At 67.4% G+C, this 113,709-nt stretch carries 96 protein-coding genes and 8 tRNA genes (2 of these 104 only partly in view); 27 read left to right on the top strand and 77 right to left on the bottom strand.

All coding sequences use genetic code 11. The annotated features are described in order from the left end of the window. The 9 genes from rpoD to ABDJ40_RS08670 form a co-directional block, all read left to right on the top strand. Nucleotides 1-2,167, top strand: the 3' portion of a protein-coding gene (gene rpoD / locus ABDJ40_RS08630) for an RNA polymerase sigma factor RpoD (RefSeq protein WP_347608785.1). Its footprint begins 68 nt before the window's first position; only the last 2,167 of its 2,235 coding nucleotides appear in the window; its start codon lies beyond the left edge, outside the window; the stop codon is at nt 2,165-2,167. A 514-nt stretch (nt 2,168-2,681) separates the two neighbouring features. Beyond that, nucleotides 2,682-3,653: an FHA domain-containing protein gene (locus tag ABDJ40_RS08635; protein ID WP_347608787.1), complete on the top strand. Its 972-nt coding sequence runs from the start codon at nt 2,682-2,684 to the stop codon at nt 3,651-3,653. 26 nt (nt 3,654-3,679) lie between these two features. After that, complete coding sequence (gene hemH / locus ABDJ40_RS08640) at nt 3,680-4,771, top strand: ferrochelatase (RefSeq protein ID WP_347608789.1); 1,092 nt, start codon at nt 3,680-3,682, stop codon at nt 4,769-4,771. Beyond that, a complete protein-coding gene (locus ABDJ40_RS08645) occupies nt 4,768-5,187 on the top strand; it encodes an RNA-binding S4 domain-containing protein (RefSeq protein WP_269629589.1) in 420 nt (139 codons plus the stop codon). The genes hemH and ABDJ40_RS08645 overlap by 4 nt, the downstream gene beginning before the upstream one ends. A gap of 155 nt (nt 5,188-5,342) precedes the next feature. Continuing rightward, nucleotides 5,343-5,861 (top strand): nucleotide exchange factor GrpE, encoded by a 519-nt coding sequence (gene grpE, locus ABDJ40_RS08650; RefSeq protein ID WP_347608792.1) that lies wholly within the window; start codon nt 5,343-5,345, stop codon nt 5,859-5,861. Nucleotides 5,862-5,947: 86 nt separating this feature from the next. Further along, complete coding sequence (gene dnaK, locus ABDJ40_RS08655; protein ID WP_347608794.1) at nt 5,948-7,897, top strand: molecular chaperone DnaK; 1,950 nt, start codon at nt 5,948-5,950, stop codon at nt 7,895-7,897. A gap of 122 nt (nt 7,898-8,019) precedes the next feature. Next, the gene (dnaJ, locus tag ABDJ40_RS08660) at nt 8,020-9,159 is read left to right on the top strand and encodes a molecular chaperone DnaJ (protein ID WP_269629592.1); all 1,140 of its coding nucleotides are present in this window, start codon (nt 8,020-8,022) and stop codon (nt 9,157-9,159) included. A 178-nt stretch (nt 9,160-9,337) separates the two neighbouring features. Beyond that, nucleotides 9,338-10,963: a response regulator gene (locus tag ABDJ40_RS08665; protein WP_347608797.1), complete on the top strand. Its 1,626-nt coding sequence runs from the start codon at nt 9,338-9,340 to the stop codon at nt 10,961-10,963. 102 nt (nt 10,964-11,065) lie between these two features. Beyond that, complete coding sequence (locus ABDJ40_RS08670) at nt 11,066-12,733, top strand: phosphoethanolamine transferase (protein WP_347608799.1); 1,668 nt, start codon at nt 11,066-11,068, stop codon at nt 12,731-12,733. A 45-nt stretch (nt 12,734-12,778) separates the two neighbouring features. On the opposite strand, the gene ABDJ40_RS08675 is transcribed toward ABDJ40_RS08670, so the two are convergent. The 8 genes from ABDJ40_RS08675 to ppsA form a co-directional block, all read right to left on the bottom strand. Beyond that, the gene (locus tag ABDJ40_RS08675) at nt 12,779-13,948 is read right to left on the bottom strand and encodes a PA0069 family radical SAM protein (protein ID WP_347608801.1); all 1,170 of its coding nucleotides are present in this window, start codon (nt 13,946-13,948) and stop codon (nt 12,779-12,781) included. A gap of 61 nt (nt 13,949-14,009) precedes the next feature. Then, complete coding sequence (gene dnaB, locus ABDJ40_RS08680; RefSeq protein ID WP_183102709.1) at nt 14,010-15,431, bottom strand: replicative DNA helicase; 1,422 nt, start codon at nt 15,429-15,431, stop codon at nt 14,010-14,012. 197 nt (nt 15,432-15,628) lie between these two features. Beyond that, nucleotides 15,629-16,081 carry a 50S ribosomal protein L9 gene (gene rplI, locus ABDJ40_RS08685; protein ID WP_269629596.1) on the bottom strand — a complete coding sequence of 151 codons (453 nt, stop codon included), beginning with the start codon at nt 16,079-16,081 and terminating at the stop codon, nt 15,629-15,631. A gap of 14 nt (nt 16,082-16,095) precedes the next feature. After that, the gene (gene rpsR / locus ABDJ40_RS08690) at nt 16,096-16,386 is read right to left on the bottom strand and encodes a 30S ribosomal protein S18 (protein WP_183102707.1); all 291 of its coding nucleotides are present in this window, start codon (nt 16,384-16,386) and stop codon (nt 16,096-16,098) included. Nucleotides 16,387-16,422: 36 nt separating this feature from the next. Next, entirely contained in the window at nt 16,423-16,719 is a 297-nt protein-coding gene (gene priB, locus ABDJ40_RS08695) for a primosomal replication protein N (protein ID WP_347608804.1), read from the bottom strand. A gap of 42 nt (nt 16,720-16,761) precedes the next feature. Beyond that, the gene (rpsF, locus tag ABDJ40_RS08700; protein ID WP_269629598.1) at nt 16,762-17,118 is read right to left on the bottom strand and encodes a 30S ribosomal protein S6; all 357 of its coding nucleotides are present in this window, start codon (nt 17,116-17,118) and stop codon (nt 16,762-16,764) included. Nucleotides 17,119-17,380: 262 nt separating this feature from the next. Next, complete coding sequence (locus ABDJ40_RS08705; protein WP_347608806.1) at nt 17,381-19,450, bottom strand: VC_2705 family sodium/solute symporter; 2,070 nt, start codon at nt 19,448-19,450, stop codon at nt 17,381-17,383. 123 nt (nt 19,451-19,573) lie between these two features. Then, on the bottom strand, nt 19,574-21,982 hold the full coding sequence (ppsA, locus tag ABDJ40_RS08710) for a phosphoenolpyruvate synthase (RefSeq protein ID WP_347608808.1): 2,409 nt from the start codon (nt 21,980-21,982) through the stop codon (nt 19,574-19,576). A 274-nt stretch (nt 21,983-22,256) separates the two neighbouring features. On the opposite strand from ppsA, the gene ppsR reads away from it, so the two are divergent. Further along, nucleotides 22,257-23,078 carry a posphoenolpyruvate synthetase regulatory kinase/phosphorylase PpsR gene (gene ppsR, locus ABDJ40_RS08715; protein WP_183102702.1) on the top strand — a complete coding sequence of 274 codons (822 nt, stop codon included), beginning with the start codon at nt 22,257-22,259 and terminating at the stop codon, nt 23,076-23,078. Between the two features lie 217 nt (nt 23,079-23,295). On the opposite strand, the gene ABDJ40_RS08720 is transcribed toward ppsR, so the two are convergent. The 16 genes from ABDJ40_RS08720 to rpsB form a co-directional block, all read right to left on the bottom strand. Next, nucleotides 23,296-24,078, bottom strand: a complete 783-nt coding sequence (locus tag ABDJ40_RS08720) for a TrmH family RNA methyltransferase (RefSeq protein ID WP_347608811.1) — start codon at nt 24,076-24,078, stop codon at nt 23,296-23,298. Continuing rightward, nucleotides 24,075-24,701, bottom strand: coding sequence for a ribonuclease HII (rnhB, locus tag ABDJ40_RS08725; RefSeq protein ID WP_269629602.1), 627 nt, complete (start codon nt 24,699-24,701; stop codon nt 24,075-24,077). The genes ABDJ40_RS08720 and rnhB overlap by 4 nt, the downstream gene beginning before the upstream one ends. Beyond that, a complete protein-coding gene (lpxB, locus tag ABDJ40_RS08730) occupies nt 24,673-25,818 on the bottom strand; it encodes a lipid-A-disaccharide synthase (RefSeq protein ID WP_347608813.1) in 1,146 nt (381 codons plus the stop codon). Before lpxB ends, rnhB begins: the two co-directional genes overlap by 29 nt. Nucleotides 25,819-25,820: 2 nt before the next feature. Beyond that, entirely contained in the window at nt 25,821-26,609 is a 789-nt protein-coding gene (gene lpxA / locus ABDJ40_RS08735) for an acyl-ACP--UDP-N-acetylglucosamine O-acyltransferase (RefSeq protein ID WP_347608815.1), read from the bottom strand. A gap of 51 nt (nt 26,610-26,660) precedes the next feature. Next, nucleotides 26,661-27,125 carry a 3-hydroxyacyl-ACP dehydratase FabZ gene (gene fabZ, locus ABDJ40_RS08740; protein ID WP_269629605.1) on the bottom strand — a complete coding sequence of 155 codons (465 nt, stop codon included), beginning with the start codon at nt 27,123-27,125 and terminating at the stop codon, nt 26,661-26,663. Beyond that, entirely contained in the window at nt 27,122-28,159 is a 1,038-nt protein-coding gene (gene lpxD / locus ABDJ40_RS08745; protein WP_347608817.1) for a UDP-3-O-(3-hydroxymyristoyl)glucosamine N-acyltransferase, read from the bottom strand. Before lpxD ends, fabZ begins: the two co-directional genes overlap by 4 nt. After that, complete coding sequence (locus ABDJ40_RS08750; RefSeq protein WP_183102696.1) at nt 28,160-28,669, bottom strand: OmpH/Skp family outer membrane protein; 510 nt, start codon at nt 28,667-28,669, stop codon at nt 28,160-28,162. Beyond that, nucleotides 28,669-31,002, bottom strand: coding sequence for an outer membrane protein assembly factor BamA (gene bamA / locus ABDJ40_RS08755; protein WP_347608819.1), 2,334 nt, complete (start codon nt 31,000-31,002; stop codon nt 28,669-28,671). The genes ABDJ40_RS08750 and bamA overlap by 1 nt, the downstream gene beginning before the upstream one ends. 12 nt (nt 31,003-31,014) lie before the next feature. Then, entirely contained in the window at nt 31,015-32,385 is a 1,371-nt protein-coding gene (gene rseP, locus ABDJ40_RS08760) for an RIP metalloprotease RseP (protein WP_347608821.1), read from the bottom strand. Then, entirely contained in the window at nt 32,385-33,581 is a 1,197-nt protein-coding gene (ispC, locus tag ABDJ40_RS08765) for a 1-deoxy-D-xylulose-5-phosphate reductoisomerase (RefSeq protein WP_347608823.1), read from the bottom strand. Before ispC ends, rseP begins: the two co-directional genes overlap by 1 nt. Further along, nucleotides 33,578-34,423, bottom strand: a complete 846-nt coding sequence (locus ABDJ40_RS08770) for a phosphatidate cytidylyltransferase (RefSeq protein WP_347608825.1) — start codon at nt 34,421-34,423, stop codon at nt 33,578-33,580. The genes ispC and ABDJ40_RS08770 overlap by 4 nt, the downstream gene beginning before the upstream one ends. Then, on the bottom strand, nt 34,424-35,149 hold the full coding sequence (gene uppS, locus ABDJ40_RS08775) for a polyprenyl diphosphate synthase (protein ID WP_347608827.1): 726 nt from the start codon (nt 35,147-35,149) through the stop codon (nt 34,424-34,426). 13 nt (nt 35,150-35,162) lie between these two features. Then, complete coding sequence (gene frr, locus ABDJ40_RS08780; RefSeq protein WP_269629613.1) at nt 35,163-35,723, bottom strand: ribosome recycling factor; 561 nt, start codon at nt 35,721-35,723, stop codon at nt 35,163-35,165. Nucleotides 35,724-35,773: 50 nt separating this feature from the next. Further along, nucleotides 35,774-36,484: a UMP kinase gene (pyrH, locus tag ABDJ40_RS08785; protein ID WP_183102689.1), complete on the bottom strand. Its 711-nt coding sequence runs from the start codon at nt 36,482-36,484 to the stop codon at nt 35,774-35,776. 197 nt (nt 36,485-36,681) lie between these two features. Further along, nucleotides 36,682-37,593 (bottom strand): translation elongation factor Ts, encoded by a 912-nt coding sequence (gene tsf / locus ABDJ40_RS08790; protein ID WP_269629614.1) that lies wholly within the window; start codon nt 37,591-37,593, stop codon nt 36,682-36,684. 105 nt (nt 37,594-37,698) lie between these two features. Further along, nucleotides 37,699-38,445 (bottom strand): 30S ribosomal protein S2, encoded by a 747-nt coding sequence (gene rpsB / locus ABDJ40_RS08795; RefSeq protein WP_183102687.1) that lies wholly within the window; start codon nt 38,443-38,445, stop codon nt 37,699-37,701. A gap of 434 nt (nt 38,446-38,879) precedes the next feature. Between rpsB and ABDJ40_RS08800 the strand changes: the two genes are divergently transcribed. After that, the gene (locus ABDJ40_RS08800) at nt 38,880-40,181 is read left to right on the top strand and encodes an NAD(P)/FAD-dependent oxidoreductase (RefSeq protein ID WP_347608831.1); all 1,302 of its coding nucleotides are present in this window, start codon (nt 38,880-38,882) and stop codon (nt 40,179-40,181) included. A gap of 14 nt (nt 40,182-40,195) precedes the next feature. Continuing rightward, nucleotides 40,196-41,731 carry an NAD(P)H-hydrate dehydratase gene (locus ABDJ40_RS08805; RefSeq protein WP_347608833.1) on the top strand — a complete coding sequence of 512 codons (1,536 nt, stop codon included), beginning with the start codon at nt 40,196-40,198 and terminating at the stop codon, nt 41,729-41,731. A 42-nt stretch (nt 41,732-41,773) separates the two neighbouring features. Here the strand turns inward: ABDJ40_RS08805 and rnr are convergent, their stop codons facing one another. After that, entirely contained in the window at nt 41,774-44,026 is a 2,253-nt protein-coding gene (gene rnr, locus ABDJ40_RS08810; RefSeq protein ID WP_347609180.1) for a ribonuclease R, read from the bottom strand. Between the two features lie 141 nt (nt 44,027-44,167). Here rnr and ABDJ40_RS08815 point away from each other — a divergent pair. After that, nucleotides 44,168-44,252, top strand: a tRNA-Leu gene (locus tag ABDJ40_RS08815). 279 nt (nt 44,253-44,531) lie between these two features. Here the strand turns inward: ABDJ40_RS08815 and ABDJ40_RS08820 are convergent. From ABDJ40_RS08820 to ABDJ40_RS08915, 20 genes are all read right to left on the bottom strand, one after another. Next, complete coding sequence (locus tag ABDJ40_RS08820; RefSeq protein ID WP_183102684.1) at nt 44,532-45,053, bottom strand: phosphoribosyltransferase; 522 nt, start codon at nt 45,051-45,053, stop codon at nt 44,532-44,534. A gap of 40 nt (nt 45,054-45,093) precedes the next feature. Beyond that, nucleotides 45,094-46,437: an adenylosuccinate synthase gene (locus tag ABDJ40_RS08825; protein ID WP_430765617.1), complete on the bottom strand. Its 1,344-nt coding sequence runs from the start codon at nt 46,435-46,437 to the stop codon at nt 45,094-45,096. A gap of 32 nt (nt 46,438-46,469) precedes the next feature. Continuing rightward, nucleotides 46,470-47,633 carry an ATP phosphoribosyltransferase regulatory subunit gene (locus ABDJ40_RS08830; RefSeq protein ID WP_347608836.1) on the bottom strand — a complete coding sequence of 388 codons (1,164 nt, stop codon included), beginning with the start codon at nt 47,631-47,633 and terminating at the stop codon, nt 46,470-46,472. A gap of 132 nt (nt 47,634-47,765) precedes the next feature. Beyond that, nucleotides 47,766-47,954, bottom strand: a complete 189-nt coding sequence (locus tag ABDJ40_RS08835; protein ID WP_269629619.1) for a DUF2065 domain-containing protein — start codon at nt 47,952-47,954, stop codon at nt 47,766-47,768. Between the two features lie 34 nt (nt 47,955-47,988). Next, nucleotides 47,989-48,885: a protease modulator HflC gene (hflC, locus tag ABDJ40_RS08840; protein ID WP_347608838.1), complete on the bottom strand. Its 897-nt coding sequence runs from the start codon at nt 48,883-48,885 to the stop codon at nt 47,989-47,991. Between the two features lie 12 nt (nt 48,886-48,897). After that, nucleotides 48,898-50,175, bottom strand: a complete 1,278-nt coding sequence (hflK, locus tag ABDJ40_RS08845; protein ID WP_430765618.1) for an FtsH protease activity modulator HflK — start codon at nt 50,173-50,175, stop codon at nt 48,898-48,900. Further along, nucleotides 50,172-51,470 carry a GTPase HflX gene (gene hflX / locus ABDJ40_RS08850; protein WP_347608840.1) on the bottom strand — a complete coding sequence of 433 codons (1,299 nt, stop codon included), beginning with the start codon at nt 51,468-51,470 and terminating at the stop codon, nt 50,172-50,174. The genes hflK and hflX overlap by 4 nt, the downstream gene beginning before the upstream one ends. Nucleotides 51,471-51,515: 45 nt before the next feature. Next, nucleotides 51,516-51,764 carry an RNA chaperone Hfq gene (gene hfq, locus ABDJ40_RS08855; RefSeq protein ID WP_269629622.1) on the bottom strand — a complete coding sequence of 83 codons (249 nt, stop codon included), beginning with the start codon at nt 51,762-51,764 and terminating at the stop codon, nt 51,516-51,518. A 78-nt stretch (nt 51,765-51,842) separates the two neighbouring features. Further along, nucleotides 51,843-53,180, bottom strand: coding sequence for a ribosome biogenesis GTPase Der (gene der, locus ABDJ40_RS08860; protein ID WP_269630518.1), 1,338 nt, complete (start codon nt 53,178-53,180; stop codon nt 51,843-51,845). A gap of 50 nt (nt 53,181-53,230) precedes the next feature. Beyond that, a complete protein-coding gene (bamB, locus tag ABDJ40_RS08865) occupies nt 53,231-54,367 on the bottom strand; it encodes an outer membrane protein assembly factor BamB (protein ID WP_347609185.1) in 1,137 nt (378 codons plus the stop codon). Between the two features lie 2 nt (nt 54,368-54,369). Then, nucleotides 54,370-55,065 carry a YfgM family protein gene (locus ABDJ40_RS08870; protein ID WP_347608842.1) on the bottom strand — a complete coding sequence of 232 codons (696 nt, stop codon included), beginning with the start codon at nt 55,063-55,065 and terminating at the stop codon, nt 54,370-54,372. A gap of 39 nt (nt 55,066-55,104) precedes the next feature. Further along, on the bottom strand, nt 55,105-56,400 hold the full coding sequence (gene hisS / locus ABDJ40_RS08875; protein WP_347608844.1) for a histidine--tRNA ligase: 1,296 nt from the start codon (nt 56,398-56,400) through the stop codon (nt 55,105-55,107). Between the two features lie 19 nt (nt 56,401-56,419). Then, nucleotides 56,420-57,715, bottom strand: a complete 1,296-nt coding sequence (ispG, locus tag ABDJ40_RS08880) for a flavodoxin-dependent (E)-4-hydroxy-3-methylbut-2-enyl-diphosphate synthase (protein WP_347608846.1) — start codon at nt 57,713-57,715, stop codon at nt 56,420-56,422. A gap of 46 nt (nt 57,716-57,761) precedes the next feature. Continuing rightward, on the bottom strand, nt 57,762-58,760 hold the full coding sequence (locus ABDJ40_RS08885) for a helix-turn-helix domain-containing protein (protein WP_347608848.1): 999 nt from the start codon (nt 58,758-58,760) through the stop codon (nt 57,762-57,764). Further along, on the bottom strand, nt 58,753-59,535 hold the full coding sequence (pilW, locus tag ABDJ40_RS08890; protein WP_347608850.1) for a type IV pilus biogenesis/stability protein PilW: 783 nt from the start codon (nt 59,533-59,535) through the stop codon (nt 58,753-58,755). Before pilW ends, ABDJ40_RS08885 begins: the two co-directional genes overlap by 8 nt. Before the next feature lie 74 nt (nt 59,536-59,609). After that, nucleotides 59,610-60,788 carry a dual-specificity RNA methyltransferase RlmN gene (gene rlmN / locus ABDJ40_RS08895; RefSeq protein WP_269629629.1) on the bottom strand — a complete coding sequence of 393 codons (1,179 nt, stop codon included), beginning with the start codon at nt 60,786-60,788 and terminating at the stop codon, nt 59,610-59,612. Between the two features lie 210 nt (nt 60,789-60,998). Next, a complete protein-coding gene (gene ndk, locus ABDJ40_RS08900; RefSeq protein WP_183104816.1) occupies nt 60,999-61,424 on the bottom strand; it encodes a nucleoside-diphosphate kinase in 426 nt (141 codons plus the stop codon). Between the two features lie 153 nt (nt 61,425-61,577). Continuing rightward, nucleotides 61,578-63,623 (bottom strand): 23S rRNA pseudouridine(2605) synthase RluB, encoded by a 2,046-nt coding sequence (gene rluB, locus ABDJ40_RS08905; protein ID WP_347608853.1) that lies wholly within the window; start codon nt 63,621-63,623, stop codon nt 61,578-61,580. Next, nucleotides 63,620-64,546, bottom strand: a complete 927-nt coding sequence (scpB, locus tag ABDJ40_RS08910; RefSeq protein ID WP_347608855.1) for an SMC-Scp complex subunit ScpB — start codon at nt 64,544-64,546, stop codon at nt 63,620-63,622. Before scpB ends, rluB begins: the two co-directional genes overlap by 4 nt. Before the next feature lie 375 nt (nt 64,547-64,921). Further along, nucleotides 64,922-65,950, bottom strand: a complete 1,029-nt coding sequence (locus ABDJ40_RS08915; RefSeq protein ID WP_347608857.1) for an RluA family pseudouridine synthase — start codon at nt 65,948-65,950, stop codon at nt 64,922-64,924. 101 nt (nt 65,951-66,051) lie between these two features. On the opposite strand from ABDJ40_RS08915, the gene ABDJ40_RS08920 reads away from it, so the two are divergent. Further along, nucleotides 66,052-66,885 carry an outer membrane protein assembly factor BamD gene (locus ABDJ40_RS08920; protein WP_430765619.1) on the top strand — a complete coding sequence of 278 codons (834 nt, stop codon included), beginning with the start codon at nt 66,052-66,054 and terminating at the stop codon, nt 66,883-66,885. A 121-nt stretch (nt 66,886-67,006) separates the two neighbouring features. Here ABDJ40_RS08920 and yoaA read toward each other — a convergent pair whose 3' ends face one another. After that, on the bottom strand, nt 67,007-69,055 hold the full coding sequence (yoaA, locus tag ABDJ40_RS08925; protein ID WP_430765620.1) for a DNA repair helicase YoaA: 2,049 nt from the start codon (nt 69,053-69,055) through the stop codon (nt 67,007-67,009). A gap of 118 nt (nt 69,056-69,173) precedes the next feature. Beyond that, nucleotides 69,174-69,377, bottom strand: a complete 204-nt coding sequence (locus ABDJ40_RS08930; protein WP_269629633.1) for a YdcH family protein — start codon at nt 69,375-69,377, stop codon at nt 69,174-69,176. Nucleotides 69,378-69,477: 100 nt separating this feature from the next. On the opposite strand from ABDJ40_RS08930, the gene ABDJ40_RS08935 reads away from it, so the two are divergent. Continuing rightward, nucleotides 69,478-70,242 (top strand): PP2C family protein-serine/threonine phosphatase, encoded by a 765-nt coding sequence (locus ABDJ40_RS08935; RefSeq protein ID WP_269629634.1) that lies wholly within the window; start codon nt 69,478-69,480, stop codon nt 70,240-70,242. A gap of 6 nt (nt 70,243-70,248) precedes the next feature. On the opposite strand, the gene ABDJ40_RS08940 is transcribed toward ABDJ40_RS08935, so the two are convergent. The 5 genes from ABDJ40_RS08940 to ABDJ40_RS08960 all read right to left on the bottom strand — a co-directional run bounded on the left by ABDJ40_RS08940 (nt 70,249) and on the right by ABDJ40_RS08960 (nt 77,845). Next, complete coding sequence (locus ABDJ40_RS08940) at nt 70,249-70,872, bottom strand: hypothetical protein (RefSeq protein ID WP_347608860.1); 624 nt, start codon at nt 70,870-70,872, stop codon at nt 70,249-70,251. Then, nucleotides 70,869-71,969 carry a cell division protein ZapE gene (gene zapE / locus ABDJ40_RS08945; protein WP_269629636.1) on the bottom strand — a complete coding sequence of 367 codons (1,101 nt, stop codon included), beginning with the start codon at nt 71,967-71,969 and terminating at the stop codon, nt 70,869-70,871. Before zapE ends, ABDJ40_RS08940 begins: the two co-directional genes overlap by 4 nt. A 73-nt stretch (nt 71,970-72,042) precedes the next feature. Continuing rightward, a complete protein-coding gene (lpdA, locus tag ABDJ40_RS08950) occupies nt 72,043-73,473 on the bottom strand; it encodes a dihydrolipoyl dehydrogenase (RefSeq protein ID WP_347608863.1) in 1,431 nt (476 codons plus the stop codon). 162 nt (nt 73,474-73,635) lie between these two features. Continuing rightward, nucleotides 73,636-74,877, bottom strand: coding sequence for a 2-oxoglutarate dehydrogenase complex dihydrolipoyllysine-residue succinyltransferase (gene odhB, locus ABDJ40_RS08955; RefSeq protein WP_347608865.1), 1,242 nt, complete (start codon nt 74,875-74,877; stop codon nt 73,636-73,638). Nucleotides 74,878-74,989: 112 nt separating this feature from the next. Further along, nucleotides 74,990-77,845, bottom strand: coding sequence for a 2-oxoglutarate dehydrogenase E1 component (locus tag ABDJ40_RS08960; protein WP_347608867.1), 2,856 nt, complete (start codon nt 77,843-77,845; stop codon nt 74,990-74,992). Nucleotides 77,846-78,252: 407 nt separating this feature from the next. Here ABDJ40_RS08960 and ABDJ40_RS08965 point away from each other — a divergent pair, with 407 nt between their 5' ends. Together ABDJ40_RS08965 and ABDJ40_RS08970 are read left to right on the top strand one after the other, a co-directional pair. Continuing rightward, on the top strand, nt 78,253-79,095 hold the full coding sequence (locus ABDJ40_RS08965; RefSeq protein ID WP_347608869.1) for a 2OG-Fe(II) oxygenase family protein: 843 nt from the start codon (nt 78,253-78,255) through the stop codon (nt 79,093-79,095). Between the two features lie 87 nt (nt 79,096-79,182). Further along, nucleotides 79,183-79,476, top strand: a complete 294-nt coding sequence (locus tag ABDJ40_RS08970) for a hypothetical protein (RefSeq protein WP_347608871.1) — start codon at nt 79,183-79,185, stop codon at nt 79,474-79,476. On the opposite strand, the gene ABDJ40_RS08975 is transcribed toward ABDJ40_RS08970, so the two are convergent. The 4 genes from ABDJ40_RS08975 to ABDJ40_RS08990 all read right to left on the bottom strand — a co-directional run bounded on the left by ABDJ40_RS08975 (nt 79,477) and on the right by ABDJ40_RS08990 (nt 84,323). Beyond that, entirely contained in the window at nt 79,477-80,430 is a 954-nt protein-coding gene (locus ABDJ40_RS08975; protein WP_347608873.1) for an NAD(P)H-dependent flavin oxidoreductase, read from the bottom strand. A 104-nt stretch (nt 80,431-80,534) separates the two neighbouring features. Beyond that, nucleotides 80,535-82,328: an acyl-CoA dehydrogenase gene (locus tag ABDJ40_RS08980; protein ID WP_347608875.1), complete on the bottom strand. Its 1,794-nt coding sequence runs from the start codon at nt 82,326-82,328 to the stop codon at nt 80,535-80,537. Between the two features lie 163 nt (nt 82,329-82,491). After that, nucleotides 82,492-83,424, bottom strand: coding sequence for an electron transfer flavoprotein subunit alpha/FixB family protein (locus tag ABDJ40_RS08985; protein ID WP_347608877.1), 933 nt, complete (start codon nt 83,422-83,424; stop codon nt 82,492-82,494). A gap of 149 nt (nt 83,425-83,573) precedes the next feature. Then, nucleotides 83,574-84,323, bottom strand: a complete 750-nt coding sequence (locus ABDJ40_RS08990) for an electron transfer flavoprotein subunit beta/FixA family protein (RefSeq protein ID WP_285982288.1) — start codon at nt 84,321-84,323, stop codon at nt 83,574-83,576. Nucleotides 84,324-84,504: 181 nt separating this feature from the next. Here ABDJ40_RS08990 and murI point away from each other — a divergent pair, with 181 nt between their 5' ends. Next, nucleotides 84,505-85,326 carry a glutamate racemase gene (gene murI / locus ABDJ40_RS08995; RefSeq protein WP_347608880.1) on the top strand — a complete coding sequence of 274 codons (822 nt, stop codon included), beginning with the start codon at nt 84,505-84,507 and terminating at the stop codon, nt 85,324-85,326. Nucleotides 85,327-85,432: 106 nt separating this feature from the next. Here murI and ABDJ40_RS09000 read toward each other — a convergent pair. From ABDJ40_RS09000 to ABDJ40_RS09060, 13 genes are all read right to left on the bottom strand, one after another. Continuing rightward, nucleotides 85,433-85,521: transfer RNA gene (locus ABDJ40_RS09000), tRNA-Leu, on the bottom strand. 125 nt (nt 85,522-85,646) lie between these two features. Beyond that, nucleotides 85,647-85,722, bottom strand: a tRNA-Gly gene (locus tag ABDJ40_RS09005). Nucleotides 85,723-85,757: 35 nt separating this feature from the next. Next, nucleotides 85,758-85,833, bottom strand: a tRNA-Gly gene (locus tag ABDJ40_RS09010). A 45-nt stretch (nt 85,834-85,878) separates the two neighbouring features. Beyond that, nucleotides 85,879-85,954: transfer RNA gene (locus tag ABDJ40_RS09015), tRNA-Gly, on the bottom strand. Nucleotides 85,955-85,963: 9 nt separating this feature from the next. Next, nucleotides 85,964-86,037: transfer RNA gene (locus ABDJ40_RS09020), tRNA-Cys, on the bottom strand. An 85-nt stretch (nt 86,038-86,122) separates the two neighbouring features. Beyond that, nucleotides 86,123-86,198, bottom strand: a tRNA-Gly gene (locus ABDJ40_RS09025). 152 nt (nt 86,199-86,350) lie between these two features. Next, nucleotides 86,351-88,774 (bottom strand): endopeptidase La, encoded by a 2,424-nt coding sequence (gene lon / locus ABDJ40_RS09030; RefSeq protein WP_269629650.1) that lies wholly within the window; start codon nt 88,772-88,774, stop codon nt 86,351-86,353. Nucleotides 88,775-88,920: 146 nt separating this feature from the next. Continuing rightward, nucleotides 88,921-90,189 (bottom strand): ATP-dependent Clp protease ATP-binding subunit ClpX, encoded by a 1,269-nt coding sequence (clpX, locus tag ABDJ40_RS09035; RefSeq protein ID WP_183104799.1) that lies wholly within the window; start codon nt 90,187-90,189, stop codon nt 88,921-88,923. A gap of 164 nt (nt 90,190-90,353) precedes the next feature. After that, a complete protein-coding gene (gene clpP / locus ABDJ40_RS09040; RefSeq protein WP_269629651.1) occupies nt 90,354-90,962 on the bottom strand; it encodes an ATP-dependent Clp endopeptidase proteolytic subunit ClpP in 609 nt (202 codons plus the stop codon). A gap of 237 nt (nt 90,963-91,199) precedes the next feature. Further along, a complete protein-coding gene (gene tig / locus ABDJ40_RS09045) occupies nt 91,200-92,510 on the bottom strand; it encodes a trigger factor (protein ID WP_347608883.1) in 1,311 nt (436 codons plus the stop codon). 26 nt (nt 92,511-92,536) lie between these two features. After that, a tRNA-Leu gene (locus ABDJ40_RS09050) sits at nt 92,537-92,623 on the bottom strand. A gap of 221 nt (nt 92,624-92,844) precedes the next feature. Beyond that, nucleotides 92,845-96,000: an efflux RND transporter permease subunit gene (locus ABDJ40_RS09055; protein WP_347608885.1), complete on the bottom strand. Its 3,156-nt coding sequence runs from the start codon at nt 95,998-96,000 to the stop codon at nt 92,845-92,847. A 17-nt stretch (nt 96,001-96,017) separates the two neighbouring features. After that, entirely contained in the window at nt 96,018-97,151 is a 1,134-nt protein-coding gene (locus tag ABDJ40_RS09060; RefSeq protein ID WP_347608887.1) for an efflux RND transporter periplasmic adaptor subunit, read from the bottom strand. Nucleotides 97,152-97,345: 194 nt separating this feature from the next. Between ABDJ40_RS09060 and hpnC the strand changes: the two genes are divergently transcribed. Genes hpnC through ABDJ40_RS09080 form a run of 4 tightly spaced genes read left to right on the top strand, consistent with a single transcriptional unit; the run spans nt 97,346 to nt 101,197 of the window. Beyond that, on the top strand, nt 97,346-98,203 hold the full coding sequence (gene hpnC / locus ABDJ40_RS09065) for a squalene synthase HpnC (protein ID WP_347608889.1): 858 nt from the start codon (nt 97,346-97,348) through the stop codon (nt 98,201-98,203). After that, nucleotides 98,200-99,048, top strand: a complete 849-nt coding sequence (gene hpnD / locus ABDJ40_RS09070) for a presqualene diphosphate synthase HpnD (protein WP_347608891.1) — start codon at nt 98,200-98,202, stop codon at nt 99,046-99,048. The genes hpnC and hpnD overlap by 4 nt, the downstream gene beginning before the upstream one ends. 4 nt (nt 99,049-99,052) lie before the next feature. After that, nucleotides 99,053-100,372: a hydroxysqualene dehydroxylase HpnE gene (gene hpnE, locus ABDJ40_RS09075; RefSeq protein ID WP_347608893.1), complete on the top strand. Its 1,320-nt coding sequence runs from the start codon at nt 99,053-99,055 to the stop codon at nt 100,370-100,372. A 57-nt stretch (nt 100,373-100,429) separates the two neighbouring features. Further along, nucleotides 100,430-101,197 carry an IclR family transcriptional regulator gene (locus tag ABDJ40_RS09080; RefSeq protein ID WP_269629658.1) on the top strand — a complete coding sequence of 256 codons (768 nt, stop codon included), beginning with the start codon at nt 100,430-100,432 and terminating at the stop codon, nt 101,195-101,197. A gap of 102 nt (nt 101,198-101,299) precedes the next feature. Here ABDJ40_RS09080 and pbpG read toward each other — a convergent pair whose 3' ends face one another. The 6 genes from pbpG to ABDJ40_RS09110 form a co-directional block, all read right to left on the bottom strand. Further along, on the bottom strand, nt 101,300-102,346 hold the full coding sequence (gene pbpG / locus ABDJ40_RS09085) for a D-alanyl-D-alanine endopeptidase (RefSeq protein WP_347608896.1): 1,047 nt from the start codon (nt 102,344-102,346) through the stop codon (nt 101,300-101,302). A gap of 167 nt (nt 102,347-102,513) precedes the next feature. Beyond that, nucleotides 102,514-104,055 (bottom strand): 2-isopropylmalate synthase, encoded by a 1,542-nt coding sequence (locus ABDJ40_RS09090; protein ID WP_269629660.1) that lies wholly within the window; start codon nt 104,053-104,055, stop codon nt 102,514-102,516. 236 nt (nt 104,056-104,291) lie between these two features. Continuing rightward, entirely contained in the window at nt 104,292-105,137 is an 846-nt protein-coding gene (gene pssA / locus ABDJ40_RS09095; protein ID WP_347608898.1) for a CDP-diacylglycerol--serine O-phosphatidyltransferase, read from the bottom strand. 103 nt (nt 105,138-105,240) lie between these two features. Further along, complete coding sequence (gene ilvC / locus ABDJ40_RS09100; RefSeq protein ID WP_183104788.1) at nt 105,241-106,257, bottom strand: ketol-acid reductoisomerase; 1,017 nt, start codon at nt 106,255-106,257, stop codon at nt 105,241-105,243. 153 nt (nt 106,258-106,410) lie between these two features. Beyond that, on the bottom strand, nt 106,411-106,902 hold the full coding sequence (ilvN, locus tag ABDJ40_RS09105; RefSeq protein ID WP_183104787.1) for an acetolactate synthase small subunit: 492 nt from the start codon (nt 106,900-106,902) through the stop codon (nt 106,411-106,413). 168 nt (nt 106,903-107,070) lie between these two features. After that, entirely contained in the window at nt 107,071-108,870 is a 1,800-nt protein-coding gene (locus ABDJ40_RS09110) for an acetolactate synthase 3 catalytic subunit (RefSeq protein WP_347608901.1), read from the bottom strand. Between the two features lie 264 nt (nt 108,871-109,134). On the opposite strand from ABDJ40_RS09110, the gene ABDJ40_RS09115 reads away from it, so the two are divergent. From ABDJ40_RS09115 to ABDJ40_RS09135, 5 genes are read left to right on the top strand one after another with little or no spacing between them, the layout of a single operon-like run. Next, nucleotides 109,135-109,701, top strand: coding sequence for an RNA polymerase sigma factor (locus ABDJ40_RS09115; RefSeq protein ID WP_269629664.1), 567 nt, complete (start codon nt 109,135-109,137; stop codon nt 109,699-109,701). After that, entirely contained in the window at nt 109,698-110,168 is a 471-nt protein-coding gene (locus tag ABDJ40_RS09120) for a DUF3619 family protein (RefSeq protein ID WP_347608903.1), read from the top strand. Before ABDJ40_RS09115 ends, ABDJ40_RS09120 begins: the two co-directional genes overlap by 4 nt. Then, entirely contained in the window at nt 110,128-111,006 is an 879-nt protein-coding gene (locus ABDJ40_RS09125) for a DUF3106 domain-containing protein (RefSeq protein ID WP_347608905.1), read from the top strand. The genes ABDJ40_RS09120 and ABDJ40_RS09125 overlap by 41 nt, the downstream gene beginning before the upstream one ends. Nucleotides 111,007-111,009: 3 nt before the next feature. Next, nucleotides 111,010-111,525, top strand: a complete 516-nt coding sequence (locus ABDJ40_RS09130; RefSeq protein ID WP_347608907.1) for an RDD family protein — start codon at nt 111,010-111,012, stop codon at nt 111,523-111,525. After that, nucleotides 111,522-111,899 (top strand): diacylglycerol kinase, encoded by a 378-nt coding sequence (locus ABDJ40_RS09135; RefSeq protein WP_347608909.1) that lies wholly within the window; start codon nt 111,522-111,524, stop codon nt 111,897-111,899. Before ABDJ40_RS09130 ends, ABDJ40_RS09135 begins: the two co-directional genes overlap by 4 nt. Nucleotides 111,900-111,974: 75 nt before the next feature. Here ABDJ40_RS09135 and ABDJ40_RS09140 read toward each other — a convergent pair whose 3' ends face one another. Both ABDJ40_RS09140 and ABDJ40_RS09145 read right to left on the bottom strand, forming a co-directional pair. Then, nucleotides 111,975-112,313: a P-II family nitrogen regulator gene (locus ABDJ40_RS09140; RefSeq protein WP_183104780.1), complete on the bottom strand. Its 339-nt coding sequence runs from the start codon at nt 112,311-112,313 to the stop codon at nt 111,975-111,977. Between the two features lie 54 nt (nt 112,314-112,367). Next, a protein-coding gene (locus ABDJ40_RS09145) for an NAD(+) synthase (RefSeq protein WP_430765621.1) crosses the window boundary here: on the bottom strand, nt 112,368-113,709 show its 3' portion. It continues 701 nt past the right edge of the window; the window shows 1,342 of its 2,043 coding nt (coding positions 702-2,043); its start codon lies off the right edge, out of view; its stop codon occupies nt 112,368-112,370.

A 113,709-nucleotide genomic window follows, 5' to 3' on the forward strand; every position in this document is an offset into this window, starting at 1 on the left:
GAAGCCTGCGCGCAAGAGCGCCAAGGCCGCGGCCGCGCCTGCGGCCGCCAGCGCGGGTGACGAAGCCAAGCCCAAGCGGGGTCGCAAGCCCAAGGCAGCCACCGAGACCAAGAAGAGTGCCAAGGCCAAGCCCGAGGCCGAGGAAGAGGACTTCTCCGACATCGAAGCCGAGCTTGAAGGCGAGCCCGAAGCCGAAGTCGGCGCCGAAGTCGAGGTGGAGGACAGCGTCGAAGACAAGCCCAAGGCCAAGCCCCTGCGCATGAAGGTCAGCCGCGCCAAGGAGCGCGCACTGATGCGTGAATTCGGCCTGGACGAGACGGCACTGACCGAAGAGGAAGTCGCCAAACGCCGCCAGGAGCTGAAGACCCTGATCAAGATGGGCAAGACCCGCGGTTTCCTGACCCATCAGGAAATCAACGATCACCTGCCCGAGAAGCTGATCAACGAGGAAATCCTCGAGGCCATCGTGTCCATGTTGAACGACATGGGCATCGCCGTGTACGAGCAGGCCCCCGACGCCGCCACCCTGCTGATCCAGGGCAGCACCTCGCCCACGGCCACCGAGGAAGAGGCCGAGGAAGCCGCCGAAGCCGCGCTGTCCACCGTGGACTCCGAATTCGGCCGCACGACCGACCCTGTGCGCATGTACATGCGCGAGATGGGCACCGTCGAGCTGCTGACCCGTGAAGGCGAAATCGAGATCGCCAAGCGCATCGAAGGCGGCCTGCAGGCCATGATGCTTGCCATCTCCGCCTCGCCGACGACCATCGCCGAGATCCTCTCCATGGCCGCCAAGATCCGCGCCGGCGAGCAGCAGATCTCTGAGGTGGTCGACGGCTTCGTGGCCGAGGACGAGGCCGACGACTACGTGGCCGAGGAAGACTTCGACGAGTTCGACGAAGACGATGACGACGACGGCAACGGTGGCTCCAAGGCCCTGACCAAGAAGCTGGAAGAGCTGAAGAACGCCGCCCTGGTCAAGTTCGACGCCCTGGACAGCAACTTCGAGAAGATGCGCAAGGCCTTCGAGAAGGACGGCTACCGCTCCGCGGCCTATGACAAGGCCCAGCACGCCATCAGCGCCGAGCTGATGACCATCCGCTTCACCGTCAAGACCATCGAGCGCCTGTGCGACATCCTTCGCTCGCAGGTGGATGACGTGCGCCGTTACGAGCGCGAGCTGCGCAAGATCGTGGTGGACAAGTGCGGCATGTCGCAGGAGCACTTCATCAAGACCTTCCCGCCCAACGCCCTGAACCTGACCTGGGCCGAGAAGGAAGTCGCCGCCGCCAAGCCCTACTCCGCCGTGCTGGGCCGCAACCTGCCCGCCGTGCAGGAGCTGCAGCAGAAGCTCATCGACATCCAGGCCAAGGCCGTCGTGCCGCTGGACGATCTCAAGGAGATCAACAAGCGCATGAACGAGGGCGAGAAGGCCTCGCGCGATGCCAAGAAGGAGATGATCGAGGCCAACCTGCGCCTGGTGATCTCGATCGCGAAGAAGTACACCAACCGCGGCCTGCAGTTCCTGGACCTGATCCAGGAAGGCAATATCGGCCTGATGAAGGCGGTGGACAAGTTCGAGTACCGCCGCGGCTACAAGTTCTCGACCTACGCGACGTGGTGGATCCGCCAGGCCATCACCCGCTCGATCGCCGACCAGGCCCGCACCATCCGCATCCCGGTTCACATGATCGAGACGATCAACAAGATGAACCGCATCTCGCGCCAGCATCTGCAGGAGTTCGGCTACGAGCCGGACGCCCCGACCCTGGCCGAGAAGATGGAGATCCCCGAGGACAAGATCCGCAAGATCATGAAGATCGCCAAGGAGCCGATCTCCATGGAAACGCCGATCGGGGACGACGACGACAGCCACCTGGGCGACTTCATCGAGGACACCAACAACACCGCGCCCATTGAGGCCGCCATGCAGGCCGGCCTGCGCGACGTGGTGAAGGACATCCTCGACAGCCTGACCCCGCGCGAGGCCAAGGTGCTGCGCATGCGCTTCGGCATCGAGATGAGCACGGACCACACGCTGGAGGAAGTCGGCAAGCAGTTCGACGTCACCCGTGAGCGGATCCGTCAGATCGAGGCCAAGGCCATCCGCAAGCTGAAGCACCCGAGCCGTTCGGACAAACTGCGCACGTACCTGGACAACCTGTAAAGGTTGGACAAGTACGTGTCCTGAGGCGCCAAGGCGCCTCAGGATGCCGCGCAGCGGCAACGCAGTTTGCGCCATGGCTTGCGCCAGCAAGACAGGGCACAAGCCGGTGGAAGCACCACCAACCCGCACGATGCCGCGCAGCGGCAACGCAGTTTGCGCCATGGCTTGCGCCAGCAAGACAGGGCACAAGCCGGTGGAAGTACCACCAACCCGCACGATGCCGCGCAGCGGCAACGCAGTTTGCGCCATGGCTTGCGCCAGCAAGACAGGGCACAAGCCGGTGGAAGTACTTCAGTCCGCATGGTGCCAGGGCTCGCCCAGGCAAGACATGACCCCCAGGAAGCCGATGCCCCGCATCGGCTTTTCTTTTTGCAACAAGCCGTCACCCCTTGAGACCCTCGCGCAGCACTCGCCGGGGAGAAGGGCCGTCCACACTGGCGTTATCGCCAAGTCGAGTGCCACGCCACCCCGCTACACTGCGACTTCTGTCACGCAGTATCGACATCTTTCACCCATGACCCAGATCAGCGAACGCATCGTCCTGTTTGCCGACTTGCGCGGCAGCACGGCCTTGTTCGAGACCCTGGGCAATGCCGAGGCCACCTCGGTGGTCACGCACGCGGTCAACCTCGTCGGCCGTGCCGTGGGAGACAGCAACGGCAAGCTGATCAAGACCCTGGGCGACGGCCTCATGGCGGTGTTCAGCGACGCCGGGGACGGCATCCGGGCCGCCGTGCAGATGCACGAATCCCTGCAGCGCATCGTCTCGCGCGGCCAGCAGCATGGCGCCTCGCCCGGTCTGCGCGGCCTGAAGCTGCAGGTGGCCCTGGCCGGCGGCGAGGTGGTCGAGATGAACGGCGACTGCTTCGGCGACGCCGTCAACGTGGCCGCCCGCCTGCTGGACCACGCCGGCGACAACGAGACCCTGATCACCAAGGAAGTGCTTCAGGGCCTCCCCGTCACGCAGCGTCTGCGTTTCCGCAGCCTCGACCTGATCGCCATCCGCGGCCGGGCCGAGCCCGTTCACGTCTACGTGCTGGACAACTACGCCTACAGCAGCGAGCCGGCCGCAGCCACCCAGTTCGGCGACCCCATGCCCACGGCGGACCCGGACGGCATCCGCCTGGTCTGGCTGGACCTGGACCGCATCTTCGACATCGGCAGCATGCCCGTGATCCTGGGCCGCAGCACCCAGGCCACCTATTGCATCACCGACGTCCGGGTCTCGCGCTCCCATGCCCGCATCGACTGGCACGGCGGCAGCTTCTCGCTGACGGACCTCAGCTACAACGGCACCTTCGTGCGCTTCGGCCGCGACGGCGAGATCGTCTCCCTGCGCCGCGGCTCCTGCACCCTGCATGGCAGCGGCGTGATCGGCCTGGGCGGCACGCCGTCAGACCTCTCTGCACCGACGGTGCGCTTCGAGGTCCTGCACTTCGCCGACACCGAGCCGCGCGCCATCGGGCAATCCCACAGCCGCAGCTGAGCCCGGCCTGCGGGACAATCGCCCCCATGAGCTTCAAGAAAGAACCGGGCTACCGCCATGGCAGCCCCCTGAGAACAGGCGTGCTGCTGTGCAATCTGGGCACGCCGGAGGCCCCCACCGCCCCGGCCCTGCGCCGCTACCTGGCCGAGTTCCTGAGCGACCCGCGCGTGGTGGAGATCCCTCGCCTGGTCTGGATGGTGATCCTGCACGGCATCATCCTGCGCGTGCGCCCGGCCAAGTCGGCGGCCAAGTACGCCACGGTCTGGCTGAAGGAAGGCTCGCCGCTGAAGGTCTGGACCGAGCGCCAGGCCAAGCTGCTGCAGGGCCTGCTGGGCGAGCGCGGCCATCAACTGCAGGTGCGCCATGCCATGCGCTACGGCCAACCCTCCATCGCCAGCCAGCTCGATGCCTTCAAGGCCGAGGGCGTGACGCGCATCCTGGTCCTGCCCGCCTATCCGCAGTACTCCGGCGCCACCACGGGCAGCGTGATCGATGCCGTGGCCCGCTGGGCCCTGCAAACCCGCCATGTGCCCGAGCTGCGCTTCATCAACCGATACCACGACGACCCCGCCCACATCCGGGCGCTGGCCGACAGCGTGCGCCGCCACTGGACCACCCACGGCCAGGGCGACAAGCTGGTGATGAGCTTCCACGGCATGCCCGAGCGCACCCTCCACCTGGGCGATCCCTACCACTGCGAATGCCTCAAGACCGGCCGCCTGCTGGCCCAGGCCCTCGGGCTGCGGGAAGACCAGTACCTGGTGAGCTTCCAGAGCCGCTTCGGCAAGGCCAAATGGCTGGAACCCTATACCGAGCCCACCCTGCGCCAGTTGGCCGCGACCGGGCTGAAGTCGGTGGACCTGGTCTGCCCGGGCTTCAGTGCCGACTGCCTGGAGACGCTGGAAGAAATCGCCCAGGAAGCCAAGGAGGCTTTCGAGACCTCCGGCGGCCAGCGCTTCAGCTACATCCCCTGCCTCAACGACGACCCGCAGGGCATGCGCGCACTGGCGGAGCTGGCGGAGCGCCATCTGCAGGGCTGGCCCACGAAGGACATGCCGGACGCCGCCGGGCTGCAGGCCCAGGCGGACCGCGCCCGCCGGCTGGGTGCCTCGGCATGAAGGCTCTGCCCCTGGCCGAGGAAGTGCGCCTGGACAAATGGCTCTGGGCCGCCCGCTTCTACAAGACGCGCGCCCTGGCCGTCGAGGAGATCGGCAAGGGCCGGGTGAGCGTCAACGGCCAGCCGGCCAAGCCCTCGCGTGAGCTCAAGCCCGGCGACGTGCTGCAGCTGCGCCAGGGCGTGGTGGAGCGCGAGGTCGTCGTGCGGGCCCTGTCCCACGTACGCGGCCCGGCGCCCCAGGCCCAGGCGCTCTACGAAGAAACGGCTGAAAGCCTGCTCAAGCGCGAGCAGGCCGCCGAAAGCCGCCGCCTGGCCCCCGAGCCCGCCTCCACCATCGTCCAGGGCCGCCCCACCAAACAGGACCGCCGCCGCCTGGCCGACTGGAACCGCTGGAGCGCCGAGGCGGAGCCCGACTGAGCCAGGCCCTGCTGGCTGTTGAAATCAAGGGTTTTCCCTTGAAAAAACTGAAGCAATCCCCTCTTGAACTCCAGGGCTTCGCCCCCAGCTAGCCCGCGTCGCCCCGTTTCATGGCTGGACCATGAGTTGCCGGGGCTCTTCTACGCCCACCATCCATGAGCAACGAGAACCACACCCCCGACACTGCCGCCGATGCCGCCCCTGCCGCCACCGAGCTGAGCCCGGAGCAGAAGCTGGCCGATCTGGAGGCCCGCCTGGCCGAGATGTCCGACGCCTACCTGCGCGCCAAGGCCGAGGTGGAGAACATCCGCCGCCGCTCGGACGAAGAGATGTCCAAGGCCCGCAAGTTCGCCGTGGAAGGCTTCGCCGAGGCCATGCTGCCCGTGATGGACAGCATGGAAGCTGCCATCGCCCGCCCGGACGCCCGCGTCGAGCAGGTGCTGGAAGGCGTACATGCCACCCGCCGCCAGCTGGCCGCCGCGCTGGAGCGCAACAAGGTGCTGGAGATCAATCCGGCCGCCGGCACCAAGTTCGATCCGCACCAGCACCAGGCCATCTCTATGGTGCCAGCGGACCAGGAGGCCAACACCGTCGTCGCGGTCCTGCAGAAGGGCTATTCCATTGCCGAGCGCGTGCTGCGCCCGGCCCTGGTGACGGTCGCCGCCCCCAAGTAATTCACGGTACGCGGCCCTTGAAACGCCGCGACCCAACCGCATTTCGTCCTTAACGAAACCAGATTCAGGATCAGGAGCAAAAAATCATGGGAAAGATCATCGGTATTGACCTGGGCACCACGAACTCGTGCGTGGCCGTCATGGAAGGCAACACGACGCGCGTGATCGAGAACGCCGAGGGCGCCCGCACCACCCCGTCCATCATTGCCTACCAGGAAGACGGCGAGATCCTCGTCGGCGCTTCCGCCAAGCGCCAGTCGGTCACCAACCCCAAGAACACCCTGTACGCGGTGAAGCGCCTGATCGGCCGCAAGTTCACCGAGAAGGAAGTGCAGAAGGACATCGACCTGATGCCCTACACCATCGCGCCCGCCGACAACGGCGACGCCTGGGTGGAAGTGCGCGGCAAGAAGTTCGCGCCCCCGCAGGTCAGCGCTGAAGTGCTGCGCAAGATGAAGAAGACGGCCGAGGACTACCTGGGCGAGGAAGTGACGGAAGCCGTGATCACGGTGCCCGCCTACTTCAACGACGCCCAGCGCCAGGCCACCAAGGACGCCGGCCGCATCGCCGGCCTGGACGTCAAGCGCATCATCAACGAGCCTACCGCTGCGGCCCTGGCCTTCGGCCTGGACAAGCACGGCAAGGGCGACCGCAAGATTGCCGTCTATGACCTGGGCGGTGGCACCTTCGACATCTCCATCATCGAGATCGCTGATGTTGACGGCGAGATGCAGTTCGAAGTGCTGTCGACCAACGGCGACACCTTCCTGGGCGGCGAAGACTTCGACCAGCGCATCATCGACTACATCATTGCCGAGTTCAAGAAAGAGCAAGGCGTCGACCTGACCAAGGACGTGCTGGCCCTGCAGCGCCTGAAGGAAGCGGCCGAGAAGGCCAAGATCGAGCTGTCGAACTCCTCGCAGACCGACGTCAACCTGCCCTACATCACCGCTGACGCCACCGGTCCCAAGCACCTGAACATCAAGCTGACCCGCGCCAAGCTGGAGTCGCTGGTGGAAGAGCTGATCGAGCGCACCATCGCGCCCTGCCGCACCGCCATCAAGGACGCCGGCGTGGCCGTGGGCGAGATCGACGACGTCATCCTGGTCGGCGGCATGACCCGCATGCCCAAGGTGCAGGACAAGGTCAAGGAGTTCTTCGGCAAGGACCCCCGCAAGGATGTGAACCCCGACGAGGCCGTGGCCGTCGGCGCGGCCATCCAGGGCCAGGTCCTGGGCGGCGAGCGCAAGGATGTGCTGCTGCTGGACGTCACCCCGCTCTCCCTGGGCATCGAGACCCTGGGCGGCGTGATGACGAAGATGATCAAGAAGAACACGACCATCCCGACCAAGTTCAGCCAGACCTTCTCGACCGCCGAGGACAACCAGCCGGCCGTGACCATCAAGGTCTACCAGGGCGAGCGCGAGATGGCGCAGGCCAACAAGAGCCTGGGCGAGTTCAACCTGGAAGGCATCCCGCCGGCCATGCGCGGCACGCCCCAGATCGAAGTGACCTTCGACATCGACGCCAACGGCATCCTGCATGTCAGCGCCAAGGACAAGGGCACGGGCAAGGAAAACAAGATCACCATCAAGGCGAACTCGGGCCTGTCCGAGGCCGAGATCGAGAAGATGGTGAAGGACGCCGAGGCCAATGCCGCCGAGGACAAGAAGAAGGTCGAACTGGTCCAGGCCAAGAACCAGGGCGATGGGCTGGTGCACTCGGTCCGCAAGTCCCTGACCGAGCACGGCGACAAGCTGGAAGCTGGCGAGAAGGACAAGATCGAAGCCGCCATCAAGGAGCTGGAAGAGGCCCTGAAGGGCGAGGACAAGGCCGACATCGACGCCAAGTCCGAAGCCCTGATGACCGCCAGCCAGAAGCTGGGCGAGAAGATGTACGCCGACGCCCAGGCCCAGCAGGCCGCCGGTGCGGCCGAGGCCGGTGCCCAGGCCCAGGCTCAGCAGCAGGCTTCCGCCAAGCCGGCCGATGACAATGTCGTCGACGCCGAGTTCAAGGAAGTCAAGGACAGCAAGTAATCCGACGGCCCCACCCCGCAGGCTTCGCGGCCCGCGGGGCGTGCTGACCCGCCGCGCCCCCGCCTGGGATCACCCCTTGGCCCCCGGCGCGGCGCAATTGTTTGAGAAGCCAGGATCCGCCCATGGCAAAGCGTGACTATTACGAAGTCCTCGGCGTCGCCAAGAACGCCAGCGACGAGGACATCAAGAAGGCCTACCGCAAGCTGGCCATGAAGTACCACCCGGACCGCAACCAGGGTGATGGCGCCGCTGCAGCCGAGGAGAAGTTCAAGGAGGCCAAGGAGGCCTACGAGATGCTCTCCGACGGACAGAAGCGCGCCGCCTACGACCAGTACGGCCATGCCGGCGTCGACCCGAACATGGGCGGCCGCGGTGGCCCGGGCGCGGAGGGCTTCGGCGGCTTCGCCGAAGCCTTCGGCGACATCTTCGGCGACATCTTCGGCGGTGCCGGCGGGCGTCGCGGCGGCGGCCAGCAGGTCTACCGCGGCAGCGACCTCTCCTACGCCATGGAGATCACGCTGGAGGAGGCGGCCCGCGGCAAGGAAACGCAGATCCGCATTCCTGCCTGGGAATCCTGCGAGACCTGCAACGGCAGCGGGGCAAAACCTGGCACCTCGGCCAAGACCTGCGGCTCCTGCGGCGGCTCGGGCACGGTGCACATGCGCCAGGGCTTCTTCAGCGTGCAGCAGACCTGCCCGCACTGCCATGGCAGCGGCAAGATCATCCCGGACCCCTGCACCACCTGCAGCGGCCAGGGCAAGATCAAGAAGACCAAGACGCTGGAGGTCAAGATTCCGGCCGGCATCAACGAAGGCATGCGCATCCGCTCGGCGGGCAACGGCGAGCCTGGCGTGAATGGCGGCCCGGCGGGCGACCTCTACATCGAGATCCGGATCAAGCAGCACGACATCTTCGAGCGCGACGGCGACGACCTGCACTGCACCATGCCGGTGGGCATGACCACCGCGGCGCTGGGCGGCACCATCGAGGTCCCCACCCTGGGCGGCAAGGCCGAGATCGATCTGCCCGAGGGCACCCAGCACGGCAAGACCTTCCGCCTGCGCGGCAAGGGCATCAAGGGCGTGCGCTCCAGCTATCCGGGCGATCTGTACTGCCACATCAGCGTGGAGACGCCGGTCAAGCTCACCGAGTACCAGCGCAAGCTGCTCAAGGACCTGGACAAGAGCTTCAGGGACGGCGGCGAGCGACACTCGCCCAATGCCAAGAGCTGGACGGACCGCGTCAAGGACCTGTTCAAGTAAGCGCCGGGCCCACCGCCCCCGCCTCCGATGAGCCCCCTGCGGGCTCATTTTCATTGGAGAGTGGTAATTTGGCCGCAGCTTTGCGGTTATTGCGGGTCAAGTCGCGCATGATCTGGCCGAAGATCGTCTGGACAGTTCAGGATTGAATCACCCCATGGCGGGAGGCCGCCATTGACCCATGCAGATGCTCGACAAGGACATCCAGGAGGCCTGCGCCCTGGTCATCGACAGCAACGCCACCTCGCGCAGCCTGATGGCGGCGCAGCTGCGCGAGCTGGGCGTGGGCACGGTGCGCCAGGCCACACGGGTCAAGGACGCCCGCATCATCCTGGAGCACAAGGCCTACGACATCGTCCTGTGTGACTACCACTTTGACGGCTCCGACATGTCCGGCCAGGACCTGCTGGACGAGCTGCGCCGCGAGAACCTGCTGCCCTATTCCACTGTCTTCGTGATGGTGACCGGCGAGGCCACCTACGCCAAGGTGGCGGAAGCCGCCGAGGCCGCGCTGGACGCCTACCTGATCAAGCCCTACACCAGCGCCTCGCTGTCTGACCGGCTGAGCAGTGCGCGCTATCGCAAGCGGGTGCTCAAGGACATCTTCGAGGCCATCGAGCAGCAGAATTTCGAGCTGGCGGCCCAGCTGTGCCTGAAGCGCTTCGAGGAGCGCGCCCAGTTCTGGCTTTATGCCGCCCGCATCGGCGCCGAACTGCTGCTGCGCCTCAACCGCCTGGAGGACGCCCGCAAGCTCTACGACGCCATCATCGAGGCCAAGACCGTGCCCTGGGCCCGCCTGGGCGTGGCCCGCACTGAGCTGGCCTCGGGCAACCTCGTGGCGGCCAAGCGCACCCTGGAGGCCCTGATCGGCGACATGCCCGACCATGCCGACTCCTACGACGTCATGGGCCGCGTGCAGATGGAACAGGGCGAGATCACCGACGCCCTGCGCACCTACCGCACCGCCGCCAACCTCACCCCCGGCTGCCTGCTGCGCCAGCAGCGGGCGGGCACCCTGGCCTTCTATGCCGGCGAGCGTGATGAGGCCCTGAAGCAGCTCGAGCGCGCCATGATCAATGGCCTGCGCTCCAAGCTCTTCGACATGTTCACCCTGGTCTTGATCGCCCTGATGCGCTTCGACCAGCGCGACGGCAAGAACCTCAAGCTGGTGCACGAGGCCATGCTGCGCGAGATCGAGCGCGCCCCCAAGGCCACGCGCCTGCTGCGCTTCGGCACGATGATCCAGGGCCTGCGCCTGCTTTACGAACGCCGGGTGGCCGATGCCCTGCAGCTGGCTCGCGAGATGAGCCAGGAGCTGGACAGAGAAGCCTTCGACCTCGAAGCCGCCAGCCTGCTGCTGGCCTTCTGGATCCGCTTCTCGGGCCAGGAGATCCAGCTCGAGGAGATCAAGGACCTGATCACCCGCATCGGCCTGCGCTACTGCACCTCCAAGGCCAGTACCGAGGTGCTGATCGCCATGTGCGAGAAGCAGGAGATGGCCATGACCGAGCTGCGCGAGTGCCATGCCCGCATCTTCGGCATCGCCGAGACAGCCATGCGCCACACCATGCGCGGCAGCGCGCGGGTGGGCGTGGAGCTGCTGATCCAACAGGGCGAGGAAACGCGCAATGCCAAGCTGATCGACATGGCTCAGGCCGTGCTGAAGCGGCATGCCGAGAAGATCGAGGACGCCGACCACCTCAACGTCCAGATCGAGGCCCTGCAGAAGCGCTTCGTCCTGCCCCTGGGCGTGACCATCTCACGCCGCAACGTCCGGCAGGCCGGCGGCCTGGCCCTGCGCAGCTGACAAGACCTGCCGCGGGACGCGCAGCCGCGCCCTCCCTGACAGCGCCCGGCCCGTCACCGGCCTGGGCCACAATGCCGGGCGTCCCCTGCCCAGGTCTCCTGCATGAAGCGATCCGAATTCCAAGCCGCCCCCGTCAAGCACTGGTCTGCGCTCACCCTGAGCTGGCTCGCCGCCCTGTGGATGGGCCTGCTGGCCAACTGGCCCCTGTGGCAGCGCATGCTGACCCTGCCCGAACTGGCGGGCGCCAAGGGCTGGGGTTTCATCGCCTTGTTCGCGGGCATGGTCATCGCCCTGCATGGCGCCCTGCTGAGCCTGCTGGCCTGGCCGCGGCTCTTCAAGCCCGTGCTGCTGCTGTGCCTGCTCAGCGCCGCCGCAGCGGCCCACTTCATGGGGGCCTACGGCACGGTGATGGACCCGACCATGATGGTCAATGTCCTGCAGACCGATGCCAAGGAAACCCGCGACCTGCTGAGCCTGCGCCTGCTGGCCAGCCTGCTGCTGCTGGGTCTGCTGCCTGCCCTGTGGCTGTGGCGCAGGCCCGTGGCGCCGCAGTCCTGGGCGAAGCGCCTGGGCCTGAACCTTGCTGGCTTCGTGGGCGGTCTGGCGCTGATGGTGGGCCTGGCGATGAGCAGCTATGCCGACCTGGCCTCGACCATGCGCAACTACCCGGCCCTGCGCTACATGATCAACCCGCTGGCCTCGTTCTGGTCCCTGGGCGTGGTGGCCGTCGAGTCGCACAAGGCGCCTGCCGGCCCGCCCGCGGTGGTTGCGGCCGACGCGCACTGGCAGCCCGCCGACCCGAAGGCCCGCCCTCGCCTGCTGGTGCTGATGGTCGGCGAGACAGCGCGCTCCGCCAATTTCTCCCTGAACGGCTATGCGCGCCCCACCAACCCGCGTCTGGCGGGTCTGGACGTGCTGAGCTTCCGCCAGGTCAGCGCCTGCGGCACCAGCACGGCGGCCTCCCTGCCCTGCATGTTCTCGCACCTCGGACGCAGCGCCTACCTGGACCACGGCGCCGACCAGGAAAACCTGCTCGACGCCCTGCAGCGCGCCGGCCTGGCCGTGCTGTGGCTGGACAACCAGAGCGGCTGCAAGGGCCTGTGCGATCGCGTGCCGCATGCGCACGCCACGCAGGCCGCGGGTGCGACGCCCCTTCCCCCGGGGCTCTGCGAAGGCGGCGAATGCCTGGACATGGCCCTGCTCCACGACCTGGACACCCGTCTGCAGTCCCTCGATGCCCAGCGCCGCCAGCGCGGCGTGGTGCTGGTCATGCACCCCATGGGCAGCCACGGGCCGGCCTACTTCAAGCGCTCGCCCGAAGGCCAGAAGCCCTTCCAGCCCGAGTGCCGCAGCAATGCCCTGCAGCAATGCCCCCGCGAGCAGGTCGTGAATGCCTACGACAACAGCATCGTCTATGCCGACAGCGTGCTGGCGGAAACCATCGGCTGGCTGGAGCGCCAGAAGGGTTTCGACGTGAGCCTGCTGTATATGTCGGACCACGGCGAGTCCCTGGGCGAGAACAATCTCTACCTGCACGGCGTGCCCTATGCCGTCGCCCCGAAGGAGCAGACCCAGGTGCCCTGGATCGTCTGGCTGCCCGAGACAAGCGCGCAACGCTACGGCGTGGACAGCGCCTGCCTGCGCCGGCAACTGGACAAGCCCCTTTCCCACGACTGGCTGAGCCACACGGTGCTGGGCCTGGCCGAGGTGCGCAGCGCCATCTATCGGCCCGAGTGGGACCTGATGCATGCTTGCCGCAAGGCCCCCTGAGCCCGTCCGAACTGAAGCGGCTGCAGACGGCCTCTGCGCACGGCGCTAGAACAGTTCGCCCTGGGCCGACGGCTCCGCAGCTGACGCCCCAGGGCGCATGAAGCGCGTCAGGTCCATGGGCGTCCGCTCCCGGTTCAGGCCCAGGCGCGCGCAGGCCTTGCGCATGCGCTGCTGCAGCAGCTCGGCCCACAGCCCCTCCCCCTGCATGCGACTGCCGAAGCGAGGGTCGTTGTCACGGCCGCCACGCAGGTCGCGCAGGCGGGCCATCACGCGGGCAGAACGGTCCGGGAAGTGCTGCTGGAGCCAGTCCTGGAACAGGGGATTCACCTCCCAGGGCAGTCGCAGCGGGATGCTGAAGGCCGAGCAGGCCCCCGCCTCGGCCGCCTGCTCCAGGATGCGTTCGAGCTCGGGCTCATTGATGAAGGGGATCAGGGGCGAAACGCTGACACCCACCGGCACGCCCGCCTCCGCCAGGGTGCGCAGGGTGCGCAGGCGCCGGTGCGGCGCGGCCGCCCGCGGCTCCAGGATGCGCGCGAGCTGCGGGTCCAGCGTGGTGATCGAGACATACACCGCTGCCAGGCCCTGGGCGGCCATGGGCGCGATCAGGTCCAGGTCCCGCTCCACGCCCGAGGACTTGGTGACCAGAGAGAAGGGATGGCGATACTCGGCCAGCACCTCGATCACCTGGCGCGTGATGCCCAGCCGGCGCTCGATGGGCTGGTAGGCGTCCGTGGCGGTGCCGATGCACAGCAGTCGCGGTTGGTAGCGCGGCCGTGAGAGCTCGGCGCGCAGGCGTTCGGCCGCATTGACCTTGGCCACCAGGCGGGTCTCGAAATCCAGGCCCGGCGACAGGTTCAGGTAGCTGTGGGTGGGCCTCGCGAAGCAGTAGATGCAGCCGTGCTCGCAGCCCCGGTAGGGATTGATGGACAGGTCAAAGACGATGTCCGGCGACTGATTGCTGCTGAGGATGCTGCGCGCCTGCTCCTCGAGCACCTGGGTCTCGGGGGTCAGGTCTTGCGCCTGCACCTGCTGGTCGAGGCTGCCCCAGCCGTCGTCAAAGACCTCCCGCTGGTCCCGCTCGAAACGGTGGGCGATGGCCCAGGCACTGCCGCGCCCCTTGATGGCCTGGGGCCAGGGCAGGACCTGCACGCCCTCGGCGCCTTCGGGGTCGGCGAACAGGGCATGGTCGGCAGGATCAGGGGGCGCGTGGGGCATGCTGTATTTTCATACAGTATTCCGCCATTTCAAACCCCGGACCCTGCCCCGCGTGGGGCGATCAGTACTCGTCGCCCGCCGGGCCCACATAGCCCGGCGCCAGGTTCTCGAACTTGGTGTGCATGCGCTGGAAGGCCAGCTTCACCGTGCCCACGGGGCCGTTACGCTGCTTGGCGATGATGATCTCGGCCACGCCCGGTTCCTTGCACTCTTCCTTGGTGTAGTACTCGTCGCGGTAGATGAACATGATGATGTCAGCATCCTGTTCGATGGCGCCTGATTCGCGAAGGTCGGACATCATGGGCCGCTTGTCCGGCCGCGTTTCCACGCTTCGGTTCAGCTGCGAGAGCGCGATCACCGGGCAGCGCAGCTCCTTGGCCAGGGCCTTCAGGCCCCGCGAGATCTCGCCCACCACGGTGGCACGGTTTTCCTCGCTGGCACCGCCGTTGCCGCTCATCAGCTGGAGGTAGTCGATGATGATCAGGCCCAACTGGCCACACATGCGGGCCTGGCGGCGCGCACGGGCCCGCACTTCGCTGGGCGAGAGACCGGGGCTCTCGTCGATGAAGATGGAGGCCTTGCCGAGCTTGTCCACGGCTTCGGAGAGGCGGCTCCATTCGTCGTCCGCCAGGCGGCCGGTGCGCAGATGGCCCTGGTCGATGCGGCCGATGGAACCCACCATCCGCAAGGCCAGCTGCGCCGCGCCCATTTCCATGGAGTAGATGACGACCGGCAGGCCTTCGTTGATGGCCACGTTCTCGCCGATATTGATGGCGAAGGCCGTCTTGCCCATGGAGGGGCGCGCGGCCAGGATGATGAGGTCGCCGGGCTGCAGGCCGGCGGTCATGCGGTCGAGGTCGTAGAAACCGGTGCGCACGCCGGTGACGTCCTCGGCGCCCTGCTCGGCCAGCTCGTTGACGCGGTCGATCAGCTGCACGACCAGCTGGTCCATGGACTGGAAGCCCTGCTTGCTGCGCGAGCCTTCCTCGCCGATGCGGAAGATCTTGCCTTCGGCTTCGTCCAGGATCTCGGTCACGGCCCGGCCTTGCGGTGCCAGGGCGGCGGTGGCGATCTCGTCGCTGGTGGTGACCAGCTTGCGCAGGATGGCGCGCTCACGAACGATTTCGGCATAGCGCCGCAGATTGGCCGCGCTGGGCACACTCTGCGCCAGGTCGTTGAGGTACTTCAGGCCACCGCAGTCGGCCGCCTTGCCCAGGGAGGTCAACTCCTCGAAGACCGTCACCACGTCGGCCGGCTTGCCCGCGTTGATCAGCTTGCCCAGGGCGGCAAAGATCTGCTTGTGCTCGAAGCGGTAGAAGTCCGTCTCGGTGAGCAGGTCGCCCGCACGGTCCCAGGCCGAGTTGTCGATCAGGAGGCCGCCCAGCACGCTCTGTTCCGCCTCGACGGAATGCGGCGGCACTCGCAGGCGGGCCACCTCTTCATCGCGCGGGGTACCGGGGGTCGGGGAAACGATGGCGTTCATGAAACTGCGCGGTCCTTGTCCAGACCCGTCTGCCGCCCGAACGTCGCCGAGCTGTGGACAAGTCTGTGGATGACATGGGGGCAGTCCTGTATAACTGCCAGTCCCAAAAAGACAAAAGCCGACGGCCCGTAAGGCTGTCGGCTTTGCTGATTGTGCGCAGGAGCGGGGCCCCTGCGCAATCAGGATTTGGCGAAGGCTTATTCGGCCTCGGCCACCACCTGGACGCTGATCTCGACGACCACGTCGGTGTGGGCAGCGACGTTCACGGGGAACTCGCCGATGGCCTTCAGCGGGCCATGGGGCATGCGCACTTGAGCCTTGACGACAGAGAAGCCGTTCTTGTTCAGGGCTTCAGCGATGTCGGCGTTGGTCACCGAACCGAACAGACGGCCGTCCACGCCAGCCTTCTGGGCGATGCGGATGGTCTTGCCGGTCAGGCTTTCGCCCAGGGCCTGGGCAGCGGCCAGCTTCTCAGCGGCGGCCTTTTCCAGTTCAGCGCGCTTGGCTTCGAATTCCTTGATCGCGGCCTCGGTGGCACGACGTGCCTGGCGGGTCGGGATCAGGAAGTTGCGGGCGTAGCCGTCCTTGACCTTGACGATGTCACCCAGGTTGCCGAGGTTGGCCACCTTTTCAAGCAGGATCACTTGCATGGTGTCTTAACTCCTCAAACCTTGTGCTGGTCGCTGTAGGGCAGCAGAGCCAGGAAACGGGCGCGCTTGATGGCGACGGTCAGCTGACGCTGGAAGAAGGCGCGCGTGCCGGTCAGGCGAGCGGGCGTGATCTTGCCGTTTTCAGCGATGAAATCACGCAGCGTGTCCACGTCCTTGTAGTCGATCTGCTCGACACCGGCGACGGTGAAGCGGCAGAAACGCTTGCGGCGGAACAGCAGCGATTGTTGGTTGCGCTTGGGCTTGCGGTCCTTGGAGAACCGACCCTTACCACGTGCTGGGGGCATAGTGTGACCTCTTAACTTTTCAATCCGGATAACGAATCAGGCGCTGCGAGCCTCATCCAGGGCGGTGACATGGAACAGCGTTCCACAGCCGTTGCGCTGGGCGCTGAGGAAGCCGCTGAAGCGGGCTTGACCTCCGATGCCGAGCGTCTGGATGCGCTTGACGATCTCTCCGATCACCACGGCCCGGATCTCCAGGGAGACCTTGCGGGGCCTTCCGGCTTCCTGGACCTCGGAATCGGCCTTGAGGCTGAAATCCAGGGCCGGCATGCCGGCGGGGGTGTAGCGGATCAGACCGACTTCCTGTACCTGCGCGGTGAGAATCAGTTGATTCACTGTCACTGCAAACGCGGTACGGCTCGCTTCAGAACCTGGGGCTTAGGCTTCCTGAGGAGCCTTGCGGGCTTCCTCGCGCTCGACCGCCTTCATCATGACGGAGGGAGCGGTGTCGGCCTTGCTCTTGACCACGGTCATGTGGCGCAGCACGGCGTCGTTGAAGCGGAAGCCGGTCTCGAGCTCAGCCAGGGTTTCCTTGCTGCATTCGATGTTCAGGCACAGGTAGTGCGCCTTGGCCAGCTTCTGGATCAGGTAAGCCAGTTGACGGCGGCCCCAATCTTCGACGCGGTGAACCACACCACCACCGGTGGTGATCAGGCCCTTGTAACGTTCCAGCATGGCCGGAACCTGTTCGCTTTGATCCGGATGGATCAGCAGAACGATCTCGTAGTGACGCATAAACACTCCTTGTGGATTCCAGCCGGGCTCATCGGAAATGACAGCCTGGCTGAGGAAGCCGAACCCCAGCGTCTTCTCTGGGTCCGGCAAGGGAAAGCCCGCGATTGTAGCCGCAAAACGCGGCAAGTGCCAAATCGAGCCCCACCCAGCCTTGTCCGGCAGCCCGGGCAGCCTGCGTGGCGAGGCCAGCGCCTGTGCAGCGCCGCCGGCCCCACCCTCCCCCTGGGGCCGGATCCGGGGGCCGTTGCCCGGCGGTCCGGGCTCAGGGTTGCGGCGGCCGGTGCAGCAGCGCGATGCGCTCGCGCACCTCCTGGCTGGGAGCGGGCGTGAGCCAGCTCACCAGCATCATCGCCAGCACGCCCGCCGGGATGCCGAACAGGCCCGCGGAGATGGGCTGGATGCCCCACCAGGTCTGGGCCGGCCCGGGCACGCCCAGGCTCAGGCGCAGCATGGCACTGGCATGGACCATGTAGTAGACGGTCACGCACAGCCCCGTCAGCATGCCAGCCAGCGCGCCGTGCTTGTTGGCCCGGCCCCAGAAGATGCCCAGCACCAGGGGCGGCACGAGGGTGGCACCGGCCAGGGAGAAGGCGGCGGCGACCATGAAGAGGATGTCCGCCGGCTTCTGGGAGGCGATGGCCGCTGCGCTCAGCGCCGTGGCCAGCAGCAGGGCCTTGGAGAGGGTCACACGCCGGGTCGCCGAGGCGCGCGGGTTCACGCCGCGGTAGTAGACGTCGTGGGTCAGCGCGCTGGAGATGGTCAGCAGCAGGCCGTCTGCCGTCGAGAGCGCCGCCGCCAGGCCGCCCGCCGCCACCATGCCCGAGATCACATAGGGCAGCCCGGCCAGCTCGGGCGTGGCCAGCATGATGATGTCCCCGCCGATGCGCAGCTCGGCCAGCTGCAGGATGCCGTCGCCGTTGACGTCGGTGATGGACAGCAGGCCCGGATCCACCCGCATCCACTGCCCGATCCAGCCCGGCAGCTCGGCGATGGGTGTGCCGATCAGGCCGTTGAAGACCTCGTACTTGACCATCACCGCCAGGGCCGGCGCCGTGAAGTAGAGCAAGGCGATGAAGAACAGGGACCAGGCCACCGAGTAGCGCGCCTCGCGCACCGTGGCCGTGGTGTGGTAGCGGATCAGAATGTGCGGCAGCCCCGCCGTGCCCACGGCCAGGCAGAAGACCAGGGCCAGGAAGTTGCGGCGGGAGCGGTCGAAGTCCTCGCGCTCGTCCAGCGTGCCATCGGGCTTGCCCGCGAAGGGCTGTGCATGGGGCGGCATGCCGGCCAGGGGCTGGGCCAGGTGCTCGTCCTGCAGCTTGGCGCGGGTCCAGCGCTCCTCGGCCTCCGCGGGCGTCTTGGGCAGGGCAGCGCGCTGCTTCTCGGCCTGCTGGATCTGGGCCAGCGTGGCCTCGCGGGCCTTGAGCTCCGCAATGCGCCGCGAGGCTTCGGCGCGCTCGCGTGCCAGAGCCTGCTCGGGGTCCTGGAGCTTGCGCTCGTAGTCGCGGGCGCGGCTGGCGAAGAACTCGCGCACCGAGGTCTCGCCCGGGTCGCGCACCAACTCCTGCTCGCGCTCGGTGATGCGCTGCACCTGATAGCCGTAGACCGCCTGCGGGATGGGCACGCCGGTCTGCTTGACCGAGAGCCAGACCACGGGCACGAGGTAGGCCAGGATCAGCACGATGTACTGCGCCACCTGGGTCCAGGTCACGGCGCGCATGCCGCCCAGGAAGGAGCACACCAGCACGCCCCCCAGGCCCACGAAGACGCCGATCTCGAAGGTCAGCCCCGTCAGCCGCGTGGTGATCAGCCCTACGCCGTAGATCTGCGCCACGACGTAGATGAAAGAGATGACGATGGCCGCGGCGGCGCCGAAGAGGCGCACCCATTGGCTGTCGTAGCGCTGGCCCAGGAAGTCGGGGATGGTGAACTGCCCCAGGCGGCGCAGGTAGGGCGCCAGCAGCAGGGCCACCAGGCAGAAGCCGCCCGTCCAGCCCAGCACGAAGGCCAGGCCGCCGTAGCCGCTGAGGTACAGCGTACCGGCCATGCCGATGAAGGAGGCGGCGCTCATCCAGTCCGCCCCGGCCGCCATGCCGTTGTAGAAGGCCGGCACGCGGCGCCCGGCCACGAAGTACTCCTCCGGGTCCGTGGTGCGGGAGATGATGCCGATGCCCGCATAGACCAGCACCGTCACCGCCAGGAAGCTGAAGCCGATCCAGCTCTTGGGCATGCCCCATTGCTCCAGCAGGGCCAGCAGGGCCACGAAGAGCACGAAGCCGACGGTGAATCCCGCGTAGATGCGGTTCAGGCGCGGCAGCAAGGGGCGGGATGGCATGGCGGCAATGATGCGGGAGAGCGGCCGGCGGCCGCATCAAGATCAACCCGGCCGAGTGTCGGCGAGCCAGGCCCCACAAGACAGAGGGCCCCGCGGGGCCCTCTGATTCAGCTCAAGCAGCGATCAACGCTTGGCAAGGCGCTGCCACGTGTCGATGACGCTGTCCGGGTTCAGAGACATCGACACGATGCCCTCCTGCGCCAGCCAGTCCGCGAAGTCCGGGTGGTCGCTGGGGCCCTGGCCGCAGATGCCGATGTACTTGCCGGTGGCGCGGCAGGCCGTGATGGCGCGGGAGATCAGGGCCTTCACGGCGGAGTCGCGTTCGTCGAAGTCGCCGGCCAGCAGTTCCAGGCCGGAGTCGCGGTCCAGGCCCAGGGTCAGCTGGGTCAGGTCGTTCGAGCCGATGGACATGCCGTCGAAGTGCTCCAGGAACTGCTCGGCCAGGATGGCGTTGCTGGGCACCTCGCACATCATAATCAGGCGCAGGCCGTCGGTGCCGCCGGCGGCGGCGCGCTTGAGGCCGCGCTCGGCCAGCATCTCGACGACGCGCTCGGCCTGACGGACCGTGCGCACGAAGGGCACCATGATCTCGACGTTGGTGAGACCCATGTCATTGCGCACGCGCTTCAGGGCTTCGCACTCCATCGCGAAGGCGTCGGAGAACTCGCCGCTGATGTAGCGCGAGGCGCCACGGAAGCCCAGCATGGGGTTCTCTTCATCCGGCTCATAGCGTGAGCCACCGATCAGCTTGCGGTACTCGTTGCTCTTGAAGTCGGAGAGGCGAACGATGACTGGACGCGGGAAGAAGGCGGCGGCGATGGTGGCGATGCCCTCGGCCAGCTTGTCCACGTAGAAGGCGCGCGGCGAGGCATGGCCGCGGGCCACGGACTCGACGGCCTTCTTCAGGTCGGCATCGATGTTCGGATAGTCCAGGATGGCCTTGGGGTGGACGCCGATGTTGTTGTTGATGATGAACTCGAGGCGGGCCAGGCCCACGCCGCTGGAGGGCATCTGGGCGAAGTTGAAGGCCAGCTGCGGGTTGCCCACGTTCATCATGATCTTGACGGGGCAGTACGGCATCTCGCCGCGGTGCACCTCGGTGATCTCGGTCTCGAGCAGGCCGTCGTAGATGTGACCGGTGTCGCCTTCCGAGCAGGCCACGGTGACCAGTTGGCCGTCCTTGAGCTTCTCGGTAGCGTCACCGCAGCCCACCACGGCCGGGATGCCCAGCTCGCGGGCGATGATGGCCGCGTGGCAGGTGCGGCCGCCGCGGTTGGTGACGATGGCGCTGGCGCGCTTCATCACCGGCTCCCAGTTGGGATCGGTCATGTCGGTGACCAGCACGTCACCGGGCTGCACGCGCTCCATCTCGGAGATGTTGTGGACCAGGCGGACCGGGCCGGTGCCGATCTTCTGGCCGATGGCGCGGCCCTCGGCCAGCACCACGCTGTGGCCCTTGAGCTTGTAGCGGTGCTCGACCTGGCCCTCGGCCTGGCTCTTCACCGTCTCGGGGCGGGCCTGCAGGATGTAGAGCTTGCCGTCGATGCCGTCGCGGCCCCACTCGATGTCCATCGGGCGGCCGTAGTGCTGCTCGATGATGAGAGCGTACTTCGCCAGCTCGGTGACCTCATCATCGTTCAGCGAGTAGCGGTTGCGCTGCTCGGGCGCGGTGTCCACGGTCTTGACCAGCTTCTTGGTCGCGGCCTTTTCCTCGGGCGTGCTGAACTCCATGCGGATCAGCTTGGAGCCCAGGTTGCGGCGGATCACGGCGAACTTGCCCTTGGCCAGTGCCGGCTTGTGCACGTAGAACTCGTCGGGGTTGACGGCGCCCTGCACCACGGTCTCACCGAGGCCGTAGCTGGAGGTGATGAAGACCACGTCCTTGAAGCCGGACTCGGTGTCGATGGTGAACATCACGCCGGCCGAGCCGAGGTCGGAGCGCACCATGCGCTGCACGCCGGCGGACAGGGCCACCTCGCTGTGCTCGAAGCCCTTGTGCACGCGGTAGCTGATGGCGCGGTCGTTGTAGAGGGAGGCGAAGACCTCCTTCATCTTGTGCAGCACTTCCTCGATGCCATGCACGTTCAGGAAGGTCTCCTGCTGGCCGGCAAAGGAGGCGTCGGGCAGGTCCTCGGCGGTGGCGGAGGAGCGCACGGCGAAGGTCGCCTCGAGGTTGTCGGCCGTCAGCGCGGCAAAGGACGTGCGGATGGCCGCTTCCAGGTCCGCCGGGAAGGGCTGGGCCTCGACCCACCCGCGGATCTCGGCACCGGCCTCGGCCAGGGCGCGGACGTCGTCGGTGTTGAGGTCGGCCAGGCGCTTCTGGATACGCGCATCCAGGCCCTGGAACTTCAGGAACTCGCGGAAGGCATGGGCCGTGGTGGCAAAGCCGCCGGGCACGCGCACGCCGGAGGCGGCAAGCTGCGAGATCATTTCGCCGAGGCTGGCGTTCTTGCCGCCAACGACCTCGACGTCGCTCATTCTCAGATTCTCAAACGGGACGACCAGGGCGGCCGCATCGAAGCGAGAGGACATGGGAAAACTCCGTGATGTTGTGAAACCGGGGCTCCCACGCCGGGCGCAGCGGGCTCGCGGGTGGCGAGCGGCGCGTCCTTCGGCGCAGCACTGGCAGCGAACTTCACCCAGGGAAAGGCATGCGCGGCTCCACCATTTCTGAATTCTGCTTGGAGGAGGAACGGCGGCATGGCGCTAGGGTGTGGCATTTCCAGCGATCGAATGCGGCCGATTCTACGGGTATCAGCTTCTATGATGGAACACCACGAAACCAGGTTTGCCGGAGAAACAGGACATGCCCAATCGCACCGTGTATTTCGTCTCGGACGGCACCGGGATCACCGCAGAAACCTTCGGGAACTCGATCCTGGCGCAGTTCGGCGGCAAACCGCGCCATGTGCGCCGCCCCTTCATCGACACGGCCGACAAGGCCAGACAGGTGGTCCGTGAGATCAATGACTTGTGCGATAGCGAAGGCCAGCGGGTCATCGTCTTCGCCACCCTGGTCAACACCGAGGTGCTGGAGGTGGTCCGCGCGCAGTGCAAGGGCCTGCTGCTGGACATGTTCGGCACCTTCATCGCGCCGCTGGAGGAGGAGCTGCAGGTCAAGTCCAACCACCGCGTGGGCCGCTTCTCGGACGTGGCCAAGAGCCAGGAATATCACGACCGCATCGAGGCCATCAACTTCTCCCTGGCCCATGACGACGGGCAGTCCGCCAAGAACCTGGACACCGCCGACGTCATCCTCGTGGGCGTGAGCCGCTGCGGCAAGACGCCCACCTCGCTGTACCTGGCCATGCAGCACGGCATCAAGGCCGCCAACTACCCGCTGATCCCCGAGGACTTCGAGCGCGGCAAGCTGCCCTCCACGCTGAGCCCGCACAAGCGCAAGTGCTTCGGCCTGACCATCGACCCGGAGCGCCTCTCGCAGATCCGCAATGAGCGCCGCCCCGGCAGCAAGTACGCCGACATCCTCAACTGCCGCTACGAGGTCAACGAGGCCGAGACCATGATGAAGCGCGAGGGCATCTCGTGGCTGTCCTCGACGCACAAGTCCATCGAGGAGATCGCGACGACCATCCTGCGCGACATCCGCCCCGATCGGCTGATCTATTGACCCCCCCTACTCGCTTCGCGAGCCCCCCAGGGGGCGCACCCGCAGGCCCGGGCTACTGCTCACCCCCTACTCGCTTCGCGAGCCCCCTCAAGGGGGCGCACCCGCAGGCCCGGCAAAGCCGGATCCTCGGGTGCCGTGCAGGGCGGAAAGGCCCGGCTGCGGTGCAGCGGGCCTTTCCTTCTCTAAGAGCAACGCCGCTGTGATCGGTGACTGAGGGTCAGGCCAGCAGCCGTTGGCGAGCGCTCTCGTAGAGGCAGATGCTGGCGGCGCTGCCAACGTTGAGTGATTCTTCGCCGCCGGGCTGGGGGATGCCCACGGTCAGGGTGCAGCGCTGCATCAGCTCGGGCTGCACGCCCTGCCCTTCGTGGCCCATCACCCAGGCGCAAGGGCTGGGGAGCTGCACGCGGTGCAGTTCAGCTTCGGCATGGGAGCTGGTGGCGATCAGGGGGAGCTGGAGGCGGTCGAGGTCGGCGGGCTGCAGGCCCTCGACCAGGCGCAGGCCGAAGTGCGCGCCCATGCCGGCGCGCAGCACTTTCTGCGACCACAGCGCGGCCGTGCCCTTCAGTGCGGCGATCTGGCGGAAGCCCATGGCCGCGGCACTGCGCAGGATGGTGCCGACATTGCCCGCGTCCTGCAGGCGGTCCAGCACCACGGTGTCCATGCCCGGCTGCAGGACGGCGTCCGACGGCAGGGCCATCTCGAAGCCCATGCGGGCCGGGCTTTCCAGGCCGCTCAAGCCCTGGAACAGGCCCTCGTTGACGACCAGCACCAGCGGCGCCTCCTCGGCCAGGGCCATCAGTGCCGGATCCTGGCAGGCGGTCTCGGTGATCACCGCCATCGACGGCCGGCAGCCGCGCTGCAGGGCCGCCCGCGCCAGATGGTCGCCTTCCAGCCAGACGCTGCCGAGCTTGCGGTAGGCCGTGGCCTCCTGGGCCAGCTTGCGCAGGCGCTGCAGCTTGGGGTTGTCGCGGGCGCTGATGTGCTGGAGCTGGGGCTTCATTCGAGGAGTGCTTTCACGGGGCCGAAGCTGCGGCGGTGCCAGGGGGTCAGGCCATGCTCGCGCAGGGCCTGCAGGTGCTCGGCCGTGGGATAGCCCTTGTGGCCGGCGAAGCCGTATTCGGGATGGCTGGCATGCCATTGCTGACACAGGCGGTCGCGGTGGACCTTGGCCAGGATGGACGCGGCCGAGATGGCCTTGACCTTGGCATCACCCTTGACGATGGCCTCGGCCGGGATCTTGAGCGTGGGCAGGCGGTTGCCATCCACCAGCACCTTGGCGGGCTTCAGGCGCAGGCCCTCGACGGCGCGACGCATGGCCAGCATCGTGGCCTGGAGGATGTTGAGTTCGTCGATTTCCTCGACGCTGGCCTCGGCAATGCAGCAGCACAGGGCCTTGGCGCGGATCTCGTCAAAGAGCTGCTCGCGGCGCTTCTCGCTGAGCACCTTGGAATCGGCCAGCCCGGCGATGGGATGCTCGTCGTCCAGGATGACGGCCGCGGCCACCACCGGGCCGGCCAGGGGCCCGCGGCCCGCCTCGTCCACGCCGGCCATCAGGCCCGGGGCGTCCCACAGCAGGCCCAGCTGGTGCGGGGGCTCAGGACGCGAGGACTTGCGCGATGGCATCGGCAGCGCGCTGCGCGGTGTTGCAGCGCAGGGTCAGGTGTTGCTCATGGAAGGTGGCGATGGCTGCGTCGCGGCGCGCCGGATCGTCCAGCCAGGCCAGGCCTTCGCGGGCCAGGGCCTCGGGCGTGCAGTCGTCCTGCAGCAGCTCGGGCACGACGAAGCGGCCGGCCAGCACATTGGGCAGGCCCACCCAGGGCTGCAGGCGCTTGGCGCGGATGCGCCACCAGTTCAACGCATGCAGGCGGTAGGCAATCACCATGGGCCGCTTGAACAGCGCAGCCTCCAGTGTGGCGGTGCCGCTGGCCACCAGCGTGAGGTCGCAGGCGGCCAGGGCCTCATGGGACTGGCCGTCCAGCAGCACCAGGTCCAGCCCCGGCGCATGCTTGCGGACCAGCGGCTCGACGAGGCTGCGCAGGCCCGGCACCACCGGCATCACAAAGCGAAGCGCGGGGCGGACCCGGCTCATCAGCGCGGCGGCCTGCAGCAGGGGCTCGGCGATGTAGCGGATCTCGCTCTTGCGGCTGCCAGGCAGCAGGGCCACGACGGTGTCGCCCTCCCCCAGTCCGAGCTTGCCACGGGCGGCGGCCCTGGGCGGCTCCAGGGGGATGACGTCAGCCAGCGGATGGCCCACATAGCTCGCCGCGATGCCGGCCTCGGCCAGCAGCGCGGGCTCGAAAGGGAAGAGGCACAGCACATGGTCCGTCGAAGCGCGGATCTTGTTCACGCGCTCGGCGCGCCAGGCCCAGATGGAAGGGCAGACGAAATGGATGCTCTTGATGCCCGCGGCCTTGAGCTTCGCTTCCAGCGCGAAGTTGAAGTCGGGGGCATCGATGCCGATGAAGGCGCGCGGCGGATCCGCCAGCAGGCGCTCGCCCAGGGCCTTGCGGATCCCGAGGATCTCGCGCAGGTGCAGCAAGGCATCGACATAGCCGAAGACCGAGAGCTTGTGATGCGGCCACCAGGCCTCGAAGCCCTGAGCCGCCATGCGCGGCCCCCCGATGCCGGCCGCCTGCAGACCCGGCCAGCGCTCACGCAGGCCTGCCAGCAGCAGGCCGCCGAGGAGGTCGCCGGAGGCCTCGCCGGCCACCAGGCTGAGGCGGGGCGCGGCCTCAGGCATGGTCAGCGGATGATGCCGCGCGTGGCGGTGTTGAGAAAATCCAGCATCAGCTGGATGGTGTCATGCGCGTCCGCGTGCTCACCCTGCAGCGCCATCATCTCCATCTTGGCCTGGTCGACCGTGAGGCCGCGCCGGTAGAGGATGCGGTACATCTGCTTGACCGCATTGAGCTGCTCGGGCGTGAAGCCTCGGCGCTTGAGGCCTTCGAGGTTGAAGCTGCGGGCCTCGGCCGTGTTGCCGGCGGCCATGATGAAGGGCGGCAGGTCCTGGAAGAGGATGGAGCCCATGCCCGTCATGCTGTGCGCGCCGATATGCACGAACTGGTGCACCACCGTGAAGCCGCCCAGGATGGCCCAGTCACCCACATGCACGTGGCCGGCCAGTTGCGCGTTGTTGGCGAAGATGGTCCGGTTGCCCACCACGCAGTCATGGGCCAGGTGGACGTAGGCCATGATCCAGTTGTCATCGCCCACGCGGGTGATGCCGGCGTCCTGCGAGGTGCCCCGGTTGAAGGTGCAGAACTCGCGCACCACATTGCGGTCACCCACGATCAGCTGGGTGGGCTCGCCGGCGTACTTCTTGTCCTGCGGCGCGGCGCCAATGGAGCTGAACTGGAAGAACTGGTTGTCGCGGCCGATGGTGGTCGGGCCTTCGAGCACGCAGTGCGGGCCGATGCGGGTCCCGGCATCGATCTTCACGCCGGCCCCGATGAGGGTGTAGGCACCGACCTCGACCGAGCTGTCCAGCTCGGCCTTGGGGTCCACGATGGCGGTGGGATGGATCTTGCTCATCGACTGCGTTCCAGAGTCCGGGGGGGCGGTTGAAGGGCGGGCGCGAAGGCCTCAGGCCTCGATGCGGCGCATGGTGCACATCAGCTCAGCCTCGCAGGCGATGTCATCGCCCACATAGACCTTGCCGGTGTACTTGAAGATGGACGCCTTGGCGCGATCCAGGGTCACGTCCAGCACCAGCTGGTCGCCGGGCTCCACGGGGCGCTTGAAGCGGGCGCCGTCGATGCCGGCGAAGTAGCAGACGGTCTTGTCGTCCAGCTCGGTGTCCAGGCTCACCAGGGTCAGCACCGTGGCCGCCTGGGCCATGGCTTCCAGCATCAGCACGCCGGGCATCACCGGGCGGTGCGGGAAGTGGCCCATGAAATAGGGCTCGTTGATGGACACATTCTTCAGCGCACGGATGCGCTTGCCCTTCTCGATCTCCAGCACGCGATCCACCAGCAGGATGGGGTAGCGGTGGGGGATCTTGGCCAGGATCTGGTGGATGTCCATCTTGGTGTCGGTCGCGGTCGTCATTCTTTTCTCTCTAGGGCGCGCAAACGGTCGCGCATGGCATGCAACTGTCTCAGGGTTGCTGCATTCTTTTCCCAGCTGGCATTGTCGTCGAAGGGGAAGACGCCGCTGTACTGGCCGGGCTTGGTGATGGTGCGGGTGACCACCGTGGCGGCGGACACATGGACGTGGTCCGCCAGGCTCAGGTGCCCCAGCACGATGGCCCCGCCGCCCACGGTGCAGTGGGCGCCGATGCGCGCGCTGCCCGCCACGCCGGCGCAGCCGGCCATGGCCGTGTGGGCGCCCACGTGCACGTTGTGGCCGATCTGGACGAGGTTGTCGAGCTTGACGCCCTCCTCCAGGATGGTGTCACCCAGGGCGCCGCGATCGATGCAGCTGTTGGCGCCGATCTCGACGTGGTCCCCGATGCGCACGGCACCGAGCTGCTCGATCTTCTCCCAGCGCCCCTGGCTCAGCGCGAAGCCGAAGCCGTCCGCACCGATCACCACGCCGCTGTGCAGGATGCAATGCGCGCCGATGTGGCAGTCGAAGCCCACGGTGACGCGCGGCGCCAGGCGGCTGCCAGCGCCGATGTGGGCGCGGGCCTCGATCACGCAGTGGGCGCCGATACGGGCGCCCTCACCGACCACGGCGCCGGACTCGATCACGGCCAGGGGGCCGACGTCCACGCCCTGTCCCAGCTGCGCGTCATCGGCGATCACGGCGGAGGGATGGATACGGGCCGGCGGCAGCGGGCGCACCTGGCGGGCCCACCACTGGGTGAGGCGGGCGAAGTAGAGGTAGGGATCGGGCGTGACGATCACCGCGGCACCGGGCTGGCGCTGGGCCGCTGCCTCGGCCAGGGCGGGCGCCACGATCACGCAGGCGGCCTGCGTGGTCTTGAGCTGAGACTGGTAACGCACATTCGCCAGGAAGGCGACGGACTGGGCATCCGCCGATTCCAGCGCGGCGATGCGCCGGATGGGGGTTTCGGGCGCACCAAGAAGATCGCCGCCCAAGGCGGCGATCAGGTCAGCCAGGGTGACGGCGGTGTCCAATCACTTCTGGGCGTTGAGCGCGTCGATCACTTTCTTGGTGATGTCCACGCGGTTGCTGACGAAGCTGGCGTCCTGCAGGATCAGGTCGTATTTCTCGCTGTCGAAGATCTGCTTGACGATGCGGTTGGTGCGCTCGATCAGGGTCTGCAGCTCTTCGCCACGGCGCTGCTGCAGGTCTTCGGAGTACTCGCGCTTCTTGCGCTGCAGATCGCGCTCCTGCTCGGCCAGGTCTCGCTGGCGGCGGCTGCGGTCGGCTTCGGCGAGCAGGGTGGAGTCCTTGTCGAACTTCTCGGCCGCCTGGCGCAGCTTCTGCTCGGCGTCCTTGATGTCCTTCTCGCGACGGCTGAATTCCGTTTCCAGCTTGGTCTGTGCGGCCTTGGCGAAATTGCTCTCACGCGTGACGCGCTCGAGGTTCACGTAGCCGATCTTGAGTTCCTGGGCTTGCAAGGTCATCACCGGCGCGGCCACCAGGGCCAGGGCGCACAGCGACTTCATCAAGGTGCTCTTCATCAGAATGCAGTCCCGACTTGGAATTGGAATTTCTCGATTCTATCTGTGCGGCTCTTGACAATCGGCTTGCCCATGCTGAGCTTGAGCGGCCCCATCGGGGACAGCCAGCTGATACCAATACCCGCCGACATACGGATCAGATCAAGATCCTTCCTCATGTTTTCAGGGATGTTAGATCGATCAATATTGGTATTCCACACATTGCCGGCATCCACGAAGGTAAACAGGCGGAACGACTTGTCGTTGCCTGCACCGGGAACGGGCAGGTAGAGCTCGGCGTTGACATTGGCGCGCAGGTTGCCACCAATGTTCGAGCCCGTGTAATCGACCGGACCCAGCGAGTTGGACTCGAACACCCGCACCGAACCCAGGCCGCCGGCGTAGTAGTTCTTGAAGACGGGGTACTTTCGCCCGCCCAGGCCCACGCCCCAGTCCAGCTGGGCGTTGATCATCCAGCTGAACTTGTTGGTGATGGGGAAGAACTGCTGCCACTGCAGGCTGGCACGCGCATAGCGGGCGTCGCCCAGGGCGCTCATCTCGAGGTTCACGCGCTGGTACTTGCCGGCGGTGGGCGAGATGATGCTGTCGCGCTGCTCGTTCTGCCAGCCGATGGTGAAGGGGACCGCCAGGCTGTTGTTGCCCTGCTCCAGCACATGCAGCTTGTACATCAGCGGAACGCCGGTGTCCGTCGAGATGTGCGTCTTCTCGACGCCCAGGCCGAAGAAGACGGTGTCCAGCTCCGAGAAGGGCACGCCGAAGCGCAGCGAACCGCCGTAGGTGGCGAACTCGTAGGTGTCGCCGAAGCTGTTGTAGGGCTTGCTGGTGCGGTAGAAGACGTCCACGCCGCGGGACACGCCGTCCACGGTGAAGTAGGGATCGACGGTCGACACGGACAGCGCGCGGCCGGTCTTGGCGGTGTTCACCTCCAGGCCCAGGTAGTTGCCGGAACCGAAGACGTTGTCCTGGCGGATGGAGCCGGTGAACGAGACGCCCTGCTGGCTGCTGTAGCCGGCGCCCACCATGATGTTGCCGGTGGGCCGCTCGGTCACGGCCAGGGTGACGTCGACCTGGTCGGGCGCGCCCGGCACCTCGCTGGTGTCGATGGTGACGTCCTTGAAGTAGCCCAGGCGCTCCACGCGGTCGCGCGAGAACTTGATGCGTGCGCCGTCGTACCAGGCGCCTTCGAACTGGCGAAACTCGCGGCGGATGACTTCGTCTCGGGTGCGCGTGTTGCCTGACACCAGCATGCGACGCACATAGACGCGGCGGCCGGGATCGACCACCAGGGCCACCACCACCTGACCGGTGGTCTTGTCGATCTCGGGACGGCTTTCCACGCGGGCGAAGGCGTAGCCGAAGGTACCGAGGTAGTCGGTGAAGGCACGCTTGGTCGCGGTGACGGATTCGTCCTTGTAGGCCTGGCCCGGCTTGATGCCCACCAGGCGCTTGAACTCCTCGTCGCGGCCCAGCAGCTCACCTTCCAGCTTCACCGCTGTCACGGTGTAGGGCTGACCTTCCTTGACGGTGATGGCGATGTTGATGCTCTGCTTGTCCGGCGAGATGGTGACCTGGGTGGACTCGATCGAGAACTCCAGGTAGCCGCGGTTCAGGTAGTGGGAGCGCAGGGTTTCCAGGTCGGCGTTGAGCTTGGTGCGCGAATAGCGGTCGCTCTTGGTGTACCAGGTCAGCCAGCCGGTGGTGGTCTGTTCCAGCAGGCCCAGCAGGGTGCTCTCGGAGAAGACCTTGGAGCCGAGGATACGGATGTCACCGATCTTGGCCGGGTCGCCTTCCGTCACCGTGAAGGCCACGTTGACGCGGTTGCGCTCCAGCGGGGTGATGGTCGTGGTGACCTCGGCGCCATAGAGGCTGCGGGTCAGGTACTGGCGCTTGAGCTCCTGCTCGGCGCGGTCGGCCAGGGCCTTGTCGAAGGGCTTGCCTTCGCCGATGCCGATGTCCTTGAGGGACTTGGTCAGGGCTTCGGTGTCGAATTCCTTGAGGCCGACGAAGCTGACGGCGGCAATCACCGGGCGCTCGTCGATCACCACCACCAGCACGTCGCCGTCGATGTTGATGCGCACGTCCTTGAACAGGCCGGTGGCGAACAGCGCGCGCAGTGCGGCCGCGCCCTTTTCGTCGTTGTAAGTGTCGCCCACGCGAAAGGGCAGGCTCGCGAAGACGGTGCCGGGGTCGGTACGCTGCACGCCCTCGACCCGGATGTCCTTGAGCACGAAGGGGTCGACCGCCCAGGCGTTGCCCGCCTGCAATGCGGCAGCGAGCGCGAGGGACAGGACGGAGGGGCGAATGCGCGCGCGCTGGATCAGGTGTGGAGACATGCAGGTGAGAGATCAGTGCAGACCCAGCTTGCGGGTCACGTCGTTGGAAAGGGCCAGAGCCATCATCAGCAGCATCAGGAAGAAACCGGCGCGCTGCAGCCGCTCCAGCCACCACTCGGACACGGGGCGGCCGCTCAGACCCTCGAAAAGATAATACATCAGGTGCCCCCCATCGAGCATGGGCAGCGGCAGCAGGTTCAGGACGCCTAAGCCGACGCTAAGCATGGCCAGCAGGCTCAGGTACTGGTACAGGCCCACGCGAGCGGCCTGCCCGGCGGCATCGGCAATGGTGATGGGGCCGCTGAGGTTCTTCAGCGAAGCCTGGCCGATCAGCATGCGACCGAAGGTCTTGAGCGTCATCCAGGACTGCTCCCAGGTCTTGCGCAGGCCGATCAGCAGGGCGTCATCCAGGGCGTGGCGCACCCGCACCGTCTGGGGCGCCGAGCCCACGAGGGCCTGGATGCGGCCGATGCGGGATTCACCCTCCACCACCACGGCAGGCGTGACCTCCAGAGACAAGACCTGACCCCGGCGCTCGATCCGCCACTGCTGCGCCTGCGCGGCGGGCGTCTGGGCATGGGCGCGGATGCCGGCGATCAGCTGCGCGGCATCGGTCACCATGCGGCCATCCACCTCGAGCACGCGGTCGCCCGCCTGCAGGCCGGCCTGCTCGGCCGGGCCACCCGGCGCGACCTCGCCGATCACCGGCTCGCGCAGCGGACCTCCCAGGCCCAGACGGGTCATGGCAGCCAGGTCCGGCTCACGGGTGCCCAGCTCGGCCATGTCCAGGCGGACCTCGCGCCGGCCGTGGCCGTTGGCATCGGCCAGCTGCAGGCTCAGTACCGACTGCTCGGTGATCGCCTCGATCACCGGCCATTGCAGCTCCGCCGCGGAGGCGATGTCCCGCCAGGAGCGGCCGTCCAGGGCGATGGCCATCACCCGGTCGCCGGCGCGCATGCCGGCGCGCTCGGCAAGCCCACCGGGCTTGGGCGAGCCCAGCAGGGCCAGCGGCTCCTGCTGCCCCATCCAGGCCAGGCTGGCAAAAAGCACGATGGCCAGCAGGAAGTTGGCGACCGGACCGGCTGCGACGATGGCGGCCCGCTGCCGCAGGGGCTTGAGGTTGAAGGCCTGGTCGCGCTGGTCGGCAGGCACGGGCCCTTCGCGTTCGTCCAGCATGCGCACATAGCCGCCCAGGGGCAGCGCGGACAGCGTGAATTCGGTCGAGTCAGCCGTGCGCTGGCGGCGCCAGATCACGCGGCCGAAGCCCAGGGAGAAGCGCAGCACCTTGACGCCGCAGGCCCGCGCGACGCTGAAGTGGCCGTACTCGTGCACGAGGATCAGCACCCCCAGCGCCAGGACAAAGGCCACCACTTCCAGCAACATCAGGCCCTCAGCTTTTCAATGCGCTCGCGCGCGGCCTGCCGCGCCTGGGCATCCAGGGCCAGCAGCCCTTCCAGCGACTGGCATTGGCCGGCCTGCGGATGCACCGTCGCCAGCACCTCGGCATTGAGTGCATGGATCTGGTCGAAGCGCAGGTGCCGGTCCAGGAAGGCGGCCACCGCCACTTCGTTGGCGGCGTTGAGCACGGCCGTCGCTCCCTCCTCGGCCTTCAGGGCCTGCCAGGACAGGTACAGGCCAGGGAAGCGAGGCTCGTCGGCCACCTCGAAGCAGAGATCCTTGCCGGCCAGCAGGTCCAGGCGCGAAGCGCCGGACTCGATGCGCGCCGGGAAGGACAGTGCATACGCAATGGGCACGCGCATGTCCGGCGTGCCCAGCTGGGCCAGCACGGAGTTGTCGCGGCAGACCACCATGGAGTGAATGATGCTCTGGGGGTGGATCAGCACGCGGATCTGCTCGGGCTTCAAATTGAACAGCCAGCGCGCCTCGATAACCTCCAGCGCCTTGTTCATCATGGTCGCGGAGTCCACCGAGATCTTGCGACCCATCACCCAGTTCGGGTGAGCACAGGCCTGCTCGGGCGTGACCTCGGCCAGCGTGGCCGGATCACGCTGGCGGAAGGGGCCGCCGGAGGCGGTCAGCACGATGTGGTCGATGCGCTGGGCCCAGGTCGAGCGGTCCTCGGGCAGGCACTGGAAGATGGCCGAGTGCTCGGAATCCACCGGCAGCAGCGTGGCCCCGCCCTGCTCCACCGCCTGCATGAACAGCGCGCCGCCGACGACGATGGCTTCCTTGTTCGCCAGCATCAAGCGCTTGCCCGCGCGCGCGGCGGCCAGGCAGGGCGCGAGGCCCGCGGCGCCCACGATGGCCGCCATCACCGCATCCACCTCGGGATGGGCGGCGACCTCGCTGAGCGCCTGCACGCCACTGAGCACCTCGGTGCGGCTGCCCTGCTCGCGCAGCAGGCGTCGCAGTTCCAGGGCTGCGGCCTCCTCGGGCATCACGGCGAAGCGGGGCTTCCACTGCAGGCACTGGGCCAGCAGTGCGTCCACGCGGCTCATGGCGCTGAGGGCGAAGACCTCGTACTGCTCGGGGTGGCGGGCCAGCACGTCCAGCGTGTTGGTGCCGATGGAGCCGGTCGAGCCCAGCACGCAGACGCGCTGGCGGCGGGAAGTGTTCATGCGACGAGGGAGTTCAGGGCCAGCGCCAGCGGGAACACCGGCAGCAAGGCATCAACACGGTCCAGCACGCCGCCATGGCCGGGCAGCAGCTGGCTGCTGTCCTTGGCGCCCACGGCACGCTTGATGAGGGATTCGAAGAGATCGCCGACCACGCTCATGGCCGACAGGAAGATCAGGGCCAGCAGACCCAACGGCAGGCCCAGGCCCTTCAGCAGGCGGGCATAGAGGCTGGGACCGTCGACCGCGATGCGCGGCTCCAGGGCGAAGGTCCAGGCCAGGCCCAGCAGCAGCACGGCCGCCATGCCGGTCCAGACGCCCTCCCAGCTCTTGCCCGGGCTGATGGCTGGGGCCAGCTTGCGCCGGCCCAGGGTGCGGCCGCCGAAGTAGGCGAAGACGTCGGCCACCCACACCAGGCAGAAGACCGAGAGGATGAAGTTCAGGCCCAGTCCGCGCGCCGAGGCGATGGCCGCCCACGCGGCCCACAGCAGCACGAAGCCCAGCACCACGCGGCCCGCCAGCGGCAGGCGCGGCCAGCCCGCAGGCCCCAGGCGCAGGGCCTGGGATGAGCCCAGCACCCAGGCAGCGCCCACCACCCACCACAGGGCGGCAGGCAGGGAGGCAAGACCTGGCCCCAGCAGGGTGAACAGGCACAGGCCGGCCAGCGCCCCGCCCATCAGCAGCGAGGCCGGCTGGGCCAGGCCATTGAGCCGACCCCATTCCCAGCCGCCCGCGGCGATCAGGACCAGGGTCACGGCCGCGAAGGGCCAGGGCGAGCCGGCGAACAGTGCCGGCAGCAGGATGGCCAGCAGCACGATGGCCGTGATGATGCGGGTTCCGAGCACTCAGGCCTCCAGGGCGGCTTCCGCCTTCACGCCGCCGAAGCGGCGGTCGCGCTCGCGGAAGGCGGCGATGGCCGCATCCAGCTGCGCTTCACCGAAGTCGGGCCACAGGCAGTCCGAGAAGACGAACTCACTGTACGCCGCCTGCCACAGCAGGAAGTTGCTGATGCGGACCTCGCCGCCCGTGCGGATGAAGAGGTCCGGATCCGGCGCATAGCTCATGGCCATGAACTCGGACAGTTTGGCTTCGCTGAGCTCCTCGGGCTTCACGCCGGCCTGCATGGCTGCACGTGCCGCCTGCACGATGTCCCAGCGGCCGCCATAGTTGAAGGCCACATTGAGCGTGAGCTTGCTGTTGTGCAGCGTGGAGGACTCCGCCTCGTTCCAGGCATTGCGCAGCTTCTCAGAGACCGCGTCGCGGTCGCCCACGATGCGGATGCGCACGCCCATGGCGCCCATGCGGGCCAGGTAGCGCGACACCGCCGCAAGCACCAGGCCCATCAGGCCGGAGACCTCATCGGAGGGGCGTTTCCAGTTCTCGCTGGAGAAGGCGAACACCGTGAGGTGCTCGATGTTGCGATCGATGCAGGCCTGGACGATGCGCACCAGCGCGTCCACGCCCTGCTTGTGGCCGAAGAAGCGCGGGAGGAAGCGCTTCTTCGCCCAGCGGCCGTTGCCATCCATGACGATGGCCACATGGCGGGGAACCGCCTTGCTCTGTTCCGTCACGACGCGTGCGGGCTCAGACGGCCAGGATCTCGGCTTCCTTGGCCGCGATCAGCTTGTCGATGTCCCCGATCACGCGATCGGTCAGCTTCTGGACTTCGTCCTGCGAGCGGCGCTCGTCGTCCTCGGTGATGGCCTTGTCCTTCTGCAGCTTCTTGGCCTGCTCGTTGGCGTCGCGGCGCAGGTTGCGCACGGCCACCTTGGCGTCCTCGCCGGCGCTCTTGACGACCTTGGTCAGGTCGCGGCGGCGCTCTTCGGTCAGCGGGGGCATCGGCACGCGGATCAGGTCGCCCTGGGCCGAGGGGTTCAGGCCCAGGTCCGACTCCCTGATGGCCTTCTCGATCTTGGGACCCATGCCCTTTTCCCAGGGCTGGACGCTGATGGTGCGGGCGTCCAGCAGGCTCACGTTGGCCACCTGCGAGATGGGCACGGGCGAGCCGTAGTAATCCACATGGACCTGGTCCAGGATGCCCGGGTGAGCCCGGCCGGTGCGGATCTTCTGCAGTTCGGTCTTGAAGGACTCGACCGTCTTGGCCATCTTGGCCTCGGCGTTCTTCTTGATGTCAGCAATGCTCATGATGCTCAACCTTGTTCAGGAATGGACCCGGGCTCAACGCGCCAGGACGCTCAAACGTGGACCAGGGTGCCCTCGTCTTCGCCCATGACCACGCGCTTGAGCGCGCCGGCCTTGAAGATGCTGAAGACCTTGATGGGCAGCTTCTGGTCGCGGCACAGGGCGAACGCGGTGGCGTCCAGCACCTGCAGATTCTTGGTGATCGCCTCGTCGAAGCTGATGCGGGCGTAGCGGGTGGCCGTGGGGTCCTTCTTCGGGTCGGCGGTGTAGACGCCATCGACCTTGGTGGCCTTCAGCATGATCTCGGCACCGATCTCGGCGCCGCGCAGCGCGGCGGCGGTGTCGGTGGTGAAGAAGGGATTGCCGGTGCCGGCCGCGAAAACGACGACCTTGCCCTCTTCCAGGTACTGCAGCGCCTTGGGGCGCACATAGGGCTCGACCACCTGCTCGATGCTGATGGCGGACATCACGCGGGCCGTCATGCCTTCCTGGCGCATGGTGTCGGCCAGGGCCAGGGAGTTCATCACCGTGGCCAGCATGCCCATGTAGTCGGCGGTGGCGCGGTCCATGCCGACCGAGCCGCCGGCCACGCCGCGGAAGATGTTGCCGCCGCCGATCACGACGGCCACTTCCACACCCAGCTGCGTCACCTCCTGGATCTCGCGCACCATGCGCACGATGGTGGCGCGGTTGATGCCGTAGGCGTCATCGCCCATCAGGGCTTCACCGGAAAGTTTGAGCAGGATGCGTTTGTGCGCGGGCATTGTGTCCTCGTCGTGGGTGGTGGGGTTGCCGCGATGCCGGGGAGAGCTCTTCCCCGACCGCAGGCGCAAGTGTAAAGGGCGCCAGAGGCGCCCTTTGTTTCCAGCCGTCGCAGTGAATCAAGGAATTTGGGGACTCCCCCTCATTCCCAGGTCACGCCGAGCGGCAGGCCAGGCTCGTCAGCCCGGCCAAAAGACGCTCAGGCGTTCTTGGCAGCGGCAGCCGCTTCGGCAGCAGCCTTCTGGGCGGCCACTTCGGCTGCGAAGTCGTCGACCTTCTTCTCGATGCCTTCGCCGACCACGTACAGAGTGAAGCTCTTCACCGCGGTGGCCTTTTCCTTCAGCATGGCGGCGACGGTCTGCTTGCCGTCGGCGGCCTTCACGAAGACCTGGTCCAGCAGCGAGACTTCCTTCAGGAACTTCTGCACCGAGCCTTCGACCATCTTGGCGACGATGTCGGCGGGCTTGCCGGACTCGGCAGCCTTCTCTTCGGCGATCTTGCGCTCCTTGGCGACCAGCTCGGCCGGCACTTCGGCGGAGGACAGGGCAGCCGGCTTCATGGCGGCCACGTGCATGGCGACGTCCTTGGCGGCGACGTCATCGCCGTCGAACTCGACCATCACGCCGATGCGGGTGCCGTGCAGGTAGGAGACCAGCTTGCCACCCTCGTAGCGCTTGAAGCGGCGGATGGTCATGTTCTCGCCGATCTTGCCGATCAGGCCCTTGCGCACGTCTTCCACGGTCGGGCCGAAGCCTTCCTGGGACAGGGGCAGTGCCGACAGAGCGTCGACGTCAGCGGGGTTCTTCTCGGCAACCAGGCCTGCCAGGGCGTTCACGAAGGCCAGGAAGGCGTCGTTCTTGGAGACGAAGTCGGTCTCGCAGTTGACTTCGATCAGGGCGCCGGCGCCGCCGACGACGGCAGCCGCCACCACGCCTTCGGCGGTGATGCGGGAAGCAGCCTTGCCAGCCTTGTTGCCCAGCTTGACGCGCAGGATTTCCTCAGCGCGGGTCAGGTCGCCGTCGGCTTCGGTCAGGGCCTTCTTGCACTCCATCATGGGAGCGTCGGTACGGGCGCGCAGCTCGGCGACCATGCTTGCGGTAATAGCAGCCATTTCAATCTCCGTTGGACTGGGAGCCGACGCAGCGGCTCCTCAAATACAGATTCAGCGTGGAAAAAAGGGGCTGAATCAGCCCCTGGTGAGCAAGTGCCGAAGGGCTCAGGCGCCTTCGTTCACTTCCACGAATTCGTCGCCGTCGGCGGCAACAGCCTGCACCAGCTCGGCGGTGCTGTTGGCACGGCCTTCCAGCACGGCGTCAGCCACGGCCTTGGCGTACAGGGCGACAGCCTTGGCGGAGTCGTCGTTGCCGGGGATGACGTAGTCGATGCCTTCGGGCGAGTGGTTGGTGTCAACCACGCCGATCACGGGAATGCCCAGCTTCTTGGCTTCGGCGATGGCGATCTTGTGGTAGCCAACGTCGATCACGAACATGGCGTCCGGCAGGGCAGCCATGTCCTGGATGCCGCCGATGTTCTTTTCCAGCTTGGCCAGCTCGCGCTGGAACATCAGGGCTTCCTTCTTGATGGCGGGCTGGGTGCCGTTCTCGACTTGAGCCTGCATGTCCTTCAGGTTCTTCAGCGAGCCCTTGACCGTCTTGAAGTTGGTCAGCATGCCGCCCAGCCAACGCTGGTCGACGAAGGGAACGCCGGCGCGCTGGGCTTCAGCGGCCACGATCTCGCGGGCTTGACGCTTGGTACCGATCATCAGGATCGTGCCGCGCTTGGCCGACAGCTGGCGCACGAACTTCAGCGCTTCCTCGAACTTGGGCAGCGTCTTTTCGAGGTTGATGATGTGGATCTTGTTGCGATGGCCGTAAATGAACGGGGCCATCTTGGGGTTCCAGAAGCGGGTTTGGTGACCGAAGTGGACACCGGCTTCCAGCATTTCGCGCATCGTGACGGACATGAAGTAACTCCGAAGGTTGGTTCTAAAATCCAGCTCGAATCGCGTCGCAGCACAGGGCACGAAAAAAGCCCGCTCCTTGAGCCGCCACGACACGACACCTTTCGATTGCCGGGTTTGCGATTTGTCTGCCGAGATCGCCCCACCGGACCACCGCAACGCAAGCCAAGCCTAGGTAAGCCAAGGCAGGGCAAGCACACAGGATCCGGATTGAGTCGCTGAAGCTACTAACACAGCCGCTAACGGAGTCGCTAACGCAGTCTTCAGCATGCAGTACCCGGCAAAACCCAAAGAGTATAGCACGACTGATGTCCCTCCCTTTCGCCCGCCGCACGCGCCGTGCGGCACCCCTGCCCTGCGCCCGTCCGCCGCGCGCCCCTGAATCCCTCCTTCCCAGCGCAGACGCGCAGCGGCAGGCACTGACGGCGAGGTCCTGAATGGAAGTCGCCATCGTCGGCGCCGGCCTCACCGGCGTCCATGCGGCCCTGGAACTGGCCGCCCAGGGCCATGCCGTGGTCGTGTTCGAACGCAGTGGCAGCGTGGCCGCCGAATCCAGCTTCGCCCAGGGCGGGCTCTGCGCCCCGGCCCTCAGTCCCGTATGGGGCGCCCTGTGCGGCACCCAGGCCCTGGCGCTGCAGTCCAGCGGACTCTCGGAAGCCGGCTGGCGCTGGGCCGCCCGCCAGGCCCGCGGCAAGGGCTGGACCGAGGCCCGACAGACCGCCCTCCTCACCCTCGCTCGCCAGAGCCTCGCCCGCTCGACCCTGCTGCGCAAGCAGCTGCAGCTGGAGCATGAGCGCAGCGAAGGCCTGCTGCTACTGATGCGCGACGAGGCCCAGGCCCGCAAGGCCCAGCCCCTCGTGGAGCGCTGGCAGGGCGCGGGGCTGGCCCACCAGTGGCTGGACGCCGAGGCCTGCCGCCGCCTGGAGCCCGGGCTCAGCCCGGACACGCCCCTGCACGGCGGCTGGCAGCTGAACGAGGCCGAAGCCTGCAACGGCCGCGAGCTGTGCCTGCTGCTCAAGCAAGCCGCCCAGCGCCTGGGGGCGCATTTCATGTTCCATACCGAAGTCCGGGCCCTGCAGGCCGGCCGGCGCCCCGCCCTCACCCATGGCCCGGCCGCACAGACCGGGATTGCCGCCGCTGCGCTACGCCAGGAGGTGCTGGCCGCCAGCGGCCCCAGCACCCTGCCCAGCCCACGCGAGGTGCAGACACACAGCTTCGATGCCATCGTGCTGTGCGGCGCGCAGCCCGCCGACCCGCTCCTGGCCCAGCTGGGCCTGAAGCCGGCCCTGCGCCAGGTCTGGGGCCGCACGCTGACGGCCCCGCTTCGACAGCTCGAGGCCTTCCCCGACCTCGGCCCGCGCGCCAACCTGGTCGACGACCGCCACCAGCTGAGCCTCAGCCGCCTGGGTCAGCGGGTGCGCGTCAGCGGCGGCGCCAGCCTGCAGGCACCCAGCCGCGGCGACAAGGGCTTCGAGCAGCTGCACGAGGTGCTGCACGACTGGTTCCCCGGCGCCATCCAGCCTCAGCAGGCCCAGCACTGGCAGGGCAGCCGGCTGATGCTGGCCGACAGCCTGCCTCTGCTGGGCGCCAGCGGCGCCGAGGGCATCTGGCTGAACCTGGCCCAGGGCGGCCAGGGTGCGGCGCTGGCGGCAGGAGCGGCCCAGCTGATGGCCGCGCTGATCGGCGGCCGCGACCCCGGCTGGGACCTCAGCCCCTTCTCCGCGGAACGCCTGCGCTGAGCTAGAGTGGCCGCATGATCGAGGTGCTCCATCAGGCTGGCCGCTTCCCCCTCTTCAGCAGCGAGGGCTGCCGGGCGCTGGAAGCCGCGGCCCTCGCCCGCTCCCCGGCCCGGGCGCTGATGGCCCAGGCCGGCCTGGCCGTGGCACGCCTGGCCCTGGCCGTGGCGCCCCATGCGCGATGCATCTGGATCGTCTGCGGCCCCGGCAACAACGGCGGAGACGGCCTCGTGGCCGCACGCCATCTGGCGGGCCTGGGACTGGAGGTCCACGTCAGCCATCTGCGCGGCAACAAGCCCCTGCCCGCCGACGCGCAATGGGCCTGGCAGACGGCAACGGACGCCGGCCTGCAGATCGGCCGCGCACTGCAGGCGCCCGATGGCTGCGAGCTGATCATCGACGCCCTGCTGGGTCTGGGCCTGCAGCGGGCGCCCGGGGGTACCTTTGCGCAGGCCATCCAGGCCATCAATGCCAGCGGCGTGCCCGTGCTGAGCGTCGACCTCCCCAGCGGCCTGCACGCCGACACCGGCTGCCCCTGCCCTGATGCGCAGGCGCGGCCCGGTGCCGTCGTGAATGCGCAGCACACCCTGTGCCTGCTGAGCCTCAAGCCCGGGCTGTTCACCGGCCAGGGACGAGACCATGCCGGCCGCATCTGGTTCGACGACCTCGGCGTCCCGGCCGTGGACGGCGGCAGCGGCCGCCTGATCGCCCGGGGAGAGCGGGAGCGCTGGCAGGCGCTGGCCCGCCGCGCGCATGTCAGCCACAAGGGCAGCTACGGGCAGGTGCTGGTCATCGGTGGCGCCGCGCACATGGAAGGCGCCGCGCTGCTGGCTGCCAGCAGCGCGCTGGCAGCCGGCGCAGGCAAGGTCCACCTGAAAGCCTTGTCGGGCGCCCTGCAGGCCGCAGGCACGAGCCGCCTCGAGCTCATGCGCTGGCCCGAAGGCCCTCTTGACGGACAGACGCCCTGGCAAGACCTGACCCTCGTCGTGGGTTGTGGCGCCGGGCACGGACTGGACGTGACGCCCGGCCTGGGTTCGCCCCTGCCTGAAATCCTGCGGCAGGCCCCGCGCCTGGTGCTGGATGCCGACGGGCTCAACACCGTGTCACGCAGCACCATGGCCCAGGAGCTGCTGCGCGCCCGCCGGAGCGCCGGACTGCGGACCCTTCTGACGCCCCATCCCCTGGAAGCCGCGCGCCTGCTGGCATGGCCGGTGGCGCAGGTGCAGGCCGACCGGCTGGCGGCGGCCCGTGTGCTCAGCAGCGCCCTGGACTGCAGCGTGGTGCTGAAGGGCTCGGGCAGCGTGATCGCCAGCCCGGGCGAGCCCGTGCATGTGAATGGCAGCGGCAACGCCGCTTTGGCCGGTGCCGGCACGGGCGATGTGCTGGCCGGCTGGCTGGCCGGACTGTGGGCGCAAGCCCCGGCAATGCCCGTGCACGAGCTCGCCACCCTGGGCGCGGCCTGGCACGGCGAAGCCGCGCACGGCGCACAGGTGCCGCTGCGGGCCGCCGATCTGATCGAGCACATGCACGCGCTGCAGGCCAGCCTGCCCTGAAGGCAAGGGGCGGCAGCGCCTCGATGGCGCCTGCGCCTGGGCTCAGCGCCGCTTGCGACCCTTGCCTGCTTCGCTGGACTTGCGGGCTGCCGTCTTGCGGGCCGCCACCGGCGACTGCGGCGCCGCCGCCGAGCGGCCGGAGCCGCCCGCCTTGGCCCGCTTGCCGCTGGCCTTCACCTCACGGTCCTGGCGCTGCACCTCGGCCAGTTGGTCCGTGGGCTTGCGCGGCGCGGCCTGCCCCGTCTTGTCGCGCAGGGGCTTGGAGGCCGGGCGGAGCTCCTCGCCATCACGCACCAGGCGGAAGTCGATCTTGCGGCCGTCCAGGTCCACGCGGCTGACCTGCACCTGCACCCGCGCGCCGGTGGCGTAGCGGATGCCGGTGCGCTCGCCGCGCAGCTCCTGGCGCACTTCGTCGAAGCGGTAGTACTCGCCACCCAGCTCGGTGATGTGGACCAGGCCCTCGACGAAGAGCGCATCCAGCTGCACGAACAGACCGAAGGTCGTCACCGCGCTGACCGTGCCGCTGAACTCCTCGCCCAGGTGCTCGCGCATGTAGCGGCACTTGAGCCAGGCCTCGACGTCGCGCGAGGCTTCGTCGGCGCGGCGCTCGTTGGCGCTGCAATGCGCGCCCACCACCTCCCAGCGTTCGACCTCGGTGCTGGCAGAGGCCGGGTTGATGGGCTTGGCCTTGCCGGGCCGCTTGGGCGGCACGGGCACGTCCATCTTGGCGGCGTCCAGCTGGTAGCGCTTGTTGCCCAGCATGGCCTTGATCACGCGATGCACCAGCAGGTCCGGATAACGGCGGATGGGGCTGGTGAAGTGCGTATAGGCCTGGTAGGCCAGGCCGAAGTGGCCGGCGTTGGCGCCCGTGTAGATCGCCTGCTGCATGGAGCGCAGCAGCATGGTGTGGATCTGGGTGGCGTCGGGACGGTCCTTGGTGGCACTGGCGATGGCTTGGTACTCGCCGGGCGAGGGATCGTCCGACAGGCCCATGCCGATGCCCAGCGCCCGCAGATAGGCCTGCAGCGCCGTGCGCTTCTCGGGCGTGGGGCCCTCGTGCACGCGGTACAGCGAATGGTGCTTGCCGCCCGCGATGAAGTCCGCCGCGCAGACGTTGGCGGCCAGCATGGCCTCCTCGATCAGGCGGTGGGCATCGTTGCGGGTGCGGGGAATGATCTTCTCGATGCGGCCGTTGTCGTCGCAGACGATCTGGGTCTCGACGGTGTCGAAGTCCACGGCGCCGCGGCGCTGGCGTTGGCTCAGCAGCGCACGGTAGACCTCATGCAGGTGCAGCAGATGCGGCACCAGCTCCTTGCGGCGCGCGGCTTCGGGGCCGTGGGTGTTGGCCAGCACGGCCGCCACCTCGTTGTAGGTCAGCCGCGCATGCGAGCAGATCACCGCCGGGTAGAACTGGTAGGCGTAGGTCTCGCCCTCTTCCGTGATCAGCATGTCGCAGACCATGGAGAGGCGGTCCTGCTCGGGGTTGAGCGAGCACAGGCCGTTGGAGAGCTTCTCCGGCAGCATGGGAATCACGCGGCGCGGGAAGTAGACCGAGGTCGCGCGCTCGTAGGCATCGAGGTCCAGGGGCTCGCCGGGCTTCACGTAGTGGCTCACGTCAGCGATCGCCACCAGCAGGCGCCAACCCTTGAAGGCGGTCTTGCCGCGGCCCTGCTTGTGCGGCGTGCAGAAGACGGCGTCGTCGAAGTCGCGAGCGTCCTCGCCGTCGATGGTGACCAGGGCCACATCGCGCAGGTCCACGCGGTTCTTCATGTCCACCGCGCGCACGCGGTCGGGCAGCTTGGCGGCCTGCGAGAGGGTCTCGGCGCTGAAGCGGTGCGGCACCTCGTACTTGCGCACCGCGATCTCGATCTCCATGCCGGGATCGTCGATCTCGCCCAGCACCTCGGTCACGCGCCCCACGGGTTGCGAATACAGCGAAGGCGGCTCGGTCAGCTCGACGGCAACCACCTGGCCCGCCGTGGCATTGGCGATGGCGTTCTTGGGCACCAGGATGTCCTGCCCATAACGCTTGTCTTCAGGGGCCACGAGCCACACGCCGGACTCCAGCAGCAGGCGCCCGATGATGGGCCGCTTCTTGCGGTCCAGGATCTCCAGCACCCGACCTTCCGGACGGCCGCGCTTGTCATAGCGCACGATGCGGGCGCGCAGGCGATCGCCGTGCATCACGGCATGCATTTCCTGGGCGGAGAGGTAGAGGTCGGGCTGCCCGTCATCGGGGATGAGGAAGCCGTGACCGTCGCGGTGGCCCTGGACCACCCCCTCGACTTCACTCAGCAGGGCAGCCTGCGAACCGGCATTGTTGCCGGGACCACTTGTGTTCTTAAAATTTTTGATGATAGAATCTCAGCTTTCCTGAAACGGCCAGGCACTTTGTTTAAACGAATCATACGTTTAAACGGATGGCTTGGAAACCTTGCCCAGGTGGCGGAATTGGTAGACGCACTAGTTTCAGGTACTAGCGGGTAACTCCGTGGAGGTTCGAGTCCTCTCCTGGGCACCAGATACTCTCAAAAGCCAGCTTCTGATTTCAGAGCTGGCTTTTGTTTTTGCTTTTTGTGTTTTGGTTTTGCGCACTCCGTGGCTGCAGCTCAAAAGGCTGTGGCCATTTTGCTTTGGGGCCTGCCGCCTGCACAAGATCCCGTCGTGCAAGCGGGGCAATGGCAACACCTGACCCCGCCCCGCCCCTTCGAGCCATGAAAAAAGCGCGGGGCCTCGATGACGAGGCCCCGCGCTGCTTCGCGAGCGGATGATGGCAGGTGTCGCGATCAGGGAGGCTCCGTCAGACCGAGAACTTCTTCGCCAGCGCGTCGGGGCGCATGTCGTCGTAGATCTCGAAGGGCTGGTGGATCCAGGGGCTGGTCTCCAGCATCTCGACGTAGTAATCCGGCGTGTAGGTCGAGACCGACTTGGTCCAGATCACTGCCGAGCGCAGTTCCTTCACGGCGGGCATGCCGCGCAGGCGCTCCACCACGGCCTTCAGCGTGACGCCTGAATCGGCCAGGTCGTCCACCAGCAGCACACGGCCGGCCAGTTCGCCCTTGGGCATGGTGATGTACTTGGCGATATCCAGGCGGCCCTGGATGGTGCCGGCTTCCGCACGGTAGGAGCTGGTGGACATGATGCCCAGCGGCTTGTCGAAGACGCGGGACAGCACGTCACCCGGGCGCACGCCGCCGCGGGCCAGGCACAGGATCTGGTCGAACTCCCAGCCCGAGGCATGCACCTTGAGCGCCAGGCGCTCGGTCAGCAGATGGTATTCGTCCCAGGACACGTACAGGTGCTTGCCGTCGTCGGTCAACATAGATGCTTACTCCAAATTCGATGTGATCGTTGAGAGGGGCTCAGCCCTGGTAGGGGTGGCGCAGCAGGATGGTGTGCTCGCGGTCCGGGCCGGTGGACACCATGTCGATGGGCGCACCAATGACCTCCTGCACGCGCTCCAGGTAGCGGCGGGCATTCAGCGGCAGCGCGTCCCAGTTCGTGACGCCGAAGGTGCTCTCGGTCCAGCCGGGGAACGTCTCGTAGATGGGCTTGCAGGCCACGATTTCGTCGGCATCCAGGGGCAGGATGTCGACCTGCTGGCCGTTGAGCTCATAGCCCACGCACATCTGGATTTCCTTGAGGCCGTCCAGCACGTCCAGCTTGGTCAGGCACAGGCCCGTGATGCCGTTGATGATGATGGAGCGCTTCAGCGCGGCGGCGTCCAGCCAGCCGCAGCGGCGGGCGCGGCCCGTCACGGTGCCACGCTCCTGGCCCACGGTCGACAGGTGATAGCCGACCGTGCCTTCCTTCTCCCACTCCAGCTCGGTCGGGAACGGGCCCGAGCCGACGCGGGTGGTGTAGGCCTTGGTGATGCCCAGCATGTAGTGCAGCATCTGCGGGCCCACCCCGGCACCGGCGGCGGCATTGCCGGCCACGCAGTTGCTGGAGGTGACGTAGGGATAGGTGCCGTGGTCGATATCCAGCAGCGTGCCCTGTGCGCCTTCGAACAGGATGTTCTGGCCGGCCTTGTGGGCCTTGTGCAGCATGTAGCCGACGTCGGCCAGCATGGGCTTGACCTGCTCGGCAAGCGCCATGGCCTTGTCGAAGATAGGCTGGAATTCCAGGGCGCTGGCGTTGAGGTAGCCGGTCAGCGCGTGGTTGTGCAGGTCCAGCAGCTCGCGCAGCTTCTTGGCGAAGCGCTCGGGGTGCTTCAGGTCCTGCAGGCGCAGGGCGCGGCGCGCCACCTTGTCCTCGTAGGCCGGGCCGATGCCCTTGCCCGTGGTGCCGATCTTGCCGCTGCCGCTGCTTTCGCGCAGGGCCTCGCGGGCCTTGTCCACTTCCACGTGGAAAGGCAGGATCATCGGGCAGGATTCGCTGATATAGAGGCGCGAGCGCACGTCCACGCCAGCCTTCTCCAGGCGCTCGATCTCGGACACCAGATGGGCCGGATCCACCACCACGCCGTTGCCGATGTAGCAGGCCACGCCGTCGCGCATGATGCCCGAGGGGATCAGCTGCAGGGCCGTCTTCACGCCCTTGATCACCAGCGTGTGGCCGGCGTTGTGGCCGCCCTGGAAGCGCACCACGCCTTGCGCGTGGTCGGTCATCCAGTCGACGACCTTGCCCTTGCCTTCGTCACCCCACTGGGTGCCCACAACGACCACATTACGGCCGCGCGCGATCTCACTGTGCATGATGCTCATCCAATGAAAAGTATTCAGATTGGCGGGCCGCGTCAACGCGCGCGCACCACCCATTGCCCGCCAACGCTGACCAGCTCGCGGTCGCAGTCGAATTCGTCGTTCTCGTGTTCATGCCCGGGCAGGACGCAGACCACGGTTTCCCCCTGCTCACGCAAGGCGCGCACGGCGGCGCGAAGAGAGGCATCCTCGCCCCAGGGGGCGCGCACGGCCGCACGCAGGGGCGTGACCGGGCACAGCGCCACCAGGGCCTTGAGGTCCAGGCTGAAGCCCACGGCCGGGCGGCGGCGGCCGAAGACGGCCCCCACCTCGTCGTAGCGGCCACCGCGCAGGATGGCGTCGCTGCAGCCCGCGGCATACAGGGCAAAGCGCATGCCGCTGTAGTAGGCGTAGCCGCGCAGGTCGGCCAGGTCGAAGCCCAGGCGAAGGTCCGGATGGCACTGGCGCAGATGGCTGGAGAGCCAGCGCAGATCGTCCAGGGCCGCACGGATCAGCGGATGGTCGGGCAGCTGCTCGCGGGCGAGGTCCAGCACTTCCATACCGCCATAGAGGCCGATGAGGCTCTGCAGGCCGCGCGACACCGGCTCGGGCATGCCGGCCGTGGCCTGGGCCAGGCTGGCCGCATCCTTGGCGGCCAGGGCGGCGACGATGGCCTCCAGCGTGTCCGCCGGCGGCTTCAGCTCGCCCAGCACGCCCTGCACCAGGCGGGCATCGCCCAGGTCCAGGGTGATGTCCTTCAGGCCGGCCTTGTGCAGGGTGGCGATGGCCAGCTCCTGCACTTCCAGGTCGGCTTCCAGGCCGGCATGGCCGTAGATCTCGACCCCGAACTGCAGCGGCTCGCGGCTGCCATGCAGGCCTTCGGGGCGCGTGTGCACCACGGGACCGCAGTAGCACAGGCGGGTCACGCCGGCGCGGTTCAGCAGGTGGGCGTCGATGCGGGCGACCTGAGGGGTGGTGTCCGCGCGCAGGCCAAGGCTGCGGCCGGACAACTGGTCGACGAGCTTGAAGGTCTTGAGGTCCAGTTCACGACCCGTACCGGTGAGCAGCGACTCCAGGTGCTCCAGCATGGGAGGCATCACCAGTTCGCAGCCGTAGGTCCGCGCCAGATCCAGGAGATCACGCCGGAGTTCTTCGATACGGCGAGCCTGGGAGGGCAAGACGTCAGCAATGTGCTCGGGCAGCAGCCAAGCAGAGGCCATGGACGTTTTCTGGGGGGGTTAAAAACGGCATTGTACCGGGAAGTCCCCGCGCGGCGAACAGGCCGAGCCTACGTGAGGCGCAAACGCGGCTCACGTGTGGAGGGCAGCACGGGCCAGGCCCGGCCGTCGTGCTCAGCGCATCAGCGCCAGCCCCAGCAGCCCGCCAGCCACGCAGGCCAGGCCGACAAAGCGGATCTGGCCGTCGCTCAGCACCAGCATGCGCTGGAAGAGTGCCCGCCAGCGCCCGGGGCTCAGCAGCGGCATGAGCCCCTCGAAGACCAGCATCAGCGCCAGGGCCGTCCAGAGGACGTCCAGGCTCATGCCAGCGGCCCCGGCATCGCGCGAGGGAGCCCGATCACTTGCGTGCCGGCGCCGCGGGCGCGCCGGTGGGGGCGCCGCGCATGGCCTTGAAGAACTCGGTGTTGGGGTCCAGGACCATCACGCCGTTCTTGTTCTTCCAGACCGCGCGATAGGCCTCCAGCGAGCGGTAGAACTGCGCAAACTGCGGATCGCGGCCGAAGGCCTCTGCATAGATGGCCGAGGCCTTGGCGTCGCCCTCGCCCATGATCAGCTGGGCATCGCGGTAGGCTTCCGCCAGGATGACTTCGCGCTGGCGATCGGCGTCGGCGCGGATCTTCTCGGCTTCGGCATTGCCGGTGGCGCGCCATTCATTGGCCACGCGCTTGCGCTCGGATTCCATGCGACGGTAGACGGCGTCCGTGATGTTGGCGGCGAAGTCCACGCGCTTGATGCGCACGTCCATGATCTCGATGCCGAACTGCTTGGCCTCCTCGATCAGGCGGCGGCGCACGTCCTGCATGACCTTGTCGCGCTCGGTGGCCAGCACGGCACGGACGTCACGCTTGGTGACCTCCTCGTTCAGGGCCGCCTGCACGATGGGGCTCAGGCGGGCATCCACGCTGCGCATGTTGTTGCCGCTGTTGCGGATGAACTGGCGCGGGTCGGTCACGCGCCATTTCACCAGCCAGTCGATGACCAGGCTCTTCTTCTCGGCCGTGAAGATGGGGCGGGGATCCGGGTTGTCCAGGGTCTGCACACGGCGGTCCAGGAAGACCACATTCTGGAAGGGCGGCGGCAGCTTGAACTTCAGGCCGGGCTCGTTGACGACTTCCTTGATCTCGCCCAGGGCGTAGACCACGGCGAACTGGCGCTGATCAACGACGTACATGGTCGAGCTCAGGACCATGAAGGCGACCAGGGCGCCCAGCACGATGCTAGTGATTCGATTCATCTGTGCGCTCCCTCAACGGCCTTCGCGATTGCGCAGGGCATCGCGGTTGCGGTCCACCGGCGCCACGGTCGCGGGCGCGGGCTCGACGGTCACCGGCACGGGCGAGCTGCTCGTGACGTTGGAACCGTTCTGCTGGATCAGCTTGTCCAGGGGCAGGTACAGCAGGTTGGAGCCGCTGCGGCTGTCCACCATCACCTTGGTGACGTCGCCGTAGATCTGCTGCATGGTGTCGATGTAGATGCGGTCGCGCGTCACGGCCGGCGCCTTCTGGTACTCGACCAGCACCGACTTGAAACGCTGCGCATCACCCTCGGCGCGGGCGATCACGCGGGAACGGTAGCCCTCGGCTTCCTGGCGCAGGCGCGCGGCCTTGCCCTGGGCTTCGGGGATCACGTTGTTGGCGTACGCCTCGCCCTCGTTCTTGAGCTGTTCCTTGTTCTGACCCGCCTTGAAGGCATCGTCGAAGGCCGCCTGCACCTGCTCGGGCGCCTGCACGCTGCCGACGTTGACGTTCTTGATCACGATACCGGCCTTGAGCCGGTCCAGCTGGGCCTGCACCGACTTGCCCAGTTCGGCAGCGATGGCGTCGCGCTGCTCGTACAGCACGGAGTCCATATTGGACTTGCCCACGATCTCGCGCACGGCGGACTCGGCGGCCTGGCGCACGGCGTCGTCGGGCTCGCGGTTCTCGAAGAGGTAGTCGCGGGCGTCCTTGAGCAGGTACTGCACCGTGAAGCGGATGTCCACGATGTTCTCGTCCTGCGTCAGCATGGAGGAGTCGCGCAGGCCCGTGCCCGTCACGGTGGTCTGGCGGCCCACCTCGACCGAGCGCAGCTGCGTCACGGCCACGGTCTCATGCGCCTGGAAGGGATACGGCAGGCGCCACTGGAAGCCGGCGTCGACCGTCTTGCTGTACTTGCCGAAGGTGGTGATGACCGCCTGCTCGCCTTCCTGCACGGTGAAGAAGCCGCTGCCCAGCCAGGCCAGGACCACCACGCCGCCGATCAGGCCCATGCCTACGCCGGCACTGCGCATGTCGGGGCTGGATCCGCCACCGCCGCCCTGCGGCTCGGGGCCGCCGCGTCCGCCGAAGAAGCCGGAGAGCTTGCGGTTGAAGTCGCGCCAGAGCTCGTCGAGGTCCGGCGGGCCGTCATTGCGGCCGTTGTTGAGCAGCGCGGCGTCGCGGCGTGCGCGCGGCAGCATCAGGGCACGCAGCAAGGCAGCTGCTGCAGCAGCGGTCTCTCGCAGCGTGGGGGCGCCAGGGGCGCGCTCAGCGTGATTCATGCTCATGCCTGTTCGTTGGAATGGGGCGCCGGGCCATTGTCCACGGCTTTGCCCTCGTTGTTCGAAGCCGGACCGGACTCCGACCAGGACCCTTCGTCCTCATGTGGTGGCTTGGCCAGGGAAATCAAGCGCGGGTCATGCTCGGGCTCCGGGGTCAGGCCTTGCTCGCGCATGGCGGTGACGATCTGGGCCCGCAACAGGTCCAGGCCCTCACCGCTGATGGCGCTGACGAAGATGCGCGGTACGCGCTGGCCATTGGGCCGCTCCATCCAGTCCACGGGCTGGCGCGGGCGCTGGGTGTCCTCGAGCTTGTCCAGCTTGTTGTAGACCAGCAGCTGCGGGATGCCGGCGGCGTCGATTTCCTCGAGCACGCGCTCGACCTCCACCATCTGCTCATCCAGCACCGGCGAGGCGGCATCGACCACATGCAGCAGCAGATCGGCATCGGCCGCTTCCTGCAGCGTGGCCTGGAAGGCCTCCACCAGCTTGTGCGGCAGGTCGCGGATGAAGCCCACGGTGTCGGACAGCGACACGCTGGCCGCCGCTTCCTCCAGGTACAGCGAGCGCGTGGTGGTGTCCAGCGTCGCAAAGAGCTGGTCGGCCGCGTAGGTACGGGCCTTCACCAGCGCATTGAAGAGCGTGGACTTGCCGGCGTTTGTATAGCCGACCAGGGAGACGCGGAACACGCCGTTGCGCGCACGGGCGCGGCGCTGGGTGCTGCGCTGGCGCTGCACCTTCTTGAGCCGCTCCTTGATGCTCTTGATGCGGTCATCGATCATGCGGCGATCCAGCTCGATCTGGGCCTCGCCAGGGCCACCGCGCATGCCGATGCCGCCGCTCTGGCGCTCCAGGTGGCTCCAGCGGCGCACCAGGCGTGAAGCCAAGTACTGCAGCCGGGCCAGCTCGACCTGCAGCTTGCCCTCGTGGCTCTTGGCGCGGGCCGCAAAGATCTCCAGGATCAGAGCTGTGCGATCTGCAACCGGCACGCCGAGCACACGCTCGAGATTGCGTTGCTGCGCCGGCGAAATGGCCTGGTCGAAGAGCACCGTGTGGGCGCCGTGGGCCTGCACCAGCAGCTTGATCTCGTCGGCCTTGCCGGAGCCCACGAAGAGCGCAGCGTCAGGCGCCTGGCGCTTGGCGGTCACCCGGGCCACGGGCGTGTCACCGGCGGACTCGGCCAGCAGCGCGAGCTCGTCCAGGGAGGGATCGAAGGGGGCGCCGCGTCCGAAATCGACACCCACAAGAATGGCGCGCGCCGCCTCGGAGGGCGGCGTCGCGGCGGAATGGCTTGAAGAACTCAAGGTTGGTGGAGGCCGTCACGGGCGGAGCCGCGACGGCGTGTCCTCTCAGGCAGCGTTGTTGTCAGCGCTGTCGTTGGCGTGGAAGTTCACGGCGCGGCCGGGAACCACCGTGGAAATGGCGTGCTTGTAGACCATCTGAGTGACCGTATTGCGCAGCAGCACGACGTACTGGTCAAAGGACTCGATATGGCCCTGCAGCTTGATGCCGTTGACCAGGTAGATGGACACCGGCACATGCTCCTTGCGCAGGAGGTTCAGGAAGGGGTCTTGCAGGAGTTGTCCTTTGTTGCTCACGATATGCTCCGTGTTGTGAGAGGGGGGGAAGAGAGAACTGCACCTTAACACAGCCGCGGGTTTCCCCGCGCCTGGCATTCAGTCATCCTTGTCCAGGAATGGATTCTTGGATGAGCGCATCTCGATGCGCAGGGGCGTACCCGTGAGCTTGTAGTGGGCGCGGATGCGGCCCTCCAGATAGCGCTTGTAGGCATCGGAGACGCTGTCCAGCGCATTGCCGTGGATCACCACGATGGGCGGGTTCATGCCGCCCTGGTGCGCGTAGCGCAGCTTGGGGCGCGAGACACCCGAGCGCTGCGGCTGCTGGTGCTGCACGGCCTCCTGGATCAGGCGGGTGAGCACCGGGGTGGTCATCTTCTTGTAGGCCGAGGAGTAGGCATCGGCCAGCGCGTTCCACAGCGGGCCCAGGCCCTGGCGCTTCAGCGCCGAGATCTTCAGCGTGGGCGCGAACTTCAGGAAGGACAGGCGCGACTCGATGGAACGCTCCAGCATCTCGCGCTGGTAGCTGTCCACCGCATCCCACTTGTTGATCGCGACGACCACGGCGCGGCCACTGTCCAGGATGTAGCCCGCGATGTGGGCGTCCTGGTCGGTCACGCCCTGCGTGGCGTCGATCAGCAGCAGCACGACGTTGGCGTCGGCGATGGCCTGCAGGGTCTTGACCACCGAGAACTTCTCGATGGCCTCGAAGACCTTGCCCTTGCGGCGCAGGCCGGCGGTGTCGATCAGCTTGAACTTCTGGCCTTGGCGCTCGAAGTCCACCGAGATGGCGTCGCGCGTGGTGCCCGGCATGTCGAAGGCAACGAGGCGCTCTTCGCCCAGCCAGGTATTGATCAGCGTGCTCTTGCCGACATTGGGACGCCCGGCGACGGCCAGGCGGATGACCTGCTCCTCCTCGGCGCCCTGCTCTTCCTCGTCGCCGTAGTCAAAGCCTTCGAGCACGGCTTCCAGCATGCTGCGGATGCCCTGGCCGTGAGCCGCGGAGATGGGGTGGGGCTCACCCATGCCCAGCTCGTGGAACTCGCCCAGCAGGGGCGACTCGCTCATGCCCTCGGCCTTGTTGACGGCCAGGAACACGCGCTTGTTGCAGCTTCGCAGGTAGCGGGCGATGTCCTGATCCTGGGCGGACAGGCCCAGGCGGATGTCGACGACGAAGACGACCGCATCCGCCTCGGCCACGGCCTGGCGGGTCTGCTTGGCCATTTCCTTGACGATGCCGGTGGAGCTGTCGGGTTCGAAGCCGCCGGTGTCGATGACGATGAAGTCGCGGTCACCGAGACGGCCATCGCCATAGTGCCGGTCACGCGTCAGGCCGGCGAAGTCGGCCACGATGGCGTCACGGCTCTTGGTCAGCCGGTTGAACAGCGTGGACTTGCCCACATTGGGGCGGCCCACCAGGGCGATCACGGGTTTCATCATGTTCTTGTTCTTCTTTCAAAGACGGGAGGCGTCACAAGCGCGCGGCCTCATTGGGGCCGCAGCGCGAAGAGGCCTCCGTTGCGGGTCACGACCAGGACGGTATTGCCGGCCGCCACCGGCGCAGCCACGATGGCCGAGCCGTCGGTGGGCAGGCGCAGCTGGGTCTTGCCGGTTTCGCGGTTGAGGAAATGGACCTGGCCTTCGAAGTCGCCCACCACCACGCTCTGGCCCAGGACCAGGGGGGCGGACAGCTTGCGGTTCAGGAACTGCTCGGCATTCCAGAGCACGTCGCCATTGCTGGTGCGCCAGGCCGTCAGGCGGTCGGAGGCGTCGGCGCCCACGATGACCTGGGCATCGCCGCCCACGCCCATGACGCCACCGACGTTGCGGGTCCAGGTGGTGGAACCACGCTCGGCGTTGATGCAGCTGACGGCCGACTGGAAGCCGCGGGCGCACAGCAGCTCGCCGGTGCGCACCAGGGGGCCGACCACATCCGCCAGGCGCTCGACTTCGTTGGTGCCGCGCGGGTTGGCCACGCTGGCCTCCCATCGCACGGTGCCGCGCAGGGGGTCGACGCCGGCCAGGCGCGAGCCCTGCCCGACCACCAGGGTGTCCTTGTAGCTGCCGATGGCACCGGGCTGCAGCAGCGTCAGGGGATCACCAGGACGACGCAGCTCGAAGAGCTTGCGGCCGTCAATGGCGTCGAAGGCCAGCACGGCACGGTCGACCGTGAGCACGAAGATGCGCTCGCCGGCCACCAAGGGTGCCGTCAGGATGGGCACGGACAGGGGCTTGCGCCACAGGGTCTTGCCCTCGTCCAGCGAGACCAGATCGTTGTCGCGGGTGACGACGGCGGCATAGCGGCCATCGCTGCCCACGCCTGCGGCCAGCTTCTCCTTGAGATTGGCACGCCAGACCGCGCTGCCATCGGCCGCCTTGAGGCGCTGCACGGTGCCATCGCCGTCGGCGACGACGAAACTGTCAGGCAGCGCGACGACGTTCAGCCCGAAGCGGACGCCGTCCATGCGCTGCTGCCACACCACCTTGCCGGCGATGCTGGGTGTCACGGCTTCCAGCGGGGCCGGCTTGGCGTCCTTGGAATTGGAGAACAGCGAGCAGGCCGACAGCAGGGCCGGCAGGGTCGCCAGCAGCAGGCCGCGGCGAAGGACTTGCAGGGACTTCATGCTCACTTGCCGGACTCCTTGCCCGATTCCTTACCGGCCTCCGCTGCCGCCTCTTCCGGCACGGCGGCGCCCAGGCTGGCGAGCTTGGCCTCGACCAGCTGGCGGTAGTCCAGAGTCTTGTCCATGGCCTGATAGGCCTTCAGGTATTCGGCCTTGGCCACCTCGGGCTTGGACTGCAGCACGGCGATGTCACCGCGGCGGTCGGCCACCAGGGCGGAGAAGTCGGCGGACTTCACGGCGTCCAGGGTCTTGCCGGCTTCATCGAGCTGCTTGGCGTCGATCTGCAGTCCGGCCAGGCGCAGGCGTGCCAGGTCTTGATAGAGCGCGTCTCCGGCATTCTGGGCCGCCCAGGCCAGGGTGGCGCGGGCACCGTCGTCGTTCTGCTTGTCGTGTTGCAGGCGGGCCTGCAGCAGCGCGCCTTGCGCGGCAGCCACGGTCGAAGGGAAACGCTCCTTCAGCACGGCGAAGGCGGCCGTGGCCTTGTCCACGTCACCGGCTTCCACCTGGTTGGACAGCTGCTCGTACAGGGCCGAGGCCTTGGCGCCCTGATCCCGCTGCCACCAGTTCCAGCCCACCCAGGAGGCATAGGCCAGCAGCACGGCGGTCAAGCCCCAGCTGATGAGGTTGCCCCATTGCTTCCAGAAGGCCTTGAGCGCTTCCAGTTGTTCCTGTTCTTCCAGATCGAGATGCGACGCCATTGCTTGTGTTCGGTAGGGAATGGGGTGAGTGAGCCGCGATTATGCGTTGCGGAGTTCGTGGGCCCAGGAAGCCACCTCGGCCAGCTTGCGGCTGGACTGGGGCGCGCCTTCCTCGCGCAGGGGCTTGAGGCCCACTTCGCCGCGAGCCAGTTCGTCCTCGCCGAAGATCAGCGCCAGGCGAGCGCCGCTGGCATCGGCCTTCTTGAACTGGGACTTCATGCTGCCCTGCCCCGGGTGCAGCACCACCGAGACACCGGCGGCGCGCAGCGCCTCGAGCGCCTGCATGACCTGACCCAGCCCCTGGGCCGAGGGGACGATGGCATAGGCATCGGCCACGGGCAGGTCCATCTCGGTGCCCAGGGTTTCCAGCAGCAGCAGCAGGCGCTCCAGGCCCAGGCCGAAGCCCACGGCCGGCGTGGCCTTGCCGCCCAGCTGCTCGATCAGGCCGTCGTAGCGGCCGCCCGCACAGATCGTGCCCTGGGCGCCCAGCTTGTCGGTGACCCACTCGAAGACGGTGAGGTTGTAGTAGTCCAGGCCGCGCACCAGGCGCGGGTTGATGCGGTACTGCAGGCCCACGGCATCCAGCAGGGCCTTCACGCCGTTGAAGTGGGCCAGCGAGGCTTCACCGAGGAAATCCAGCAGCTTGGGCGCAGCCTCGGCCATGGCCTGCATCGCGGGGTTCTTGGTGTCCAGCACGCGCAGCGGGTTGCTGTACATGCGGCGCTTGGCTTCCTCGTCCAGCACGTCCTGGTGTTGTTCCAGGTAGGCGATCAGGGCCTCGCGGTGGGCCTTGCGCTCTTCGGACTGGCCCAGGCAGTTGACCTCCAGCACCACGTCACGGCCCTCGACCAGGCCCAGCTCGCGCCACAGGGTGCGGGCCAGCAGGATGACCTCGGCGTCCACATCGGGGCCGGCGAAGCCCAGGGCCTCGACGCCCATCTGGTGGAACTGGCGGTAGCGCCCCTTCTGCGGGCGCTCATGGCGGAACATCTGGCCGAAGTAGTAGAGGCGCTTGCCACCCTCGCGCAGGAAGCTGTGCTCGACCATGGCCCGCACCACGCCAGCCGTGCCCTCGGGGCGCAGGGCGAGCTGGTCGCCGTTCATCTTGTCCTCGAAGGCGTACATCTCCTTCTCGACGATGTCGGTCACCTCGCCGATGCCGCGCACGAACAGGGCCGTGGGCTCCACGACGGGCGTGCGCACGTTCTGGTAGCCGTAGCGCTGCAGCACGCTGCGCATCTTCGCCTCCAGCCACTCCCAGCGCGCCGACTCCGGCGGCAGGATGTCGTTCATGCCCTTCACGGCCTGAAGGGGCTGCTTCTTCTGATCACTCATGGACTCTCTCGCGGCAGGCTCAGGCGTTCTGAGCGCCGAAACGTTTTTCGATGTAGTTCTCGACCAGGGTCTGGAACTCGGTGGCAATGCCCTCCCCGCGCAGGGTCAGGGCCTTCTCGCCATCGATGAACACGGGAGCCGCAGGCGCCTCGCCGGTGCCGGGCAGGCTGATGCCGATGTCGGCATGCTTGCTCTCGCCGGGGCCGTTGACGATGCAGCCCATCACGGCCACCTTCATGTTCTCCACGCCGGGGTACTTGGCACGCCAGACGGGCATCTGGGCGCGCAGGTAGTCGTCGATCTGCTTGGCCAGCTCCTGGAAGGTGGTGCTGGTGGTGCGGCCGCAGCCCGGGCAGGCCGTGACGCTGGGGTTGAAGGCACGCAGGCCCAGGGACTGCAGGATCTCCAGCGCCACCACCACCTCCTGGGTGCGGGACTCGCCGGGCTGGGGCGTCAGCGAGACACGGATGGTGTCGCCGATGCCCTCCTGCAGCAGGATGGACAGGGCCGTGGCCGACGCCACCGTGCCCTTGGTGCCCATGCCGGCCTCGGTCAGCCCCAGGTGCAGGGCGTAGTCGCAGCGCTGGCTCAGGGCGCGGTAGACCGAGATCAGGTCCTGCACGCCGCTGACCTTGCAGCTGATGATGATGTTGTCCGGGTTCATGCCCAGCTCGCGCGCATAGCTGGCCGAGCTCAGGGCCGACTGGATCAGCGCCTGGTACATCACCTGCTGGCCGTCCCAGGGGGCGGCGCGGCGGGCGTTGTCGTCCATCATCTGGGCGAGCAGCTCCTGGTCCAGGCTGCCCCAGTTGACGCCGATGCGCACGACCTTGTCGTACTTCATCGCAGCCTCGATCATCTGGGCGAACTGGCGGTCCTTCTTGTCGCCCTTGCCCACGTTGCCGGGGTTGATGCGGTACTTCGACAGGGCCTGAGCCATCGCCGGATGCTCGGTCAGCAGGCGATGGCCGTTGTAGTGGAAGTCTCCGACCAGCGGCACGTCGATGCCCATGCGGTCCAGCTGCTCGCGGATGTGCGGCACGGCCTCGGCGGCTTCCGGCGTGTTGACGGTGATGCGCACCAGTTCCGAGCCGGCCACGGCCAGCTCCTTGACCTGGATGGCGGTCTCGATGACGTCCACGGTGTCCGTGTTGGTCATGGACTGCACGCGCACCGGCGCATCGCCGCCGATGGTCACGACGCGGTCGCCCCAGCGCACGCGGGCCTGGCGGCTGCGGCGTGCAGCCGGCCTGGCGGCCGCGATGGCATCGAGGCTGTCAGGCGTTTCGGACGGGGTCGTCGGGGTCACACTCATCACTTCTTTCAGCTGGTTCTATTCGGCCGGCATCTGGCGCACCCGCTCAGGGCAGCTCCAGGCGTGCCACGTTGTCACGGGAGCGGGCCTGCAGGTCCACCGCCGCGCCACGCAGGCTCAGGTGGGTGCCGGACACATTGCCCACGCGCAGCTTGACGGGCGTCTGCACCTGCAGATCGGCCACCTCGCCGGCGCGCATCAGGCGGGAATACTGGACCTGGCCCCGGGCGTCGACCACCTCGACCCAGCTGTCGGCGCTGGCACGCAGCACCAGCGGCGCAAGGCCGGCCGTGGCCACGGCCGGCGTCGGGGCCGCGGACGCGGCGGCCGGCCGGGCTTGCTCGACGGGCACTGCGGCGGGCGAGGATGCAGGAGCAGGAGCAGGAGCGACCTGGGCAGGCGCCACCGCAGGCGCCATCGCGACGGGCACTGCAGAAGCCGCGCCGCTCTCAAGCGGGGCCGAGGCCAGGGGCGCGGGCGTCAGGGTGGGCAGCATCACCGTCGAGGCGGCATCGGCAACCGGCGAAGGCGGCGGCCCGAAGACCGGCTCGCTCGCCGCCGGAGCCGCGGCTGTGCGCCAGCGCGCGGCCAGGTCGGCCGGCATCAGGTACACCGCCGCCGCCGCCGCGAGCAGGCCCAAGGGGGCCAGCACCACCGGCTTGCGCAGCACGGCCAGGCTCACGCCTTCACCGCCCAGGGCCTGGGGCCTGAAGGGCTGGTTCAGGCCCTTGCTGACCCGTTCCAGGCCGGGCTCCGTGCTTGCCGGCAACAGCTTGAGGATCTCGGCGGGATCGACCTTCAGCACGCGGCAGACGGCCTTGGCCAGGGCGCGGGCGAAGGTGGCATCGGGCAGCTCGTCCAGCCGATCGGCCTCCAGCGCCTCCAGGCGCGCCTGAGGCACCTTGAGCGTGGCGGCAAGAAAGCCGATGTGCATGCCGGCGGCCTCGCGCAAGGCCTTGAGTCGGGCGCCTGCCGTCGTCGGCTCGGCCCGCCTGAGGCCCAGGCCCGCGGCGTCCTGCTCGGGGAACACCTGACCGTCAGTCATCGAAGCGCCCTTCCCGCAGTCGCTGGGTCTCCGCCGCATCGGTGAAGCGGCGACGCAGCTGCTGCCCGAGGTCTTCCACGGCCACGCCGTTGTTGAGCTTGCGCTCGATGCGCAACTCCAGCCACAGGCTCTGCGCGTTGACCAGCTCGGCCTGCGCATTGATGCGACGTGCGTAGAAGCGGGCGCGTTCGTACTGCTGCTGGTGGTAGAGCACCTCGGCCAGGTTCAGGGACACGGCGGGATTGGCCGGGTCCAGCTCGAAGGCCTTGGACAGGCTGTGCTCGGCGGCCGGCCACTCACCGTTGCGGGCCTCGCAGACGCCGCGCGCCAGCAGGGAGCGGCTCGTGCCGCGGTAGTTGGGCAACGCCAGGGCTTGCTCGAAGAGGGCGCGCGAGGCCACCCAGCGGCCTTGCTGGCAGAGGAACCAGGCGTAGTTGTGCATGGCATCGCCGTCGCCGGGGGCCGTGGCGATGGCGCGCTTGAAGCCCTCCTCCGCCATGTTCGTCTCGCCCATCGCGGCATAGACCAGGTTGCGCAGGTTGATGGCCTCGCGCTGCTCCGGCTTCAGGGCCAGGGCCAGCTTGATCTCGTCCAGGGCCGTGGAGTACTGGCCGCGGGCGAAGTAGCCCGTCGCCAGCTCCACGCGCACCGCGGCCCGGCGGTCCAGATCGGTGCGGTCGCTTTCCGTCTTGGGTTCGGCCGAGCTGCCCGAGCCCGTGCTGGCGCACCCCGGCAGCAGCAGCGCCGCCGAGAGCGCCAGGAGCCCTTGCAGCATCAGGGGGCGCAGAAGGAGGCGGGATTTCTGAAACACGATCGCTGGCGTCATCATGGAGGGAGCGTAGCTCGGGATCAGGAAGTGGGCTGCCCCGGCGCGGAGCTCGCGCCATCGGCAGGACGGTCGGCCGCATTCTTCACCACAACCACGGGCCGCACCATGCGTAGATGCGCGCGGGTGCGATCTTGCACCTCTCCGGCCAGCTGGCCGCAGGCGGCGTCGATGTCATCGCCACGGGTCTTGCGCACGGTGGTGACGATGCCCGCCCGGATCAGCACCTCGGCAAAGGCCTGCACGCGCTCCTTGGGGCTGCGCTTGAGGCCGGACGCCGGGAAGGGATTGAAGGGGATCAGGTTGAGCTTGCACGGCACCTTGCCCTTGAGCAGGCGCACCAGCTCCTCGGCCTGCTCGGGCGTGTCATTCACGTGGTCGAGCATGCAGTACTCGAAGGTGATGAAGTCGCGCGGCGCGGCGTCCAGGTAGCGATTGCAGGCCGCCAGCAGCTCGGCGATGGGGTACTTCTTGTTCAGCGGCACCAGCTGGTCGCGCAGCGGGTCGCTGGGCGCGTGCAGGGACACGGCCATGGCGACGGGGCAGTCCTCGCGCAGACGGTCCATCATGGGCACGACGCCCGAGGTGGAGACAGTGACCCGGCGGCGCGAAAGCCCGTAGCCGTGGTCGTCCAGCATGACCTTGAGCGCCGGCACCAGCGCGGCATAGTTCTGCAGCGGCTCGCCCATGCCCATCATCACGACATTGCTGATGACGCGGTCCGGCGTGTTGAGGCGCACGCGCAGGTGGTGCTCGGCAAACCACAGCTGGGCGAGGATCTCCCAGGTCTCGAGATTGCGGCTGAAGCCCTGGTGGCCCGTGGAGCAGAAACGGCAGCCCACGGCGCAGCCGGCCTGGCTGGACACGCACAGCGTGCCGCGGTCGTCCTCGGGGATGAACACCGCCTCGACGGCATTGCCCTGCCCCACATCGAACAGCCACTTGATCGTGCCATCGGCGGAGGCCTGCTCGGAGATCACCGGCAGCGCCTGGATGTGGGCGCGGGTGGCCAGCTTGTCCCGCAGGGACTTGGCCAGGTCGGACATCTGCGCGAAGTCAGACGCCCCTTTTTGATGGATCCAGCGGAAGAGCTGGGTCGCGCGAAAGCGCTTCTCCCCCAGCTGCTCGCAGTACGCGGCCAAGCCTTCGAGATCGAACCCGAGCAGGTTCGTGAGTCCGGGTGGATTGACCGCGTCGTTCATGGTCTTGCCTCTCAAGGAGTCGCCAGGACCGCCCGGCATGACCTGACCCCGAGGGGCAGGACCGCCGGCGGCAGGCCCGTGGGCGTTCTTCATTCAAATGCCGACCGCCCCAGGCACTGCACAAGGCAGCACGGCCGCGTTGACGGCCTCCTGAGGCGGCTTTGTTGCGACTCGCCCCTTGAGGCTCGCTGCAAGAGGCTTTGGCGCGATTTAGCGGCTGTAGACGTTCATGCCGGGGAAGAAGAAGGCAATTTCCACAGCGGCGGTTTCAGGGGCGTCAGAGCCGTGCACGGCGTTGGCGTCGATGCTGTCGGCGAAGTCGGCGCGGATGGTGCCCTTCTCGGCCTTCTTCGGGTCGGTGGCGCCCATCAGGTCGCGGTTCTTCAGGATGGCGCCTTCGCCTTCCAGAGCCTGGATCATCACCGGGCCGGAGATCATGAAGTTCACCAGGTCGTTGAAGAAAGGACGGGCCTTGTGCACGGCGTAGAAGGCTTCGGCTTCGCCGCGCGACAGGTGGACCATCTTGGCGGCGATGACCTTCAGGCCGGCGCCTTCAAAGCGCGAGTAGATCTGGCCGATGACGTTCTTGGCCACGGCATCGGGCTTGATGATGGAAAGGGTGCGTTCGATGGCCATTTTTTTCTCCTGGAATCTGAGGCTTGGCAAAGCCGATGATTGTACTGCGTGAACGTGATGGGGCGGTGTCCGCCCCTATTGACTCTTGTGACCGTTGGCCTGGACGCCCCTGCGCTGGGTCAAGCGCGCCCGGCAACCGGTCTCGCGAGGAGCTCAGCGGCGACCGCGGCCACCGCCGCCACCGCCGCCTCCGCGACCACCCCGGCCGCCACCACCGCCGCGGCGATGGAAGGCATCGGCGCCGATGTAGCCGACCGAGGTCTGCATGGGATCCGGCTCGCGGGGACCGCCGCCGCCCTTCTTGCCTCCGCGCGGACCGTGATCCACGGGATCGGGCGCGCTGCCGCCACGGCCGAAGCCTTGCGGGATGCCGCGGGACTTCCCGCTGGCAAAGCGGCGGTCGAAGGTCTGCTCCAGCGGGTTGATGTTGCGCGGGATGAAGTCGTCATCTTCATCATCGCCGCGGTCGCGGGAACGCTCCTGGGCACGCGGCTGCTCGACGAAGCGCTCCTTGCGCTCCGGCCGCGGCTGCTGCGCCTCCTGCGGGCGGCTGGGACGCGGCCCCGTGCCCTGGGCGCGATCGCCACGGCGCTTGCCGTTCTTGCGATCACGTTGCTGCGGCGGCTGATTGCGATCTCCGCCACGCTCGGCGCGCTCCTCGCGCGGGCCGCCGGCCAGGCGGCGGATCACCCGCACGTCGCCATCTTCCAGCTCGACCCACACGCCGCGCTTGAGGCCGCGCGGCAGCACCACGGTGCCGTAGCGGATGCGGATCAGGCGGCTGACGGTCAGGCCCACGGCGTCGAAGAGCTTGCGCACTTCGCGGTTGCGGCCTTCGGTGATGATGACGCGGTACCAGTGGTTCACGCCCTCGCCGCCGCCGTCCTCGATGCTCTTGAAGCTGGCCGACTGGCCTTCGATGTCGACACCGGACAGCAGCTTGGCGCGCTGTTCCTCGTTGAGCGTGCCCAGCACGCGCACGGCATACTCGCGCTCCACGCCGAAGCGCGGGTGCATCAGCTGGTTGGCCAGCTCACCGGAGTTGGTGAACAGCAGCAGACCTTCAGTGTTGAGGTCCAGGCGACCGACCGACTGCCACTTGCCCTGGTGCAGCTTGGGCAGGCGGCGGAAGACGGTCGGGCGGCCTTCCGGGTCGTTGTGGGTGACGACCTCGCCCGCGGGCTTGTGATAGGCAATGATGCGAGGCGCCGGCGGCTGGATCCGCACCTTGATGGGCTTGCCGTTGACGGCCACGCGGTCCCCGAAGGAGATGCGCTGGCCGATGTGGGCCACCTCGCCGTTCACGGAGATCTTGCCCTCGGCGATCATGTCCTCGATGTCGCGGCGCGAGCCGATACCGGCCTGGGCCAGCACCTTCTGCAGCTTGGGCGCATCCAGCTCGGGAGCCAGCACGCGCTTGGTCTCCTGGCTGGCGACTTCCTCGACCGGCACCACTTCCTCGCCGTCATAGGCGCCGGACAGCAGCTCGGCAAAGCGCTCGCCGGCCTGGGCCATCAGCTCTTCGGCCACGGGCTCGCCACGGCCGGCGTCGGTGTCGGCGCCCTCACCTTCGGCTCCCAGGGTGAATACGGCTTCGGCAGGACGCGCCGGGCGCTCGGCACCGCGATCACCACGCTCGGCACCACGCTCGCCATCGCGCTCACGGCGACCCCGGCGGCGGTTGCGACGACCGCGGCCTTCCTCGCCGACATCGCCGGCATCGCCTGCATCGCCCTCGTCGGCGACCGAAGCCGGTGCCGCGGATTCAGCATCGGCGCGGGCCACTGGCGCAGCCTCGGCCTGCTCGCGGGCGGCGGGCTCGGCGGCCTGCGGCGGCACAGCTTCAGCGGCCTCCACGACCGCCTCTGCCGCTTCGGCCTTGGCGGCCTTGGTCGACTTGCGGGGCGCGCGCGCCTTGACCGGCTTGGCCTCTTCGGCTGCGGACTCGACAGCGGAGGCTTCCGGCGCGGCCATCACCTCAGCGGCCTGGTCAGCCACCACGGCCTTCTTGGCAGCCGTCTTGCGCGGCGCTCGCGGCTTGGGCGCCGGAGCCTCGCCTGCGGGCTCGGCCACTTCCGGCGCGGCCACCTCGGCGGCGGCCTTGCTGCGTGCGGGGGCTCGGCGGCGCTTGGGCGCCTCGGCTTCGGGATTCATCGCGCCCGCGCCTTCGGCGGCCGGATCGGTGTCATGGGCATTCATGCGTCAGCTTGCACCTTGTCATTCACATCGGGATGCTGAGCTTGCTGCGGCACCAGGGCCTCGGGCTCAGCGGGGAAGGCGGCGACATCGGTCACCACCTCGGCGGCGTCACCGGGGACGCCTTCTTCTGCTTGCACTTCTTGTTCGTCTGTTTCAATCGCTTCGGCCAGGACCTCGGGCCCGTCGGCAGACTCGGGCAGCGGCAGCTCGTCCGCAGCCTGCGCCTCGTCCGCCGGCGCGCCGGCCCCAGCCTCGGACGGGGCCTCATCCAGGGCATCCGAGGCTCCAGCCTCAGAAGTCACCGGCGCCACGTCAGCCTCCTGATCGGCCCCTGCCCCCTGAGGGGCCGGCTCCGACTCCAGCAGCGAACCCTGCCCTTCCAGCGCCTCCACAAGAGCCGCGCCGGGCTCGCCGGCCGCCTCCAGGGCGGGCAGCTGGGACAGGCTTTCCAGCCCCAGGTCGTCCAGGAACTGCTGCGTGGTGGCATACAGCGCCGGTCGGCCCGGCGCCTCACGATGGCCCACCACCTCGATCCAGTTGCGGTCTTCCAGCTGCTTGACGATCTGCGTGGACACCACGACGCCGCGGATGTCCTCGATGTCGCCGCGCGTCACAGGTTGACGATAGGCAATGATGGCCAGGGTCTCCATCACCGCCCGTGAATAACGCTGCGGCTTCTCCGGATGCATGCGATCCAGGAACTCGCGCATCTCGGGCCTGCTCTGGAAGCGCCAGCCGCTGGCAATGGCCACCAGCTCGACGCCGCGGCCCTCCCAATCGCGGGCCAGCTCGTCCAGCAGCATGCGCAGGCTGTCCGCGCCGATCTCGTCGGCGAAGAGGCTGCGCAGATCCTTGATCGTGAGGGGCTGCTGCGCACAGATGAGCGCGGTCTCCAGGACTCGCTTGGCTTCCTGCGTGTTCATCGCGTGTGTCGGCAGCACCTGCTCATCGAGCCGGCCATGGTGTTCAACAGTGTTCTAACGGAGGGCCTGGGGCCCGGGGGCAAACATCAGCTCATGCCGCTGTAGCAGGTCCCGGATGTGCGGCAGGCGGTGCGCGGCGGCGAAGGCCGCCTCCACATCTGGCGCATTCAGGAACATGGTCAGTCCAGCAACTCGGACGGCGAAACTCTCTCTCGCCCTCAGGCGCCGATCGCCCCTCACGGACGATCACCAGCCACCTGCTCGAAATGGGTCAGGCCCTACCGGATCCCGCGCATTGCCCTGCAAGGCGCCGGACCGAGGGCTGTTCACCCAAGCTCTGCGCGCACATTGTACCCTGCCCGCCGCACCTGCCCCTCAGAGAGCCGGCGCAGGAAATCCGGCACGCTGCCAGGCCTGGGCAAGATCCGCAGGCAACGGCGCCAGGAGGACCATCGCCGCCCCCGTCATGGGATGCTCGAAACTCAGCTTGGCCGCGTGCAGCGCCTGGCGCTCCAGGCCCAGGGCGGGCGCGCCGCCGTACAAGGCATCGGCCACCAGGGCATAGCCCTTCCAGGACAGGTGGACGCGGATCTGATGGGTGCGGCCGGTATGCAGCACGCAGTGCACCGCGCTCATCCAGGGCGCGTCTGGGGTGTGGGCCAGCGGGAAGACGTCGGTCTGCGCCGGCTTGCCGCCGGGCACCACCGCCATCTTGACGCGCGATGCCGGGTCTCGCCGCATCGGCGCATCGACGTGCAGCGGCGCGGTCAGGCGACCGTGGCACAGAGCCAGGTACTCGCGATGCACCTGGCGGTCGGCGATCATGCGGGACAGCGCGACGGTCGCCTCCAGCGTCTTGCCCACCACCATCAGGCCCGAGGTGTCCTTGTCGAGCCGGTGGACGATGCCCGCGCGCGGCAGCTGCGCAGCCTGGGCATGGTGTGCCAGCAAGCCGTTCATCAGCGTGCCGGACCAGTTGCCCGGCGCCGGGTGCACGACCAGGCCCACCGGCTTGTTGACGACCATCAGGTGCGCATCCTCGTACAGGATGTCCAGCGCCATGGGCTCGGCGCGGAAGGCCTGGCTTTCCTCGGTGGGCTGAAGCTCCACGCGCACCCGCTGGCCCGCCAGCACCTTGCGCGAGGCCGTCGTCTGCACCTGGCCCTGCACACTCACCAGCCCGCGCTCGATCAGGCCCTGCAGATGGCTGCGCGAGAACTCCGGCGCCATGCCGACGACGAACTTGTCCAGCCGCTGCCCCTGGGCCTCGCGCTCCACCCGCGACTCACGGACCTCCACCTCCGAGGCGCCCGCATCCTCCGGCGCATCGCCCTCAGGATCGAGGGCGTCGACGCCGAGTTCGATACCGGGCGTGGCTTTCAGGTCCACCAAAGCCTGAACCATATAATCGGCGCTCCTTTTTCAGATGGGCTGGCGCCTGAGCGCCTGGCCAATGGACCATGATGGATTTCCTGGGGAAGCGTCACCCGACGCAGAGCGGTTCCGTGCCTGTGCTGTCCGCGGACAGGCCCGCCCGTCGGCTCAACGCCGTGCCCGCCCGAGTGCTGGCGGGCAGCCTGGTGCTGGCCCTGGCCGCCTGCTCGTCCCCCTTCAAGGAGGATCCCAATTCACAGGCCAGCCTGGACAAATTGTACTCAGAGGCCAAGGAAGACCTGGCCACCGGCGGCTACGACCGGGCCATCAAGGGCCTGGAAAAGATCGAGGGCCGTGCGGCCGGTACGGTACTCGCCCAGCAGGCGCAGCTGGACATCGCCTGGGCCTACTACAAGAGCGGCGAGCGAGCCCAGGCCATCAGTGCCCTGGACCGCTTCATCAAGCTCAATCCCTCCAGCCCGGCCATGGACTACGCCCTTTACATGAAGGGCACCGTCAACTTCAACGAGGACATGGGCCTCTTCGGCCGCCTGGCCAGCCAGGACGTGGCCGAGCGTGACCAGCAAGCCTCGCGCGATGCGCTGCTGGCCTTCCGCCAGCTGGTCGAGCAGTTCCCGGACTCGAAGTACGCCGAGGACGCGGCCGTCCGCGTCGACTTCATCACCAACACCCTGGCAGCCTACGAGGTCCACGTCGCCCGCTACTACTTCAACCGCGGCGCCTATGTGGCAGCGGCCAACCGCGCCCAATCCGCGGTGAAGGAGTTCGAGACGGCCCCCGCCGCCGAGGAGGCGCTGTCCATCATGGTCCGCAGCTACGAGCAGCTGGGCCTGCCCAAGCTGCGTGACGACGCCGAGCGCGTGCTGCGCAAGAGCTTCCCGCAGAGCCAGTACCTGGCCGGCAACGAGCGCGTGGCCAAGAAGCCCTGGTGGAAGCTCTGGTAACACCCAGGACGCCCGCCCGCAAGGCGCATGCAGCGAAAGCCGCATGCGCTTTTTTCATGGCCGGGACGCACGCTGGCTCAGCGCATGAGCCAGGGCTGACGCAGGCGCAGCGCCTGTGGATTCAGGCCCCCGTCCAGGCCGCGACCAGCGCTGCAGGCCCACGCTCGGCGGCCAGCCCGCGCAGCCAGCTCAGCGCCTCGCCCTCGTTGGCCACCGGCGTCATGGGCGGCAGGGCCGCGCGCAGCCGCCGGCCGTAGTTCATGCCGGCCATGCGTGGGTCGCAGACGACCAGCAGCCCCTTGTCCGTCTCCGTGCGGATCAGCCGTCCTCCGCCCTGCTTGAGGGCGATCGCGGCCTCGGCGATGAAGTAGTCGGCAAAGGCATTGCGGCCCTCACGCTCCAGGCGCTGCACCCGCGCCTCCACCAGCGGATCGTTGGGCGGGGGGAAGGGCAGTTTGTCGATCAGCACGCACTGCAGCGCATCGCCCGGCACGTCGATGCCCTCCCAGAAGCTGGCCGAGCCCACGAGCACCGCGCGGGGATCTTCCATGAACTGCTGCAGCAGCATGCGCTTGGGAATGGCGCCCTGCACCAGCACCTTCAGCGGCGCCCCCAGGGCCTCCAGCTCGGTCTTCAGCGCATCGCCGATCACCTGCAGGGCGCGCAGCGTGGTGGTCAGCACGAAGCAGCGGCCTCCCAGCGCCTGCGCGCAGCGTGCGGCCAGCACGGCCACGCTGGCCGAGTGATGCGGCTCGGACGGCTTGGGGAAACCGCGCGGCACATAGAGCCGCGCGTGATTGGGGTAGTCGAAGGGGCTGCCCACGCGCAGCACCCGTGCGTCCGTCAGCCCCGAGGACTCGGTGAACCAGCTCAGGCGCTCGTCGTCCCCCAGGGTGGCTGAGGTGAAGATCCAGGCCTTGGGCGAGTCCTTCAGCTGCTCCTGCATGGCCTCGCGGATGTCCAGGGGCGACTCCACCAGCCTCGCCTGATGCGGGCTGATGTCGATCCAGCGCACCGCACCCGGCGCCGGGTCCAGCGAGAAGGCATGGGCGCGCTCAGAAAGCTGCCGGGCGCGCTCGATCAGGCGCAGGAAGTCCGGCGAGCCGTTCTCCACGGCGGCCAGCGCCTCGGCGGCCTCGTCCGCCGCGCAGGCGACCTCGGCCAGCGCGGCGGCGAAGCCCACCTGCCCCGCCCGTTCGTTCCAGCGCAGCTTGATCAGGCCGCGCAGGTCCTTGAGCGGCCCCGCGCAGACCAGGCGCAACTCGCGTGCCGCCTTCTCCAGGTGGCCATGCAGGGACTGCCAGTCCATCGTGCCGCGCGCTTCGGTGAGCCCCAGGGCCAGCATGTCACGCGCAAAGTCGATCAGCTGCGAGGTGCCCAGGTTCTGGCCGAGGAACTGCACGCCGGCCTCGGTTAGCTGATGAGCTTCGTCGAACACGGCGACGTCGACGCTGGGCAGCAGCTCGGCCACGCCGCTGTCGCGCAGGGCCATGTCGGCGAAGAAGAGGTGGTGGTTGACGACGGCGATGTCGGCCTCCATGGCCTCACGCCTGGCCTTGACGACGAAGCACGAGCTCCACTGCGGGCATTCGCTGCCCAGGCAGTTCTCCCGCGTCGAACTGACGATGGGGATGACGGGCGAGCGCTCGTCCAGACCGTCCAGCTCGGCGAAGTCACCGGTGCGCGTCTGCTGCGCCCAGCGCTCCACGCGTGCCAGGGCCAGCACGGCGCGGCGGTCGGGCAGCTCGGCACCATGCCGCGCGTACTCGAGGCGATGCAGGCACAGATAGCTGCCACGCCCCTTCAGCAGGGCGATACGGGCCGGCACGGAGAGCGCCGCGCACAGCCGCGGCAGGTCGCGCAGGAAGAGCTGGTCCTGCAGGCTCTTGGTCGCGGTGCTGATCAGGGCCCGCCCGCCGCTGAGCAGGGCCGGCACGAGGTAAGCGAAGGTCTTGCCCACGCCGGTGCCCGCCTCGACCACCAGGCTTTCCCGCCGCGCGATCGCACGGGCCACGGCCTGCGTCATGGCCAGCTGGGGCTCGCGGGGGCTGTAGCCGGCGTCGGCGCGCGACAGCGAACCGCCCCGGTCGAAGGCGGCCTGCACCCATTGCTCCAGCTCGCTGGGCGGGGTGGTGTCGGTGGCGGGGGTGTCCGGGTCCGGGGAGCTCAAGAGCGTGGCGTCGTCTGGGTCAGGCGCGGGGCCCGGGGCATGGGGAAGTGGTGAGGAGCGATGCAAACGAGACGGCAACTTCCGGCCCGCCTGACATGACAGCAGGCCCGCGCGTCGCTCATGCCGGCTCGTCGGGCTCGCTGGCCTGCTCCAGGCGGGCAATCCGATCCTTCAGGGCCAGGCGGCGCTTCTTCAGGCGCTGCAGCTGCAGTTCGTCCAGCGGCAGCATGCCCGAGGCGCGATCGATGAGACCGTCAAGATCCGCATGCTCCATCCGCAACTCGATCAATTGGCGTGACAGGGAGTGAAGATCTGCGTCCATTTGTGGAGAACCCGGGGGGATGGGCCCGCGAATCGCTTCCGAGGCGCCGGTCCGGCCTTCATTCCCGATTATAGTTTTGGGCAAACTCGCCCGAGACCGCATGAGCCGCAACCCTGGATTTCGACTGAACGCCGCCACCGGCATCCACCGGGGTGACCGCACGTACCAGCAGGACCAGGTCCAGGTCATCAGCCACCCGCGCATTGCGGGCTGCGTGCTGGCGGTGCTGGCGGACGGCATGGGCGGCAAGAGCGGCGGGCGCAAGGCCGCCGACCAGGTCGTGCTGACGGCCCAGCAGCTCTTCGAGCGCTTCTCCCCGGAAGACGAGAACCCGGCCGACCTGCTGCGCCAGATCGCCGACGAGGCCCACCTGATGATCAAGCTGACGGCCATCTCCGCCGAGGAGGAGCCGCACAGCACCATCGCCGCCTACCTGATCACGCCGGACCGCCGCTGCCACTGGCTGCATACCGGCGATTCGCGCATCTACTTTTTCCGTGGCCCCAACATGCTCAAACGAACGCTGGACCACTCCTATGTCCAGCGCCTGGTCGACGAAGGCAAGATCAGCGAGAGCGAGGCCTCGACCCATCCGCAGTCCAATCTGCTGACCGGCTGCCTGGGCACCGTGCAGGACCCCACGCCGACGGGCGACGTCATCGGCCCGCTGGAGCCGGGCGACTGCCTGATGGCCTGCAGCGACGGCCTGTGGCACTACTTCAATCCGCGCGAACTGGGCACCGTGCTGCACAGCCTGCCCCCGCGCGAGGCGGCCGAGCTGCTGCTCAACAAGGCCCGGCAGCGGGCCCATGGCAGTGGGGACAACCTCTCCCTGGCCGTGGTCCGGATCGAACCCCTGGGCTGAAGCCGCTCAGCGAGGCGCGGACGCCGCGCTCGGGGGAGGCAAGGGCGGCGCCAGCGGCTTGTGCAGGGCACGGTCCTGCAGGCGCTCCAGGGCCTCGCGGCGATGCGCCTCAGCCTTGCGGACGCGGCTCTGCTGGTCACGCGCCCGCTGCGCCGCGGCGGCTTCGTCCTGGCGCCGCAGCTTCTCCACATCGGGCACCGGGCGTGCCGGGCGCGAGGCCGCGGAGGCCGGCAGCGCCGCCTCGGCGCGAGGCTGAAGAGGCGGCGCCATCAGGGCTTCGCTGCGGCGCCTGGCCTCCAGCTGTGCCTGCTCCTGCGCCTTCTCGCGCAGGCGCTGGCGGCTCTCCGAGGCCCGCCGCTCGCGCTGGGCCAGGGACTCTGCCAGTTCCTCGTCCAGCAAGGGCTGCAGGGCCTGCTGGCGCGCGAGCCTGGCCTCCTGCTGGCAGTCGTTGACGGCGAAGCGGGCCTGGCAGTCCTGGACGGCCTGCTGGTAGCGCTGCTCGATCGCGCTGCGGGCTGCGCGGCGCTCATCCGCGCCGCGCTCACCAGCACTGGCGGCCACGCCGCAGCAGGCCAGCCAGAGGGCCAGGGCCAGGCGGGTGCAGCGGCGTTGTCGGGCAGCGGGGCTCATGTCAGCGAAGTATCCACTTCCCGGCGCTCCAGCTCCAGGTACTCGCGCGATTGCATTTCCTGCAAGCGGGACACCGTGCGCGGGAACTCATGCGCCAGCGGCCCTTCGGTGTAGAGCTGCTCGGGCGGCACCGCGGCCGAGATGACCAGCTTGCAGCGGCGGTCATAGAGCACGTCGACCAGCCAGGTGAAGCGCCGCGCCTCGCTGGCCAGGCGCACCGGCATTTCGGGCACGCCGGACAGGATCAGGGTGTGGAAACGCGAGGCCAGCTCGAGGTAGTCGTTCTGCGAGCGCGGGCCGCCACAGAGGGTCTGGAAGTCAAACCACACCACGCCGCCCGCACGGCGCCGTGAACGCAGCTCGCGGTGCTCGATGTGCAGCAGCGGGTCTTCGTCCTTGGCCTCGGCGAGGCTCTCGAAGGCATGCGTCAGCGCGGCATCGGCCTTGTCGTCCAGCGGGCAGTGGTAGAGCTCCACATGCTCCAGCGAGCGCTGGCGGTAGTCGGTGCCATGGTCGACGTTGATGACCTCCATCTTCTCCTTGAGCAGCTCGATGGCCGGCAGGATGCGGTCGCGGTGCAGGCCGTTGGGATAGAGGCCGTCCGGGTGGAAATTGGAGGTCGTGACGATGGACACGCGGTACTTGAACAGCGCGTCCAGCAGCCGGTGCAGGATCATCGCGTCCGTCACGTCGGCCACGTGGAACTCGTCGAAGCAGATCAGACGGAAGCGTTTGGCGATGCGTTTGCCCAGCTCGTCCAGCGGATCGGCGATGCCCTTGAGGTCCTGCAGCTCGCGGTGCACCTCGCGCATGAACTCGTGGAAGTGCAGGCGGGTCTTGCGCGTGAGCGGCACGGCCTGGAAGAAGCAGTCCATGAGGAAGCTCTTGCCACGCCCCACGCCGCCGTACATGTAGACGCCACGCGGAATGGGCGGGCGTACCAGCAGCTTGGTGACGGCATTGCTGCGGCGGGCCTTGTAGTCCGCCCATTCATCCTGGCAGCGCTGCAGGGCCGCGATGGCCCGCAGTTGGGCCGGATCGGCCGTGAAGCCGCGTTCGGCCAGGGTCTGGTGGTAGAGCTCGGTGACGCTGCTCATGGGTGCTCAGGCTACATCTCGTGAAAAGGGGCGACCGAGGCCGCCCCTTTGAACCCGTGAATTCCGATCGGAATCAGAAATTCAGGGTGCGCTTGTCCACGGCCAGGGCCGCTTCCTTGGTGGCTTCGCTCAAGCTCGGGTGGGCGTGGCAGATGCGGGCGATGTCCTCGGCCGAGGCCTTGAACTCCATCGCCACCACGGCTTCCGAGATCAGCTCCGACGCGAACGGGCCGATGATGTGCACGCCCAGGATCTCGTCGGTCTTGGCGTCTGCCAGCATCTTCACGAAGCCGGTGGTGTCGCCCAGTGCGCGGGCACGGCCGTTGGCCATGAAGGGGAACTGGCCGGCCTTGTACTCGACGCCTTCGCTCTTCAGCTGCTGCTCGGTCTTGCCGACCCAGGCGATCTCGGGGCTGGTGTAGATGACCCAGGGGATGGTGCCGAAGTTCACATGGCCATGCTGGCCCGCGATGCGCTCGGCCACGGCCACGCCCTCTTCCTCGGCCTTGTGGGCCAGCATGGGGCCGCGCACGACGTCACCCACGGCCCAGACGTTGGGCAGGTTGGTCTTGCACTCGTCGTCCACCACGATGGCGCCGCGCTCGTCCAGCTTCAGGCCCACGGCTTCGGGGTTCAGGCCGATGGTGTTGGGCACGCGGCCGATCGAGACGATCAGCTTGTCCACCACCAGGCTCTGCTCGGCGCCCTTGGCGTCGGCGTAGGCGATGGTGACGCTGTCTTTGCCCTTGGTCACCGAGGCGATCTTCACACCGAGCTGGATGTCCAGGCCCTGCTTCTTGAAGACCTTGGCGGCTTCCTTGGCCACGGACTCGTCAGCAGCCCCCAGGAAGGCCGGCATGGCTTCGAGGATGGTCACTTCCGCGCCCAGGCGGCGCCACACCGAGCCCATCTCCAGGCCGATCACGCCGGAGCCGATCACGCCCAGCTTCTTCGGCGTGGCGGGGATGCGCAGCGCGCCGTCGTTGGAGAGGATCAGCTCTTCATCGAACTCGGCGCCGGGCAGCTGACGGGCATTGGAGCCGGTGGCCAGGATCACGTGCTTGGCAACGAGGGTCTCCTCAGCAGCGCCGGCCACCTTGATCTCGTAGCCGCCATCCTTGGCCGCAACGAAGGAGCCGCGGCCGTGGAAGAAGCTGACCTTGTTCTTCTTGAACAGGTAGAGGATGCCGTCGTTGTTCTGCTTCACGACAGTGGCCTTGCGGCCGATCATCTTGGCGACGTCGATCTGGACGTTGTCCGCCGTGATGCCGTGATCAGCGAAGTGGTGGTTGGCGTGTTCGAAATGCTCCGAGGACTGCAGCAGGGCCTTGGAGGGGATGCAGCCGACGTTGGTGCAGGTGCCGCCCGGTGCGGGGCCGCCCTTCTCGTTCTTCCACTCGTCGATGCAGGCCGCGTTGAAGCCCAGCTGGGCGGCGCGGATGGCGGCGATATAGCCGCCGGGGCCGCCGCCGATCACGACGACGTCAAAGTTCTTGGTGCTCATGTGTGTGTTCCTTGTCTCGCAACTGGCCCCACCGGTGCGGGGCGTAGCGAGCGGCCTCAGGGCTAGGCGCGGGTGCCAAGGCACCGGAGCGTAGCAGCGCTACGTGAGGATGCCGAGGACGGGACCCGCAACGACGCCCTGAGGACGCGCAGTAGCCCTTGATCAGATGTCGAACAGGAGGCGGGCGGGATCTTCCAGCGCTTCCTTCATCGTGACCAGGCCCAGCACGGCTTCGCGGCCGTCGATGATGCGGTGGTCGTAGGACATCGCGAGGTAGTTGATCGGGCGCACCACGACCTGGCCGTTCTCGACCACGGCGCGATCCTTGGTGGCGTGCACGCCCAGGATGGCCGACTGCGGCGGGTTGATGATGGGGGTCGACAGCATGGAGCCGAAGGTGCCGCCATTGGAAATGGAGAAGGTGCCGCCGGTCAGGTCGTCGATGGAGATCTTGCCTTCCTTGGCCTTCTGGCCGAATTCGGCGATCTTCTTCTCGATGTCGGCGAAGCTCAGCTGGTCGGCATTGCGGATGATGGGCACGACCAGGCCACGGGGCGAGCCCACGGCGATGCCGATGTCGAAGTAGCCGTGGTAGACGATGTCATTGCCATCGACCGAGGCGTTCAGCACGGGGAACTTCTTGAGGGCAGCGACGGCGGCCTTCACGAAGAAGCTCATGAAGCCCAGCTTGACGCCGTGCTCCTTCTCGAACTTCTCCTGGAACTTCTTGCGCATCTCCATCAGCGGCGCCATGTTCACTTCGTTGAACGTGGTCAGGATGGCGTTGGTCGACTGCGACTGGATCAGACGCTCGGCCACGCGGGCGCGCAGGCGGCTCATCGGCACGCGCTGCTCGGGGCGATCACCCAGGTTCTGTGCGACGGGCGCGGCGACGGCCGGCAGCGGCTTGGCGGCGGCCACGGGGGCGGCGACAGGCGCGGCCACGGCGGCAGGCTTGGCGCCGGCGGCCAGGGCATCGCCCTTGGTCACGCGGCCGTCCTTGCCGGAGCCGGCGACGTCGGTGGCCTGCAGGCCCTTCTCGGCCAGGATCTTGGCGGCGGCGGGCATGGCCACGTCACCCTTGTTGGCGGCGGCTGCGGGGGCTGCAACCGGCGCGGCTGCGGGGGCTGCGGCTGCCGGGGCGGCCACGGCACCGGCCTTGCCTTCGGTATCGATGCGGGCGATGACTTCCTCGCTCACGACGGAGGCGCCGCCGTCCTTCAGGGTCTCGGCCAGCACGCCGGCGCTGGGCGCGGGCACTTCCAGGACGACCTTGTCGGTCTCGATCTCGATCAGGATCTCGTCCACCGCGACGGCTTCGCCGGGCTTCTTCTTCCAGGAGATCAGGGTGCCTTCGGACACCGATTCAGACAGTTGGGGAACCTTGACTTCAACGATTGCCATGATGATTCTTTCTGCTTGCTGCTGCGCTGGCCGCTCACTGCCCGCGGTCCGGCGTCACGAGGTGGACGCATGAACCGGGCGGGTCAGGAGCGGCACCCAGGGCCGCTTTGACTTATTTGGTGAGAACGAAGCCCTTGAGCTTGGCGAAGGCCTGGTCCAGCAGCGCCTTCTGCTGCTCCTGGTGCAGGTGCGCATAGCCGCAAGCCGGCGAGGCGGACGCGGGGCGACCGGCGAAGCCCAGCTTCTGGCCGTCCAGCATGTTCTCGTGGATGTAGTGCTGCACGAAGAACCAGGCACCCTGGTTCTGCGGCTCGTCCTGGCACCACACGATGTCCGCGGCGTTCGGGTACTTCTTGATCTCGGCAGCGAAGGCCTTGTGCGGGAAGGGGTAGAGCTGCTCGACGCGGATGATGGCGACGTCGCTGGCCTTCTTCTCCTCGCGCTTCTTGACCAGGTCGTAGTAGACCTTGCCCGAGCAGGCGATCACGCGCTTGACCTTGGCGGCGTCGATGCTGGCGTCCAGCTCGCCGATCACGGTCTGGAACTCACCCTTGGTGAACTCGGACAGCGGCGAGGTGGCGTCCTTGGCACGCAGCAGGCTCTTGGGGGTCATGATGACCAGCGGCTTGCGGAACATGCGCAGCATCTGGCGGCGCAGCACATGGAAGATCTGCGAGGCCGTGGTGGGCTGCACGATCTGCATGTTGTTGTCAGCGGCCAGCTGCATGAAGCGCTCCAGGCGGGCCGAGCTGTGCTCGGGGCCCTGGCCTTCATAGCCGTGCGGCAGCATCATGGTCAGGCCGTTGGCACGGCCCCACTTCACTTCGCCCGAGGCGATGAACTGGTCGATCACGACCTGCGCCCCGTTGACGAAGTCGCCGAACTGGGCTTCCCAGATGGTCAGCGTGTTGGGCTCGGCGGCGGCATAGCCGTACTCGAAGCCCAGCACGGCCTCTTCCGACAGGATGGAGTCGATGACCACGAACGGTGCCTGGTTCTCGGCCACGTTCTGCAGCGGGATGAAGGTGCCTTCGTCCCAGTTGCTGCGGTTCTGGTCATGGATCACGGCATGGCGGTGCGTGAAGGTGCCGCGGCCGCAGTCCTCACCCGACAGACGCACGGGATAGCCCGAGGCGACCAGCGAGGCGAAGGCCATGTGCTCGCCCATGCCCCAGTCGACGTTGATCTCGCCACGGCCCATGGCGGCGCGGTCGGCGATCAGCTTCTGCACCAGGTTGTGCGGGACGAAGTCCTTGGGCAGCGTGGTGATGCGCTCGGCCAGGCGCTTCCATTCGGACACGGGGATGGCGGTGTCGCAGTTGTCCGTCCACTTCTTGCCCAGGAAGGGCGTCCAGTCCGTGGCGTACTTGCCCTTGTAGTTGGTCAGCACCGGGTCCACGGTGTGACGGCCTTCGTCCATGGCGGCGCGGTAGGCCTTGACCATGTTGTCGGGTTCGTCGGCAGTCAGGGCGGTCTGGGCGACCAGCTTGTCGGCGTACAGCTTGCGGGTGCCGGGGTGGGCGGCGACCTTCTTGTACATCAGGGGCTGGGTCAGGGCCGGGGTGTCCTGCTCGTTGTGGCCCAGCTTGCGGAAGCAGACGATGTCGATGACCACGTCCTTCTTGAACGCGGTGCGGTAGTCCATCGCCAGCTGCGCGGCCCACACGACGGCTTCCGGGTCGTCGCCGTTCACGTGCAGCACCGGGGCCTCGATCATCTTGACGACGTCGGAGCAGTACTGCGTGGAACGCAGGTCGCGCGGGTCGCTGGTGGTGAAGCCGATCTGGTTGTTGATCACAATGTGCACCGTGCCGCCCGTGCGGTAGCCGCGGGTCTGGGCCATGCACAGGGTTTCCTGCACGACGCCCTGGCCACCGAAGGCCGCGTCACCGTGCACCAGCACCGGCAGCACCTGGCTGCCGGCGGTGTCGCCGCGGCGGTCCTGGCGGGCGCGCACGCTGCCCTCGACCACCGGGTTCACGATTTCCAGGTGCGAGGGGTTGAAGGCCAGGCTCAGGTGGACGGGGCCGCCCTGCGTGGACACATCGCTGGAGAAGCCCTGGTGGTACTTCACGTCACCGGCCGGCAGGTCGTGGGCACCCTTGTGCTCGAACTCGGCGAACAGGTCCTTGGGCATCTTGCCCAGGGTGTTCACGAGCACGTTCAGGCGGCCGCGGTGGGCCATGCCGATCACGATTTCCTGCACGCCGTTCTCGCCGGCGCGCTGGATCAGCTCGTCCATCGCGGCGATGAAGCTCTCACCGCCTTCCAGCGAGAAGCGCTTCTGGCCGACGTACTTGGTGTGCAGGTAGCGCTCGAGGCCTTCGGCCGCGGTCAGGCGATCGAGGATGCGCTTCTTGTCTTGCGCATTGAAGGTGGGCTTGCCGCGCTGCTTCTCCAGGCGTTCCTGCCACCAGCGCTTCTCGGCGGGGTCGGAACCGTGCATGAACTCGGCGCCGATGGTGCCGCAGTAGGTCTCGCGCAGGGCCTGCACGATCTGGCGCAGGCTCATGGTCTCGCCACCGAAGTAGGTGTTGGCGGCGGAGAAGGCGATGTCCATGTCGGACTCGCTCAGGTCGTAGAAGGCCGGATCGAGTTCGGGAATCTTGGGACGCTCACCACGCTTGAGCGGGTCGAGCTCGGCCCAGCGGTTGCCCAGGAAGCGGTAGGCGGCAATCAGGGACTGGACGTGCACCTGCTTGCGGGCCACCGCCAGGTCGGCGCTGGAGGCCTTGTTGCCGAAGGCGTTGGCCTTGGCACGCTGGGCGAAGGATTCGATGACGGGCGCATGGGCCACGTCGCGGGCGTCGCTGCCGTCCACGGCAGGGACGTGCTGGAGGGCGTCGAAGTAGGCGCGCCAGTTGTCCGGCACGGAACCAGGATTGTCGAGGTAAGCCTCGTACATCTCTTCGACATAGGGCGCATTGCCCCCGAACAGGTACGAATTCGACCTGTATTGCTGCATCATTTCGCTCACCTCTTGTTCCGGTTTCCAGAACTGTTGGCTGGTTGGACAACCTTCCGCGACACGGCTTGACCGGTTGGCGGATTGCGACCCGCCTTTGCTGTTGCCAGAAAAGGGGACGGGAAGGACCTGAGGATGCGCACCTGCCACCACTGGCTTCCGGTACGAATCCCCATCACAGGGAACCGGACTGTAACACCCTTGCCATCTGCCACCAATGCACCTGCCGCCTTGATCTTCGGCAACTTGTGGCCGCTCCTGAGGCTTTTGCACGGCCCGGCCCTGGCTTGCCGTTGGAGCCCCGGCAGGCCAAACGTTTGCGAATTCACGGCCCTTGGCCTAGACTTCCCGCGCGCGCCACGGTCCCGCGATTGAATGGCCGGGCGACGGGAAGAGAAAAGGACTCCCCCATGCAAGTCAGCGTCGTTGACTACCGCGCCCCGGATGCCGCCGAGCGCTTCACCCGTTCCCTGCATGAAACCGGCTTCGGCGTGCTGGTGAACCATCCCATCCCCCAGACGCTGGTCGAGAAGATCTATGCCGACTGGCTCGGCTTCTTCAACGGCGACGAGAAGACCGGCTACACGTTCTCGAAGGAGACCCAGGATGGCTGGTTCTCCACCGAGATCTCCGAGACGGCCAAGGGCTTCACTCAGAAGGACATCAAGGAGTACTTCCACATCTACCCCTGGGGCCGCATCCCGCCGGCCCTCAAGGACGATGCGATGCAGTACTACGGCCTGGCCAATGGCCTGGCGGCCGAGCTCTTGTCCTGGGTGGAGCGGCACACCCCGCCGGACATCGCGAAGAACTACCGCGAGCCGCTCTCCCACATGATCAAGGACAGCCGCCAGACCCTGCTGCGCGTGCTGCGCTACCCGCCCCTCACCGGCCAGGAGCCCGCCGGCTCGCTGCGCGCCGCGCCGCACGGGGACATCAACCTGTTGACCATCCTCCCCGCCGCCAACGAGCCCGGCCTGCAGGTGCAGGCCAAGGACGGCAGCTGGGTCGACGTGCCCTGCGACTTCGGCATGCTGATCATCAACATCGGCGACATGCTCCAGGAAGCCTCGCAAGGCTACTACCCCTCCACCATCCACCGCGTGGTGAACCCTGTGGGAGAAGGCGCGAAGAAGAGCCGCATCTCCCTGCCCCTCTTCCTGCACCCGCGCAACGAGGTGGTGCTGAGCGATCGATACACGGCGCACAGCTATCTGGAGGAGCGGCTGCGGGAGCTGGGTGTCAAGACCTGACCCCCGCCCCCGTCAATGAACAAGGCCGCCCTGGGGCGGCCTTTCTCATGGGCGGTAGCAGGCGCTCGCAGCGCTACAGTGCGGCGGATGTCCCGCCCTCGCATCATCGAGATCCACCCTGCCGCACCGCCCAAGCCGCTTGAAGGCCAGCCCTGCAACGGCTGCGGGGTGTGCTGCCTGGCCGAGCCCTGCCCCCTGGGCGTGCTGCTGAGCCGGAGGGTGCGCGGCGCCTGCGTGGCGTTGCGCTGGGAAGGTGAGCGCTATGTGTGCGGCGCCTTGGGCGCGAAGCCCAGTGGCCTGCGCGGCTGGCTGGTGCGCCGCTGGATTGCCGCGGGCCAGGGCTGCGACTGCTCGCTGGAGCCCCAGCCGCCTGAAGCCTGATCAGCCCAGCGCCAGGCGGGCGCGCGCGGCGCGGTACTCGCGCTCGAGGCGATCCACCAGCTGCGCGGCCGGCACGATCTCGCGGATGGCGCCGATGCCCTGGCCGCAGCCCCAGATGTCCTTCCAGGCCTTCTTGGAGTCCCCGCCGAAGTTCATCGCGCTCGGATCGGACTCCGGCAGGTTCTCCGGATCCATGCCCGCCGCGACGATGGAGCCCTTCAGGTAGTTGCCATGCACGCCGGTGAAGAGATTGCTGTAGACGATGTCGTCGCTGTTGCTGGCCACGATCATCTGCTTGTAGGCCTCGGCGGCGCGCGCCTCCTCGGTGGCGATGAAGGCCGAGCCCATGTAGGCGAAATCGGCGCCCATGGCCTGCGCGGCCAGCACGGCGTCGCCGGTGGCCATGGAGCCCGACAGCGCCAGCGGGCCGTCGAACCACTCACGGATCTCCTGGATCAGCGCGAAGGGGCTCTTGGTGCCGGCATGCCCGCCCGCCCCCGCCGCCACGGCGATCAGGCCGTCGGCGCCCTTCTCGATGGCCTTGTGGGCGAACTTGTTGTTGATGATGTCGTGCATCACCAGGCCGCCCCAGGCGTGCACCGCCTGGTTGACGTCCTCGCGGGCCCCCAGGGAGGTGATGATCAGGGGCACCTTGTACTTCTCGCACACGGCCATGTCCTGCTCGAGGCGGTCATTGCTCTTGTGCACGATCTGGTTGATGGCGAAGGGCGCGGCCGGGCGGTCCGGATGCGCGCGGTCGTGCGCCGCCAGGGCCTCGGTGATCTCGGCCAGCCAGTCGTCCAGCTGCGCAGCGGGCCGCGCGTTCAGCGAAGGCATGGAACCCACGATGCCAGCGGTGCACTGGGCAATCACGAGCTTGGGGTTGCTGATGATGAACAGCGGCGAGCCGATGACGGGCAGGCGCAGGCGCTTCAACAGGGCGGGCACGGTCATTCCAAGTCCTTCCGGAAAGACGGATCAATGAGGCAGGGACACAGGAGGCAAGACCTGGCACCGCGGGCGCAGGGTCAGGTCTTGCCTGAGGCGGAAGACTTCGGTCAGAAGGCTTCCAGGGCCATCGCGGTGACGCTGTCAGCGCCCTCGACGATGGCATCACGCTGGGCCAGCGCACGCGGCAGGATGTGCTCGGCATAGAAGCGCGCGGTGGCGATCTTGGCTTCCATGAAGGCCTGATCCTCGCCCGCAGCCAGCTTGTCCTCGGCCACGATCAGCGCGCGGGCCAGCTGCCAGCCAGCGACGAGATTGCCGGCCAGCATCAGGTAAGGCACCGAGCCGGCGAAGGCCGCGTTCGGGTTGCCCTTGCCGCTGCCGGCGATGAACTCGGCCGACTCGACGAAAGCCTTGCGGGCGGAGGCCAGCTGCTTGAGCATGGCCTTGGCCGCTGCGCTGTCGCGCTGGGCCAGCAGGGCTTCCGTGACTTCGATCTGTGCCGCGACGGCCTTGGCCATCTGGGCACCGTCGCGCAGGGTCTTGCGGCCCACCAGGTCATTGGCCTGGATGGCGGTCGTGCCTTCGTAGATGGTCAGGATCTTGGCATCGCGGTAGTACTGCGCCGCGCCGGTCTCCTCGATGAAGCCCATGCCGCCATGCACCTGCACACCCAGCGAGGTCACCTCCAGGCTCATCTCGGTGCTATAGCCCTTCACCAGGGGCACCATGAACTCGTAGAAGGCCTGGTTCTGCTTGCGGGTGTCGGCATCCGGATGATGGTGCGCGGCGTCATACGCGGCGGCAGCCACCAGGGACATGGCACGGCAGCCCTCGGTCAGCGAGCGCATGGTCATCAGCATGCGGCGCACGTCCGGGTGATGGATGATGGCGGCACTGCCGGCCACCGAGCCGTCCACCGGGCGCGACTGCACGCGGTCACGCGCGTACTGCACGGCCTTCTGGTAGGCGCGGTCGGCAATGGCGATGCCCTGCACGCCCACGCCGAAGCGGGCGGCGTTCATCATGATGAACATGTACTCGAGGCCGCGGTTCTCCTGGCCGATCAGGTAGCCGATGGCGCCGCCGTGGTCACCGAACTGCAGCACGGCGGTCGGGCTGGCCTTGATGCCCATCTTGTGCTCGATGGACACGCAGTGCGCGTCATTGCGCGCACCCAGCGAGCCGTCGGCATTGACCATGAACTTGGGCACGAGGAAGAGGCTGATGCCCTTCACGCCTTCCGGCGCGCCGGCCACGCGGGCCAGCACCAGGTGCACGATGTTCTCGGCCATGTCGTGCTCGCCGTAGGTGATGAAGATCTTGGTGCCGAAGATCTTGTAGGTGCCGTCAGGCTGCGGCTCGGCTCGGGTGCGCACCAGGGCCAGGTCCGAACCGGCCTGCGGCTCGGTCAGGTTCATGGTGCCGGTCCAGCTGCCGTCGATCAGCTTGGGCAGGTAGACGGCCTTTTGCTCGTCGCTGCCCGCGGTCAGCAGGGCCTCGATGGCGCCGTCGGTCAGCAGCGGGCACAGCGCGAAGCTCATGTTGGCGCTGTTGATCATCTCGCCGCAGGCCGCGCCGATGGTCTTGGGCAGGCCCTGGCCGCCGAATTCGGTCGGGTGCTGCAGGCCCTGCCAGCCGCCCTCGGCGAACTGCCTGAAGGCCTCCTTGAAGCCGGGGGTCGTGAAGACCTGGCCGTCCTTCCAGTAGCTGGGGTTCTTGTCGCCTTCGAAGTTCAGCGGGGCGATCACGCCTTCGTTGAGCTTGGCGCACTCCTCCAGCACGGCCTGCGCGGTCTCGACGCCGTAGTCGGCGAATTCGGGGATCGCTTCGGTCAGCTGCTGCAGGCCGGCGAGCTCCTGCATGGTGAAAATCATGTCCTTGACGGGGGCGCGGTAAGTCATCGTCTTGTCTCCAGATGGACGAAGGGCGCCGCAACGGTGAAGTCCGGCGCCCTGCTGATGTCAGCCCCCGGGCCTGTCACCTCGTGCCAGGCCCCCCGAGGGGGCAAGGAAGCTTGGGACGGCCCTGCGCTTCCTTGAGAGGCTAATGCCTGGTCGTGGCAGCTCAGAGGCTGTTGACCAGTTCGGGCACGGCAGTGAACAGGTCGGCTTCCAGGCCGTAGTCGGCCACGGAGAAGATCGGGGCTTCCGGGTCCTTGTTGATCGCGACGATCACCTTGGAGTCCTTCATGCCGGCCAGATGCTGGATGGCGCCGCTGATGCCGCAGGCGATGTACAGCTGCGGGGCGACGATCTTGCCGGTCTGGCCCACCTGCCAGTCGTTGGGCGCATAGCCGGCGTCGACGGCAGCGCGCGATGCGCCCAGGGCGGCGCCCAGCTTGTCAGCCAGCGGGGTCAGGACTTCATTGAACTTGTCGCTGGAACCCAGGGCGCGGCCACCGGAGACGATGATCTTGGCGGCGGTCAGCTCGGGGCGATCGCTCTTGGTGACCTCACGGCCCACGAAGCTGCTCTTGCCGCTGTCCGCTGCGGCAGCCATGGTCTCGACGGCGGCGCTGCCACCGGTCGCGGCGGCGGCGTCAAAGCCGGTCGTGCGGACGGTGATCACCTTGACGGCGTCGGTCGACTGCACGGTGGCGATGGCGTTGCCAGCGTAGATGGGACGCTCGAAGGTGTCGGCGCTGAGGACCTTGGTGACGTCGCTCAGCTGCGCCACGTCCAGCAAAGCGGCGACGCGCGGGGCGACGTTCTTGCCCGAGGCGGTGGCGGGGAACAGCAGATGGCTGTAACCGGAAGCCAGGGCCAGGACTTGCGCAGCCAGGTTCTCAGCCAGGCCGTCGGCCAGGGCGGCGCTATCGGCGTGCAGCACCTTGTTCACGCCAGCGATCTGGGCAGCGGCGGCCGCTGCGGCGCCGGCATTGTGGCCGGCCACCAGCACATGGACGTCACCACCAGCGGCCGCAGCGGCCGTGACGGTGTTCAGCGTGGCGCCCTTGATGGACGCGTTGTCGTGTTCGGCAATGACGAGTGCGGTCATGTCTTCTATCTCCATCAGTGCGGCGCAATCAGTCGCCGCACAGCATCAATCTGCATTTGATCTGACTTCCCGAGTGGGGCATGCGGATCCGGCTTTGCCGGGCCGCCATGCCCGCCCCCTCGCAGGGGGCGCGCGAAGCGCGTAGGGGGTCAGATCACTTTCGCTTCGTTCTTGAGCTTGGACACCAGGGTGGCCACATCTGGCACCTTGATGCCGGCGCTGCGCTTGGGCGGCTCTTCAACCTTCAGGGTCTTGATGCGGGGCGCCACATCCACGCCCAGGTCGGCCGGCTTGACGACGTCCAGCTGCTTCTTCTTGGCCTTCATGATGTTGGGCAGGGTGACGTAGCGCGGCTCGTTCAGGCGCAGGTCGGTGGTGACCACGGCGGGCAGGCTCAGGGACACGGTCTCCAGGCCGCCGTCCACCTCACGGGTCACGGCCACCTTGCCGTCAGCCACTTCGACCTTGGAGGCGAAGGTGCCTTGCGGCAGGCCGGTCAGCGCGGCCAGCATCTGGCCGGTCTGGTTGCAGTCATCGTCGATGGCCTGCTTGCCCAGGATCACCAGCTGGGGCTGTTCCTTGTCGACCAGGGCCTTCAGGATCTTGGCCACGGCCAGGGGCTGCAGCTCGGCGTCGGTCTCGACCAGGATGGCGCGGTCGGCGCCGATGGCCATGGCGGTGCGCAGGGTTTCCTGGCACTGGGTCACGCCGCAGGACACGGCGATCACCTCGGTGACGACGCCCTTTTCCTTCAGGCGCACGGCCTCTTCGACAGCAATTTCGTCAAAGGGGTTCATGGACATCTTCACATTGGCGATGTCCACGCCCGTGCCGTCGCTCTTGACGCGCACCTTGACGTTGTAGTCGACGACTCGTTTGACGGGAACCAATACCTTCATCGAAGCACTCCAGGCGAATTGACGTAAACGTTAATCAGGATTCTACGGGGGTCTGGCACCCATCCGCGAAGCCCTGCACGCCGCACGTCCATCAAGGTGAAAAATAAAACGAACGATCGTTCTATTTTAGGCATGAAGATCAGGGCCTTGGCAAGCTGCATTTAGACTCCGCTCCCTGATGATGGACAGCAATCCCCCCGCCACCTCCCCAGGAGCAGAGGTCCCGCCAGGCATCGGCGTCTTCGACTCCGGCGTAGGCGGACTCACTGTCTTGCGAGCGCTGCGCAGTGCCCTGCCCGACACGCCGCTGCACTACGTGGCCGATTCCGGCCACGCCCCCTACGGCCCCAAGAGCACGGAGGCCATCGTGGCCCGCTGCCTGGCCATCGGCGAGCACCTGATCGCCCATGGTGCGGCGCTGATCGTGGTGGCCTGCAACACGGCCACGGCCCACGCAGTGGCCGCGCTGCGGGCGCGCTGGCCGGCGCTGCCCATCGTGGGCATCGAGCCGGGCATCAAGCCCGCCGTGCAGGCCACGCGCAATGGGCGCATCGCGGTGATGGCCACCCAGGCCACCGTCAACAGCGAGCGCTACCGGCAGCTGATCGCCACCCACGGCGGCCCCGTGCATGTGCACAGCCAGGCCTGCCCGGGTCTGGTGGACCGCATCGAGACCGGGCATCTGGACGATGCGCGCCTGCAGGAGCTGCTGAGGACCTACACCGATGCCGTGAAGGCCAGTGGCGCGGACACCGTGCTGCTGGGCTGCACCCACTACCCCTTCATCCAGGACCGCATCGAAGCCCTGCTGGGGCCGGAGGTTACGGTGCTGAACACGGAGGGCGCGGTGGCACGCCAGGCGCTCAAACGATGGACGGAGCTGGGGTTGAGCGCCCACAGCGCCTCGGTGCGGCTGGAAAGCACGGGCGATCCGGCGCCCCTCGAACGCCTGGCCACCCTGGCCCTGCAGACCCCGCAGACGGCCTGCCAGATCGATCTCTGAGCCCATCCAGGCCCTGCCCCGCCCCACGGATCCGCCGAGCGCCGGAGCCCGCTGGCGCGGGAAATGAAAAAGCCGACGCAAGGTCGGCTCTGGCGAATCCTGAATCTGGTGCCCGGGACGGGACTCGAACCCGTACGCCCCGTTCAGGGCCGCGGATTTTAAGTCCGCTGCGTCTACCAATTTCACCACCCGGGCAAGGGTCGCTGACGGTGCGCATTATCTGCGGCGGCGGCCTTGGCGGCGCCGTGATCACCTGCGGGCGAGCACGAGGGCCAGCCCGGAAACGACAAAGGGGAAGCAGCGCTTCCCCTTTTCGGATCTGGAGCGGGAAACGAGGCTCGAACTCGCGACCTCAACCTTGGCAAGGTTGCGCTCTACCAACTGAGCTATTCCCGCATGGACCGGATGAAATTCATCCAGCGCATCAAAACTGGAGCGGGAAACGAGGCTCGAACTCGCGACCTCAACCTTGGCAAGGTTGCGCTCTACCAACTGAGCTATTCCCGCATGGTGCCGACTGCTTTGGTGACAGCCAGCGTTCGGATCGAATGATGGAGCGGGAAACGAGGCTCGAACTCGCGACCTCAACCTTGGCAAGGTTGCGCTCTACCAACTGAGCTATTCCCGCATGTCATTCTGGAGGCGCGGTCCGGAGTCGAACCGGACTAACCGGATTTGCAATCCGGGGCATAACCGCTTTGCTACCGCGCCATCACAACCGACGCCAAGGCCCTTGGTGCTGACCTTGACGAAAAAGGGAAGCCGGGGCTTCCCTCTGAAATTCCTTTTCAAATCCTGGAGCGGGAAACGAGGCTCGAACTCGCGACCTCAACCTTGGCAAGGTTGCGCTCTACCAACTGAGCTATTCCCGCATGGATCCGAATGGACTTCAACACACGTTTGAGAAAACTGTCTTCAAGACTTTTGTCTTGTTTTCAGTGTCTCGCCGTTTGCGCTGAAGCTCACATTATAGACCGGATTTCACACCCCGCGCAAGAGTTGTGCGGGGCATTTCATCAAAGTCTCAATGCTTGATGGCTTCGCCCGCGGCAGCGGCCGGCTTGGCAGCTTCCTCGGTGGCCTTGGCCGGCACAGCTTCCTCTTCCGGCAGGGCCTTGGGCATGGACTCCAGTGCCACTTCCAGCACGCGCTCGATCCAGCGCACCGGCACGATCTCCAGCTGGTTCTTGACGTTCTCGGGGATGTCCTGCAGGTCCTTGACGTTCTCTTCCGGGATCATCACGGTCTTGATGCCACCGCGGTGCGCGGCCAGCAGCTTCTCCTTCAGGCCACCGATGGCTGTCACCTCGCCGCGCAGCGTGATCTCGCCCGTCATGGCGACATCGGCGCGCACCGGAATGCCCGTCAGCGCAGAGACAAACGCCGTGGTCATGGCGGCGCCGGCGCTCGGGCCGTCCTTGGGCGTGGCGCCATCAGGCACGTGCACGTGGACGTCGCGCTTCTCGAAGAGCTCGTCCTTGATGCCCAGGCGGCTTGCCCGCGAGCGCACCACCGTGCGCGCGGCCTCGACGGACTCCTTCATCACATCGCCCAGCGAGCCGGTGCGGATGATGTTGCCCTTGCCCGGCATGGCCGTGGCTTCGATGGTGAGCAGGTCGCCGCCCACTTCCGTCCAGGCCAGACCGACCACCTGGCCGACCTGATTGGTCTTCTCGGCGCGGCCGAAGTCGTACTTGCGCACGCCCAGGAAGTCGTGGAGGTTGTCCTCCGTGATGACCACCTTGCCCTCATAACTCTTCAGCTGGTGACCCTTGACCACCTTGCGGCAGATCTTGGAGACCTCGCGTTCCAGCGAACGCACGCCGGCCTCGCGGGTGTAGTAGCGGATCACGCCACGGATGGCGGACTCGGCGACCTCCAGCTCTTCTTCCTTCACACCATTGTTGGTGCGCTGCTTGGGCAGCAGGTAGCGCTGGGCAATGCTGACCTTTTCGTCTTCCGTGTAGCCGGACAGGCGGATCACCTCCATGCGGTCCAGCAGGGCCGGCGGGATGTTCAGCGAGTTGGACGTGGCCACGAACATGACGTCGGACAGGTCGAAGTCCACCTCGATGTAGTGATCGGCGAAGGTATGGTTCTGCTCGGGGTCGAGCACTTCCAGCAGCGCCGAGGACGGATCGCCGCGGAAGTCCATGCCCAGCTTGTCGATTTCGTCCAGCAGGAACAGCGGATTGCGCGTGCCCACCTTGGAGAGCGACTGCAGCACCTTGCCCGGCATGGAGCCGATGTAGGTGCGGCGGTGGCCGCGGATCTCGGCCTCGTCACGCACACCACCCAGGGCCATGCGCACGAACTTGCGGCCGGTGGCGCGGGCCACGGACTGGCCCAGCGAGGTCTTGCCCACGCCGGGAGGGCCGACCAGGCACAGGATGGGCGCCTTGACCTTGTCCACGCGCTGCTGCACTGCGAGGTACTCGAGGATGCGTTCCTTGACCTTGTCGAGGCCGTAGTGGTCCTCGTTCAGCACCGACTCGGCAAAGGCCAGGTCGTGCTTGATCTTGGTCTTCTTGCTCCAGGGCAGGTTGACCAGGGTGTCGATGTAGTTGCGCACCACGGTGGCCTCGGCCGACATGGGCGACATCAGCTTGAGCTTCTTCAGCTCGCCTTCGGCCTTCTTGCGGGCTTCCTTGGGCATGCGGGCGGCCTGGATGCGCTTCTCGAGCTCCTCCATGTCGGCGCCTTCTTCGCCGTCGCCCAGCTCCTTCTGGATGGCCTTGACCTGCTCGTTGAGGTAGTACTCGCGCTGGCTCTTCTCCATCTGGCGCTTGACGCGGCCACGGATGCGCTTTTCCACCTGCAGGATGTCGACCTCATGCTCCAGCAGATCCAGCAGCTTCTCCAGGCGCTTGGCCACGTCGGCCAGGTCCAGCACCGACTGCTTGGCGTCGAGCTTCAGCGGCAGGTGGGCGGCGATGGTGTCGGCCAGGCGGCCGGCGTCGTCGATGCCGGCGATGGACGTAAGGATCTCCGGAGGGATCTTCTTGTTCAGCTTGACGTACTGGTCGAACTGCTGGGTCACGGCACGGCGCAGGGCCTCCACCTCGGGAGCCAGGGTGGCCTCGGGCGGGATGGGCGTGACCTCGGCGACGAAGTGCTCTTCCGTCTCGCTGATGGTGTTGGTGGTGGCACGCTGCAGGCCCTCGACCAGCACCTTCACGGTGCCGTCAGGCAGCTTGAGCATCTGCAGGATGCTGGAGACGCAGCCGACCTCGAACATGTCGTCGGCCTTGGGCTCGTCCTTGCCGGCGGCCTTCTGGGCCACGAGCATGATCTGGCGGCCGGCGTCCATGGCGGCTTCAAGCGCCTTGATGGACTTGGGACGCCCGACAAACAGGGGGATCACCATGTGCGGGAACACCACCACATCGCGCAGCGGCAGCAGCGGCAGGGTGATGGGTTCTGCGGGCAGGATGGGATGACCGGACATAGAAACCTCTCTTTCTCAAGCCCATCTGGGGCCCGAGGGACTGATTGCAAGGCCGGGACTGTGTCCTGTGCCTGCCATCAGGCCGGTTGTGACTGTGCTCTTTCGCACGGTCAGCCCGGCCGGGCTGCCGTACGGGGCCGGACCGGTCAGGCGCTGGCCTTGGCCTGCTCGCGATAGACGAGCAGCGGCTTGGCGTCTTCCTCGATGTTGTGCTCGTCCAGGACGACCTTGGCCACGCCATCAAGGGCGGGCAGCTCGAACATGGTGTCGATCAGCGAATGCTCCATGATGGAACGCAGGCCGCGGGCCCCGGTCTTGCGGGCCAGTGCCTTGCGGGCGATGGCACCCAGGGCCGAGGAACGGATCTCCAGCTCCACGCCGTCCATGGCGAACAGCTGCTGGTACTGCTTGACCAGCGCATTCTTGGGCTCGGTGAGGATCTGGATCAGCGCATCCTCGGTCAGCTCGCCCAGCGTGGCGACCACAGGCAGGCGACCGACCAGCTCGGGGATCAGGCCGAACTTGATCAGGTCCTCCGGCTCAACTTCACGGAAGAGCTCGGAGACCTTGCGTTCAGACTTGCTTTTCACCGACGCGCCGAAGCCGATGCCGGACTTCTCGGAGCGGTTCTGAATGACCTTCTCCAGGCCATCGAAGGCGCCGCCGCAGATGAACAGGATGTTGGTCGTGTCGATCTGCAGGAAGTCCTGGTTCGGGTGCTTGCGGCCGCCCTGCGGTGGCACCGAGGCCATCGTGCCTTCGACCAGCTTCAGCAGGGCCTGCTGCACGCCTTCGCCCGACACGTCGCGGGTGATGGAGGGGTTGTCGGCCTTGCGGGAAATCTTGTCGATCTCGTCGATGTAGACGATGCCACGCTGCGCACGCTCGACGTCGTAATTGCAGTTCTGCAGCAGCTTCTGGATGATGTTCTCGACGTCCTCGCCCACGTAGCCGGCTTCGGTCAGCGTGGTGGCGTCGGCGATCACGAAGGGCACGTTGAGCAGGCGGGCCAGGGTCTGGGCCAGCAGCGTCTTGCCGGAGCCCGTGGGACCGATCAGCAGGATGTTGCTCTTGGACAGCTCCACCTCGCCCTTGTTGTCCGCCATGTGGCGCAGGCGCTTGTAGTGGTTGTAGACCGCCACGGACAGCGTGCGCTTGGCGACGTCCTGACCGATCACGTACTGGTCCAGGCTGCTCTTGATTTCACTCGGGACGGGCAGATCGGATTTGCTGGCACGCGGCTGCGCGCCTTCGGCCGGCACCTCATCGCGGATGATGTCGTTGCACAGCTCGATGCACTCATCGCAAATGAATACCGACGGGCCAGCGATCAGCTTCTTCACTTCATGCTGGCTCTTGCCGCAGAAGGAGCAGTAGAGGACTTTCTCGCTGGAGTTGCCTTTTTTCTCGGCCATGGATCTGCTTTACGGTTCAGGTGGGAGACCTGTGCTGATGATAGTTCATAAGAAGAAAGGGCCCTTGGGCGGATAAGGGCCCTCATCCGGCACCAGTTGGCGGCGGTGCCGTGTGCGTCATGCGGACAAGGCCAGGTCACTGCCCCGCCCCTGCCCGCCCGCACTCAGGGGCGCTTCTCGATCACCTGGTCGATCAGGCCATAAGCCTGCGCCTCTGCGGCCGACATGAAGTAGTCGCGCTCGGTATCGTTCTGGATCTTCTCCAGGGGCTGACCACTGCGCTCGGCCATGATGCGGTTGAGCTGCTCGCGGGTCTTGAGGATCTCGCGGGCGTGGATCTCGATGTCCGTGGCCTGGCCCTGGGCACCGCCCAGGGGCTGGTGGATCATGATCTTGGAGTTGGGCAGGGCAAAGCGCTTGCCCTTGGCACCGGCGGTCAGCAGGAAGGCGCCCATGCTCGCGGCCATGCCCATGCACAGGGTCGAGACCTCGGGCTTGATGAACTGCATGGTGTCGTAGATGGACATGCCGGCCGAGACGCTGCCGCCCGGGCTGTTGATGTACAGCGAGATCTCCTTGTCCGGGTTCTCGCTCTCGAGGAACAGCAACTGGGCCACGACCAGGTTGGCGGTGGCGTCGTTGACGGGGCCGACCAGGAAGATGATGCGCTCGCGCAGCAGGCGGCTGTAGATGTCATAGGCACGCTCGCCGCGGCCCGATTGTTCGATGACGATGGGCACCATGCCCAGATTGCTCGTTTCCAGCGCGCTCATGAAGGGTCCTTGCGGTTGGTTCAGCGGGTGATAGCGGGTCATATGGGGTCGGATTATGTCCCGGCAAGCGCGGCTCTTCCGCGCAGGGGATTCATCCACACAACAGCGGCCAGGCCCGGCCCCGGAGGCCCGCTTCCGGACCCAGTCGACCGCCCCTCATCCGCGCAAAGAAAAAGGCGCCGGCCTTGCGGCGCGGCGCCCTTGGGAGCCCCGGGGCAGGCCCGGGACGTCGAGTCATCAGGCCTGGGCCATCAGCTCGTCGAAAGGCAGGGCCTTGTCGCTGACCTTGGCCTTGGCCAGGACGAAGTCGGTGACGTTGTTCTCGATCACGATGGCTTCGACTTCAGCCAGGCGCTGACGGTCGCTCAGGTACCAGCGCACGACCTCGGCCGGCTTCTCGTAGCTCTGCGACAGCTCTTCGATGTGAGCCTGCAGCTGCTCGGGCTTGGCCTGCAGGTTGTTGGCGCGGACCAGCTCCGACACCACCAGGCCCAGGCGCACGCGGCGCTCGGCTTGCGCGGTGAACATGTCAGCGGGGATATCGACCTTGTCGGCATCCTTCACGCCACGCTTCTTCAGGTCCTCGCGGGCACCCTCGACCAGGCGCTCGGCCTCGCCAGCCACCAGGGCCTTGGGGATGTCCAGCTCGGCGGCGGCGACCAGGGCGTCCATCACGGCAGCCTTGTTGCGAGCCAGCACGCGGAACTTCACTTCGCGCTCGAGGTTCTTCTTGATGTCGGCGCGCAGGGCCTCGACGGTGGCGTCCTTGATGCCCAGGGACTTGGCAAAGGCCTCGTTCACTTCGGGCAGGTGCTGGGCTTCGATCTTCTTGACCGTCACCAGGAAGTCGGCTTCCTTGCCGGCCACGTCCTTGCCGTGGTAGTCCTCGGGGAAGGCCAGGGGGAAGGTCTTGGACTCGCCCGCCTTCATGCCGCGCACGGCCTTCTCGAAGGCCTCGAGCATCTGGCCTTCGCCCAGCAGGAACTGGAAGCCTTCGGCCTTGCCGCCAGCGAAGGTTTCGCCGTCGATCTTGCCTTCGAAGTCGATGGTGACGCGGTCGCCGTCAGCGGCGGCTTCGGCAGCGGGACGCTGGGCGAAGGTGCGGCGCTGCTTGCGCAGGATCTCGACGGTCTTGTCGATGGCTTCCTCGGTCACTTCGCTGGAGACGCGCTCCACCTCAGCGGCAGCCAGATCACCGATCTTGACTTCCGGGTAGACCTCGAAGGTGGCGTCGAAGGCCATCTGGCCTTCGGGCGCATCGTCCTTCTGGGCGATGTTGGGCATGCCGGCGACGCGCAACTGCGCTTCATTGGCGGCGGCATTGAAGGCCTGACCCAGCTTGTCGTTCATGACTTCGTACTGGACGGAATAGCCATAGCGCTGGGCGACCACGCTCATCGGCACCTTGCCGGGGCGGAAGCCGTCAGCCTTGACCGTGCGGGCCAGCTTCTTCAGGCGGGTCTCGACTTCGCTGTTGATGTCAGCGGCCGCCAGCGTGAGCGTGATGCGGCGTTCGAGCTTTTCGAGGGTTTCGACGGTGACAGCCATAGTGGACTCTGTGAACAAAGTGATTCTGGTGCGCGGGGTCGGACTCGAACCGACACGCCCGTGAAGGCGTCAGGACCTAAACCTGGTGCGTCTACCAATTTCGCCACCCGCGCGAGTGGTTTCAAGGCTGCCGTGGCATCAGGATCCGAAAACCCCAAGCCACCTCAGCCTTGTGGCATTTCGGCAAACCGGTGATTGTAGCCGTGAATACCGGCATTTCCCGGACCTAGGGGTTAGCCGCAATCGCCTCCCCCCAAAGAGAAAGGCGCCCTGCCTGTTGCCAGGCGGGGCGCCTCCCGATCGGCGGCTCAGCTCAGCAGCCTGGTTCGGCGCTTCAGAATCGCGAAGGCGTCGGGAAGCGCGAGTTCGCTTCGGCCGGGCGCATCACCCGGAACCAGGCCGCGTACATGGCCGGCAGGGCCAGCAGGGTCAGCACGGTGGCGACGATCAGGCCGCCCATGATGGCCACGGCCATCGGGCCCCAGAACACGCTGCGCGACAGCGGGATCATCGCCAGCACCGCCGCCGCCGCGGTCAGCACGATGGGGCGGAAGCGCCGCACGGCCGACTCCACGATGGCCGACCAGGCCGGCACGCCGCGGGCACGGTCCTGCTCGATCTGGTCGATCAGGATCACCGAGTTGCGCATGATCATGCCCATCAGCGCGATCACGCCCAGCAGCGCCACGAAACCGAAGGGCCGGTTCAGCAGCAGCAGGGCCGCCGCCACGCCGGCAATCCCCAGCGGGCCGGTCAGGAAGACCAGCATGGCGCGCGAGAAGCTCTGCAGCTGCAGCATCAGCAGCGTGAAGATGATGAAGAGCATCACCGGCACGCCCGCGGCAATCGAGCCCTGGCCCTTGCTGCTTTCCTCCACGGCGCCAGCGACGTCGATACGGTAGCCCGGCGGCATCTTGGCCGACAGCGCCTGCATCTGCGGCCAGATCTGGGCCGAGACGGTGGCGCCCTGCATGCCCTCTTCCACATCGCCCTGCACGGTGACCGCGTAGTTGCGACCCTCGCGCCACATGACGCCCGGCTCCCATTCGAAGCCCACCTTGGCCACCTGGGTCAGGGGCACGGCACGGCCGGTGCTCGTGGGCATGTAGGCATTGCCCAGGTCGGTGATGGCGTTGCGTTCCTCCAGGGGCTGGCGAAGGACGATGTCGATCAGCTTGTCCGCCTCGCGGTACTGGCCGATGACGGTGCCCGACAGAATGGTGCGCGAGGCCTGGGCCAGGCTCTGGCTGCTGACGCCCAGGGCGCGCGCCTTGTCCTGGTCCACGTCCAGCTTGAGGGCCTTGATGGACTCGTTCCAGTTGTCGTTGACGCCGCGCATGTGCGGATTGGCCTTGAGCAGCTCCTTGGCCTTGTCGGCCCACTGGCGCACGAGCTTGGGGTCCTCGCCCGTCACGCGGAACTGCACCGGATAGGGCACGGGCGGCCCGTTGGGCAGCAGCTTGACGCGGGAGCGGACCTCAGGGAACTCGGCGGCCATCAGCTCCGGCAGACGCTTGCGCAGGGCCTCGCGCTGGGCGAGGTCCTTGGGCAGCACGATGGCCTGGCTGACGTTGGACTGCGGGAAGACCTGGTCCAGCGGCAGGTAGAAGCGCGGTACGCCGCTGCCCACCCAGGTCGTGACGGTGGACACGCCCTCTTCCTTGAGCATGCGGGCCTCGAAGCGCTTGGCCATCTGCTCGCTCTGCTGGATGGTCGAGCCCTCGGGCAGCCACAGGTCGACGAGGATCTCGGGGCGGCTGGAGTCCGGGAAGAACTGCTGCTGCACGCGGGTCATGCCGAACAGGCCTGCCAGGAACAGCAGCACGGTGATGCCGATGGTCTTCCAGCGGTGCTCCACGCACCAGCGCACCAGCGCGCGGAAGCGGTTGTAGAAGGGCGTGTCGAAGAGCTCGTGGGCCTCGCCGCCGTGACCCGCCTTGGTCTTGAGCAGGAAGGAGCCCAGGTAAGGCACGAAGTAGATCGACACCACCCACGAGATTAGCAGCGAGGCCGCCGTCACCGCGAAGATGGCGAAGGTGTACTCACCCACCGTGGATTGCGCCAGGCCGATGGGCAGGAAGCCCACGGCCGTGATCAGCGTGCCGGTGAGCATGGGCATGGCCGTGACGTCATAGGCGAAGGTCGCCGCATGCATCTTGTCGTAGCCCTCTTCCAGCTTGCGGACCATCATCTCGACCGCAATGATGGCGTCGTCCACCAGCAGGCCCAGCGCGATGATCAGCGATCCCAGCGAGATCTTGTGCAGCCCCACGCCCCAATAGAACATGGTCACGAAGGTGATGGCCAGCACCAGGGGGATGGTGACGCCCACGACCAGGCCCGGCCAGATGTCGATGCGCAGCGGCCGCATGTGCAGACCCAGGCTGATGAAGCTGACGCCCAGCACGATCACCACGGCCTCGATCAGCACATGGACGAACTCGTTCACCGAACGCGAGACCGAGGACGGCTGGTCCTGGATCTGCGACAGCTCCATGCCCGCCGGCAGGCCCTTCTGGACCTCGGCCAGCTGGGCCTTGAGGGCCTGGCCCATGGCGATGATGTCCCCGCCCTTGGCCATGGACACGCCCAGGGCCAGCACCTGCTGCCCCTGGTGGCGCACCATGGTGCTGGGCGGATCGACGTAGTCGCGCTTGATCTCGGCGATGTCGCCGAGGCGGAACTGGCTGGCCGCGCCGGTGAAGGGATTGACCGCGCGGATGGAGAAGTCGCGCAGGGCCTTCAGGTCGTCGAGCTGGCCCTGCACGCGAATCTGCAGATTGGTGCTGCCGGCATTGAGCACGCCGGCGCCCTCCACCGCGTTCTGGGCACCGATCTGGTTGATCACCTGCGTGAAGTCCAGACCCAGCTCGGCCAGGCGCTTCTGGGAGACCTCGATGAAGATCTTCTCGGCCTGGACGCCGAAGATCTCCACCTTCGCGACGTCCTTCACCTTGAGCAGCTGGTGGCGCACGCGCTCGGCGTAGACGCGCGCCTCCTCGCGGCTGAAGCCATCGCTGCTGAGGGCGTAGATGGAGCCGTAGACGTCACCGAAGTCATCGTTGAAGACCGGGCCCAGCACGCCTTGCGGCAGGGTGTAGCGCATGTCGTTGACGCGCTTGCGGACCTGGTACCAGACGTCCGCCACTTCCTTGGGCGGCGTGCTGTCCTTCAGCTGGAAGATCGTGAGGGACTCGCCCGGCTTGGTGTAGGAGCGGATCTTGTCGGAGTAAGGCACTTCCTGGAGCGTCTTCTCGATCTTGTCCGTCACCTGGTCAGCCATCTGCATCGCGGTGGCACCCGGCCAGAAGGCCTGGACCACCATCAGGCGGAAGGTGAAGGGCGGGTCTTCGTCCTGGCCGAGCTGGAAATAGGCGGCGAAGCCCATCACCATCAGCACGATCATCAGATAGCGCGTCAGGGCCGGATGTTCCAGCGCCCAGCGCGACACATTGAAGCGGGAGCCTGCGTGGCCCGGTTTGCTGCTCATGGACACGGCGGACCTCCTCAGCGCGAAGCCGCGGGGGCTGCAACTGGCGCGGCATCACCCGCGTAGCGACGCACCTTCTGGCCGTCGTTCAGCACATGGACGCCCGCCGTCACCACCTCCTGGCCCGGCGTGAGGCCCCCGGCGATGACCACGGTATTGCCGTCGGCCCCGCCGATCTGCACCGGCTGGGCCTTGACCGTCATGGACGCCGGATCCAGCACCCACACCTGACTCTTGCCGCCCCGCTCCAGGATGGCGCTCAGGGGCAGCTTGACCACATTGCCCAGGCGCGGCAGTTCCAGCAGCACCGCGGCCGTCTGGCCGAGCTTGACGTCGGCCTTGCCCACATCGGCCTTGACCTGGAAGGTGCGGGTGACCGGGTCGGCCGCGGCCGACACCTCGCGCAGGGTCAGCGGCACGACCTCCTGCTGGCCCCACAGGCGCATGCGCAGCGCACCGGTCTGGCTGGCAGCGGCGCGCAGGCCGCCCACCTGGTCCTCGGGAACGGAGAACACCACGTCCCGGGGGCCGTCATGGGCCACGCTCAGCACGGGCATGCCCGCACCGACCACCATGCCGGGCTCGGCACTCACGCCGGTCACGACCCCCGGCGCATCGGCCACCAGCGCCGAATAGGCGACCTGGTTGCCCTGCACACCGGCCTGGGCACGCGCCTGGTCCAGCTGAGCCTGGGCGGCCTTGAAGTAGGCGTCCCGGCGCTCCAGCTCGGCCGCGCTGATGAAGCCTTGCTGGTGGAGCTCGATGAAGCGGCGGTAGTCCGCCCCGGCCTGGTCGCGGTTGGTGCGGGCGGCGATCATCTGGGCCTGAGCCGCCTCGGAGCCCAGGCGCAGGTCCTGGGCATCCAGCTGGGCCAGCACCTGGCCGGCGCGGACCTTGTCACCCAGGTTCACCAGGCGCTGCTGGATCTTGCCGCCGACGCGGAAGGAGAGACGGGATTCAGTGCGGGCGCGGATCTCGGCCGCGTATTCACGCGTCATGCCGGCGCTGCCCGCCTCGATCAGCTGGGTCCGGACGGCACGCTCCGGTTCGGGCGCTGCGGCCTGCTTGCCGCAAGCGCTGAGCAGCAGGGCTGCCATCAGCGGCACGAGGGGCATCAGGGCGGGGAGTCGGGCATTCCGGATTTTGGGCATCGAAGACCTCTTCATGACGGATCGTGCGGCGTGGCGCGGCGGCAAGCCAAGGGACTGCCGCCCAGCACTTTCATTCCATACGCCGGATCAGTAACTGACTGACCGGTCAGTAATGTATTGAGCACGTTCCGGCTTGTCAAACCCCGGAACGGGCGCGCCGGCACACCTCCAGACCGGCGGACATTGCGGACACAATGCCGGCCGTGAGCATAGAGCACTACGAGAACTTTCCTGTCGCCTCCTGGCTGTGCCCCCCGCACTTGCGGCCCGCCGTGGTGGCGATCTACCACTTCGCCCGCACGGCCGACGATCTGGCGGACGAGGGCAGCGCCACGACCGCCGAGCGCCAGGCCGCGCTGCGCGCCTACCGTCAGGACCTGAGGGCCTGCTTCGCCGGCCAGCCTCCCTCGCCCCGCTGGGCGGACCGGGTCTTCCTGCCGCTGGCAGCCCGGATCCGCCAGCACCAGCTGCCCCAGCCCCTGCTCGAGGCCCTGCTGGATGCCTTCGAGCAGGACCTCGTCAAGACCCGCTACGCCAGCCGTGCCGAGCTGCTGCACTACTGCGAGCGCTCGGCCAATCCGGTGGGCCGGCTGCTCCTGCACCTGTATGGCGTCGGCAGCCCACAGGCCCTGGCGCAGTCGGATGCCATCTGCAGCGCCCTTCAGCTGATCAATTTCTGGCAGGACTTCAGCCGGGACGGCCCCAACGGTCGCTGCTACGTGCCACAGGAGGACCTGGATCGCCACGGCCTGCAGGCCGAGGCCTGGGTGCGCTGCGAGGACAGCCCGGTAGCCCGGCGCCTGATCGCCGAGCTCTGTACCTGGGCCCGGCAGTTGATGATGTCAGGCGCCCCTCTGGCCCACACCCTGCCCGGGCGAGCGGGCTGGGAATTGAGGTTGGTCGTCCAGGGCGGGCTGCGCATTCTTGAGAGAATCGAGGCCATGGATCACGCCTCTCTTGTTCGCCGCCCCCGCCTGAGTGCCCTGGATGCCGCCCCCCTCCTGTGGCGAGCCCTGCGCATGCGCCCTGCCCCGCAAGGAGCCCGTGCGTGACGCCCGACCAGTACGCCCAGCAGCGCGCCGCGGCCAGCGGATCCAGCTTCTACTACGCCTTCCAGTTCCTCACGCCGCCCCGGCGTGCGGCCATCACGGCCTTCTATGCCTTCTGCCGCGAGGTGGACGACGTGGTGGACGAGATTCAGGACCCCGGCGTGGCCGGCGCCAAGCTAGCCTGGTGGCGCAAGGAGGTGCAGGCGGCCTTTGCTGGCCAGCCCAGCCATCCGGCCATGAAGGCGCTGATGCCTCATGTGCGCGACTACGACATCCGCGCCGAGCACCTGCTGGCCGTGATCGAAGGCTGCCAGATGGACCTGGACCAGAGCCGCTACCTCGACTTCGCCGGACTGCAGCGCTACTGCCACCTGGTGGCAGGCGTGGTGGGCGAAGTCGCCTCGGGCATCTTCGGCCGCACCGAGGCCCAGACCATCGCCTACGCCCACAAGCTGGGCCTGGCCCTGCAGCTGACCAACATCATCCGCGACGTGGGTGACGACGCCCGCCGCGGCCGCATCTACCTGCCGGTGAACGAGCTGCAGCAGTTCGGCGTCAAGGCCAACGAAATCCTGATGCGCCAGGCTCCCTGGGGCTACAGCGAGCGTTTCACTGCCTTGATGAAGTTCCAGGCCGAACGCGCCCACCGCTGCTATGACGAAGCCTTCGCCCTGCTGCCCGAGGCGGACCGCAAGGCCCAGAAGCCCGGCCTGATGATGGCCAACATCTACCGCGCCCTGCTGCGCGAGCTGGAGGCCGAGGAGTTCCGCGTGCTGCACCAGAAGATATCGCTGACCCCGCTGCGCAAGGTGTGGATCGCGATGAAAACCAACTGGCGCGGCCGCTGAAGGCATGGCCCGCGTCGCGGTCATCGGCGCCGGCTGGGCCGGTCTCAGCGCGGCCCTCGCGCTGCAGGCGCAGGGTCATGCGCTGAGCCTCTTCGAGCTGGCGCCCCAGCCCGGCGGACGGGCCCGCAGCCTGGCCATGGAGGGCAGCGGCCCGCCGCTGGACAACGGGCAGCACATCCTGATCGGGGCCTACACGCAAACCCTGGAGCTCATGCGCTCGCTGGGCCTGTCCCCGCATGAGCTCCTGTGGCGCAGCCCCTTGCAGCTCACGGATGCCCAGGGGCGCGGGCTCCGCCTGCCCAAGGGGCCGCCCCTGCTGGCCTTCGGGCGGGCGGTGATGGCGGCCTCGCATTGGCCCTGGGCGGCACGCCTCAGCCTGCTGACGCACAGCCTGCGCTGGGCATTGAGCGGCTTTCGATGTGCGCAGACGCTCACCGTGAGTGCGCTGTGCCGCACCCTGCACCGGCAGCCCCATGCAGAGCTGGTGGCGCCCCTGTGCGTGGCGGCGCTCAATACCCCGGCGGAGCAGGCCAGCGCCCAGGTATTCCTGCGGGTGCTTCAGGACGCGCTTTTTGCCGGCAACGGCTCAGCCGACCTGCTGCTCCCGCGGCGCCCCCTGGCCGAGCTCCTGCCTGAGCCCGCCCTGCAGGCCCTCGCCGCCGGCGGCGCCCGGATCCATGCCGGCTGCCGAGCCCTGCTCTGTGCCCCGGACAGCGGCGGCTGGGCCGTCCGCGCAGGCGACAGCGTCCAGCCCTTCGACGCCGTGCTGCTGGCCTGCCCGGCCGCGGAAGCCGCGCGCCAGCTGCAGGCCATCGCGCCGGACTGGTCGACCCAGGCCGCAGCCTTGCGCTACGAGCCCATCGTCACCGTCTACCTGCGTGCCGAGGGCCGCCTGCCCTTCCCCATGGTGGCGCTGCAGGAGTCGGCCGAGGCGCCGGCCCAGTACCTGTTCGACCATGGCCAGCTGGGCCTGCAGGCCGGGCGCTTCGCGGCCGTGGTGAGTGGTGCCGCGCCCTGGCTGGAACGGGGGCAAGGCGGCACGGCCGCCTGTGCGGAGGCGGCGCTGGCTCAGGTGATGAGCCAGGCCCCCCTGCTCAGCGGCCTGCGGCTGGAGCGAGCCGTCGCCGAGAAGCGTGCGACCTTTGCCTGCACACCGGGGCTGCGCCGCCCCGCCGCCCGCATCGCCCCGGGGCTGTGGGCGGCCGGCGACTACATCGAGGGCCCCTACCCCGCCACGCTGGAGGGCGCCGTCCGCTCCGGCCGGCAGGCGGCCCGGTCGCTGCACGCCGAACTGGCGGCTGTCGCGCGCCGCGCCACACACTGAGACCGGCCTCCAATTTCGCCATGCAAAAAATTGCTGCTTTGCCGCACAATGGTCGGCATGAAGAGCACTGAGGCACAGACCCCTGCCATCCAGGTCCTGGAACGCAGCTTCGCCATCCTGGACGTGCTGGCCAGCCACCAGGATCCCGTCTCCCTGAAGCAGATCAGCGAGACCACCGGGCTGCACCCGTCCACCGCCCACCGCATCCTGAACGACCTGGCCATCGGCCGCTATGTCGACCGCCCCGAGGCCGGCGCCTACCGCCTGGGCATGCGCCTGCTGGAGCTGGGCAACCTGGTCAAGGCTCGCCTGGACGTGCGGGATGCCGCGCTGGAGCCCATGCGCGAGCTGCACAAGTTCACCCACCAGCCGGTCAACCTGTCGGTGCGCCAGGGCGACGAGATCGTCTACATCGAGCGCACCTACTCCGAACGCTCGGGCATGCAGGTCGTGCGCGCCGTGGGCGGCCGGGCCCCGCTGCACCTCACCTCCGTGGGCAAGCTTTTCCTGGCCAGCGACGATCCCCAGCGCGTGCGCGCCTACGCCACGCGCACCGGCCTGGCCGGGCACACGCGCAACAGCCTGACCGATCTCGCCGCACTGGAACGCGAGATGGCCATGGTGCGCCAGCGCGGCGTGGCCCGTGACGACGAGGAACTAGAGCTGGGCGTACGCTGCATGGCCGCCGGCATCTACGATGACCAGGGCAAGCTGGTCGCCGGCCTGTCCATCTCGGCGCCGGCCGACCGCCTGGAAGAGGCCTGGCTGGGCCGGCTCAAGGACACCGCCGCCCAGATCTCCGCGGCCCTGGGCTATCGGGGCTGATCCCGCAGCGCCCGGCGCATCCGCCCGCCTCCTGGAAGCGTAAAAGGCAACGCCCGGCACCTTGCGGTCCGGGCGTTTGTCTTTGTGAGGCGAGCCGCGGGATCAGCCGGCCTTGCCCAGCGTCATCTGGCCCTGCGGCTGGAGGCTGCTGCTGTTGCCCAGCCCTGCGGGGGTCAGGCCGGTATGGGTCAGCCACTTGCGGATGCGCTCGGCGTCGCCGATCCGCGAGTACTTGCCGGTGGAGTCCAGCAGCACCATGATCAGCTTGCGACCGGCCAGGCTGGCCTGCATCACCAGGCAGCGGCCGGCCTCGTTGATGAAGCCGGTCTTCTGGATGCCGATGTCCCAGCTGCCCGATCGCACCAGACCGTTGGTGTTGTGGAAGGCGACCTGACGGCGGCCCAGCGCCACGGTGGCATCGGGCGTGGTGGAGTACTCACGCAGCAGAGGCACTTCATGGGCTACCTTGACCAGGGCCGCCAGGTCCTTCGCGCTGGACTGGTTGCGGCTGGACAGGCCCGTGGGCTCAACGTAATGGGTGTCCGACATGCCCAGGGCCTGCGCCTTCTGGTTCATGGCAGCGACGAAGGCGGTCAGGCCGCCCGGGTAATTGCGGCCCAGCGCGTTGGCGGCGCGGTTCTCGGAGGACATCAGCGCCAGATGCAGCATTTCCGAGCGGGTCAGCGTGGTGCCCGGCGCCAGGCGTGAGCCCGTGCCCTTCTCGGTGTCCCGGTCTTCGTCGGTGATGGTGATCTTCTCGTCCAGCGACTGGCCGCCCTCAACGACGACCAGGGCCGTCATCAGCTTGGTAATGGAAGCGATGGGCAGCACGGCCTGGGTGTTCTTCGACAGCAGGATCTCGTTGGTGTCCTGGTCCATGACCAGGGCCACGCTGCTTTTGAGATCCAGGGGGTCGTCGACCGAGTGCAGGCCATACATCTGGCCGAAGGTCGGGCTGGCGGGCATGGCGGCCACGGCCGCCTTGCGCACCACCGAGGCCGGCTTGGCCTTGCGCGCGTTCTTGGCCACGGCCTTGGGCGGCGTCTTGCCGGCCGCCTTGCCGCTGGCACTGCTCGTGGCCGCATGGGCTCCTTGCGAAGCCAGGGCCAGCATCACGGCGATCACGCTGCCCGCGGCAGCTCCCAACATGGTCTTTACAACAGCTTTCACGCCAGCCCCCAACAAGGTCTGCGCCAGTTTAGGTCAAGCGGAAAACACCGGCAAGATCAAAAACTTAGCTCAGGCTTTTAAAGTTCACGAACGGGGCGACCGGCGGGGGCTCCGGGCCCGTCGCCGGGTCCGGATGCACCCGGGGCTCAACCCTGGGCCGCCACGCGCTCCGTCTTGCTCTGCAGCTTGTTCAACGCAGCCAAATATGCCTTGGCAGACGCGACCACGATATCGGGATCGGCACCAACGCCGTTGACCACCCGGCCCGCATGCTGCAGACGGACCGTCACCTCGCCCTGCGATTCTGTGCTGCCGCTGGTGATGGCATTGACCGAATAGAGGATCATTTCCGCGCCGCTTTGCACCTCGGACTCGATGGCCTGCAAGCAGGCGTCCACGGGGCCATTGCCGTCGCTTTCGGCCTTGAACTCCTTGTCACCCACGGCGAAGACCACGCGGGCATGCGGACGCTCGCCGGTCTCGCTGCGCTGGGCCAGGGACAGCAGGCGGTAGTGCTCGTTGTCCTGGATGACCGACTCGTCCATCACCAGGGCGATGATGTCCTCGTCGAAGATCTCGTTCTTGCGATCAGCCAGGTCCTTGAAGCGCTGGAAGGCGGCATTGATCTCGGCCTCGGACTCCAGCTCGATGCCCAGTTCCTGCAGGCGCTGCTTGAATGCGTTGCGGCCCGAGAGCTTGCCCAGCACGATTTTGTTGGCGCTCCAGCCCACGTCCTCGGCACGCATGATCTCGTAGGTGTCACGGGCCTTGAGCACGCCATCCTGGTGGATGCCCGAGGCATGCGCGAAGGCGTTGGCGCCCACCACGGCCTTGTTGGGCTGTACCACGAAGCCGGTCGTCTGCGAGACCAGCTTGGAGGCAGGCACGATCTGCGAGGCGTCGATGCCCACGTCCAGACCGAAGTAGTCGCGGCGGGTCTTCACGGCCATCACCACTTCTTCCAGCGAGCAGTTGCCGGCACGTTCGCCCAGGCCGTTGATGGTGCATTCGATCTGGCGCGCACCGCCGATCTTCACGCCGGCCAGGGAGTTGGCCACGGCCATGCCCAGGTCGTTGTGGCAGTGCACGGACCAGATGGCGAGGTCGGAGTTGGGCACCTTCTCGCGCAGGGTCTTGAGGAAGTTGCCGTAGAGCTCGGGGATGGCGTAGCCCACAGTGTCGGGGATGTTGATGGTGCGGGCCCCTTCGGCGATCACGGCCTCGCAGACGCGTGCGAGGAAGTCCATGTCGGAGCGGTAGCCATCTTCGGGCGAGAACTCGATGTCGTCCGTGAGATTGCGGCCGAAACGCACCGCCAGGCGCGCCTGCTCCAGCACCTGATCGCGGGTCATGCGCAGCTTCTTCTCCATGTGGAGCTCGCTGGTGGCGATGAAGGTGTGGATGCGCGAGCGGGCTGCGCCCTTCAGCGCCTCGGCGGCGCGGGCGATGTCCCGGTCATTCGCGCGGGCCAGAGAGCAGACGGTGCTCTCGCGGATGACGTCGGCGATGGCCTTGACCGCCTCGAAGTCGCCATTGCTGGCCGCAGCGAAGCCGGCCTCGATCACGTCCACGCGCATGCGCTCCAGCTGGCGGGCAATGCGCAGCTTCTCGTCCTTCGTCATCGAGGCGCCGGGCGACTGCTCGCCGTCGCGCAGGGTGGTGTCGAAGATGATGAGCTGGTCAGCCATGGGGTTCTCCGTGAAACGTGAAAGTGAGGGATCGGAAGGATGCGGCCGGAAAAACAAAAAGCCCGCGAAGCAGGTGCTTGGCGGGCTCTTGGTGCGAAAGTACGGTGGCGGTCAGACGTGCGACTACCTCGTGCCCAAGGGCCCGATGGCTAGTAGCAGAGCGGCGATGACGTTCAGCGTCTTCATGGTGATCGAATGTAGCACGCGCCCCGGCGGTGACACCAGGCCTGCCTACGTCAATGGTGAAGGCCCTTTTCATCGGGCTCGTCGGTCGAGATCGCGATCACGCTGACCGGCTTGCCCTTCATGCGCTTGTAGGCGTAGACCACGTAGCCCGAGAGGCCGTAGACGCAGAACAGGCCGAAGAGCACGCGCGGCGGATCGATGTTGATCAGCGCGATGCCCAGGGCGATCGCGACCACGCTCACGAAGGGCACCGAACGCTTGAAGCTGATGTCCTTGAAGCTGTAGAAGGGCGCATTGGTGACCATGGTCAGGCCCGCGTAGAGCGTGAAGCCGAAGGCCAGCCAGGCCAGCCCCGGCGACGAAGCCGGCGCGTGATAGCCCGCATCTTCCATGGCCCAGATCAGGCCCATCACCAGGGCAGCCGCGGCCGGACTGGGCACGCCCTGGAAGAAGCGCTTGTCAACGACCGCAATATTGGTGTTGAAGCGGGCCAGGCGCAACGCGGCCCCGGCGCAGTAGACGAAGGCCGCGAACCAGCCCCACTTGCCCAGGCCCTGCAGAGCCCACTCGTACATGATCAGCGCGGGCGCGGCGCCGAAGGACACCATGTCGGAGAGGGAGTCCATCTGCTCGCCGAAGGTGCTCTGCGTGTTGGTCATGCGGGCCACGCGGCCGTCCAGGCTGTCCAGCACCATGGCGCAAAACACGCCGTACACCGACTGCTCGAAGCGTCCATGCATGGCCATCACGATGGCATAGAAACCGCCGAAGAGCGCTGCCAGCGTGAACAGATTGGGAAGGATGTAGATGCCCTTGCGGCGCGGGCGCACCGGGGTCAGGACTTCGGCGTCCTCATCGTCGTCGTGAGGCACCGTGGACTGCTTGGAATCGGTCATGGGCAGGGAGGATAGCGCAAGCCTCGCCATAAAAAAGCCGCGTCTGCCCGGAGGCGACGCGGCTCTCTAAAGGGATTCTGAAATCCCGTGACTCAGTGCTTGATCAGTTCTTCGACTGGTCGACCAGGCGGTTCTTCTTGATCCAGGGCATCATGGCCCGCAGCTTCTCGCCGACCTGCTCGATCGGGTGCTCGGCCGTCAGGCGGCGGCGCGACAGCAGGGTCGGGGCACCGGCCTTGTTCTCCAGGATGAAGCTCTTGGCGTACTCACCGGTCTGGATGTCCTTCAGGCACTGGCGCATGGCCTCCTTGGTGGCCTCGGTCACCACGCGCGGGCCGGTGACGTACTCACCGTACTCGGCGTTGTTGGAGATCGAGTAGTTCATGTTGGCGATACCGCCTTCATAGATCAGATCCACGATCAGCTTCAGCTCGTGCAGGCACTCGAAGTAGGCCATCTCGGGGGCGTAGCCGGCTTCCGTCAGCGTCTCGAAGCCCGCCTTGATCAGCTCGACAGCACCGCCGCACAGCACGGCCTGCTCGCCGAAGAGGTCGGTCTCGGTCTCTTCGCGGAAGTTGGTCTCGATGATGCCGGCCTTGCCGCCGCCATTGGCCGAGGCATACGACAGTGCCAGGTCACGCGCCTTGCCGGTCTTGTCGGCGTAAACGGCGATCAGGTGGGGCACGCCGCCGCCCTGCGTGTAGGTGCCGCGCACGGTGTGGCCGGGGGCCTTGGGGGCGACCATCCAGACGTCGAGGTCGGCACGGGGCGTGACCTGGCCGTAGTGCACATTGAAGCCGTGGGCGAAGGCCAGTGAGGCGCCCTGCTTGATGTTGGGCTCGACTTCGCGCTTGTAGACATCGGCGATCTGCTCATCGGGCAGCAGGATCATGACCACGTCGGCGGCCTTCACGGCCTCGGCGATCTCGGCGACCTTCAGGCCGGCGTTCTCGGCCTTGGACCAGGACGCGCCACCGCGGCGCAGGCCGACCGTGACCTTCACGCCGCTGTCGTTCAGGTTCAGGGCGTGGGCATGGCCTTGTGAGCCGTAGCCGATGATGGTGACGTTCTTGCCCTTGATGAGGCTGAGGTCGGCGTCCTTGTCGTAGTAAACGTTCATGTCGGTCTCCAGAAAAACTTTGCAATCAATGTTCGGGCCCCTTGGACTTGCGAACCTCGTGCCGGGGCCACACCGAGCCAGGCTCGCTGCCCTGCCGGCTCATGGCCTGCAGGGCGACGGCAGGCCATGGAGGCCCGCCGCCAGGGGGAAAGGTCAGACGCGGAGAATGCGCTCGCCACGGCCGATGCCGCTGGCGCCGGTGCGCACGGTCTCCAGGATGGCGGTGCGGTCGATGGCGTCAATGAAGGCGTCCAGCTTGCTGGCATCGCCGGTCAGCTCGACGGTGTAGGTCTTCTCGGTCACGTCGATGATGCGGCCGCGGAAGATGTCGGCGGTGCGCTTCATTTCCTCGCGCTCCTTGCCGACGGCCCGCACCTTGATGAGCATGAGCTCGCGCTCGGTGTAGTTGCCCTCGGTGAGGTCCACGACCTTGACGACCTCGATCAGCCGGTTCAGGTGCTTGGTGATCTGCTCGATGACGTCATCGGAGCCGGTGGTCACGATGGTCATGCGGGACAGCGACGGGTCTTCCGTCGGCGCCACGGTCAGGCTCTCGATGTTGTAGCCCCGGGCAGAGAACAGGGCCACGACGCGCGACAGCGCACCCGGCTCGTTCTCGATGAGCAAAGCAATGATGTGTCTCATGGGTCTCGTCCTTCGCGCTCTTCAGGCCGGCGGCGGTAACCGACGGCCCTTGGCCACGCTTTCCGATGGTGGAAAAAGAATGCTCGGGGGTGCCGATGCAAGCTCTGGCGGGCCCTGCGCCGGTCCGGGGCCGGTAAGCCGGCGGACCGTGCAGGACTCACTCGGGGCTCACAGGTCTTCGGACCCCAGCAGCATTTCCGAAATGCCCTTGCCCGCCTTGACCATGGGCCAGACGTTCTCGGTCGGATCGGTGCGCACGTCCAGGAAGACGGTGCGGTCCTTCAGGCGCATGGCCTCGCGCAGCGCCGGCTCCACGTCGGCGGGATGCTCGACGAGGATGCCCACATGCCCGTAGGCCTCCGCCAGCTTGACGAAGTTGGGCAGCGCATCCATGTAACTGTGGGAGTAGCGGCCCTCGTAGTCGAGTTCCTGCCACTGCCGCACCATGCCCAGATAGCGGTTGTTGAGGGAGACGATCTTGACCGGCGTCTTGTACTGCTGGCAGGTCGAGAGCTCCTGGATGCACATCTGGATCGAGCCTTCGCCGGTGATGCAGAACACATCCGACTCCGGCTTGGCCAGCTTGATGCCCATGGCGTAGGGCAGGCCCACGCCCATGGTGCCCAGACCGCCGGAATTGATCCAGCGGCGGGGTTCATCAAACTTGTAGAACTGCGCCGCCCACATCTGGTGCTGGCCCACATCCGACGTGATGTAGGTGTCGCGGTCGCGGGTCAGGTTCCACAGGGTCTCGACGACCATCTGCGGCTTGATGACCTCGCTGTCGCGCTTGTAGGACAGGCAGTCCTTGCGGCGCCATTCGTTGATCTGGCTCCACCAGGCATTGATGGCGTTGCTGTCCGGGCGGGCCTGCGCTTCCTTGATCTGGTGGATCAGCTCCTGCAGCACGTCCTTGACGTCGCCGACGATGGGGATGTCCACGCGCACGCGCTTGGAGATCGACGAGGGGTCGATGTCCACATGGATGATCTTGCGCTCGACTTGCGAGAAGTGCTTGGGGTTGCCGATCACGCGGTCATCGAAGCGGGCGCCCACGGCCAGCAGCACGTCGCAGTGCTGCATGGTCATGTTGGCCTCGTAGGTGCCGTGCATGCCCAGCATACCCAGGAAGCGCGGGTCGGTGCCGGGCATGGAGCCCAGGCCCATCAGCGTGTTGGTGCAGGGGTAGCCCAGCAGGTTCACCAGCTCGCGCAACTCGGCCGTGGCCTCGCCCAGGATGACGCCGCCGCCCGTGTAGATGTAGGGGCGCTTGGCGCTCATCAGTAGCTGGACGGCCTTGCGGATCTGCCCCGAGTGCCCCTTCTTGACGGGGTTGTAGGAGCGCATCTCGACCGTGGCCGGGTAGCTGAAATGGGTCTTGTTGAGGGAGACGTCCTTGGGGATGTCCACCACCACGGGGCCGGGGCGGCCGGTGCGGGCGATGTGGAAGGCTTTCTTGAGCGTGCTCGCCAGGTCGCGCACATCCTTCACCAGGAAGTTGTGCTTGACGATGGGGCGGGTGATGCCCACGGTGTCGCATTCCTGGAAGGCGTCCAGGCCGATGGCGGGCGTGGGCACCTGGCCGGTCACGATCACCATGGGGATGGAGTCCATGTAGGCGGTCGCGATGCCGGTGATCGCATTCGTGACGCCGGGACCGGAGGTCACCAGGGCCACGCCGACTTCGCCTGTGGCGCGGGCATAGCCGTCAGCGGCATGCACGGCGGCCTGCTCATGGCGCACCAGAACGTGTTGGATGGAGTCCTGTTTGTACAGCGCGTCGTAGATGTAGAGGACGGCGCCGCCCGGATAGCCCCAGAGGTACTTGACGCCCTCTGCTTGCAGACTACGGACCAGGATCTCGGAGCCATTCAGCTCCTGACCTGAAAAGGACTGGGAATTTGAAGAATGCGGTTGTGCACGACCATCGGTCGCTGCACGTTTGACGTCCGCGGCAGACATATCCATGTCGAACCTCTGTGAATTTCTCTGACGAAAAACCATCGGTGCTCCTCTTCACACCCTTGTGAGGCGGATTCGGAACGTGCGCGGTCAAAAAACTCGGCGCCCCGGTCGGGCACCAGCTTGAGACCTTGGGAACTCATTGTGCGAAGCAACATTATGCATGGAATTGGCGCTCTGACTGGGGTCTGGACTCCAATTCCGGCCGCAGTGCCATAATCCGCGACGTTTTTCCCGCCGGCGCCCCGGCCCGGGCGCACTGGATCCATCTTGGCGACAGACAAAGAACTCAACGATTTCCTGAAGAGCGTCGACCGGCGGGCTTTCAAGCGCACCGTCTACATGGTCCGCGACGACGATGCCGCCCTGGACATCGTCCAGGACTCCATGATCCGCCTGGCCGAGAAGTATTTCGACCGCCCGGCGGCGGAACTGCCCCTGCTCTTCCAGCGCATCCTGTCCAATGCCACCATGGACTGGTTCCGGCGCCAGAAGGTCCGCAACGCCGTCATGTTCAATATGTCGGACGTCGAGGGCGCCGACCCGGACGACGACTTCGACTTGCTGGAAACCCTCACCAGCAGCAACGGTGGCCTGGGCACGCTCAGTGCGGCGGACGAAGTCTCGCGCAGCCAGATCCTCCAGGCGATCGATGCCGAGGTGAGCCAGCTGCCGACGCGTCAACGGGAAGCCTTCCTGCTGCGTTACTGGGAGGAGTTGGACGTCGCCGAGACGGCCAGCGTCATGGGTTGCTCGGAGGGAAGTGTGAAGACGCACTGCTCCCGGGCCGTTCACGCACTGGCAAAGGCGCTCAAAGGCAAGGGGATCACACTATGAACAAGCACACGACGTCCACGCTGGACCCGGCTGTCGACGCCCGCGTGTCGGCCTATGGCAAGCGCCTGGCCGCCGGCCTGAGCCAGGCCAGCGACGAGCTGCCTGCCGACATCACCGAGCGCCTGCGCTTCGCGCGCGAGCAGGCCCTGCGCAAGGCCAAGGAAGCCCGCGCCGCCGAGCCGGTGACCGCCGAGCAGACCCTGCGCATGGGCAGCACCCTGGCCCTGCAGGGCGGTGATCGCCCGGCCCGCTGGTTCAAGCTGGCCTCCCTGACGCCCCTGCTCCTGCTGCTGGCCGGCCTGCTGCTGATCCAGCACAGCCAGTGGTACCAGCAGATCCTGGCCGCCGCCGAGGTGGACACCGCCATGCTGGCCAAGCCCCTGCCGCCCGCCGCCTACAGCGATCCGGGTTTCAAGGAATACCTGGATGAGAATCCGGACGAGCAACAAGATCGACACGAAGAGTGACCGCCCGCCCATGACGCCTGCGCTGAACGTCCGCCGCCCGCTCGCCCTGCTGCTGATCCCGGCACTGCTGGGCAGCGCCTACGCCCAGTCCAGCGATGCGCCCGCCGTGGCCGCCAGCGCCACGGCGCCCGCCTCGGCAGCCCTTCCCGTCCTGCCCCAGGCGCCCAGGCCCCTGCCCACCGCCAGCCTGGTGGGTGTGCAGCGCTGGGCCAGCCTCAGTCCCGCCCAGCAGGCGGTGCTGGCCCCCCTGGCGGATGAATGGGACGGCCTGGATGCCGCCCGCAAGAGCAAGTGGCTGGAGATCGCCGCCCGCTTCCACACCCTCACGCCCGAACAGCAGGCCCGCCTGCGCGAGCGCATGATCGCCTGGACGCGCATGAGCCCCGCGGAGCGTCAGCAGGCGCGGGTGGGCTTCCAGTCCAACCCCCAGCTGCGCGACGAGAAGCTGCAGTCGGAAAAACTCCAGTCCAAGTGGGAGGCCTACCAGGCCCTCACACCTGAGGAGCGCCAGGCCCTGGCCCAGAAGGGCGCCGAGAAGGCGGCCCAGAAGCGCGCCGACCGCAAGGCCGCGGCCCAGGCCCAGAAGCCGCTGAGCGGCGCCAAGACCGATTTCGTGCCCCCGAAGCAGGCGGCCGCGCCGGTGGCTGTCGCGCCGTCCGTGCTGCAGGCTCGCCCGGGTGTCAGCACGGTGCTGATCACGCAGGGCGTGCCGCAGGCGGGCCGCCAGCTGCCTGGCCGGCGCAAGCTGATCGTGGACCCGGCCCTGGTCGACCCCAAGACCCTGCTGCCCCGCGTTCCTCAGGCACCCGCCGCCGCGGCCTCCACGCCCGCTCGCTGAGCCATGGAAGCGCAGTTCCCCGGGCAGGCGCCCAGCCTGTGGCGCCGCATGGCGTCCTTTCTGTATGAAGGCGTGCTGCTGTTCGGCGTCACCTTCATCTCGGGCTATCTCTACGCCGCACTGACCCAGCAGCGCAGTGCGCTGATCGGCAAGGCAGGCCTGCAGGCCTTCGAGTTCGTGGTGCTGGGCATCTATTTCATCTGGTTCTGGACCCATGGCGGGCAGACCGTCGCGATGAAGGCCTGGCATCTGCGCGTGGTCGACGAGCACGGCGCCCCGCTCAGCCAGGGGCGCGCCCTCGCCCGCTACCTGCTGTCCTGGCTGTGGTTCCTGCCGGCCCTGGCCTCGGTCCATTTCGCCGAGCTGCATGGCGGCGGCGCCATCGCCGGCGCGCTGCTGGCCGGCGTGCTGGGCTATGTGCTGCTGGCGCGGCTGCATCCCTCGCGCCAGTTCCTGCACGACCTGTTGTGCCGGACCCGCGTGATCACGCAGCGGCCGCCTGCGCGCAAGAAGCCATGAGCAACCCGCACAAGGGCCGCACCGGCCTGAACCGCATCCTGCATGCGGCTGGCTATTCCTGGGCCGGCCTGAAAGCCGCCTACAGCGGCGAAAGCGCCTTCCGCCAAGAGGTGTGGCTCTGCGTGGTGGCCGTGCCCTTGGCCTTCTGGCTGGGACAGGGCTGGGTGGAGCGCGCCCTGCTGCTGGGCTCTCTGCTCCTGGTGCTGATCGTCGAGCTGCTGAACTCCGGCATCGAGGCCGCCATCGACCGCGTGGGCTTCGAACTGCACGATCTCTCCAAGCGCGCCAAGGACCTGGCCAGCGCGGCCGTGCTGCTGTCCCTGCTGCTGTGCGCCGGGGTCTGGGGCGCGGCGGCCTGGCACCGCCTCTTCTGACAGGCCTTTCGCAATGACAAAGGGCGCCTCGAGGGCGCCCTTAGCTTTTGCACGTCGGCATGGCAGGTCCGCCGGTCAGACGGCGGCTTCGTCTTCCTCGCCGGTACGGATGCGGATGACCTGCTCGACCGGGGTCACGAAGATCTTGCCGTCGCCGATCTTGCCGGTCTTGGCGGCCTTGAGGATGGCCTCGATGCAGCGCTCGACGTCATCGTCCTTGACCACCACCTCGACCTTCACCTTGGGCAGAAAGTCCACCACGTACTCGGCACCGCGGTAGAGCTCCGTGTGGCCCTTCTGGCGGCCAAAGCCCTTCACCTCGGTGACGGTCAGACCGGACGCGCCCACCTCGGCCAGGGCCTCGCGGACCTCGTCCAGCTTGAAGGGTTTGATGATGGCGGTGATCTGTTTCATCGGGGACTCCAAAGCGGATTGATAAAGGCTGTTGCCCCGATTTAAGCATGGATCTCAGCCCGGAATCCTCTGCAGATCGGCCAGCCAGACGCTTGCTTCGCCGTCGCTGGGCGCCCGCCAGTCACCCCGCGGCGACAGCGATCCGCCACTGCCCACCTTGGGGGCGTTGGGCACGCAGCTGCGCTTGAACTGGCTGCCCTGGAAGAAGCGTTTGACGAAGATGCCGAGCACCCTTTTGATTTCGGCAAGCTCGTATTCGTTGCGCTTCACATGCTCGCCGTCGGGCCATTCGCCCCGTTCCCGGTCGCCCCAGGCCTGCAGGGCCAGGAAGGCGATCTTGGCCGGCGCGAAGCCATGGCGCAGGGTGTAGAAGAGGTTGAAGTCCTGCAGCTCGTAAGGCCCGATGTGGCTCTCGGTGCTCTGCAGCGCCTGGCCCGGGACCAGCTCGGGGCTGATCTCGGTGGCGAGGATGTCCAGCAGGACCTCACGACCACTGTCATGGCCCAGCTGGTCGGTCTCGGCCACCCAGCGCACCAGGTACTGGATCAGCGTCTTGGGCACGCTGGCGTTCACGTTGTAGTGCGACATGTGGTCGCCCACGCCATAGGTGCACCAGCCCAGGGCCAGCTCGCTGAGGTCGCCCGTGCCCAGCACCAGGGCGCCCAGGTGGTTGGCGAGGCGGAAGAGATGGCTGGTGCGCTCGCCGGCCTGCACGTTCTCGAAGGTGACGTCATAGACCGCCTGGCCCGCCGAATAGGGATGGCCGAGGTCCTGCAGCATCTGCGTGCAGCTGGGGCGGATGTCGATCTCGCGCGCCTCGCAGCCGATGGCCTGCATGAGCCGCCAGGCCTGGTCCCGCGTGCGGGTGCTGGTGGCAAAGCCCGGCATGGTCACGCCGATGATGTGCTGGCGCGGCAGGCCCAGCTGATCCATGGCGCGGGCGGCCACGAGCAGCGCGTGGGTCGAGTCCAGCCCGCCCGAGACGCCCAGCACCAGCTTGCGGATGCCGCTGGATTCCAGGCGCTGCACCAGGGCCTGCACCTGGATGTTGAAGACTTCATGGCAGCGTTCGTCCCGGCGGCTGCGATCGGTCGGCACATAGGGGAAGCGGTCGACGCGGCGACGCAGCCCCAGGGCCTGCTCGCGCGGCGGGGCCAGCTCCAGGCCCACGCGGCGGAAGCCCTGGAGCTGCGGGGCGTGGCGGCGCACCGACGTGCCGTAGCTGGTCTGGCGCATGCGCTCGCGGGCGAGGCGCTCCAGGTCCACGTCCGCGAAGATCAGCTGCGAGCCGCGGTGGTAGCGCTGCGACTCGGCCAGCAGGTCGCCGTTCTCGCTGATCAGGGCCTGGCCATCCCAGGCGAGATCGGTGCTGGACTCGCCTGCGCCCGCCGAGGTG

Source organism: Roseateles flavus, from assembly GCF_039872765.1.
Lineage (GTDB): Bacteria > Pseudomonadota > Gammaproteobacteria > Burkholderiales > Burkholderiaceae_C > Roseateles_B > Roseateles_B flavus.

What these genes read in the sequence shown, in the direction of transcription:
- ABDJ40_RS08635 (WP_347608787.1), top strand. Translation starts at nt 2,682, where the DNA reads ATGACCCAGATCAGCGAACGCATCGTCCTGTTTGCCGACTTGCGCGGC.
- hemH (WP_347608789.1), top strand. Translation starts at nt 3,680, where the DNA reads ATGAGCTTCAAGAAAGAACCGGGCTACCGCCATGGCAGCCCCCTGAGA.
- ABDJ40_RS08645 (WP_269629589.1), top strand. Translation starts at nt 4,768, where the DNA reads ATGAAGGCTCTGCCCCTGGCCGAGGAAGTGCGCCTGGACAAATGGCTC.
- grpE (WP_347608792.1), top strand. Translation starts at nt 5,343, where the DNA reads ATGAGCAACGAGAACCACACCCCCGACACTGCCGCCGATGCCGCCCCT.
- dnaK (WP_347608794.1), top strand. Translation starts at nt 5,948, where the DNA reads ATGGGAAAGATCATCGGTATTGACCTGGGCACCACGAACTCGTGCGTG.
- dnaJ (WP_269629592.1), top strand. Translation starts at nt 8,020, where the DNA reads ATGGCAAAGCGTGACTATTACGAAGTCCTCGGCGTCGCCAAGAACGCC.
- ABDJ40_RS08665 (WP_347608797.1), top strand. Translation starts at nt 9,338, where the DNA reads ATGCAGATGCTCGACAAGGACATCCAGGAGGCCTGCGCCCTGGTCATC.
- ABDJ40_RS08670 (WP_347608799.1), top strand. Translation starts at nt 11,066, where the DNA reads ATGAAGCGATCCGAATTCCAAGCCGCCCCCGTCAAGCACTGGTCTGCG.
- ABDJ40_RS08675 (WP_347608801.1), bottom strand. Translation starts at nt 13,948, where the DNA reads ATGCCCCACGCGCCCCCTGATCCTGCCGACCATGCCCTGTTCGCCGAC.
- dnaB (WP_183102709.1), bottom strand. Translation starts at nt 15,431, where the DNA reads ATGAACGCCATCGTTTCCCCGACCCCCGGTACCCCGCGCGATGAAGAG.
- rplI (WP_269629596.1), bottom strand. Translation starts at nt 16,081, where the DNA reads ATGCAAGTGATCCTGCTTGAAAAGGTGGCCAACCTCGGCAACCTGGGT.
- rpsR (WP_183102707.1), bottom strand. Translation starts at nt 16,386, where the DNA reads ATGCCCCCAGCACGTGGTAAGGGTCGGTTCTCCAAGGACCGCAAGCCC.
- rpsF (WP_269629598.1), bottom strand. Translation starts at nt 17,118, where the DNA reads ATGCGTCACTACGAGATCGTTCTGCTGATCCATCCGGATCAAAGCGAA.
- ABDJ40_RS08705 (WP_347608806.1), bottom strand. Translation starts at nt 19,450, where the DNA reads ATGCCATCCCGCCCCTTGCTGCCGCGCCTGAACCGCATCTACGCGGGA.
- ppsA (WP_347608808.1), bottom strand. Translation starts at nt 21,982, where the DNA reads ATGTCCTCTCGCTTCGATGCGGCCGCCCTGGTCGTCCCGTTTGAGAAT.
- ppsR (WP_183102702.1), top strand. Translation starts at nt 22,257, where the DNA reads ATGCCCAATCGCACCGTGTATTTCGTCTCGGACGGCACCGGGATCACC.
- ABDJ40_RS08720 (WP_347608811.1), bottom strand. Translation starts at nt 24,078, where the DNA reads ATGAAGCCCCAGCTCCAGCACATCAGCGCCCGCGACAACCCCAAGCTG.
- rnhB (WP_269629602.1), bottom strand. Translation starts at nt 24,701, where the DNA reads ATGCCATCGCGCAAGTCCTCGCGTCCTGAGCCCCCGCACCAGCTGGGC.
- lpxB (WP_347608813.1), bottom strand. Translation starts at nt 25,818, where the DNA reads ATGCCTGAGGCCGCGCCCCGCCTCAGCCTGGTGGCCGGCGAGGCCTCC.
- lpxA (WP_347608815.1), bottom strand. Translation starts at nt 26,609, where the DNA reads ATGAGCAAGATCCATCCCACCGCCATCGTGGACCCCAAGGCCGAGCTG.
- fabZ (WP_269629605.1), bottom strand. Translation starts at nt 27,125, where the DNA reads ATGACGACCGCGACCGACACCAAGATGGACATCCACCAGATCCTGGCC.
- ABDJ40_RS08750 (WP_183102696.1), bottom strand. Translation starts at nt 28,669, where the DNA reads ATGAAGAGCACCTTGATGAAGTCGCTGTGCGCCCTGGCCCTGGTGGCC.
- bamA (WP_347608819.1), bottom strand. Translation starts at nt 31,002, where the DNA reads ATGTCTCCACACCTGATCCAGCGCGCGCGCATTCGCCCCTCCGTCCTG.
- rseP (WP_347608821.1), bottom strand. Translation starts at nt 32,385, where the DNA reads ATGTTGCTGGAAGTGGTGGCCTTTGTCCTGGCGCTGGGGGTGCTGATC.
- ispC (WP_347608823.1), bottom strand. Translation starts at nt 33,581, where the DNA reads ATGAACACTTCCCGCCGCCAGCGCGTCTGCGTGCTGGGCTCGACCGGC.
- frr (WP_269629613.1), bottom strand. Translation starts at nt 35,723, where the DNA reads ATGAGCATTGCTGACATCAAGAAGAACGCCGAGGCCAAGATGGCCAAG.
- pyrH (WP_183102689.1), bottom strand. Translation starts at nt 36,484, where the DNA reads ATGCCCGCGCACAAACGCATCCTGCTCAAACTTTCCGGTGAAGCCCTG.
- tsf (WP_269629614.1), bottom strand. Translation starts at nt 37,593, where the DNA reads ATGGCTGCTATTACCGCAAGCATGGTCGCCGAGCTGCGCGCCCGTACC.
- rpsB (WP_183102687.1), bottom strand. Translation starts at nt 38,445, where the DNA reads ATGTCCGTCACGATGCGCGAAATGCTGGAAGCCGGTGTCCACTTCGGT.
- ABDJ40_RS08800 (WP_347608831.1), top strand. Translation starts at nt 38,880, where the DNA reads ATGGAAGTCGCCATCGTCGGCGCCGGCCTCACCGGCGTCCATGCGGCC.
- ABDJ40_RS08805 (WP_347608833.1), top strand. Translation starts at nt 40,196, where the DNA reads ATGATCGAGGTGCTCCATCAGGCTGGCCGCTTCCCCCTCTTCAGCAGC.
- ABDJ40_RS08820 (WP_183102684.1), bottom strand. Translation starts at nt 45,053, where the DNA reads ATGTTGACCGACGACGGCAAGCACCTGTACGTGTCCTGGGACGAATAC.
- ABDJ40_RS08825 (WP_430765617.1), bottom strand. Translation starts at nt 46,437, where the DNA reads ATGAGCATCATGCACAGTGAGATCGCGCGCGGCCGTAATGTGGTCGTT.
- ABDJ40_RS08830 (WP_347608836.1), bottom strand. Translation starts at nt 47,633, where the DNA reads ATGGCCTCTGCTTGGCTGCTGCCCGAGCACATTGCTGACGTCTTGCCC.
- ABDJ40_RS08835 (WP_269629619.1), bottom strand. Translation starts at nt 47,954, where the DNA reads ATGAGCCTGGACGTCCTCTGGACGGCCCTGGCGCTGATGCTGGTCTTC.
- hflC (WP_347608838.1), bottom strand. Translation starts at nt 48,885, where the DNA reads ATGAATCGAATCACTAGCATCGTGCTGGGCGCCCTGGTCGCCTTCATG.
- hflK (WP_430765618.1), bottom strand. Translation starts at nt 50,175, where the DNA reads ATGAGCATGAATCACGCTGAGCGCGCCCCTGGCGCCCCCACGCTGCGA.
- der (WP_269630518.1), bottom strand. Translation starts at nt 53,180, where the DNA reads ATGAAACCCGTGATCGCCCTGGTGGGCCGCCCCAATGTGGGCAAGTCC.
- bamB (WP_347609185.1), bottom strand. Translation starts at nt 54,367, where the DNA reads ATGAAGTCCCTGCAAGTCCTTCGCCGCGGCCTGCTGCTGGCGACCCTG.
- ABDJ40_RS08870 (WP_347608842.1), bottom strand. Translation starts at nt 55,065, where the DNA reads ATGGCGTCGCATCTCGATCTGGAAGAACAGGAACAACTGGAAGCGCTC.
- hisS (WP_347608844.1), bottom strand. Translation starts at nt 56,400, where the DNA reads ATGAGTGATCAGAAGAAGCAGCCCCTTCAGGCCGTGAAGGGCATGAAC.
- ispG (WP_347608846.1), bottom strand. Translation starts at nt 57,715, where the DNA reads ATGAGTGTGACCCCGACGACCCCGTCCGAAACGCCTGACAGCCTCGAT.
- ABDJ40_RS08885 (WP_347608848.1), bottom strand. Translation starts at nt 58,760, where the DNA reads ATGACTGACGGTCAGGTGTTCCCCGAGCAGGACGCCGCGGGCCTGGGC.
- pilW (WP_347608850.1), bottom strand. Translation starts at nt 59,535, where the DNA reads ATGCTGCAAGGGCTCCTGGCGCTCTCGGCGGCGCTGCTGCTGCCGGGG.
- rlmN (WP_269629629.1), bottom strand. Translation starts at nt 60,788, where the DNA reads ATGAACGACGCGGTCAATCCACCCGGACTCACGAACCTGCTCGGGTTC.
- ndk (WP_183104816.1), bottom strand. Translation starts at nt 61,424, where the DNA reads ATGGCCATCGAACGCACCCTTTCCATCATCAAGCCCGATGCCGTGGCC.
- rluB (WP_347608853.1), bottom strand. Translation starts at nt 63,623, where the DNA reads ATGAATGCCCATGACACCGATCCGGCCGCCGAAGGCGCGGGCGCGATG.
- scpB (WP_347608855.1), bottom strand. Translation starts at nt 64,546, where the DNA reads ATGAACACGCAGGAAGCCAAGCGAGTCCTGGAGACCGCGCTCATCTGT.
- ABDJ40_RS08915 (WP_347608857.1), bottom strand. Translation starts at nt 65,950, where the DNA reads ATGGTTCAGGCTTTGGTGGACCTGAAAGCCACGCCCGGTATCGAACTC.
- ABDJ40_RS08930 (WP_269629633.1), bottom strand. Translation starts at nt 69,377, where the DNA reads ATGGACGCAGATCTTCACTCCCTGTCACGCCAATTGATCGAGTTGCGG.
- ABDJ40_RS08935 (WP_269629634.1), top strand. Translation starts at nt 69,478, where the DNA reads ATGAGCCGCAACCCTGGATTTCGACTGAACGCCGCCACCGGCATCCAC.
- ABDJ40_RS08940 (WP_347608860.1), bottom strand. Translation starts at nt 70,872, where the DNA reads ATGAGCCCCGCTGCCCGACAACGCCGCTGCACCCGCCTGGCCCTGGCC.
- zapE (WP_269629636.1), bottom strand. Translation starts at nt 71,969, where the DNA reads ATGAGCAGCGTCACCGAGCTCTACCACCAGACCCTGGCCGAACGCGGC.
- lpdA (WP_347608863.1), bottom strand. Translation starts at nt 73,473, where the DNA reads ATGAGCACCAAGAACTTTGACGTCGTCGTGATCGGCGGCGGCCCCGGC.
- odhB (WP_347608865.1), bottom strand. Translation starts at nt 74,877, where the DNA reads ATGGCAATCGTTGAAGTCAAGGTTCCCCAACTGTCTGAATCGGTGTCC.
- ABDJ40_RS08960 (WP_347608867.1), bottom strand. Translation starts at nt 77,845, where the DNA reads ATGATGCAGCAATACAGGTCGAATTCGTACCTGTTCGGGGGCAATGCG.
- ABDJ40_RS08965 (WP_347608869.1), top strand. Translation starts at nt 78,253, where the DNA reads ATGCAAGTCAGCGTCGTTGACTACCGCGCCCCGGATGCCGCCGAGCGC.
- ABDJ40_RS08970 (WP_347608871.1), top strand. Translation starts at nt 79,183, where the DNA reads ATGTCCCGCCCTCGCATCATCGAGATCCACCCTGCCGCACCGCCCAAG.
- ABDJ40_RS08975 (WP_347608873.1), bottom strand. Translation starts at nt 80,430, where the DNA reads ATGACCGTGCCCGCCCTGTTGAAGCGCCTGCGCCTGCCCGTCATCGGC.
- ABDJ40_RS08980 (WP_347608875.1), bottom strand. Translation starts at nt 82,328, where the DNA reads ATGACTTACCGCGCCCCCGTCAAGGACATGATTTTCACCATGCAGGAG.
- ABDJ40_RS08985 (WP_347608877.1), bottom strand. Translation starts at nt 83,424, where the DNA reads ATGACCGCACTCGTCATTGCCGAACACGACAACGCGTCCATCAAGGGC.
- ABDJ40_RS08990 (WP_285982288.1), bottom strand. Translation starts at nt 84,323, where the DNA reads ATGAAGGTATTGGTTCCCGTCAAACGAGTCGTCGACTACAACGTCAAG.
- murI (WP_347608880.1), top strand. Translation starts at nt 84,505, where the DNA reads ATGGACAGCAATCCCCCCGCCACCTCCCCAGGAGCAGAGGTCCCGCCA.
- lon (WP_269629650.1), bottom strand. Translation starts at nt 88,774, where the DNA reads ATGTCCGGTCATCCCATCCTGCCCGCAGAACCCATCACCCTGCCGCTG.
- clpX (WP_183104799.1), bottom strand. Translation starts at nt 90,189, where the DNA reads ATGGCCGAGAAAAAAGGCAACTCCAGCGAGAAAGTCCTCTACTGCTCC.
- clpP (WP_269629651.1), bottom strand. Translation starts at nt 90,962, where the DNA reads ATGAGCGCGCTGGAAACGAGCAATCTGGGCATGGTGCCCATCGTCATC.
- tig (WP_347608883.1), bottom strand. Translation starts at nt 92,510, where the DNA reads ATGGCTGTCACCGTCGAAACCCTCGAAAAGCTCGAACGCCGCATCACG.
- ABDJ40_RS09055 (WP_347608885.1), bottom strand. Translation starts at nt 96,000, where the DNA reads ATGAGCAGCAAACCGGGCCACGCAGGCTCCCGCTTCAATGTGTCGCGC.
- ABDJ40_RS09060 (WP_347608887.1), bottom strand. Translation starts at nt 97,151, where the DNA reads ATGCCCAAAATCCGGAATGCCCGACTCCCCGCCCTGATGCCCCTCGTG.
- hpnC (WP_347608889.1), top strand. Translation starts at nt 97,346, where the DNA reads ATGCCGGCCGTGAGCATAGAGCACTACGAGAACTTTCCTGTCGCCTCC.
- hpnE (WP_347608893.1), top strand. Translation starts at nt 99,053, where the DNA reads ATGGCCCGCGTCGCGGTCATCGGCGCCGGCTGGGCCGGTCTCAGCGCG.
- ABDJ40_RS09080 (WP_269629658.1), top strand. Translation starts at nt 100,430, where the DNA reads ATGAAGAGCACTGAGGCACAGACCCCTGCCATCCAGGTCCTGGAACGC.
- pbpG (WP_347608896.1), bottom strand. Translation starts at nt 102,346, where the DNA reads ATGTTGGGAGCTGCCGCGGGCAGCGTGATCGCCGTGATGCTGGCCCTG.
- ABDJ40_RS09090 (WP_269629660.1), bottom strand. Translation starts at nt 104,055, where the DNA reads ATGGCTGACCAGCTCATCATCTTCGACACCACCCTGCGCGACGGCGAG.
- pssA (WP_347608898.1), bottom strand. Translation starts at nt 105,137, where the DNA reads ATGACCGATTCCAAGCAGTCCACGGTGCCTCACGACGACGATGAGGAC.
- ilvC (WP_183104788.1), bottom strand. Translation starts at nt 106,257, where the DNA reads ATGAACGTTTACTACGACAAGGACGCCGACCTCAGCCTCATCAAGGGC.
- ilvN (WP_183104787.1), bottom strand. Translation starts at nt 106,902, where the DNA reads ATGAGACACATCATTGCTTTGCTCATCGAGAACGAGCCGGGTGCGCTG.
- ABDJ40_RS09110 (WP_347608901.1), bottom strand. Translation starts at nt 108,870, where the DNA reads ATGGATATGTCTGCCGCGGACGTCAAACGTGCAGCGACCGATGGTCGT.
- ABDJ40_RS09120 (WP_347608903.1), top strand. Translation starts at nt 109,698, where the DNA reads ATGAACAAGCACACGACGTCCACGCTGGACCCGGCTGTCGACGCCCGC.
- ABDJ40_RS09125 (WP_347608905.1), top strand. Translation starts at nt 110,128, where the DNA reads ATGAGAATCCGGACGAGCAACAAGATCGACACGAAGAGTGACCGCCCG.
- ABDJ40_RS09130 (WP_347608907.1), top strand. Translation starts at nt 111,010, where the DNA reads ATGGAAGCGCAGTTCCCCGGGCAGGCGCCCAGCCTGTGGCGCCGCATG.
- ABDJ40_RS09135 (WP_347608909.1), top strand. Translation starts at nt 111,522, where the DNA reads ATGAGCAACCCGCACAAGGGCCGCACCGGCCTGAACCGCATCCTGCAT.
- ABDJ40_RS09140 (WP_183104780.1), bottom strand. Translation starts at nt 112,313, where the DNA reads ATGAAACAGATCACCGCCATCATCAAACCCTTCAAGCTGGACGAGGTC.